The sequence below is a fragment of the Acinetobacter sp. ANC 4169 genome, from assembly GCF_002135355.1.
In the GTDB taxonomy this organism is placed as follows: domain Bacteria; phylum Pseudomonadota; class Gammaproteobacteria; order Pseudomonadales; family Moraxellaceae; genus Acinetobacter.
The window spans coordinates 57,672-156,152 of the sequence record NZ_NEGE01000009.1; the positions used below are offsets into that span (position 1 = coordinate 57,672).

Below are 98,481 nucleotides of genomic sequence, written 5' to 3' on the forward strand. Positions count from 1 at the left end.
CGTAGGCCACTGCCCCACTTGCCACCATCACCCCAAGGAAATTACAAAAGCCTGCCCACATTACAGCAACAGGGGCAGATAAAGCATTGGTATAAATGACCGTCGCTACCGCATTGGCGGTGTCATGAAAACCATTAACAAATTCAAAGCCTAAAGCAATTAACAACGCAGTCGCTAAAAGAATAACGGAATATAAACTTAATGTCGGAACATGCGCCAAATCGGTGGAAAGCTGAAAACCGATATACACTAAAGTAGAAATAATAACCGTGAAAAACACCGGCATAAAAAATTTCGGCGTAGCAACATGCACATTCGTCGATTTCGTTGGTGCTGACTGCACCTGATCTTGGACGGGAGGAATATTAGAATTCATGCAGACGGTTCAAAGGGGATAATAAAATCCCCATATTGTTCAATTTAATTGTGACAATTATATGACAAAGTGGTGTCATATAAAGCAGTTTTTCGTACTTTATTTGGCACCTTCCTCGCTAAAATCCCGAGATAAACAGTCGACTTACACAATAAAAATCATATACTTATAATCAAATCTCATCAATTTTCCCTTATACTTCAGCCATTTCCAATAATGTTACAAGGCATAAAATATCAGACAGCCAGACGCTGTCATACGGACACATAACACAGCATGGCGCATATTCATTACAGCTTGATGAAGGATTTATTACAGAACTTTCAATAGGCTGCCTTGAATTCAAGCCGACTATTTATTCAGCAAGCCAATCATTGCGCTCAGTAAATAAACTGAATATCAGTAAAAATGAACTGATTTCTGCTAACATATATGCCGATTTTATATTCCATCGGATTGGGGTTATTTATGTCCACGCTTGCCACCCTAAAAGAGCTGCTCGCTCAACGGATTCTGATTATCGACGGTGCTATGGGCACCATGATTCAGCGTCACAAACTCGAAGAAGCTGACTACCGTGGTGAGCGTTTTGCTGACTGGGCATCTGACCTCAAAGGCAATAACGACCTTTTAGTGTTGACGCAACCGCAAATCATCCAGGGTATTCACGAAGCCTATCTCGAGGCTGGTGCCGACATTATTGAAACCAACAGCTTTAACGGCACACGTGTTTCAATGTCGGATTATCATATGGAAGATCTGGTTCCCGAGATTAACCGTGAAGCGGCACGTATTGCCAAAGAAGCTTGTGCAAAATACTCGACCCCAGAAAAACCACGTTTTGTTGCCGGTGTGCTTGGGCCAACATCTCGTACCTGTTCAATCTCACCCAATGTGAATGATCCGGCTTTTCGTAACATTACTTTTGATGAACTGAAAGAAAACTATATTCAAGCTGCACATGCCTTGATTGAAGGTGGTGCAGACATTCTATTGATCGAAACTGTATTCGATACCTTAAACTGTAAAGCTGCAATCTTCGCAGTCAAAGAAGTGTTCAACCAGATTGGCTATGAATTGCCGTTGATGATCTCAGGCACCATTACCGATGCTTCAGGCCGTACCTTGACCGGTCAAACAGCAGAAGCGTTCTGGAACTCTGTCCGTCATGGTGACTTGCTGTCGATCGGCTTTAACTGTGCGCTTGGTGCAGATGCCATGCGTCCGCACGTGAAAACCATTTCCGATGTCGCCGATACTTTTGTTTCAGCGCATCCAAACGCGGGCTTGCCAAATGCCTTCGGTGGTTATGATGAAACTCCGGAAGAAACTGCAGCATTCATCAAAGAGTTTGCTGAAAGTGGCCTGATTAACATCACTGGTGGCTGCTGTGGTACAACGCCTGATCATATCCGTGCCATTTACAATGCGGTAAAAGACATCAAGCCGCGTCAGGTTCCTGAAACCAAACCTGCTTGCCGTTTAAGTGGTCTAGAGCCGTTTAACATTACTGCTGAATCACTATTTGTAAACGTTGGTGAACGTACCAACGTCACCGGTTCGAAAAAATTCCTGCGTTTAATCCGTGAAGAAAACTTTGCCGAAGCTTTAGATGTCGCGCTACAACAAGTGGTTGCAGGCGCACAGGTGATTGACATCAACATGGATGAAGGCATGCTCGATTCGCAAGGTGCGATGGTGCATTTCCTGAATCTTGTGGCTTCTGAACCTGAAATTTCACGCGTGCCAATCATGATTGACTCCTCTAAATGGGAAATCATTGAAGCAGGCTTGAAATGCGTACAAGGTAAGCCGGTTGTTAACTCGATTTCCCTTAAAGAAGGTTATGACGAGTTTGTACACAAAGCACGCCTTTGCCGTCAGTACGGTGCAGCCGTGATTGTGATGGCATTTGACGAAGATGGTCAGGCCGATACCGCAGCGCGTAAGCGTGAAATCTGTAAGCGTTCATACGATGTTTTGGTGAATGAAGTCGGCTTCCCTGCTGAAGACATCATCTTTGACCCGAACGTGTTTGCAGTCGCAACTGGTATTGAAGAACACAACAACTACGCCGTGGACTTTATTGAAGCAACGGGCTGGATTAAACAAAACTTGCCACATGCCATGATTTCAGGCGGTGTATCCAACGTATCGTTCTCATTCCGCGGTAATGAACCGGTTCGTGAAGCGATTCACTCGGTGTTCTTGTACCATGCCATTAAGCAAGGCATGACCATGGGTATCGTTAACGCTGGTCAAATGGCGATTTATGACGATATTGATGCTGAGCTGAAAGCTGCGGTTGAAGATGTGATCTTGAACCAAAACCAAGGTGAAAGTCAGCATGATGCGACTGAAAAGCTGCTTGAAGTGGCTGAGAAATACCGTGGTCAAGGCGCTGCGCAAAAACAAGTGGAAAACCTGGAATGGCGTGAGCTTCCAGTTGAAAAACGTCTTGAGCATGCTTTGGTGAAAGGTATCACCACCTTTATTGATGAAGATACTGAAGAAGCACGTTTAAAAGCCAAACGTCCACTCGATGTGATTGAAGGCCCACTGATGGACGGCATGAACGTGGTCGGCGACCTGTTCGGTTCGGGCAAAATGTTCCTGCCGCAAGTGGTAAAATCTGCACGTGTGATGAAACAGGCTGTGGCTTGGTTGAACCCGTACATCGAAGCAGAAAAAACAGGCGCGCAGTCTAAAGGTAAAGTGTTGATGGCGACCGTAAAAGGCGACGTGCACGATATCGGCAAGAACATCGTTGGAGTAGTTTTAGGCTGTAACGGTTATGACATCGTTGACCTGGGCGTGATGGTGCCTGCGGAAAAAATCCTGCAAACTGCGATTGATGAGAAAGTTGACATCATCGGTCTTTCTGGCTTGATTACTCCGTCACTAGATGAAATGGTCTTTGTTGCTAAAGAAATGCAGCGTAAAGGTTTTAATGTCCCGCTGATGATTGGTGGTGCAACCACATCTAAAGCGCATACAGCAGTGAAAATTGATCCGCAATATTCAAATGATGCAGTGATTTATGTAGCCGATGCTTCACGTGCGGTCGGTGTGGCAACTACCCTTCTTTCGAAAGAAATGAAGCCGAAGTTTGTTGAAGAAACCCGTGCTGAATATGAGAAAGTGCGTGAGCGTATTGCCAACAAACAGCCGAAAGCAGCCAAACTGTCTTATGCAGAATCGGTTGAAAATGGCTTGAAGATTGACTTTTCAGCGAATAAGCCTGTGAAACCAAACTTTATTGGTACGCAAACGCTGACCAATTATCCATTGGAAACATTGGTTGAATACTTCGACTGGACGCCGTTCTTTATTTCTTGGAGCTTGGCGGGTAAATTCCCTGCAATTCTAACTGATGAAGTGGTGGGTGAAGCAGCCACTGACTTGTATGAACAAGCACAGAAAATGCTGAAAGATATTATCGATAACAAACGTTTTGATGCACGTGCTGTATTTGGTATTTACCCTGCCAACCGTTCAGCAGCGGATTCGGTTGAAGTGTATAGCGAAGATGGCAAATCGGTTACGCATACCTTCCATCATATTCGTCAACAGTCTGACAAAGTGACAGGTAAACCAAACTTGTCATTAGCAGACTTTGTTGCGCCTAAAGGTGTTGCGGAAGATTACTTGGGTGGTTTCACTGTATCGATCTTCGGTGCGGAAGAAATGGCCAATGAGTACAAAGCCAAAGGCGATGACTACTCTGCAATTTTGGCTCAATCTTTAGGTGACCGTTTTGCCGAAGCGTTTGCGGAGCATTTGCATGAGCGCATTCGCAAAGAGTTCTGGGGCAACCAAGCGTCTGAAACGTTAAGCAATGAAGAGTTGATTAAAGAGAAGTATGTCGGCATCCGTCCTGCCCCAGGCTACCCTGCTTGTCCTGAACACTCTGAAAAAGTGCCGTTATTTGACTGGTTAGGTTCTACTGACAAAATTGGTACGCAATTGACGACTAGCTTTGCAATGTGGCCACCTTCATCTGTTAGCGGTTTCTATTATGCAAACCCTGAAAGTCAGTACTTTAATGTGGGTAAAATCGCAGGCGATCAGCTTGAGGATTATGCGAAGCGTAAGGGCTGGACTTTAGATGAAGCTAAGCGTTGGTTAGCGCCGAATTTGGATGATTCGGTGGTTTAAGAATCCTCTAATTTAGAGAAGAAAAAAATCCCCTCGAATGAGGGGGTTTTTTATTTATAATTAGAAGTCTTAAAAATACATAAACGACATTTATAAAATGAAAAAAATATTCTTACTTTTAGTTTTACCTTTTATTTCATCTTTTGCTTTTGCAGAATGTAAGGCAAGCAACGTATACGATGAAATTGCTTGTTATGAAAAAGAACTAAAATCTAATAAAACCAAACTCAACCAAACTTATCAAAAGCTCTATAACACTATGGATGATGAAGGTAAGAAAATTTTAGAAACCTCTCAAAAGAATTGGTTGTTATATAAAAATAGTCATTGTGATGAACTCGTGTCTTATATTTCGAGCTCTTCACTCGGTGCAGGTTCCAAGTTAATCAATCTATCATGCAATGCCGATCTTATTGATCAGCGAATTAAAGAGCTGAAGGATTTACTTTAATTTTTAGGTAATCCCCCCTAAATCCCCCTTTTACAAAAGGGGACTTTCGCGTATCACATGAGTTCCGTGACTGTAGTGGTCAACAAATATTGGACACAGTTTTAAGTTTTTGTTCAGCCTCGCAAGGACTGATGCCATCATTAAATTGATGAGGTCGTATCTGATTGTAATATTCCATCAGATACAGACCGATATCTAGCTTTGCTTCTTCAATTGAGCAGTAACCGAGTTTAGGAATCCACTCAGTCTTGAGACTCCTAAACAGTCGTTCTGTTGGAGCGTTGTCCCATGAGCAGTATACTGCGCAAGGCCTTTTCGGCTCATACTTTGTTGTATGTCATAATGTTCCAACCTTTGCCTAAATAGATGGCTCTTATATTGGCTACCTTGATCGGAATGGAAGATGACCCCCAACAGGTTTCCCCCGACGGTGCCATGCTTCATCTAATGCCTTAATTACTAAATGCTGATTTGCCTGTGCTGACATAGACCACCCAATGACTCGGCGTGCATATAAATCAAGAACGACTGCTAGGTAAACCCACATTTTACCTGTCCAAATATACGTAATATCACTGCTCCAAACATGGCTAGGTTGCACAGGTTTAAATTGCCTGTTTAACGTATTTGGGACAAGAGGATTGTCATCCACATTGCTTTGATACTTGTGTTTCTTACGCTGTTTCGAGACAAGACCTGATTCACGCATTAATTTTACGCACCAAATAGCGTCCAATCTTAATGCCTTGATTCAGGAGCATATGTCGAATTCCTCTGCTTCCAAGGGAACAGCGACTTTGCTTAAAGAGACTACTTATCATCACTTTAAGTTTAGTACGATCAGGATTGGAACTTTTGCATGTCGTACGGTAATGATAATAACTTGAACGAAGTACACCAAAGGCATGACACGGTAATTTAACAGGGCTTCGCTTTCTTAATTGATCGATCAACGCATATGTTTGAATTCGTCTGACATTAAGAGAGCTGTAGCCTTTTTTAGGATCATTTTCTCCTGTTCGAGTTGATGAATACGAGCTTTAAGTTGCTGTATTTCTCTTTGTTCAGTCGTTAAAGCAGGCGCTGTTGGGGCTTGACCTGTTCGTTCAAATTGAAGTTGATCAACCCAGCGTCTCAATGCTGTTTGACCAATATCTAAAGCACGACAGGCTTGTAAAATTGAATAGCCTTGATCAAGTACAAGGCTTGCTGCTTCAAGTTTGAATTCTGGAGTGAATGTTCGTCTTGATTTCATGGAGCACCTCTTTGGTGAATACATTATCACCTAATTTGGTGTCCAACTTTATTAAACCACTACAATCCCCTCTCCTCTTAGGAGAGGGCTAGGGAGAGGTTTATAATTTGAAGAGGTGCTTTTTAAATGCCCGTTTTTACACTTTTATGTCAGCAAACATTATGTTTTTCGATAATAATAAGCCCTTTAAATTCTCCCTAATAAATAGATTGGTCATCCCATGAAAAAACTCATGAACAACGCAGAAAGCCTCGTTGTCCAAATGTGCAAAGGACTTGTACTGGCTCACCCTGAGCTTCAATTTAATGAAGCCTATAAAATCATTTCACGTAAAGAAAAACACAATAACGTGGCACTGATCAGTGGCGGCGGTAGCGGTCATGAACCAGCACATGCAGGCTTTGTTGGCACAGGTATGCTCGATGCTGCCGTGTGTGGTGATGTATTTGCCTCTCCTTCGCAAATTCAAGTTTATAAAGCCTTACAGCAAGTCGCATCTGACAAAGGCGCATTGATGATCATCAAAAACTATTCTGGCGATATGATGAATTTCCAGAATGGCGCAGCGTTGGCGACGGAAGATGGCATCAAGGTTGACTACGTAAAAGTGGCGGATGATATTGCAGTAAAAGACAGCCTATATACCGTGGGTCGTCGTGGTGTTGCAGGCACAGTGTTTGTGCATAAAATTGCGGGTGCTGCAGCTGCTAAAGGCTATGAACTTGCGCGCGTAAAAGAACTGGCACAAAAAGCTGCCGACAGCGTGACCAGTCTTGGCTTTGCATACACCTCTTGCACCGTTCCAGCCAAAGGCACCCCTACTTTCACTTTGGATGATGACGAAATGGAATATGGCGTGGGCATTCACGGTGAACCGGGTATCCGCCGTGAAAAAATCCTGCCATCTAAAAAACTTGCACAGCGTATTGTCGATGACCTGTTCCTGGATCGTCCTGATCTGACAGAAGTCGCAGTTTTGGTGAATGGTTTTGGTACAACACCGCTGCAAGAATTGTATGTGTTCAACCATGACGTGTGCGAACATCTGACAAGCAAAGGCATCAAAATTTATCGCACTTTTGTCGGCAACTATATGACCAGTATCGATATGAGCGGTGCGTCCGTTTCACTCCTTGCTGTGGACGATGAACTGAAAGCTTATCTGGATGCAGAAGCCAATACCCCTGCCTTTAAAATGGATGGTTCAGCGGCTCTACCTTTTGAATTTGCTGCCAACAATTCAACAGCAGAACGTAATTTAAATACCGATGTTGAAACCCATGCAGAACATGCCAAAATTTCCAATGAGCAATTCAGTATTGAAAATATGCGCTATGTGGTTGATGTCATGAGCGCCTGCATCATTAAAAATGAAGTACCGTTCTGTGAGCTGGATGCCCATGCCGGTGACGGTGACTTCGGTATGAGCGTGGCCAAAGGCTTTAAACAGCTGAAACGTCAGTGGCATGAACTGGTTCAGGCTGAACAGATGGATGACTTCCTGCTGAACTGTTCAATGATCATCATGGAATATTGTGGCGGTGCATCAGGTCCAATCTGGGGTTCAGCCTTCCGTGCAGCAAGTAAGTCGGTTCAAGGAAAAGAGACTCTTTCTGTTGCCGACTTTGCTGCCATGCTGCAAGACGCAGTAAAAGGCATTCAAACCACTGGTGAGCGTTCATTCGGTCGTGGTGCTGTGGTCGGTGACAAGACCCTGATTGATGCCTTGGTGCCATGTGCAGATTCATGGTCTGCCAATACCAACAAAACCTTTAAAGAAAACTTTATTCTCGGTGCACAAGCTGCCGTTCAGGGAGCAGAGTCGACTAAAGATATCGTTGCACGTATGGGCCGTGCCGGAACAGTCGGCGACCGCAGCTTAGGCTATCCAGATGCAGGTGCACATGGTTTAGGTGTGATTTTTAGCGATATTGCTGAGCATATTAAATAAGATTTAAGCTAGCCAAATCAAAAGCCTCGAAACTATTCGGGGCTTTTTTTAATTTCCCCTTTACCTCTCTTTCTTGTACTTCATTTGAAAGCATCAGATTAAAAAGCATTCAGAAGATGCTGTTGTTAATTCACTTAATCGCATGATAAACATAGGGTGAGGATGGCTAATCTTGGTTTTTCTGAGCCTTAGGAAACAAGGGTTCCTTATACAAATAAGAAAGCAGACCTTTAATTTTAAAGTCTATAACTTGAATAATCAGTTTCTTATTTTTAGAAAGTAAGTAGCCTCAAAATATATTCTGAGTTCGCAAGCAATAAGTAATTTTTAATAGCTAACTTTTAATTTTTAAAGCTTATTTCCACCACATTCAAATGATGCATCATTTCCCTGATAAAAACGAAATACACAAACACATAAAAATGCTCGCTATCCACCTGCCGTACATAATATTTAATGTGTTCAACAAACTCATTAAAAGCGTGTTCCAGCTTGATCCGATCTATGACTGCTTCACCATTAAAAAATAATTGGGAAATCTGCTGCATGTAGGCATCTGAAGTTTTAGCTATACGCTGAATTTTATGATCGAGTTTGAATTGTTCCAGTATTTCTTCAATCACCTCAATCATATTTTCTAAACTCAAAGCATCGAGTCTTCTATATCGGACACTTTGTAATTCAATAAAATCCAGCCCTTTGGCAATTTCAAATGACTGTTCATTCTTCATTTCAACCCGAATGGCATCGAGCGTTAAAGAAAATTGCATAAGTTCCATAACCATATATCCGCAAGCACAACTTAAACAGCTGGGTCTAAGTTTAACTCCAGATAATGCCTGACCTGATTACGTCCTTGCTGTTTGGCCAAATATAAAGCTCGGTCCGCCATACGAATGGTCTGTTCTTTCTTGGAATTAGGTTGGGAAAGTGCGACGCCAAAACTGGCACTGGTTTTTAAAATGTTCCCTGTTTCCAGTTCAAATTCTTCTTGTTCAATAATTTTGCGACAGCGTTCTGCAATCTCAATCGCCTGTTGCAAATTTTGATCCTTTAAAATCAAAATAAACTCTTCGCCACCAAAACGCCCGACTACGTCCTGTATTCGTGTGGTGGTACATAAAATAGTGGCCACACGCTGCAAAACATCATCTCCCACTTCATGTCCATAATCATCATTAATTTTTTTGAAATGATCTAAATCCAGCAATACCACGGCATAAGTTGCCTTTTTCTTACTTTCCAGAATACTGAGTTCTTCACCAATATAACGACGATTAAATACATTGGTCAGCGCATCGGTCTGACTCATTTTTTTAATCTTCATTTCACGCCGACGCCACTGCGACAGTAAAATTTCAAAAAACAAAAACGAAATCAGCAAGATTGGCAAATAGACCTCTGCCATACTCTTAATCCAGAAAGGATTATGATAAAACTCGCTATGCGTCAGGGCATCACTGAAAACAGGTGCATATCGAATGACATCATTGAAAGTTAAGTAACTAATAATGATGGTAAAAATAGAAGCAAAAATCGCGATGCTATAAATAATTTTTCGTGGATAATAGACCAGGCCAATCAGCACAATATTGATAAAACCAGAAATGGTTGCAGGACTAAACATACCCACGGTATAACCGGCATAAATCATCACGCCACCAAAAAACATCGGTGAAAAATAGGTAATAAATTGACGGAATTTTTCATTGCCTTTATATCGGTGGCTTAGCGCAATTAAGCCGATAAAAATGCCTAAAGTGATGAAGATAGTAGTAATACGGGTTACAAAAAAGTCATGATTAATCCAGACCCGATTTTCTTCTGAATAACAACTAAACAGATACCATTTAAGTGCACTGAGTTGGCAGAAGGCGCCAAAAAAGCACAGCAATACACCCTTGTCAAAATTGGACCAGGTAATAATTAAGTTATCTGATTCAAGTAAATGAAACTTGAACCTGCCCCAATAATGAAAAATCAGCAGCGGTATTTTTCTAAAAAAGTTCATTTCTTTATGAATATCTTTATCATTTATAAAATTTTTTTATTGCCTAAATATTATACCAACAGTACAAAAATTAAACAATGCGTGCTTATATCCTCTCGATAAACAGCACCCCATCCAAATGATCCACTTCATGTTGCACAATTCGGGCAGGAAAACCGCTAAAGCTGGTTTCTACTACTTCTCCATCCAAGGTTAAATAACGCAGCTTAATCATTTGGGCACGTGCAACTTGTCCACGCTCATCCGGTACGCTTAAACAGCCCTCTTCCCCCAAAACAGTCAGTTCAGACTTTTCCAGAATTTCAGGATTTACCATCACCAGCGCATCCATTTCAGGGGCATCGGGATAACGCGGGTTCGGACGTGAGGCGACGATAATGACCCGTTTAGACACATAAACCTGAGGTGCAGCAATTCCCACACCGTTTCGTTCCAGCATGGTGGTATACATGGCTGCTGCAAGTTCCTTTAGCCACGGACTATTTAACTCAGTTGTTGCTACTTCTGCTGCTATTACAGTCAAAATGCTTTCACCACGCTGTGCCACAGGTAAAATAGTGCTCATCAATTCATCCCTTAGCTAGCGATAACGCTAGGTTCAATACTTTTTTTAATTGCAAATTCTGTATAAATATTAACCTTAAAAAATGCTGTGTGATATTCAGTTTTCACATTTCTATTGCATATTTATGAATGATTCAGGTCGTTTGAAAAGCTCAATCTTTTAAGCCGCTTTTAATTTTGCTTGCTTATGATTTGTCAAATTTCTTTATAAATAAAAAAATATGACAACTGCCCAACTGCTGCTTGGTGTTCTTTTTAGTTCTATAGGCTTAGGCTATTTTTTGTATGGCAAAAAGCAAAAAGTCATTGTGCCCTGGATCTGTGGCTTAGTACTGATGATTTTCCCTTATTTTATAGAAAATACCGGCATATTGACCACAATCGGTATTATTCTTTCTATTGCACCTTACTTTATCCGGCTTTAATTAAGTGACAAATCATATTGATTTATTCATAAAATTAAGTTGATACACTCAAAAGAAAGATTGATTTTTCATCTAAAAAACAAAATATTACAATTAAAAGATACCTGATCCATTTTGCTGACTTACGGAAACCTGAAGCATGGACGCAATACCACGTTTAACGAGTGAAGATAAACGCACGCTGGGACTTTCATCTTTAGGCGGAGCACTGGAATTTTACGACTTCGTGATTTATGTCTTTTACGCCAAAATCATTTCAGAACTGTTTTTTCCTAGCGGCTTAAGTCCTTTCTGGGCCATGTTAAATACTTACGGCATTTTTGCCGCGGGTTATTTCTTCCGTCCCCTCGGCGGTGTGGTAATGGCACATTTTGGTGACCTGGTCGGACGTAAGCGCTTATTCAGCCTGTCTATTTTACTGATGGCCTTGCCTACCTTAATGATCGGGGTGATGCCGACCTTTGAAAGCATTGGCTATGCTGCACCGTTATTGTTATTGCTGATGCGTGTGGTTCAAGGCATTGCGATTGGCGGTGAAATTCCTGCAGCCTGGACTTTTGTTTCCGAACATGTACCTTCAACCAAAATTGGCCTGGCCAATGGTTTACTCACTGCCGGGCTTTCGTTGGGCATCTTGCTCGGTGCCTTAATGTCACTGTTTATTTCGCTAAAATATAGCGAGACAGAAATTCATGATTGGGCATGGCGTGTGCCTTTTATTGTAGGCGGTATCTTCGGTTTAATTGCGCTATATCTACGCAGTTATTTAAAAGAAACCCCTGTATTCAAAGCCATGCAGCAACGTAAACAACTGGCTACCAAAATGCCGGTGAAACAGGTATTGGCAGAACATAAAACCGCAGTCGTGATTGGCATGCTGTTTACCTGGTTCCTTACAGCTTGTGTAGTGGTACTCATTTTGGCTATGCCGAATCTGCTTACAGGAGCCTTTGGTTTCGAGCGTGCCGATGCCTTTAAAATGCAGAGTGCAGCCATCATCATGCAAATGCTCGGTTGTATTGTTGCAGGCTTACTGGCAGACCGCTTGGGTGCAGGCAAAGTGATTATATGGGGTTCACTGGCTGTTGCTGTGATTGCCGCTATTTTCTATAACAGCTTGGGACTGGTTTCCGCTACGACCGTATTTATGCTGTATATGCTGCTTGGACTGTTTTCAGGTACAGTCGGTATGGTGTCTTACAGCATGGTGAAAATGTTCCCGGCCCAGATTCGCTTCTCGGGTATTTCATTTTCCTATAACGTGGCCTATGCCATTGCAGGTGGCATTACGCTACCGTTGGTGCAATGGTTAAGCCTATATAGCAAGATTGGCGCTATGTACTATATAGGCGTAGTCTGTGTTGTCGCATTCTTTACTGCCCTGCTTTATAGAGCCAAGTTTGAAAAACATGGCGGTATATCTGCCATGACTCCAGCACAAAATGCACTGAAAGATTAGCTCTAAAAAAGCCCTTCAGTTGAAGTAATGCCAGTCAGTTAAGAAATTGACTGGTATTTTCTTTTTTAAATTCATGACTGTAGTTGATATGTGGAAAAGTCATCTGCAACTGTTTGAGGCATGAGGTGCATTGCACTGCAAGATTAAAAAATGATTGTTTCTGCGATAAATTTGCTAGTTGATAGTGGCTGACGAGTTTTGCGGTGAGGAGTATTACTCCGCAAGATGCCTTCCTTGCGAAGCTGCGCTTCTCATTTGGGCGAAACCAAAGTAACAAATGAGCTGCAAGACTTTGATTTAAAAAGGTAAGACTCCGTCGTGAACTGCTAAAAAGCTAAAGAGTTTATTTCGAAACTCCTTAACTGATCAGCATTACTTCAGTTGAAGGGCTTTTTTTATCGATTAAGCAATTAAATTTTTCTTTAATTCATCTTCAACAATCTGGATTTCCAGCTGGCTAAATTTACGAATTTCAGTTTCGGCATGTTTTTCCAGCATACCCGACAACAAAGGCACTTTAACTTTGACATGCCAATTCAGGCTAATGTGAATTTGCTGCTCATCTCCTGTTACTAGACGCTCGCAGTTCGCCTCTAAAGGCATATTTGCACCCAAGGTGATGCTTGAAGTTAAAGCGGCTAAATCTGTAACATCGGTACGCTTGACTCGAAATGCATCTTTAAGGAATTTTTTTGCCATATCCGGTATGTTGACATCCAAATTATAGGCACGGCGTAAAGTGTAAATATCACCGCTCATTTTAGACTCAATAATTTCTAATTTTTCACCTGGAATACGCCTACATACCGCTTCGTGTAAAGCTGTATTTGCTACAAGTTGTTTGAACTGATCAATTGAAACACCCTGAATTGTAGAATTCACAGTAAAACGATGTGCCATATTTTCTAATCCTTTGTTTTTCTAGTGGTGGTTTTAAATATTTCCAAACCATTCGATCATCACTGATCTAGCCTATTTTTATAGCTCTTTATTTAATTGAATTTTAAAGCTGTTGGCATTGAGACTCTATACTAAACTATTCAGCACATATACTGCAATAAATTGCAACTTTCTCAGCACAGCTAATCCTGAGAAAATGACCACGATATTCAATGATCGCATCAAATTGTTCCGCACCATCATCCAGACCTGTGGCAGCCCAGGTCGTGCCCTGAGGAAAATCCTGCAACCAGGCTGCTTTATAAAAGTCAGAGACTGAATCGAAAGTGATATATTTTTCCGGTTCGGCTTGAATCTGGCATGCCAGTTCATCAAACTTTTGCAACTGATGTTGAACAAAGTCGATCAGCATCCCTCTCTCCTCAAGCTTAAACACCTTTGAACTGAGTCAAAGCCTGTTTCTTTTTCACCTGTTCCCACTGCCACCAGCCAAAAGCAGCCAGCCCCACGAAAGCAGCATATAAACCGGCAGTCAAGAATAGGTCCTTATATATAAACATGCCGACATAAATGATATCGACAAACACCCACAGTACCCAAGTGGCAATATGTTTACGACTGGTCCAATAAGTGGCCAACAGACTAAACGCAGCCAGTTGTGAATCCAACATCGGTACTGCAGCATCGGTAAAATGTTTCAGGGTTAAACCAAAAATCAACCCACCCACAGCGGCTAACAGCATCTGGAAAAAGACCGTTTTTTTGGCTATCGGCTCAATGCGAATTTCATGATCTTGCTGTTTGCCCTTCAGCCAATGATAGAAGCCGTAAAAGTTAACAACCATGAAAAAGAACTGCAATATGGTTTCACCATAGAGCTTAAATTGATAAAAAAGATAGGCATACAAGACAAAGGCTGCAAAGTTAAACCACCAGCACCACATGTTGCGTTTAATGGTGAGTGCCACCCCAATAAGACTAATAATAACTGCAACAATTTCTAAAGCTGACATGGCAATAATCAAACCGCTAAATAGTGTTGCTATTATGAAAAAAATGGCCCTGAACGCAAGAAAAATTATAACCATTGCTGTACAGCATCTGACCATCTGCCCCTTCTAGCACATAGGTTTTTTTACCGCAGTAGCGAACATAAAATTTGACTGGGCAGGTTTGACAGTTTTCTAACAATCGTTTAAAAACTTAAAAAACAGTCTCTCTGGAAAATAACAATGTCTCAACAACAAGGAAAAGTCAGCCGGGAAATTCGCGGGTCTCTACTTTTGATTGGCCTGGATCGTACTGCAAAAAGAAATGCCTTTGATAGCCATATGATTCATGACTTGTCGCTGGCCTTAACCGAATATGAAGACCATCCGGAATTACGCTGTGCGGTCATTTTTGCCCATGGTGATCATTTCACTGCCGGACTGGATCTGGTGGAGTTGCAAGCCAAACTGCAAACAGGCGTATTTGATTTTGAACACGGTCAAATCAACCCTTGGGGCACCAGCTCAAGACCACGCAAAAAACCGGTGATTGTTGCGGTACAAGGCATTTGTTATACCGCAGGCATCGAACTGATGCTGAATGCAGATATCGTCATTGCGCAAGACAATTGCCAGTTCGCGCAAATGGAAGTGCAGCGTGGCATTTTACCCTTTGGCGGTGCAACCGTCCGTTTTGTACAGGCTGCGGGCTGGACTAAAGCCATGCGCTATTTGCTGACTGGCGATCACTTTGATGCTGCAACAGCCCTGGATTTAAACCTGATTACTGAAATTACCCCTGAATCCCCACTGCAACGTGCCATTGATCTGGCCGAACATATTGCACAAGCCGCACCACTGGCTGTTCAGGCAACACTGGCTTCTGCCAAGGAGGCCGCTGAACAGGGAGCCGAAACTGCCTTTGCCAATTTGCAGCAGCATCTTACCCCCTTGCTCAAAACGCAGGATGTGCAAGAAGGTGTCATGGCAATGCTGCAACGTCGCGCCCCTGAATTTAAAGGTCGATAAGTAAATAGCCAACGGTCTAAATTCAATAACAATACGAGTTTGCTATGCCGAATTTCAATCCAAAAACACAGGGTCCGCAATTCAGCCGCTGTGCTCAATCATTCCTGGCTACCGATGGCTATCCACTGTGGGGAACGCTTTACACCCCAGCTCAGGCAATCAAAGCCAATATTGTGCTGTCCAGTGCAACCGGTGTACCACAGGAGTTCTATCGCCGCTTTGCCGAATATATGACCCAGTTTGGTTATCAGGTACTGACTTTTGATTATCGTGGTGTGGGGCAATCAGCCCCTGCCAGTCTCAAAGGCTTTAAGATGTCCTATCTGGATTGGGGAGCATTGGATCTTGCCGGAGCAATTGACTATCTGGCCCAGGATCGACTACCAATCTTTATGGTCGGTCATTCCTATGGCGGACAGGCGCTGGGACTAACCCCAAATCATGACAAAGTTACCGCCATGTATTGCTTGGGTACCGGTGCCGGCTGGCATGGCTATATGCCGTTTAAGGAAAAGGTCAAAGTTCAGGTCATCTGGAATATTGTATTCCCGCCAATGGTTGCGCTTAAAGGTTACTTGCCCTGGAGCAAGCTGAAAATGGGGGCAGATTTACCGATTGATGTCTATAAACAGTGGCGCAAATGGTGTAAAAACCCAACCTACTTCTTTGCCGACCCAGAACAGCAGGCCTTAATTCAGCAATATGCACAAGTCAAAACCCCGATTTATGCCGTTTCTGCACTGGATGATGACTGGGCCCTCCCCAATTCACGGCATGCCTTTATGCAACATTATGCTCAGGCACCCATGCAGTTTATTAATATTGCCGCTACCGATTATGGCCTGAAACAGATTGGTCATATGGGCTATTTCCGTAAAGGTTCGGAAAAAATCTGGGATGAAATATGCCACACTTTCGATCAGCAACTTCCCCAACCAATCCAACAACACACCAATAGCGATTAAGCACAGATGCGCCCACAAAAACTGAGCCGAGAACAAATTTTGAATATCAGTGCCTTGCAATTCAAGCGCTATGGCTATGCTGCGACCAGTATGGAGATACTGGCCAAAGCCTGTGGACTCAGTAAAGCCTCTTTTTACTATTATTATCCCAGTAAAGAGGCCTTGCTGATGGATGTACTGGAACTGACCCGACAGTATTTAAATACACATTTGTTTAGGCATTGCTTAGAGGATGGAGTTTGCATCAGCCAACAGTTCGAGCAGATGCACGAACGTGCGATCCGGTTTTTTAGTGATGAAGTCAAGGGCTGTTTAATCGGCATCATTTCAATTGAAGCACGCTATCAGTCTGCTGAAATTTTAGAAAAAATTCGCGCTATTTTTCAGGATTGGGAAATGGCATTTTATCAATTATTTAAAATGCAGCTTGCAGAACAGGAGGCTAAAATTTTGGCAAAACAAAGTTTGGCCGATTATGAAGGGGCAATTTTAATGTATCGCCTGAATGATGAGCTGTTTTATCTGGATCAGGTCAAGCAACGTATCTTAAAGCAGTTGGTTAAAAAGAGTGAGTACCTGGATAAAAACCAGAACCCTTTAGTTGAAGGTTAACGATGATATAAGCAATTCGGGCAGCTGCTTAAATCAAACGCGATGAGGCCGCTCCTTGAATTCACACTTATGCTCACAGCCAAAACGGTCAATATGGGTATAAAACACGCCATAGCGTCCGACGTAATATTCTAAAGACTGGTCATAGAAGGTCCAGTAAATCGACCATTCGCCTAGGTCCAGCTTGCGAATCCGGGTTTGTGCCTTGGCGGGCAGTTTTTTTAAAATACCTTCTTGAACGACAATAGCCTGACTTAAATTACGTTCAGTCAGATGACGTTCAAAAAACATCTGGCAAACATCATCAAACAGTTGTTGTTCATATTCCTCCACCTCCTCTACCCGTTCTTTCGGTGAAGACAAGGACTGTGCCGAGGTTGCATCGGGTTTGATTAAATCGGTGAGTCGCTTGATTCTGAATTGTTGAGCATGTTGATTAATCTGAATTTTACAAAATATTTTCCAAAGCACAATCAGCCCAAGAAAAAGACATAACCCCAAGAGTATTTTCAGCATAGCGTCACTCTCATGAATAAATAATTATTATTTTTATATTATATAAAACAATTTGAACAAAAATTACACAACTTTTAAAATATTATGCTATAAAAAAAATAGGGTCTATTAACATTTCATAGATAGCTTGCGCTGTAGGCTAAAATTGAGCAGATAAGGCATGAAACGAAGATAATAGCGAGACTATTTTCAAGTTTCATAACGAAATCTGAGATAATTTTAGCCACAGCCCTACGGGACGACACATATTTTTGCTGCTATATCGTTACAAAGCAGTCATTTAGAATGACTAAATTTCCTGCTTTTCGCCTCATATCAGCTAAAAATATGTGTCGTCGCAATCATAGATGAAGTGTCAATAGACCCTTATGATTCTACGGAACTTTACTCATGTTTCCTCTTTCATCTGCTCAAGCTACGCCGGTTACTTGCTTCGCTTTGGACCTTCAAGTCTACAAGGCAAGTTCACGACGTGTGCAGTTTTTACATGAGGTGCCTTGGAATCTGTACCATGATGATGATTTAGAATAATCACCACCCAATAAATACCCCAAGGTCGCCTCAACAGCGGCCTTTTTTATTGCCTAAAAATAAGGAAAAAGCTGATGAATAATTCAATCAAGAATAATGACTTCCCCTCGCCACTGTCCGAGCCGGTTGTAGCCCCTTTTAACCCAAACTCACGCTTCGCTACAGCCGGTCAATTTGTAACTGTTGTACTGATCTGGTCACTGACACCACTTGCAGCCGTCTGGACAGTGCAGGAAATTCATTGGGCGTGGGGCTTATTTATCCGATTTAGCTTGGCCATTCCAATTGCCTTGGCCTGTCAGGCCTGCTTCAAGGTCAAAGTTCCCGTACACCCGCAAGCTTTGCTGAGTTATGCCGCGGGTGCTCTTGGCCTGTTTGCCTCCATGACCTTTTGCTACCTGGGCGCATCCAAGGTGCCTTCCACAGTCATTTCAATCATCTACGGCAGCGCTCCCTTGGTTTCTGGTTTAATCGCCATTTATATTTTTCACAGTGAAAAGTTTAACGCCTATCAATGGCTCGGCTTGGGTCTAGGGATGCTGGGCATGTATTTTGCGCTGGGTTTAAACGCACAAAATCTGCTACTCAATCGACTTGGCATTGCACTGGAAATCGTGGCCATGCTGTTATATGTGCTTTCTGCATTTGCAGTGCGTGCTGTGGCTGCAAATATCCATCCACTGAGTCAGATGACCGGTACTACAATCATGTCATGGCTGGGTTATTGTTGTTTGCTGCCTTTTTTCTGGTCAGAGATGCCTGATAAGCTGCCTTCATTACAAACTCATATTGCTCTCATTTATAGTGCGGTTTTTTCATCGGTACTGGCGATGATTTTTTATTATCAGCTGCTCAATAAAGTCAATCCAACCACGCTGATGCTGATGAACATCATGAGCCCGGTACTGGCTACGCTGTGGGGCACATGGCTTAATCATGAAGCTCTAAATTCTCATTTCATTTTAGGGCTGTTATTACTCTGTTCAGGTTTAGCCCTCTATGCTTTGCAAATACGTAGTAAACATTAAATAGCATAGAAAAAATCCCGAGCCGGATGCAGACTCGGGATTTGCTCAATTCTAAATTTAAGCAAAAAAGCTTTTATTCAAGGTGAATAATTTTGCCGTGTTCGTCATGATGAACCACTGTGACCTTTTGCTGGCGTCCCTGTTCGATTTCTTCAACAGCTAAACCAAAATGTTGCCCATAATCGGAGACATTTTTAGCAGACGTAGTCTTTACTGTTTTTGCAGGAACAAAATTCGACCATAAAAGCAAGGCCACAGCACAAGCCAATAAAGCACTTACGCCATGTTCAATACCTAAGCCAAAAGCAGAAAAAAGTTGATGAAACACATGATTTTTTTGCAGGCTCAAAACACCCATCACAATCAGTAACGGTCGCCATAGCAACAGCCACACCGCCCACATCATGGCGGTAGAGGTATTCGACGCATAACGTTTATGCCACGGCAAGCAATGACGCAAATCAATAATTAAAGGATTATTTTTCATGGATCACTTGCTCATTATTGGAGGTTGAATGGCGCATCCCGCGGTCTGGACTGACCCAGCGTGCGCGCTGGCCATGACCACGTAACAAAACTTTAGGGAATGCCACAATACTGGCCGTCAGGGTGATCAGCCAGAATACGAATGGATACCAGATCATCCAGAAGTAATTTTTGCCCAGTGAATGTTCATAACGGCTGTCCATCCATTTGCTCATGGCAAACTGTAACAGGCAGGTTATGCCCAATAACAAACCTGTGCCATAAGGTAGAAATGGCGAACTGATCCCCGATATGCCTAGTGGGACAATAAAATGCACCAACCAAAGGATGGCCATAAACAGCATTAAATAAGACCAGATCAGTGTCAGGATCAATTCACAGAGCAAGGGCCATAAAAAATTCAGTTTTGGTTGAAACAGCACATCTATATTTTTAATCAGTACCTGTGCCCCACCCATGGCCCAGCGCAAGCGCTGTTTCCATAAACCCTTAAAGGTTTCCGGCATTAAAATCCACACCAGAGCATTCGGTTCAAAGTGAATATTCCATCCCGCACGTTGCAGCTTCCAGGTAATGTCGATATCTTCAGTCAGCATATTAGGGGACCAGTAGCCCACTTCATGTACGGCACTTTTACGAAAGGCGGTAATCACGCCAGAGACGGTAAACAGTCGTCCAAAGCTACGTTGTGCCCGTTTAATCATGCCGACTATGGAAGAAAACTCTCCCACCTGAATACGACCAATCAGGGTAGAACGGGTACGAATTCGTGGATTCCCTGTAACCGCAGCCACGGTTTCATCTTGCAGAAAATGCCGTAGCATCCAGGTCGCGGCATGCGGATCAAGCAAGGCATCGCCATCGATGCCGAGCAAATATTCTGCATCTGTAAGCAGGCTTCCAGCCTGTAGTGCCATAGCCTTGCCCTGATTATGCGCCAAATGCACCACACGTAATTTTTCGTGCTGATCTGCCAGACGGTTTAACACGGAGGCGGTGTTATCCGAACTGCCATCATTAATGGCAATGACTTCAAAGTTTGGATAATCCAGTGCCAGCGCATGGCTGAGTGTTTCTTCAGCGTTGTCGCCCTCGTTAAAACAAGGTACCAGCACTGCCACTTTAGGATAATAAGGCAGTGCTTCAGGCTGTTGAAATGGCGGATCCTGTCGCTCTTTCCAATAGAAAATCAGTGCACCGATCATCCATAAATACGACATAAATAATGGATAATAAAAAACGAAGTGCAATGCAGAATGCCAAAAATGCTGCAGCGTTGACATATAGAATTCCTTTAAGGAATAAGTTTGCTGGATTTCATATCAAAGGCTTTGCGCATTACGTGAGTATCTGGATAGTCCTGAATCGGATCATCCGGATAGTACGCTTCATGCATCACACCTTGGCTATATAAAGACTCAATGGTTTTTGCCATTTCATCTGAGGGAACCCTTTGATTGGTTCGCCAGTTCACCGACTGTAATTCAAAGACGGTTTTCTTCATGCCATTGGGATATTGCTTCACACGATTGACGATATCGCGATAAAAAGCATCGTTATCTGTGGCTTGCTCCATATAGGGCATCGCCATGATTGCAGTGAAGTCATAACGGTTAATCGACTGTTCCAAAGACTGTGAATACCAGTTTTCCGCATAAGGTTTCAGGGCAACTTGTGCATACAAGTTACGTGCAGTCAGCAAAAACGGATGATACTGGCGGACTTCTTGCGCCAGTTGCATGGCGAAGTCATCAATATATTGGGTTTTGAACGCGGTCCACTTTTCCAGGTCGGCATCATTATTTCGAATTTTCGCCAGATCTGTCGGTAAGCCAATAGAGGCATAGGCATGCAAGGCTTCGGGACTGGCATCTTCATAGTCAGATAAAGTGGTGTCATCGTGGAATAAAATACCGTTAAATGGCACTGACTTGGCCAGGTCCTGATAAATACCGGCAATGGTTTTACGCGCATCGGCAGAAAAAGGACTTAAACGGTGATAGCCCATATTCAGATGCTCGGAATCATCGGCTTGCTGGGTCACCACCACATCTTTAGCCACCGGATTATTTTTAGGGAGGTCCCAGGCCAATAACGGCATCCAGGCATAGACCCGACTGACTTGGGTACGGGTTTGAATTTGCCAGGCCACCCGGTTAAACAGGTCTGCACGCATCGGTAGATAACGGTTCGGGAAATACACCATATCCGCAGAACCATTGGCATCCGGATCAGAAAAGGCTTGTAGATACACAGTATTGACTTTCATTGCCACAATCCGGTCGAGCAAGTGATCCAGATTGCGTTCTTGCTGAATTGGATCTTTGTCGTAAATGTAATCCAGATCGATATGCATGATTTTTTGCGGACGGTTATTGTCGCCTAAATGTTGCTGACGGTTTTGAATTTCCTGAGCCAAATCCGCCGTAGTCATATTGCCTTCAATCAGAATACGGTTAAGCTGCCCCAAAGAACCTTGCGCAGAATCTGCACCGTCATCCAGACTAATGGCCACTGGCATACCTAACTGTTTGGCAATTTTCACGGTTTGCATGGTGTAATGCCCATAAGGCCATACCATCACCCGTGGTGCTTTTAAGCCGTGGGCACTCAATAACTGGTTATTCTTTTTTAAATCATTGCTAATCCGTTGTTGATAATGGCGATCGGTTTCATAGCTTGCAGATTTAGGATCATATAACCGGGTGACTGCCGCCGGTTCCATATTGCCTTGCGGATTGCCCAAGATGCCGCGATGCAGGTTATAGCTATGACTGGCAATTTCGACCAGGCCACTGTCTTGCATCTGTTTTAATTCGGCCCAAGACAACATTTGATTGCGCTGAATTTTCTCGCCTGAGAAGTCAATGCTTTTCCCTGCTTTAGGCTCTAGCCATGAACCCACCACTGCCAGTACCACTGGAATTTTATTGGCTTTGGTAATCGGATAAGCATTTTTATAAAATGAAGCATAGCCATCATCAACCGTCAATAAAACCGGCTTGCTGGGTAAATGATATTTGCCTTGATGTGCTTTAATCAGCTGATCGACATTAATAAAATGAAAGCCATTATTTTTAAGCCAGCTAATATGTTGCTGAAACTGCTGAGTCGTTACTGAATAGTCAGGAATCAGTGCCGATTTACCATCGGTAATTTCATGATAGCCAATCACCGTAAGGGTGGGATTGTTGGTTGGCAGTGTTTTACTCCAGGCTAAATGAGGCATCTGACATAAAACGGCGGAAAGAGAAGCAGAAAGCAAGGTGGATAGCAAGCGAATCTTCATTGAATGGTGCTCAAAAATCATTTTATGCTCTGAACACGCAGCATCATTGATCAATAGAAAACGACCCTTTTCATGATTTACGCCATTCAGAACTTTGAATCTGTATTTTTATCCAACCAAGCTGAAATGAAGCTTAAAAAATAATAGTTTTTTTAAAATTAAGTATTTAAATAATGAAATGAGCAAGCAGTATTTTAAGTTATATACATTTTTTTAATTAAAAGTGCTTAAAAAAACTAAGCCAGATATGGCTGATATTGATCCCGTCCGGCGGCTTTGGCTGCATAAAGCTGGACATCGGCAGCTTTCATCAGTTCATGAATATCGGCATATTGATGATGGCGATCCATCCAGGCTACACCCATACTTAATGTCACATATTGTTTTTGATCCGGCCGGTTTAAATGTTCAAACTGGCTGTTTCTTACCGCATTTAAAACCTGTTGCAATACATTTAAAACCACTTCACCCGGCACATTATGCAATACAATGGCAAACTCTTCCCCGCCATAGCGAGCCACATAAGCAGACGGCGGCAAGGCACTTTGGATAACCTTGACCAAATCCTGCAAAATCACGTCGCCTTTCAAATGCCCATAATAATCATTGTAATTTTTAAAATAATCGACATCCAACATGGCAAATGCCAAAGCGCTATTACTTTGACTTTGTGTCAGGGTAAATAATCGCTGAATTTCGGTATTTAATGCACGCCGGTTAAAGGCACCTGTTAATGCATCAATTTGAATTTGCCGTTCCAACTGTTCATTAAGCTGATGCAACTGCGAGGTACGTTCCTGTACTTTCTGATCCAGAGATCGGTTCAGCTCAAATAAATTATGGTTCAATTGCTGAATATAATGAGTATGCTTGGCATAATTTTTTGCCTGCTGAAACATAATCAGCAATGCATAGAAACTGGTTGAAATAAAAGTTAAGTTAAAGGACTCGATCAGGTTTAGCGATAATAAAAAGTCATGTAAAAATGTCACGCATAATAAAATCACGGCCCATAAATTAATGCTTGAATATTGCTCTTTCGATTTCACAGTCAGATAAAAACCGTGAGCAAAATTTAGAATCACAATCGGACTGATGATGGAACTATAAAAAGCAAAGCGCTGAAAAAATTCAGGTACAGTAAACAAGGTCACGAGCATATCAATGCTCAATATGAGCATTGCCAGACCGTAAACAACCGGATGTAAATAGCGCCGGTTGAGTAAAAACATATAACTGATAAAAAATGCAACTGCCAAATATGTAAAGAGATATTCTAGGCGCACTCCCCATAACCAGCTAATATTGGTAAAGGTGGTATAGGCATAAGGTGCTGAAAATAAATTATGCAAGGCCAAGAATAAGATAAAAATACCGAACACAAATACGCGGATAGTGCCGCGACCAATCGCCTTTTGAAATACGGAAAACATGAGGGTAAATATACCCACACCCAGTACGGCACCACAGACCAAACCAATACTCATCATCAACTGCTGGAACTGGCGGCTAATGGTGCTGCCTAAGCCAATCCGCATCGGATTCTCCAGCCCGCCATGCAGATGATTAAAATTGGACGCCTGGATAGCAATTGTAAAATATTCTTTTTCTACCACAAAAAAAGCAATTTTAGGGGAATTTTCTGTTTGATGGCTGCGTTCATCTTTTCCCACTTTACCCATTCGAAGGAGAAAATCACCATTTAAATACAGCCGGTAAGCACCATATTGATTCGGAATAAAAATCGCAATACGGCGCCCAACAAATTGCTTGGGTATTTTAAAATGACCAACAAATGTACCGTAGGTTTGATTGGTTCCGGTGATGTCTTTAAATGAGGCTGGCAAACTCACCGTGTCAGATTTTAAAACAGAACTGGGCTCAGTAATAAACTGCTCAGGATAATACTGCCATGTTTCTTTTAACGGAATAGAACTATTCTCGGTAAACTCAACATCATTCAAGATTTTTTGATGTAAATAATAGGATTCAGGCGCGGCTTCATATAATGCCCAGACCTGTTTTTGTCCCAGACCTATGCATAGACATATTGCTAGAAAAAGTTTGAAAAAATGGAACAGTTTCTGAATTTTATACAAAAAGCGAATCATCCTTAAATTACGCCTACCCCTTCTTTAATGTAGCGATAAAAAAATAAAACTCAAATAATTTTTCATATATTTGCAAGATTCATCCTTGTCTCTTGCAGAATATTTTTTAATCAACCATTAATGCGGATTAATCTCGTGTTTTGACATCAAACAGTTCAATTTCAAAAATAAGATTTGAGTTGGCTGGAATGATCTTGCCCATTTTGCGTTCACCATAAGCCAGGTGTGCAGGCACCAATAATTTACGTTTACCACCCACTTTCATGCCCATGATGCCCTGATCCCAGCCTTTAATGACACGGCCAGTACCAATCACAGTTTCAAAGTAGTTACCACGGTCAATAGATGAATCAAACTTGGTACCATCTTCCAGCCAGCCAGTGTAATGGGTAGTAATCAGTGCACCTTTGACAGCTTCTTTACCTTCACCGACTTTTAAATCAATAATTTCTAATTCATTCATGGTTATCTACCTAAACTGAGCATCAAATTTTCAATGCTTAGTATAACTGGATTTAGCTGAATGCTTTAGGATTTGGCGAATGTATCTTTAAAAGCTCAGCTCCTGGATATTGGAATCATTCAATAAATAAGCAGTGAGTTTTTTATGGTTTTCAGCCGAACCGATCAAAATCCAGCGCCCGCTAATGCGCTGCTCGGTTTTATGTTGCACACTGCGAACTACTTTCATGTCATAGGTTTTAAACAACTCTTCATATTGATCTAAAGTCTGGCGCTGATAAGGACAAATAATTCGATATGTGCGGGCATGGCTCAGGGCTTCTATACCCTCCTGAACATAGATCAAAAAAATCAGCACGATTAAAACAATGAAGGTGGCGTACAGGCTTAACAGTTCATAGCCTGCACCAGCCGCCATGCCCAATGCCGCTGTCATCCAGATGGTCGTTGCGGTAGTGATCCCCGATATCCGGTTTTCGTCTTTAAAGATCACCCCTGCCCCAACAAAGCCCAACCCCGTCAGAATATTGGCTGCAATCCGGTCATGGCTATCTACACCAATTTTTAAAGACATAATGGTAAACAAACACGAACTCAGACTGACCATGATCATGGTTCGGAGGCCAGCCGATTTACTTCGATATTCGCGCTCTGCGCCAATAATTGCCCCAATGCCCAGGGCAATCAGCAAACGATAGAGATCCGGATGCATATATTTTCCCTTTATTCATTTTTATTGTTTTCAGGTATACGCAATTTTTAAATCAGGATGCAAGCCTAGACCTGCAACCTGTATATATTTATTGTAATTGTTCCCATTCCACCACAACCTGGGCATGTTCGCCAATCAAGGTCCATTCACCATCCATCACGTTTAACTGCAATTGCATGGTGCGCTCGCATAATTGTGGCAATGCCTCTGTAGTCGCGGTAGAAAGTTTCCACACTTCTACATTGCTTAAGGTTTTTAATTTGCTGTTGCGCTTATACCATTCATCTACAGCTGCCCCGTAAGTGACTACAGCCACTTGCTTACAACGCGCACTGGCTTTTTTCACCTTATCTTCATCTGGACTGCCCACTTCAATCCACTTGATCAGCTGACCAGTCAGGTCTTTTTGCCACAAAGCCGGTTCAGCAGTTTCAAACAGATCTTTGGTAAACTCCAGGGCTTCATCTGCAAAACGGGCATAGGCCAAAATACGTACCATCAAGCGTTCAATGGTTTCCGATGGATGTAGCGCCATCGTAAGTTGATAATCACCGTACTGATGATCATCCATATTGGCAATATTTAAATCTGCCTTATAAATCGTAGCTTTAAGCGCCATAAAAGTGTCCTCAAATTTGGCGCCTAGCATATAAGATTTGGATGTATTTTGCTGAAAAGTTTTTAATCCAGATCTGGATGAATCTGGCCTTGCAATAATTGATCTTCAAAATATTGCCAATCGCGCTGATCTCGCACAATGATTTCAATGCGGTTATCAATGCCTTCTTCCGCAGACTGATAATTAAACTGTTCCGGATTAAAATTAAAACTTTTCCAGCCCTGATTGGTATTAAAAATTGCTTTAATCCGCAGCCAATCTTGCTGTTCACAAAGCAAATCCAATAAGGCATAAAAATCGAATTGCCAGCGTTTGGGAAGTTTCCAGCCAGCCACGCTATAGCCTTGTGTGGTCTCGACATAGTGATAAGGTAACTGTTTAATTTCCGGTAGTGGCTGTCCAGCTGAAAATGTCTTTTGAATTTTCAGTAAGGGCTGAATTTTGCGTTCCGTCCCGACATAAGGCAGATCAATTTGCTGAAGTGAAATCTGCTCCTGCCCGCTCATCAGCCAGATTTGCTGATAAGCCTGATATTCGCTTTTAAGTGCGTCTAAAGCCTGATCATCTGCAAAATTCATAGTGTCAGCATGAGAAACCACAATAATATTTGCTGCTTTTAACTGATCTGCATACAGATTTTGCTGTGTCCAATCACTATCATGCAAACGCGAGCCATCAATCACGGTTATTAATGCCTGCATGGCGATACTCTGCTGCCAATGTGGTTCAGTCAGTTGTTCCAGTAGTTGTGCAGGATGCCCCAGCCCTGTCGGTTCGATAAATAACCGGTCCGGTTTGCTTTCTGACAATAATCGCGACAAGGCAATCTGCATTGGCAACTGGCTGCTACAGCACAGACAGCCACCCAGTAATTCCTTAACTTCATAACCTTGCGTTTGCGGCAACAACTGCTGATCAACCCCAATTTGTCCAAACTCGTTCATTAATACTGCCCATACTTCATTTTCTGGCTTTTGACTGAGCAAATGCTTGAGCAAGGTGGTTTTCCCAGCACCTAAAAATCCGGAGATAATATGCGTAGGCACAGCTTGAGTTGGAGAAATCAGTTTCAAAATTTACTCGCTTTTGAGGGAGAGACTAAAATGAATGGCTACAAAGGTGCACTGCCCTCTCAAGCCATCGGCAGCTAGCTCCACTTTAATTTTTTCCATGCGGGATCGCAACGAATTCAACAGGATTTAACGCTTCGCCTGGCCTTTTTATCGCTTATTCTTTTGTTGATAGACATGCTTAGCAACCTTGCTTGTGAGCTAACTATGGGGAAGAGCAACTTCAAGCGTGAGTTGTTAAACTTTTGCGCAAATTCTGAAAGATTTTTTTACATTTAATCGCAAGTAAGCTATCTGCAAAAATGCGGTTGTTGCCCTGTTTTGTATATCACAAGTAAAAAACAGCCTGTTGATAAGCCTCAATAGAAATATCTTCATACATTTTTTGTGCAATTTTTTAATTATTATTTACAGTAAATGCACAGTAAAAACTTGCTTGTATTTTTCCTGTTAATCGATCTGTTTCACTTTGTTGCTTTGATTGCTCCCCCGCTCAAGGCTCTTTAGCATGAGCCCTGTCCATATTTATGTGATGATGAATATGGATCTAATAACTTTTAAAGAATAACAGGATGCTTAAAATGAAATTAACTCAACTATTACTTGCTTCTACTTTTAGCTTTGCTGCTGCAACCACGTTTGCTGCTAGTGCTGATAAACACCCCCAAGAAGAAAAAGTGATTGTTTCTACTCAAGAACAACCGGAAACGGCTACCCCTGAAAGTGCTGCAACCAAGCCTACATCAGCTCAACCCGCGTCAGAAGTTGCTGTAGAAGAAGCACCGACTAAACCTGCGCAATAACATTCAAACTCGATCTCTAAATTATTACCCCCACCTTGTCCATACAAGTGAATGCTTTAGAGTTCAAAGCTGAATTATGCTCATAATTCAGCTTTTTTTATTTCTCAAAAGTCTTGCTCAATGATAGAAAAAAATGATCATCAATCTGTAAAACCCTATAGTTAAATATAAATATAATTATTAATTTTCAATATTTTAATAAATTATTTCTTGTAAAGCTGTTTTCTTTTTATTCAACATCTCTACTATGGCATAGCTTGTTTAGACCCTCAAATTCACCGTTAATACAGTTAAATGTGAATTGATTGAATGGACATTCGCTATGAGCAACAAAACAAATTACACCACTGAAGTGGCAATCTTGGGTGCAGGCCCTGTAGGTTTGACGATTGCGAACTATTTAAGTAAACAAGGCGTTCAAGTCACTATTATTGAGCAACTGGATAGTTTGATTGACTACCCACGTGCTATTGGTATTGATGATGAGTCTTTACGTACCATTCAATCACTGGGTCTGGTCAATCAGGTCTTGCCGCATACCACACCGAACCACGCAATGCGCTTCCTGACCCCTAAAGGTCGCTGTTTCGCAGACATTCAACCGCTGACCCGTGAATTTGGTTTCTCGCGTCGTAACGCATTTATTCAGCCTCAAGTAGATAATGTGTTACTACAAGGTTTAAAACAATACGAAAAAACTGAAGTGCTTTTTTCACGTCAGCTTAATGAGTTTAGCCAAGATGCCAATGGCGTAACGCTTAAGATTCAAGACAAAAACCAGAAAGAAGAAACTGTTCAAGCAAAATACTTAATTGCCTGTGATGGTGGTAACTCGATTGTACGTCGTACCTTGAATATTGGTTTTGATGGTAAAACCGCAGCGAATCAATGGATCGTGATCGACATTGAAAATGATCCTCTAGCGACTCCACACATTTACCTGTGCTGTGACCCTGTGCGTCCCTATGTTTCTGCTGCACTTCCGCATGGTATCCGCCGTTTCGAATTTATGGTGATGCCGGGTGAAACTCAGGAAGAACTGAGCAAACCGCAAAACATCGCCAAATTACTGTCTAAAGTACTGCCGAATGCTGAAAATATCGAAGTGATTCGTCAGCGTGTTTATACCCACAACGCACGTATTGCCGATAAATTCCGTGTAGACCGCATTTTACTTGCCGGTGATGCCGCACATATTATGCCGGTATGGCAAGGTCAGGGTTATAACAGCGGTATGCGTGATGCCTTTAACCTGGCCTGGAAAATGGCCTTGGTTGTTCAGGGTAAGGCTACTCCAGATCTGCTGGATTCTTACCAGATTGAACGTAAAGACCATGCCAAAGCTATGATTGACCTTTCTGTGATGGCAGGCCACGTGCTTGCGCCACCGAAAAAATGGCAAGGTTTCGTGCGTGACGGTATTGCCTATGCGTTGAATTACATCAAGCCGATTAAACAGTATTTGCTTGAAATGCGTTTTAAACCGATGCCGAAATATAACGATGGTGCCTTGCTTGCAGATGGTAAAAAAGAATCTCCTATCGGCAAGATGTTTATTCAGCCGCATGTAAAACTTGAGTCGGGTGAAAAAGTTTTACTGGATGATGTGATCGGTAATGACTTTGCCATTATTGCCTGGGGAGTCGATCCTCAATGGGGCATCAGCGAGAGCACCATGCAGGTATGGCAAAAATTAGGCGTCAAATTCATTCAGGTGATTCCTGAAGTTCAGTTTGGCAATGAAAACCGTAAGCAATTTGACGGCGTGATTACCATCGGTGATATTGGTACCGATATTCGCAGCTGGTTTGGTAAAACATCTGACTCTGTTGTTATTTTACGTCCTGACCGTTTTGTGGCAGCCCTAGCCATTCCACAAACTTTAGACCACGTGAGCCAACAATTGTTTAAAAAGCTACACGTAAAATAATGCCGATATAACAATACATTCACTGAATCTTATTCAGAGGCCTGACCACGCGAAAGCGTGGTCTTTTTTTATCTAAATTCTTTGCGGAACTAGACAAAATTAGTCACAGAATCAATTTAACCGCTAAGGTCTTTCAATTTTTGGGCAACAAGATGAGTATGCTGCCTATCAACAGTGCTTAAACCCATATGCTCTGACTCAGCCCAAACTAAATACTCGAATATATCTAGTAATGGTTTTTTGTCTATCAGCATTTTATACAATGGCGCAACATAGCTATCATATTCATCAAATGCTTCTGGAAAATCTTGCACACCAATAGGATCCCATTCATTTAAAAGAATTACTGAAATCCTTTTGTATAAGGATTCAATAAGCTTTATATTTTCTTCCATTACAGATTTCCTTTCATAGTTATTACGACTCAACCTGTTTTGGAATCTACGATAACTCGAACATTATTCACAGGATCACAATCTCCTTTCATCCCAGATCTAGTTGAATGAGAATAGGTGTTCAAATAGTTTTTTGATTTTGCATAAATGAAAGAACAAAAAAATATTAAGTATTTATTTTCTGAAACCATGGCACATCTTTCATGGAATCACGCTGTGCCAGCAATTGAATAAAGGGCTTGAACTCATCAAGATAAGGCAATATTTTGAACGATATGGCAAAAACCAGCCAGTAACCAAAAAATAAATCTGCTGCTGAAATTTTCTCGCCCAGCAAATATGGATTCGCTTCTTTGATACCATTTTTTAGAAATGCAAATACGCTCTCTTCATTACCAAAACTCAGACTGCTTCTTTTTGCTTCAATCTGCTCATTGGAAATATGCAAGCCTTTCATATCCATATATTCAGTCAATGGGCCATGACAGAAGAACATCCATTTTAAATAGGCACCACGCTTGGGATCATCCAGTGCCGGAGCTAATCCCTTTTCCATGTATTTGTCCGCCAGATAAGCAAATACGGCTGCCACTTCCGACACCACAACGCCCTGATCGACCAGACACGGTACTTTCCCCATCGGATTAATGCTCAGATATTCAGCTTGATGCATCTGTTCATACGGCACTTGAATCTGTTCAATCTGGTCTTCTATACCCAGCTCTTTCAGTAAAGGCAGCAGGGTCATGCCACGTGATTGCGCATTGTTATACAGCTTGATCATTGTTGTTCGGCCTATATTTTTGTTTTAGGTTTCGAGTATAGATCAATTTAATTAAGCGAGGGATAATTGTTATGTGACAGCATGGCCATGCGCAGCGATGCTTCTCATTTAAAAAAAGCATCGTGCACTGTAAAAAATGTATTATTAAAAGAAACCCATATAAAACTGTTCTTTTAAGATTTTTAAAATCAGCTCAATCACTTCATTTTTTTGCCCTTTACGGTAACTGGCATACAGGTCAATCATCGGCAAAGGTTCAATGGTATTTTTTACAATAATTTTATCCCCCAGTAGCGGGATCACATAAGCCGGTACCAGGCTCCAACCCACCCCCATGCCGACCAGATTGACATTTAACAGAATGTTGGTCGAATGCTGGACGATGTTGACGTCCAGTTTAGATTGCCTAAAGAAATCGGTAATAATTTTGTGCAACTGCGGTGAGGCATCCTCATCACTAATCACAAAATTCTGATGATTAAAACTCTTGATACTAATATGACGCTGCTCGGCAATCGGTGAATCCTTCGGCACAATTAAAGCCAGCGGTTCACTAAAAATTTGCACGTGTTCCAGTTCGTTCGATTCATCGACATAGCGGGTAAAGGCAATATCAATATCACCTTTTTTTAGGGCTTTAAACTGGTTAGCATCAGTTAGGCTATGAAAGTTGATTTTGATGTCGGGAAAATGCGCCCGGATATTCGGCATGATATAGGGAAAAATTTTCATTTCCGCTACAGGCACAAAGCCAATATTCAGCTGGTCTTTGCTCAGGTTGGCAATTTTCCGCGCATCCTGAATCGCTTTTTCAGCATGTTCCAGACTTAACAAAGCCTCTTTTAAAAAGGCTTTGCCTTCTTCTGTCAGTTCAACTTTCCGATTCGATCGAACCAGTAATTGCACCCCGACTTCTTGTTCAAGGTCTTTAATTTGCTGGCTTAAAGAAGGCTGCACCGTACACATCCGCTGTGCCGCCTTGGTAAAATTCAGTTCTTGTGCAACTGCAACAAAATAGCGTAAATGACGTAATTCCACGTACCGTACCTCTTTATTTAAGTTGCTTGAGTGATGCCGAAACCGTGTATTTATAAACAAATAAAGTCAGCACAGTAATTACAGCACAGAATAAATAACTCAGTTGATAACCATAATAGGCAATCATCAAGCCTAAAATGACTGAACCGATTGCCATACCCAAATCAAACAGGGTGAAGAAAGTGGAAATGGCATGTCCCATACGCTGTTTCGCTACAGACTGGATGGCTATGGTTTGAAAGCACGGAAATAGTGAGCCATAGCCAATACCAATAAATATAGCAGATAACCAAAGCAGCCATTGATTGGAGATCAAACTGACCACCACCAGACCTAAGGCAAAGAAAATAAATGAGGGATAAATGACTGCACTGGCACCCTTACGATCATAAATTTTGCCCACCCACGGTCGTACCACAATCATGGAAATGGCAAAGACAATAAAAAACAGGCTGGTATACGCAAGCAGATCTTTAGATTCACTATAAGCAGCAATGAAACTCATAATGCTGGAATAGGCAAATGCGGTCAGCAATGCGACAAAGCCAATCGGTATGGCACGTGTTTCAATAATGTCATGAAAGCCCAGTCGTGGCTTTTCCGTATGAACATTGAGAAGAGTGATCTTGTTTTCCTGTACTGGAATCATTAAACAGAAGATAAAACCCAGACTGATCACTGCGGTTAACAGCGCAAATAACATTATAAAATCAGTAAATTGCAGAACAGTTAAGGCAATTAAAGGCCCAAATACCACGGCAAGATTGGTCGACATGACAAAATAGCCCATGCCCTCGCCCTTGCGATGATCGGGAATAAAATCGTTGGCTATGGGCACGGTCACCGTGGTTAATACGCTAAACCAGATGCCGTGAATAAAACGAATCAGCAATAAGGCCCACATGCTGTCGGCAAATAAATAGCTAAAAGCAAAAAGAACAAACAGCAATTCTGAACCGCGAAAGGCGATTTTTTTACCTAATTTTTCCACAATCAGTCCGGAAAATGGCCGAACTGCAATCGAAGACACCAGAAACAGGGTCAATGCCAAACCTGCTTCTTTCACCGTTCCGCCTAAATCCTTCATGATGTAAATCGGCAGAATGGTCAACAAGGCATAATAATAGGTAAATAAAAACAGGTTATTGCATAGACACAATATAAACGAGCGATTCCATAAACGCTCAGTGTTTGTCGCAGACATAATGCCCCACTTAGCGGTAGCCTAGTGCTACTTTTGAACCAGAACAGGTTGCATCACCAAACGTACAAGATTACGTATGTAAGTTTCATCCGGCATGCAATTAAAGAAAATAATCTGATAATGAATTGGCCCATACAGCGTATCCAGCATCAGTTCAAAGGGGTAATCTGCAATAATTTCGTTACGCTCTATGGCGAGTTGAATCAGCTTGCGTGTTTGCTCCCGACGCGGTAATAAATACAACCTGAAGAATTCACCGGCAGCTTCACGATGCTCGGCCATGACCACCAATAAGGCGCGCCCTAAAGGATGATGTAGCGCGAGGGACAATTTTAAAAGCTGCTGATTCAGATTGAATTCCAGACTCTGTTGAAAATCCAGATCAAAGACTGAAGCGGTGTGCTCTTTAAAGGCATCAAAGACCAAATCAGATTTATGCTTCCACCAGCGATAAATGGTCGACTTACCCACCCCTGCACGTGCGGCAATATCTTCAATGGTTAAATGACTGTAGTCATCCTCTTCTAGCGCTGCAGTCACTGCCTGCAAAATACATTGCTTGCGCCGGGAAGTTTTCTCTAACTCAGACATAAGCCACCGAAACGATACGTATCGTTTTATATTAGGCTAATTTTTGCTTCCTGTACAGATCTGATCATCCCTTTAAAATCAAAAAAAGACCGCTTCAAAGCAGTCTTTTAATACATCAACTTTTAGTTGACTTTAATCTTTAATACAGTATTAGCATTGCGAGGTTTTTTTATAAATACTGCATGAAGGATGATGGCTTTCTTGCAAACGTGCTACTTTGCGATGTTCAGCAGCCTCAAAACGGCAACGTTTCCAGTCATTGTCCAGATTTAATGCAGGAATCTGTTTCGGTTTACCATTTTCATCCACGGCCACCATGGTGAAATAGCAGCTATTGGTATGACGTACGGTACGCTTCTGGATGTTCTGTGCTTCTACGCGAATCCCGATTTCCATAGAGGTACGACCGACATGGTTGACACTGGCAAGGAAAGTCACGAGTTCACCAACATGAATCGGTTCTTTGAAATTTACTTTATCGACCGACAAGGTCACGACATAACTGCCTGAATAACGGCTAGCACATGCGTATGCGACTTGATCCAGTAATTTTAGAATTGTTCCGCCATGCACATTTCCTGAAAAGTTTGCCATATCAGGAGTCATTAAGACTGTCATGGTTAATTCAGACTGGTCATCTAATGCTGGAGCAATTTGATCTAATGGGGACATCGCGTTCTCTAGACTCATTTACAGACAGTATAAGCAAGGATTATAGCGTTTTTCTGCGCAATAGAATGTGGAAATTGGCAATAAAACCATCATTATTATTTATAGTGATTTTGGCATCATTCAAGAAAATATATATCAAATTTACCAACTCACTGACGCATAAGCATTTTTCTTATAGACTGATTTTAATAGAATATTTGTTCTAAAAATTAGATTACAAAAAATATGGTTATGTTTTTAAAAACATTTGTTTTGGTCATCACTCAATCAAGTCTGGATAAAACAAAATATTAAATCCATGGGTGCGCAAGTGCGATGCTCTCACCTGTTTCATCCTACAGATAAATTGCCTAATTAAAATTAGATTAAGCTATTATCTTACGCAGCATTTCTTTAGAAATATTGCCGTAACTTAGGACATTCTGCTGGTCTAACTGAGTTTCAACACTATAAGTACCATCGGTATTTTCTGCAATGACGGTAAATACCAGATGCCCCATACTTGCCATTTTGACTTTTTGACCGATTAAAAATTTTTCTATTTTCATACTACTGCTATTCATTTAACCATCCTTACAGAAATATGCTTTCATCACCATTTCAATGAAACCCAGTTTAGTGAATTTTGATCCACCGGTAAACTTAAATCATTGAACAAAAACATATTAATATAAAAATTATATAGTACAAAAGCTTTCATCACTTAGTTTATTTTATTGAGAAATATCAATTAATTAGTTTATCTTTAAAGTACCACTCTATTATTTTTGATCAATTATCAATCAAAACCAAAATTTAAACCGACTAACAAATAACAGCATCGCAATGATGAATCTAAGCCCTAGCACTATTCGATTTCATCATTGCAGTCTATTGAATGGCTAATCCTGTGCGCTTAATTGCTGAACGGTATGACCGAATGGATAATGTTTCTGTTTCAATAAAGCTGTAATGCTATTTAATTGATTTTGCGCTGCATCTACGCCGGCTTGCATGGTCATTGCACGGCCTTTTACATCAAATATATGGCCTTTTTCCCTTAAATCCGGCTGAATCACGATATCTGCATGCTTTAGCTCTTCTTCAGCTAAACGGCTTTGCATAATATTAATATTTTGATTGAACATTCCCCAAACATTACTGGTCTCGGTATGCATCGGTTGCGCCAGAATATCCACCGCAATCACAATATCAGCACCCAAATCACGGGCCACGCCTACAGGCACTGGACTCACCAAACCGCCATCCACATATTCATCCCCCCCAATTTTGGTCGGAATAAACATGCTTGGAATAGACACCGAAGCGCGTACTGCCTGTCCGGTATTGCCATAGTTAAAGACGACTTTTTTGCCTTCTTTTAATTCCGTTGCGACCACGTACATCGGGATTTTTAGCGACTCTAAGGGCGTATTATTGACTTGCTGATTGACGTAATTTTCAACTTTTTGACCGTCAAAAAAGCCTTTCATATCCAGCTTTACATCACGGACATCGTTGGCTTTCATGTTTAAAGCAATATCGCGGAGTTCTTCTGCTGTTTTACCACTGGCATAAATAGAGCCCACAATACTGCCTGCGCTGGTTCCTACAATCAAATCAGGGTGTATACCTTGCTGCTCCAGCACCTGAATGACCCCAATATGGGCATAGCCCCGAGCACCACCACTGCCCAGTACCAAGGCTACAATAGGACGGTTTTCTTGCTGTTTGAGTTTTCTAAAATTAATGCGGTCTGCCCGAACTTGAGCATCTACAGTCGGTGGTTCAGATAATCCTGTCGAACCAACAGTAAGCTTAGGTTGAGCCATCGTTTGGCATCCACCCAGACCCAATACTGCCAAAACAATAAAACTAAATTTAATGTTGCTCATGAACCACCTAAAGATAAATAAAGCTGTTCGTAAAAAAGGCATACAGTTTAAGAATGATTTATTTGCAAAACTGTATTATTTCGTAAATTTTTCATCAAAAAATATCAGCCTTTAAAAACATCATTGATACATTTGCCATCTCATCTTTATATTATCTCATTTTTTGATCTTTTTTTTCATAGCCATATTTTACCTACCTATAGGATGAAGGTTGATGACGATCATATAAATTAGATTGCTTGAATATTAATTGGAGATTAAAAATAAATTTTCAAATAAAAAAGAGGCGAATCAATCGCCTCTTTTTTAAATTTCCAGTTTTGAATTAGAAATTATATTTAGCCATCAAACCTACACGGTTATCTTTAAATGATTGGCCAGCAAATGTGTCGCGCTTACCATTCACATATTCAACACCCAAGTCAATCGGTGCAGCCGGTGAATAAATAAAGTTGATCCACGCTTGTTGCACTTTTTCATTCGCATTGGTAGTCAATGCAGATTTAGCATATTTAGTGTCATCATCTGCAAAATGTGCACCATAAGCTAGTGTTGAACGCAATTTAGGTGAAATTTTATAGGTTGCACCAACTTGAACAGCGGTAAATTCATTTTGCTCAATATTATTACCATCAAGTACATAAGCTGAATTAGCACCGTATAAATAGTTACTATTGCCCTGAGAATAAGAAACATCACTATTTAACTTCAACTGCTCAGTTACTGCATAAGATGCACCAGCCGCCAAGCCCCAAGCCACTGCACTGTCATCTGCAGATTTATAATTTTCCACTAAAGCACGGGCAGATGCGTTCCCTTTACCATCAGCAAAACCTTGCACCAATTTAGCTGTTAAGTTAGGTACGCTATATTTAATAGTATCACCTGTAGCCGAACTATCGCCTTCTTCAGCTGAAACAAAAAGTTGAGTTTGCGGAGCAAGTTTAAAATTGTAACGCACCTGTGGAACACGCGCTGTACCGCCGCCAATGTTAGTCGCAAAATCAATCATTTCAGGCGCATGATTTGACAAGAAGTTCGAAGTGGTTTGACCGAATAACCAGTCATTATAAGTTAAATAGGCATGGCGAAGACGTAAGTTTTCAGACTTGTTATTGTCACTGCTTGCAAAGTCAACTTCTACCTTACCACCCACTTTAGCATCACCAACAGGTGCATTGAAATCAAGACCTATACGTGTAGCTTTTGCTGTAGCACGCAATTTGTCTTGAGTTGCGCCGGTTGAAGTATGAGCACTGCCGAAGTCATTGTCTGCACCTTCAATAATGTAGTTCGCATCACCGCGGACAAAACCGTATAGGTTTACATTTGCACCGGCTTTGGTTTTAAAGCCTGTTGCCGGAGTTTCAGGTTTTGCTGCTGGTGCTGCGGCAAGTTGTACAGGTTGTGCCTTAACTTGCTCAATTTGAGTTTGTTGCTGTTGTTGAACTTGCTGTTGCTGTTGAATTAAAGATTTTAATGCTTCTACTTCTTTACGTAAGTCTTGAATTTGTTTTTGTTCAGCCTGACCTGCGTGTGCGGTACTGACCATGACCGCAGTGACTGCCAATGCTAAACCTTTAGCAATAAATTTACCGTTACGTAATTGACTCATTCTCAAAATCTCCGATTTGTTAAATATTCGCATCCATGCACTCAGTGATCTTTAAAAATGCTATAAATTGATGAAAGAAAATATCATTCAAAAATTAATAAGCTTAAAAATCATTGCATTCTCAGCTTATGAGACAGTAAAAAATTAAAATTTTATAAAATTACAATATGTGGAAATCACATATCTTGGTAAATCTAGCAAGTTCTCATTGATTTTAAAATCAACTTTCTTAAATAATGATTGAAAAGTAATCTTATTTTTGAGATGGTTTTTTACATATAATCTACATATTCAATTACTTATACACAAAAAATATCAAATTTATCACATTCCTATTCGACTAATGTATATAGTCAATTCTTGCTCAAAACTCATTTCAAAAGGAATTTTTATAAATTTGCAACAGGTTCAGCATGTCGCTCATGCCATTAGCTCACGTTATTCAGTACGTGCTTTTTTAAACAAAGCCGTTGATGTGCAAATCATTAGGGATATTTTAACTGTAGCGAGCCGCGCGCCTTCAGGCACCAATACTCAACTCTGGAAAGTCTATGTCGTTAGCGGCAAGAAACGCGATGAAATGGTGCAGCGTTTGCAAAGCACAAACCGAACTTATGCAGCAACCGGAACTGGCGCAGCAGTATCAGGAAACATTTGCCTATTACCCGGAAAAATGGATTTCGGCCTTTATCGACCGCCGTCGTGAAAATGGCTGGGGTTTATATGGCTTATTGAACATTCAAAAGGGTGAAAAAGAAAAAATGGCGCGTCAGCAGCTGCGCAATTTTCAACTTTTTGATGCACCGGTTGGGCTATATTTCACTATCAATAAAGCTATGGGCATTGGTTCAAAAATGGACATTGCCATGATGATTCAAAACGTGATGATCGCTGCCAAGGCTCGTGGTCTGGATACCTGTCCGCAAGCAGCATGGAACCATTTCCATCCCATCGTACTGGATGTGCTGAATGCACCTGAAGATGAAGAACTGGTCTGTACCCTTGCACTCGGTTATGCCGATCCTGATGATATTGTGAATACTTTTATTACACCGCGTATTATGGTTGATGAATTCACGGTTTTTATGGATCAATAAACCGTTTTAAAGAAAAAGAGACCTTAGAGGTCTCTTTTGGGTTTAGCTCATATCATCTTCACGTAGATTCATGTTGTGCCTGATTTAAACTGAGTTTCATAATCGTAAGCAGGGTAATCGCAACAAAAAGCAACATGACAATGCTCATATTCAACAGCGAACTCCAGATCAGAAAATTTAACAGGATTCCACCGAGCAAGCCACAGGCAAACTGCATACTGCCCATAATTGCACTGGCGGTTCCCGCGCGTGCGCCCTGCTCCGACATGGCCAGGGCCATCGCATTGGGGCCGGTAAAACCAATACCTGAAACCGCCAAAAACATGCCTGTAAAGACTAGCCATAATGGACTAGTCGCCATTAACCCTGAAACCAATAAAATAGTGGCACCGATCAGCTGCAATATGCCGCCCATTTTCAGCCGGTGCATGACAGAAAAACGCTGCGCCAACCGTTTGTTTAAAGTGGACAGCAGCATAATGCCAAAGGCATTGAGTCCAAAAGCATAACCGAATTGCTGCTGGGTTAAGCCATAATCATCCATCAGCACTGCAGCTGATGAACTGATATAGCAGAATAAAATCCCGCCCGAAAAGCAGCCTGCCAGCATTGGCCATTTAAAACTCGGGTCTCTACAAATAGTGATATATAGGCGCAAGACCTGGCCACTATTTAACTTTAAACGGCGTTCATGCGGCAAACTTTCTTTAAAGAAAAAGTGTACACACAGCAAACAGACCAGCCCCACCACAGCCAAAATGACAAACACCGCCTGCCAGGAAAAGAACTTCAATATCATTGCACCCAAGCTTGGTGCAATAATGGGTGCAATCCCCATCACAATCATCATGCTGGCAAAGGCCTGCGCAGATGCCTGCATATCCAGACGGTCACGAATGGCAGCCCGGGCAATGACCACCCCGACACAGCCACCAACTGCCTGTACAATACGGGCTGCAATCAGGCTCCACTCATTGCTGACAAAAACACACAACAGGCTGGCCAGTACATATAAGGTTAAACCCAGATACAGCGGTGCTTTACGTCCAATTCGGTCACTCAGCGGGCCATAAATCAGCTGTCCTAAAGCCAGACCCAGAAAATAAGCCGGTAAAGTATTGGCCACCATTTGCGTACTCACGCCAAAATCCTGTGCCATTTGTGGCAAGGCAGGCAAGTACATATCAATAGAAAGCGGACCCAAGGAAGTCAGCAAGGCCAGCAGCATAATCCATGCCGTTGAATAGGGTTGTGTAGATTGCTGTACAGACATATTGATATTTAATTTTTAAATGTAGGCTTTGCAGACAAGCTTACACTGTACATAGTATTATTTCCCAGTCATGAGAGTGAAAAATCACATAATTTCACTGCATGCTGCAAAATCATTTGTGGATTAGGACATAACTTGAAATCTTGGCTGACGCGCCTTAAACAAGCGACTTATAACACGACATTTATGTATAACCTGCGCATGATTATTGCATTCGCGGGGACTGCCTTTGTGCCTTATTTTATGGGACAGCAACTTGCCACCATTCCCCTGACCCTAGGTGTAGTCGCTGCCGGTTTAAGTGATATTGATGACCGTTTTTCGGTACGCATCATGAACCTGATTTATACCTACATCGGCTTCTTTATTACCGCTGTCTCGATTTATTTTTTATTTCCTCATCCCATTTTATTTGCCATCGGGCTGATCGTGTCATGCATCGGCTGGATTTTACTGGGCTCACTCGGTCGTCGCTACGCCACCATTTCTTATGGCTGTCTGGTCATCTCGGTCTACTCGATGCTGGGCGTTGGACTGTTTGATCACTGGTATACGCAAGCGGGACTCCTGGTGATTGGTGCAATGTGGTATGGGCTGATTTCTACCATCAGCTTTTTACTCTTTCCGGTTCGTCAGGTTCAGGACAAACTCTCCCAGTGCTACTCGTCACTCGGTGATTTTCTGTTTGCCAAATCCAACCTGTTCGATGTCGACATGACCCCAAACAGTTATCAGCAAAGCATGATTGAGCTGTCTTTGGAAAATGGCAAGCTGGTCGGTATTTTCAACGAGATGAAAACGGCTCTGTTAACCCGTTTAAAAGGTGACCGTGGACAAAAAGATACCCGTCGCAGCCTGCAATATTATTTTGTGGCTCAGGATATTCATGAACGCGCAGATTCAGCGCATATTGATTATCAAAAACTGGTTAAAATTTTTGAACATAGTGATATTTTGTTTCGCTTTCAACGGATTCTCTCTATTCAGGCCAAGGCCTGCAAAGATTTAAGCCAGAGCATTTTGCAGCGTGAAACCTATCAGCATAACAAACGCTTTAAACATGCCTTTGCCAATTTAAAACTGTCTTTGGAAAAACTTCGTGCCGAGCAGCAATATGATCAGGTCTGGGTCAATGCGCTGTTTTCGCTGTATCAAAATTTAAAGTCAATTGATGCTCAACTGCGTAACGTAGAAACTGAACGGCATATCAAGTTCGATAAAAGCAAACATATTGAAAACCAGCTGAAAGATGATGACTTAAAAGGCTGGGATGATATTGTCATCCGGATCAAGCAACATTTAACCCCAGAGTCGGTACTGTTTAGACATGCCATTCGTGTCTCTATCGTTTTGCTGATTGGCTATATTTTTGTTCAAGTGACCAATATTGAATATGGCTACTGGATTTTACTGACCGCCCTGTTTGTCAGCCAGCCCAACTTTAACGCCACCAAACGCCGCCTGCGTTTACGGATTGTCGGCACTTTAGTCGGTATTATTTTTGGTTATGCCATTTTGTACTTCGTCCCTTCTATCGAAGGTCAATTATTACTGCTGATTTTAAGCGGGGTGCTGTTCTTCGAATTACGTAGTAAACAATATGCCCAAGCCACTGCCTTTATTACTATTTTGGCGTTAATTAATTTTAACCTCGATGGAATGGGCTTTGCCGCAGCCCTGCCGCGCATGATTGATACCTTGATTGGTTGTGCCTTGGCCTGGTTTGGGGTGAGCTTTATTTTCCCCGACTGGAAATTCCGCCGTTTACCCCGCACGATCCGACGTTCACTCTCCACCCAATGTGAATATTTAGCCGAAGTGATTGAACAATACAAAAATGGACGCAATAACGGCTTGAAATATCGTGTAGTGCGTCGTGCTGCCCATAATAATGATGCTGACGTTGCCTCACTTATTTCAACCTTGGCAACAGAACCGGATTTTGATCCGACACAAAAAAGTCTGGCTTTTGAATTCCTGTGTCTGAACCATACCCTGCTCAGCTATATTGCCGCACTGGGTGCACATCGCGAGAAGATTAAAGATCAGGAAGTTTTGCAGCTATTAGACAAAGCTTTAGAGGATATTCGCGGTGCGCTATTAAACGATGAAGTTCCTGACCTGACTGCACAAAATATGCTGAATACTATTCGTCAACGCTTAAGCCAAAATAATGAAGATGATCATAAATCGCTGATCGTTTTGCAGCAATTATCGTTGATGTTAAGTATTCTGAGTCAACTCAGTCGTTTAAAGCAAAGTTTAAGCCATGACCGTGATGAAAAAGCCACTGAATTAGCCTCATTATAAACAGGGTCTGTGGACAATTCGTCTATGTTTGCGACAATGCATATTTTTTAGCTGATATGAGGCACGGAGTAGGAAATTTAGTCATTCTAAATGACGACTTCGTAACGACATAACAGCAAAAAATATGCTCGTCCCGAGCTGCGCCTTGCGCTGCAAACAAAGCAATGCTTTGTTATTGCTCAGGCTGTGGTTAAAATTATCTCAAATTTCGTTATGAAACTTGAAAATAGTCTCGCTATTCTCTTCGTTTCATTCTTGCGACGTATACGTCTCATGCTCAATTTTAGCCTACAGCGCAAGCCATTTATGAAATGCCCACAGCCCCTAGCATGATTTTGGAACAATATACTCACTGAATTGGTATAAATAATGCTAAACTTTTTACAGTTCTAAATTTGTTAATTCATTATGACCGCGAAAAATTTATACGCTTATACCCTACAGCCTGTGAACTATGAAATTTCCGAGGCTGAACAACGTCAAGCTCAACTGGCTATCTGGCGTAGCACCAATAAAATTGGCACCAAAGCATGGTTGATCATGGCAGCTGTTGCCATTCTTTCCATTGCCGGCATCATCTTGCTGAAAAATTATTCCACTATTTTTTGCTGGGTGGCTTTGGTCTGTGTTGTAGCCTATCTGCTCATCCGTAAATTCGGCTTGGAATGGTATGTAAAACGCAAAATGAATGAATTTCCGGTTCAGGAAATTAAAGGCATTCGTTTGGGCGTACAACCACACGGTCTGATCATGCGTCAACAAATGGGCGGACAAGAAGGTGTGGGCGCAATTGGCTGGAAAGATGTGTATGAATGGTATAACACGCCTGACTTTATGTTGATTAACTTTAAGGTCAAAGGTCAGCAAGGTGCTTATATTCTGCCAAAACGTATGGATTCAAAGAACTTTTCTTTCAATACCATTCGCAAGCACCTGACTGAAACAGTGGGCGAAGCTAAACAGATCTAAGCCCTGCTGTAATTGAAAATATTTGCATAAAAAGCCTCCAAATCTTTGGGGGTTTTTTAATAAAAATAAATATAGATGAGAATGAATATTAATCGCAAAAATACACACTCTCTTCAAGAAGTTCAGCTATAATTCGCACTCCTTCTGTTTCTCTTGTGCTTCTTTTTTCGGCTATGTTAAAAAAAACCTTTTTTCAGATCCACTGGTTCCTCGGGATTACCGCCGGCTTAATTCTCTCGATTATGGGCGTTACCGGTGCCATCTATTCTTACGACCAACCCATTCAAAAATGGCTGAATCCACAGAGTTATACGGTACAGGCTGAAAATCGCGACAAATTAACCCCTGCCGAACTGTATCAGCATTTCCAGGTGACTGATCCAGAGATGAAAATTAACAGCATCACTGTAGCCAAAGACCCGACAGCATCTTCAAGCATTAATATTGTCAAAGAAGGTGCACGTAAGGGTTATAGCATGATGATTAACCCCTACACTGCCGAAGTTTTACCTGAAATTAAAGGCCGGGAATTCTTCCAGTTTGTGCAACAATTGCACCGTAATTTAACGGTAGGCCCTGTAGGTAAACAGATTACTGGCGCATGTACCTTAATGCTGCTGTTCTTTGTGTTGAGCGGTCTATATCTGCGCTGGCCAAAAAAGCATTCTTTTAAACAGTGGTTGATGCTTAAGCCTCAGCTCAAAGGCCGTAATTTCCTTTGGGACTTGCATGCCGTGGTTGGCACCTGGGTCGTGGTTTTCTTCCTGATTATTGCCTGTACAGGCTTGACCTGGTCTTATGGCTGGTGGCGTAGCGGCCTGTATACCGTGATGGGTGTCGAACAGCCGCAAAGCAAGGGAGAAGCTGAAGGACCACGTACTGGTGAAGGACGCGGCAATCGTGAAGGTGCAGGCGAAAAAACACGTAATGCTCAATCAGGTAGCACTGAAAAAACTGCACCTGCGAATGATCATGCACAAGCAGGCGAACATCAGCGCGGTGAAAAGCATGAGAAGAAAGGTTTAAGCCCGGAACAAATCAATCTGGCTCTCAGCCAAAGCTGGAACGGCTTTAATGCACAAGTGGGTCGTGATTATTCAAGTATTACCCTGAATGTTCCAAAAAAGGCCAATGGTGAACTTGAAATTAGCTTTGTCGATGCCATTCCCCAACATGAACGTGCACGCAACAAAGCCACATTTGACTATAAAGCTTCCACCATTAAAGACATGGAAATTTATGAAGATAAAAAGTTAAATGAAAAAATCATGAGCAGTATGCTTCCGGTACACCGTGGCAGTTTCTTTGGTCCGGTATACCAGTTCCTGGCAATGCTCGCTGCTCTGGCAATGCCATTATTCTTTGTCACCGGCTGGATGCTTTATCTGAAACGTCGTAAGCAAAAGCAACTGACTCAAGCAGCACGTAATAGCTTAACGGCGGTCAATATTGATGCCAATGCCAAACCTTGGCTGATTGTCTATGCCTCACAAACCGGTATTTCAGAACAACTGGCCTGGCGTACTGCAACCAGCTTGCAGCAGGCACAGCAACCGGTCAGCGTGAAAGCCATGCAACAGTTAAGCTTGGATGAATTAAAAAATACGCAGCAAGTGCTGTTTGTAGCCAGTACTTATGGCACAGGTGAAGCACCGGATTTAGCCTCAGGCTTTGCCAAAAAAATGCGTTCCGCTCAACTGGATTTGAGTCATCTGCACTATGCCGTGCTGGCATTAGGATCTAGCGAGTATCCAGATACATTCTGTAGTTTTGGTCATGAAATTGATGCTTGGTTAAAGCAAAATGGCGCACAGCAATTGTTTGCCACCATTGAGGTGGATAATGCCAATAATCAGCAAATTCAGGCATGGAATGATGCCTTAGCCAAAGTGACTCAACTTGAATTACAGGCCATGAACATCGAAAAAACTTTCGATAGCTGGACACTCACAAAACGCGATCTGCTTAATCCAAACAGTTTAGGTGCGCCCGCCTTTAATATTGAATTTAAACCAAGTCATCAAGTGAACTGGCAAGCCGGTGATATTGCCGAAATTCAGCCAGGTAACAGTGCTGAGCGTATTTCCAACTTTATGCAACAGCATCAAATTCAGCAAAATACTCCGGTAGATTCTTTAAAGATCACTATTGAACAGGCTTTATGGGATAAAGATTTAACTGTAAAAGTTGAAGCTTTTGCCAATATGGAGGATTTGCTGCGACAGCTGAATACTCTACCTTCGCGTGAATATTCAATTGCCAGTATTCCTTCACAGCAAGTGCTGCGTTTAGTGGTGCGCCAACAGTCCGATGATCAAGGTCAATTGGGTCTGGGGTCAGGCTGGCTTACTCAGCATGCCCCATTAAATAGCGAGATTGCACTGCGTATCCGCAACAATCCATCCTTCCACCTGATTGATGACAACCGTCCCGTAATCTGTATTGGTAACGGTACCGGTCTTGCCGGATTGATGAGTTTGTTACATGCACGTACCCGTCAGGACTACACACAAAACTGGTTGATTTTTGGCGAACGCCAACGTGAACATGACTTCTTCTATCAAAGCACAATTGAAGCATGGCAAACAACAGGCATGCTACAACGTCTCGATTTAGCCTTCTCACGTGATCAGGCAGAAAAAATCTATGTGCATCATAAATTGCGTGAACAGGCGCAAGAACTAAAAGCCTGGATAAACAATGGTGCAGTGATTTACGTATGCGGTAGCATCAATGGTATGGCCAGCGATGTAGATCAGGCCTTAATCGACATTCTGAGTGAAACTACAGTTGACCAGCTACGCCAGGATGGCCGTTATCGTCGTGATGTCTACTAATTAAATGTTATAAAAAACCGGGTCTCAGTACCCGGTTTTTTATACCTTAGATTAGCATTTGAAGTGCAACACCATGTTGTTGGCATAATACCTGACTCGGACTTTTAAATCCGAGTCTTTTTCTTGGACGTTGATTTAAACGTTGAGTGATTTCTGCAATATATTCATCTGTATAGTCATTTAAGTCACTTCCTTTTCGAATATATTGTCTGATTAAACCATTGGTATTTTCATTTGTTCCCCTCTGCCAAGCACTATAAGGATCCGCAAAATACCAATCCAAATTCAACGACTGAGCAATATGCTCATGTAGGCTGAACTCTTTGCCATTATCCGCTGTAATTGTTTTTAGTTGATCTTTGACTGGGGAAAGCAAACTGATTGTTGCTTTGGATACTTCTTCTGCCTTTCGTGTGTTGCATTTTCTTAGCCAAAGATAACCCGTCTTCCGATCTACAATTGAAACCAAGGATTGCTGATGGTTTTTACCAACAATCGTATCAATTTCAAGGTCACCAAACCGAGATCGATGTTCAATCTCTAGCGGTCTATCATGAATACTTCTGCGGTTACAGAGCTGACCACGGGTTTCAGTGGAGCCGTATTTTCGCTTCCTTTGATTTCTGAAACGTAAGTTGTGGAAAAGCAAACCTTCTTTACTTTTATCCTGTCGTACAAATCTATAAATGGAATGCAAACTCACGGCTACATGCGAAGCGATTTGTTCGGGGCTCCACTGTAGATTAAGGTAACCAATCACAATTGACCAAATGTCTGAAGGGATTCTTTTGGGATTTGGGCAATGCCTTGCTTGAGCAAGCTTGTTTGCATGTTTGGCGAAATATCCATTTCTTGCTTTATTCCGACTGATTTCTCTAGAAATAGTTGAAGGAGATCGATTCAACCGCCAAGCAATATAACGAATAGAAAAATCTTCACGTAATAAGGCAAATATCTGATATCTTTCGTCTTGAGTAAGATGAGTATAGTTCATGATGCAACTTTGACTTTGGTCGGTCGGAAGCAAAATGCTAACTCATCTTACTTCCTTCCAAGAATTTAATCTCTGTTGCACTTCATTTAAGAATCTAAGTTATTAAATAAAACTTTACAATTTGATTGTTATTTAAACCAAAACTGGATTTTTTTTAACCAATTGAATCAATTGTGAAGAAAAAAGTTAGATTGAATACACTAATCGATGCAAAATAGCCCCCGGTTCATATTTCATGAATATTTTTTATATGATTCATTCCCACGCTCCCCGTAACATGCCGATGTGATATCGACAGTGTTATAGCAGCTTTTTTTATTAAAAATTTGATTTTAAGGGCTTAGCATGAAAAAGATTAGGATTAGTCTTGCTTGGCAAATCGTCATTGCGCTCATTTTAGGTGTGCTTGTAGGCTCTTTTCTACATTATTCTCCCGAATATCGTGAAACTCTGATTAATAATCTGCTGAGTCCTTTGGGCGCAATCTTTATTAATTTGATCAAGATGATCGTTATTCCGCTTGTAGTTTCAATGCTTATTTTGGGTATTGCCAATGCAAGTCACGGTCAAAATGTGGGTAAACTCGGTTTTAAAACCATTGTTTATTTTGAAGTCATCACCACCGTTGCCATTCTGGTCGGTCTATTTGCAGCCAATGTGTTCCAGCCGGGCGCCGGTATTGATATGTCGAGTTTGACGCAAACTGACATTTCTCAATATCAGCAAACCACACAGGAAGTGAGTAGCCATTCTCATGGTCTGGTGAATACCATTTTATCTTTGATCCCTTCCAATATTTTTGGATCACTGACTGATGGACATATGCTACCAATCATCTTCTTCTCGGTGATTTTTGGTGTAGGTTTAGGCTCTTTAGCTAAAGAAACCAAGAAACCGCTCATTGATGTGTTGCATGCGATTTCTGAAACCATGTTCAAAGTGACGCACATGATCATGCTTTTTGCACCATTCGGTGTATTCGGCTTGATTGCGGCTACCGTTGCGAACTTTGGCTTTGCTTCACTGCTTCCGTTAGTGAAACTGGCTCTATTGGTTTACGGCGCTATTTTCTTCTTCATTTTTGTTATTTTAGGACTTGTCGCTAAATTCTGTGGTTTCAGTATTTGGGAAATTATTAAAATTCTAAAAGATGAGCTGATTCTGTCTTATTCAACTGCAAGTTCCGAGACAGTATTACCGCGCCTGATGGAAAAAATGGAAGCCTATGGTGCACCAAAATCTATTACCAGTTTTGTGATTCCAATCGGTTATTCATTTAATCTGGATGGTTCGACACTTTATCAAAGTATTGCAGCAATTTTTATTGCGCAGCTTTACGGTATTGATTTAACCATTACTCAGCAAATCATTCTGGTTTTAACCTTGATGATTACCTCTAAAGGTATTGCAGGCGTTCCGGGTGTATCTTTCGTTGTATTGTTAGCAACCTTGGGCAGTGTAGGTATTCCGCTTGAAGGCTTGGCATTTATTGCCGGTATTGACCGTATTTTAGATATGGCACGTACTGTATTGAATGTAATTGGTAACTCATTGGCTGTTCTTGTGATCAGTAAATGGGAAGGTAAATTTGATACTGAAAAGCAAAAAGATTATCAAATTGAAATGAAAGAAGCTGCATAGTCTATAAAATCAAAAAAGGAAGCTTCGGCTTCCTTTTTTATTAGGAATCAAACGAATTCCAACCAAGTTAAGTTCCAAAAATTTTCCTTATATTTAGTTTTCAATTGAAAACTAAAACAAAAAAGATAATACTGATTAAATATTAATCAAAAAATAAACTACAAAAGGAAGATAAATGGAAAATTTTATAAATAAGCTTCAAAGCCATATTGAACATGTTAAACGTGTTGGGGAACACTGCTCTACTGAGGAAACAACTAAACAAGCATTAATTTTACCGCTCTTAGATATTCTTGGTTTTAGTCCTTACGATCCAACCAAAGTATTAGCAGAATTTGCTGCTGACTTTCCGGGAGTCAAATCAACAGAAAGAGTTGATTATGCTTTATATTGCAATGGGCAACCTGTGATGTTTATTGAAGCAAAACCGTATGTAGCAAATCTAACCAATCATGCCCCGCAATTATCCCGTTATTTTAATAGCAGTTTAGGCGTTACCATTGGAGCAATTACCAATGGTAAAGAATGGCGTTTTTTTACTGATTTAATTAATCCTAATGTCATGGATGAAAAACCATTTCTAACTGTTGATTTTATGAAACATAAAGCGGAAGAGTTAGTACAGTTAGCCGAATTTAAACATGATAATTTCCACGTGGAAAAATTACGTTTCTTTGCAGAAGAAAATCAATACATCCAACAATTTAAAGCAGTAATTAAAAAAAGTATTAATGAAATTGATCTAGATTTTGTTCGTTATGTCGCACAGCAAGCAAATATTCAGCGTCAATTAAACACTAAATTTTTAGAAACGATTCAACCCTTTGTAAAGCAAGCTGTAGAGCAAGCCATCAGTGATACAGTTGTAAAAGGGTTATCATCTCCAACGATTATTACAGCTCAAACAATTGAACCAAAACCAGAGCAAAATGCTGAACAACCCATCGATAACGGATTTAAAGATATTGTTAATTCTGACAACGACAAAATTATTACTACAAAGGATGAGCAAGAACTCTTTCGTATAGTAAGTGAACTTTTCCCTGAATCAGATTTAGCAACCAGAGATACAGAAAGCTATTATTCGGTCTTATACCAAAACAAAAACAATCGTTGGTTATTTAGATACGATATAAATCGAAAACGACCTACAATTCAATTTAATATAAATATTGATGATCAGCGGAAATTAGAGTTATTACGTGCAGGACTAGAAGTATTAACTAATGGACAAGTTTATTTAGATAAACCAGAACATATTTATAGAGCTGTAGGCATCCTCAAAGATTGTCTGGATTACTGTAGTAATGATGATAATTTTAAAAGAAATGCTGCTTCTTAATTTTAAAGTCATAAAAAAAGAGCGCCTAAGCGCTCTTTTTCTTTCTACAAAAACTTATTCTGCGTCAGAATCTCTTAAATCCGATTCACTATCAGCTTCGTCAGCAATGGTTTCATCATCCACCAAAGTTTCAGAATCAATTAAAGCTTCAGAAGCAACGACTTCTTCGCCTTCTGCTGCTTCAATAAACTCATCTTCTTCTACAGCTTCAACCGAAACCACGCCTACAAGCAACTCTTCGTTACCTAAACGGATTAAGCGAACACCTTGTGCATTACGACCTGTGGTAGCAACTTCTGAAGCACGGGTACGAACCATCGTACCACCATCAGAAATCAACATCAGCTCTTTGCTTTCATCAATGGAGACTGCACCGACCAATTCACCGTTACGTTCAGATGTTTTAATTGCAATCACACCTTTACCACCACGTTTTTTGGTTGGGAATTCGCCCACCGGGGTACGTTTACCGTAACCGTTGGCACATGCACATAACACTTCGCCAGTTTCCGGTACAACCACCAACGAAACGATACGGCTGATCAATGCTGAATCTGAACCATCTTCATCATCAGTCTCTACATCAGCTTCGTCGTTTTCTTCCAGTTGTGCTGCTGCACCGATGGTGACACGCATACCGCGTACACCTTTCGCTGAACGACCCATTGAACGGACATCAGTTTCTGCGAAGCGAATCGCTTTACCTTCGTTCGAGAACAACATGATTTGCTGTTCGCCATCGGTAATTGCCACACCAATCAAGGTATCGTCGCCATTCAATTCAATCGCACGTAAACCGTTTGAACGCACATTCGAGAACTGTTCAAGCTCTACACGTTTAATCGTACCGTACTCAGTCGCCATAAATACATAGAAGTTTTTGCGTACCGCTTCAGCTTGCTGTGCAAAGTCATTGATGATGTCATCATCCAGATCAGTGCTCGACAACTCTAAACCAAGCTGTTTCAACTGAATACGTAATGCGTCCGACAGGTCATCTGCACCATCTTCCAGTTCAGCAAGCGCTGCTTCCAGTTCAACATAATGTGAATTGATAATTTCATTTTCTTGAAGTTTCGCAGCATTGGCTTTCACAAATGCCTTGAAATCAACCAGACGATCTTTAAATTTCTTCGGTGCATCAATGACCGGAAGAATCGCTGTAATGGTTTCGTTTGCGTCAAGCGGCAACAGGTTCACCATTGGGCGACCTTTGGCACCACGCGATGCTTGCGGTACTTCAAATACTTTCAGACGATATACTTTACCGACATCGGTGAAGCATAGAACCGTTGCGTGGTTCGATGTCACAATCAGATGCTGGATATAATCATCTTCTTTCATCGAAGTTGCAGACTTACCACGACCACCACGACGCTGTGCAGCGTAGTCAGAAAGTGGCTGGGTTTTCGCATAGCCTGTTTTAGAAACGGTTAATACAACTTGTTCTTCTGGAATCAAATCTTCACGCGAGAAGTCGATACGTGATTCAACAATTGCGGTACGACGTGCATCGCCATACTGTTGCAGAATCAAGGCTAACTCTTCACGAATAACATTCATCAACAAATTGAAGTCATTTAAAATTGCAGTAAGTTCAGCAATTTGACCCAAGATTTCAGAATATTCAGCATGTAACTTGTCTTGTTCAAGACCGGTTAAGCGGTGTAAACGCAATTCAAGAATTGCACCGACCTGTGCCGGAGATAAACGGTAAATATTGCCATTTAAACCGAATGGACGACTTGGATCTTCACCTTCAATCTCGTCTGGACGTACAGAAACTGAACCTGCTTTCTCCAACAACGCAACTACGCCACCCGCAGCCCACTCACCTGCCTGTAAACGCTCACGCGCTTCACCTGGGTTCGCAGATGTCTTGATGGTTTCAATAATCGCATCAATGTTGGCAAGTGCAACCGTCAAACCTTCCAAGATATGACCACGTTCACGCGCTTTGCGCAGTTCGAACATGGTACGACGTGTCACCACTTCTTGACGGTGACGAATGAAGGCAGCAATGATGTCTTTCAGGTTCATCAACTTCGGCTGGCCATTGTCCAGGCAGACCATGTTGATGCTGAATGAATTCTCTAATTGGGTATTCAGGAACAGGTTATTGACAATCACTTCAGCGTTTTCGCCACGCTTCAGGTCAATTGCAATACGCATGCCGTCTTTGTCAGACTCATCACGAAGTTCAGAAATACCTTCCAGTTTTTTCTCTTTCACCAACTCGGCAATACGTTCAATGGTTTTTGCCTTGTTGACCTGATAAGGAATTTCAGTAAATACGATGGTGCTACGGCCAGATTTCTGATCTTCTTCAATATGGTATTTACCACGGATATGCAGACGGCCTTTACCGGTACGGTAAGCATCTACAATGCCGGATTTACCATAAATAATACCGCCGGTAGGGAAATCTGGACCAGAGATGTGCTCCATCAACCCTTCAATGCTGATATTGGGATTATTTGCATAAGCCAGACACGCATTCACAACTTCAGTCATGTTATGCGGTGCCATATTGGTTGCCATACCGACTGCAATACCGGTTACACCGTTAATCAGCAAGTTAGGAACACGTGTAGGCATGACTTGTGGAATTCGTTCAGAACCGTCGTAGTTGTCTTCCCACTCGACTGTGTCTTTTTCCAGATCAGCCAAAAGTTCATGGGTGAGCTTACGCATACGGACTTCGGTATAACGCATTGCTGCTGCGCTATCACCATCGACAGAACCGAAGTTACCTTGACCATCCACCAATTGATAACGCAAGCTAAAGTCTTGCGCCATACGAACAATGGTCTCATAAACAGCAGAGTCACCATGCGGGTGATATTTACCGATCACGTCACCGACTACACGGGCTGACTTTTTGTATGCTTTATTGTAGTCGTTGCCCAATTCGTGCATAGCGAAAAGCACACGACGATGAACAGGCTTTAAGCCATCTCTCACGTCAGGTAATGCACGAGAAACAATAACGCTCATGGCATAGTCGAGATATGAGCTTTTGAGTTCATCCTCAATGGCAATCGGTCGGATTTCCGATACGCTCATGCATACTCCTTATTACAAACAGCTGTTGCTAAAACTGTTCGTTTTATATAATCAATCTAGCAAAAAATTAACCCAAAATAAGCTGAGTTAAAGTCTAAATACAGCCGTAAATTATAGCATAAATTCTGTGGTTTTTGTGCCATATCACGCATGTTAATCCTGTTAATTTTCTATAATTTATCGTTTATTTTTTCAGCACTTTCATTTATCGGAATTTTATGTGATTTAGTTCATTTTATTTAGCATTCAATAGTCAATTTTAACCCTAAATTCTCAAGCTATTTATTCAGTTAAAATTGGGTTTTTGCCTTGAAAAAAATATAAATCGATTAAATCTACCCCACCATAGCTCTGTCCAAATGCATTAAACCTGAATCACCTTGTACCACCATAAAAGATGAACATTCGTTTGCTGCCCCTGAAATGCTATCTCTTGAGTCGGAATGGCCACATTTACACCCTGAAAATGGATGAGCTACAAACCATCCAGGCATAAAAAAACGCTCCTGAGCAAAGCAGTAAAGCGTTGCTTTAACTGCTTGCGCAAGAGCGTTTTTTGAAGCATGTAGTGCTGAATTAGATTTTAGAAACCAATTCTGGAACTACAGTGTTCAAATCACCAACTAACCAATAGTCAGCAACTGCATTGATTGGCGCTTCTTCATCTTTGTTGATCGCAACGATCACTTTAGATTCTTTCATACCCGCCAAATGCTGGATCGCACCAGAAATACCTACAGCGATGTATAGGTCAGGCGCAACGATTTTACCAGTTTGACCCACTTGCATGTCGTTAGGAACGAAGCCAGCGTCAACTGCAGCACGTGAAGCACCTTGTGCAGCGCCAAGTTTGTCTGCCAATGGATCAAGTACAGTGTGATAGTTTTCACCTGAACCCACACCACGACCACCAGAAACTACGATGCGTGCAGCTGTTAATTCTGGACGTTCAGATTTAACAATTTCTTCTGAAACGAATTTAGAGATACCAGCGTCACCAGTAGAAGCAGCAGCTTCAACAGCAGCAGAACCACCCTCAGCAGCAACAGCGTCAAATGCAGTACCACGAACAGTCGCAACAACGATAGACTCACCAGATTCTACAGTTGCAATTGCGTTACCTGCATAGATTGGACGTTTGAAAGTTTTAGGGCTTTCAACAGCAATGATGTCAGTGATCATGCTTACGTCTAACAGTGCAGCAGCACGTGGAAGCACGTTTTTACCATTCGTTGTAGAAGCAGCAAGGATATGTGTATAACCTTTACCCAATTCAGCAACTAATTTAGCCACGTTTTCAGCCAATTGGTTTGCATAAGCAGCATCGTCAGCAAGCAATACTTTGCTTACACCCGCAACTTTAGCCGCTTGGTCAGCAACTGCCTGAGCGCCAGAACCAGCAACTAATACAGTGATATCACCACCAATTTTTTGAGCTGCAGCAACAACGTTTAAAGTTGCACCATTAAGTGCTTTGTTGTCGTGCTCAGCGATAACTAAAATACTCATGATTTTATCCTTCTGTATTAGATCACTTTCGCTTCGTTTTTAAGTTTTTCAACAAGCTCATCTACAGATTTCACTTGTACGCCAGCTTTACGTTCAGCAGGAGCTTCAACTTTAACTGTTTTAAGCTTAGTTGCAGGATTCACGCCGAAGTCAGCAGGAGACTTAGTATCAAGCGGTTTTTTACGCGCTTTCATGATGTTTGGAAGAGCAGCATAACGAGGCTCGTTCAAACGTAAGTCAGTCGTGATGATTGCAGGAAGTGCAAGCTCAACAGTTTGTAAACCACCGTCGATTTCACGAGTCACTTGTACTTTGTCGCCGTCAACTTTCACTTCAGAAGCGAATGTACCTTGACCTGCGCCAAGTAGAGCGCCAAGCATCTGACCCACCTGGTTAGAGTCGTCATCAATAGCTTGTTTACCAAGAAGGATTAATTGTGGTTGTTCAGCGTCAACAACACCTTTCAGGATTTTAGCAACTTCCAAAGCACCTAGTTGGCTTTCGTCAGCTTCAACCAAGATACCGCGGTCAGCGCCAAGTGCCATAGCAGAACGAATTTGTTCTTGAGCTTCTTTAGGGCCAATAGAAACAACAACGATTTCTGAAACAGTTCCTTTTTCTTTTAAGCGAACCGCTTCTTCCACTGCGATTTCACAGAATGGGTTAATTGACATTTTAACGTTAGTAAGGTCAACCCCACTATTGTCCGGTTTAACGCGAACTTTAACGTTGGCATCAACCACACGTTTTACAGCAACAAGAGCCTTCATGTAATCCTCGGCTGTTTTAGCAAATGTAAATGTTGAGAAAAGTTATAATAACTCTTCACTTAAATTTTTTTAGGTGCCCTATCTTGCAATGTGTACGGCATTTCGGTCAAGTCACAATTATCGAAAGAGCAGTAAAAATGCGTAATTTTCCTTGAACTTGGCGTTCATATTTTTCCCTCATGTCTTTATTAAGATGAAATTCCTAAATATTTATTTATTTTTTAAGCATTGATTTTTATTATGTTTTTATCTGATTAACTTCATCAAAAGTTCTGATTTAATACTTATTTTCGATTAACATCTAACTCATCTAACATGCGTCGAGTCTAGAAGCATCTCAGCAATAAATTGTCATTTAAGATAGATTCCGCTCATTTTTTCGGCCAAACCGCACTAAAATCGATCGCTTTTTTAAGTTAAAGGTGTAACAAATTAATTTTAATTTAAAAATCCAGTGTTCAATAAAAAAGCATGTCCTTACAACATGCTTTTTTAGAGCTATTAATTAATGATCAGCCAGGTTGCAGCCAGCATTAACAAGCCACCTGAACCGCCATCAATCCACTTTTGTTTACGTTCATCTATATGGGTTTTTTGGGTAATTTTGGCAAACAGCACACTCAAGCCGCAATACACCACAAAGATCAGCCCAATAAAAATAAAAGACAAAATTAACCCTTGGCTCACCGTATCCCTGGCTTTATCAATAAACTGCGGCAAAATTGCAAAATAGATCAGCATGCCTTTGGGGTTTAATAACGCAGTAAAGAAACCTTTTTTGATCGGGTTGGAAGATGATTTTTTCTCGATGGTTAATTTATTTTGACTAAACACCGACTTGATCAGACTAAAAGCCAAATACAGTAAATAGGCAATCCCCAGCCAGCGAATGGTTTCAAACAATAGCGGGAAAGATACAATAATGGCGGCAATACCGAGTGCCACTAAAATGGAATGCACCAGATAACCCAAACATACTCCGACTGTGGCCATCATGCCTGCTTTTGCATCTTTACCCATCACTTGTGACAAGATAAACAGCATATCTGGTCCAGGGGTGAAAATAAGCGGGATAACCGTTAAGGCGAACAGTGCAAATACAGACATTTCCTTTTCCCTTTCCATGTCTTGAAAGTGAAAATTAGTATCGAATAAATAGTACAAAATAGGATTTCAAATATTCTATAATTATGATTATTTTTCGAATTATATTCTAATTTATGAAACTATCTTCTAAATCTGTTTCAGTAAAGCTGGACCGTATTGATAAAAATATCATTCAGGCTTTGCAAAACAATGGCCGGATGCAAAATAACGATCTGGCCCGTGAAATTGGACTCTCGCCTTCTTCCTGTCTGCGTCGGGTGAAACTGCTCGAAGAAGCAGGCGTAATTCAGAATTACACCACCGTCGTGGATCCGCAAAAAATTGGCTTGCAGCTGATTTTGTTTTCACGAATCTGGTTAACTGGACAGGATGCAGAAACCATTGATAGCTTCATTGAAGCCATGAAGGAACTTCCTCAGGTTATGGAGTGCTATATTATTTTGGGGGAATGTGATGCGATGTTAAAAGTGGTGGTTCCGGATCTGGAAAGTTACCGTAAATTTCAGTCGGCGCATCTGACCAAGAAAAACGGCATTACCAGTGTAAAAACGGATTTACCCAGTCAAATTATTAAACAGAGTTTTCAATTACCGCTCGATGACCTTTAGAGATATCTTGTTTTTTAATATTTTTAAAATGATTGTGCAAATAAATCACGGATTGATAGCATTAAATATTGAAGTAAAGCTGCAAGAATCTGCTTCAACTTGCTATTGCTCGAGTTAAAACCTCAGGGCTACATGAATGATGTCGCATGGAATCAAGTAGCCCTTGATCAAACCTGTAAGCTAAAAAGGCTGCTTATACAGGCTGACTCTGCAAAAAGTCACGATGAATATGGCTTAAATCAATTAAATCATAAGCTTGAAGATTAAATATTTTCCAGACTGCTAAAAAGTCTTCTTTTAAGTCTACATTTGAGGTCGCAATTGGACGCTCCTGCCATTGCAGGTCTGAAATCCACAAATAGGTTTGTTGGCTCACATGATTAATGGCCTGCACCTTACCTTCTGCATTAATCCCTTGTACATGCGTATTTGCAGGTAAAACCGGTTCAATATTAGGCAAACTTATTTCTACAAAATGTTTAACTTGACGAAGTCCATAACCTGCAAAAATTTCTTTTTGCGCAGCCGTTAACTGGTCATACTTCTCTAAAATATCTGAAATCATTGTTTCGCCTATCATTTTCCTTTCCAAATTTAACCGACCAGCAGTGGAACCATAAATAATTTCATCTCTATACATTATTCATGCGATTCACTGTATGGTTATACGTGATTCTTATACCTTATAAATTGACTTTTTATTATCCGACAATAGTTCAAAATGTCATCTTTATGAACCGATATTTTTACATATGCTTATTTAACTTTGATTAAACCTCATTAACTGACGCTAAAATAATTAAGCAAAGTCCAGGCCAGATTGATTCAAATTTTAATATTGTTACGACTTTTTCAGTTGCGCTCGCGGATGTGCCTGATCATAGACCTGTGCCAAATGGTCAAAATCGACATGAGTATAAATTTGCGTGGTGGTTAAATTACTATGCCCCAACATTTCTTGAACCGCGCGCAAATCCCGGCTGTTTGACAACATATGACTTGCAAAGCAATGGCGCAACAAATGCGGATGCAAATCAACATTTACCCCAGCCCGCAGGGCTTGCAGTTTCACCCGATTTTCAATTTGCCGCGCCCCCAGCGGATTGCCCTTTTGAGTAATAAAAACCTGCGCATCCGGTATAAAATCACCCTGCCATAATGGATAGATTTGCAGCCATTGCATTACTGCATCTCGAGCTTTGCTACCAAAAGGCACCACCCGGGTTTTATTCCCCTTACCGGTAATACGTAACAGCTGGCGATTAAAATCGATATCTTTAATCCGCAGCCCCTGCACTTCAGCCAAACGCAAACCACTGGAGTACAACAGCTCCAAAATGGCTTTATCGCGTAACCACATTTGTTGTTCTATCGGTTTTTCAGGGGCTGGCTGATCCAGAATCTGGTTCACGGTTTCAATGTCGACCATCCCCGGAAGCGGTCTGGGAATACGTTTTAACTGAAAATCATCGGCAGGATTAAACGCCAGATACTGGCCCTGCTCGGCCCATTTCATAAACTGGCGTATGGACGATAACATCCGCTGCAAACTACTGGAACTGAGCTGTTGCTGTTCAACTTTATAAGCCAAATATTCACGTAAATCTGTGGTTTCGATATTGGCCATTTTCAGTTTTTTGTTCTCACAAAAATTTAAAAAATCGGAAACATCACGTTCATAAGCCAGTAAAGTATGTTTAGACTGATTTTGAATTTCTCGTTCTTTTAACCACATGACCAATAAATCGTGAGGAGAACGTTGCTGCATATCCGGATTCATCACGTTTTTCCCTAGTTTATTAATGGCTATGATTGATATCCGTGGTATCACACACTGCAGCTTTCACAGCGGCTATTGATCAACACCGCATCACCAAAATATGAATTGATCTTTGCATTCTATCTGCTTCATTGTGATAGACACAATCAAGACAGCAAAAATAAAAAAGCACCATCATTATGACAGTGCTTTTTTGTTCATAATATGAGTTTTACTGCTGGAAATAACTCAAATCGATACGGCCCTGATAAACATTAGCCGTTGGACCGGTCATCCAGACCACATCACCCTCTTTCCATTCAATTTGCAGTTTGCCACCAGCCAGTTCAATCTCGACCGAGTTGGCCAGCAAACCACGGCGCATACCGGATACTGCTGCAGCACAAGCACCTGTACCACAAGCCAGGGTTTCACCCACGCCACGCTCAAACACACGCAAACGTGCATGCTTTTCATCAATAATTTGCATAAAGCCGGCATTAACACGTTGCGGGAAACGCTCATGCGATTCCACTTGCGGGCCTATACCGGAGACATCTGCCGTGAGCACATCGGGCACAATGGTGACTGCATGCGGATTACCCATATTCACCACATCAATGATAATGCTTTCATCATTAGCCAAAGCCAGGCTGTATAGGTTTTCAGGCGCATCCGCAAGGAATGGAATCTGGTTCGGCAAGAATTTTGGATAACCCATATTCACCCGCACCCAGCCATTTTGACCTAACTCAGGTTCCACAATACCGGCTTTGGTTTGTACTTTAATTTTGGTTTTTGTGGTCAACTGACGTTCATGCACAAAACGTGCAAAACAGCGCACGCCATTACCGCATTGCTCCACTTCGGAACCGTCAGCATTGAAGATACGATATTTAAAATCGACATTGGGTAAATCTGGCGGCTCAACAATCAGCAACTGGTCGAAACCGATGCCAAAGTGGCGGTCTGCCAGACGCTGAATGGTGACAGTATCTAGGTAGGCACGCTGGCTAATCAGGTCAACCACCATAAAGTCATTGCCCAGACCATGCATTTTGGTAAATTCTAAAAACATCTCAGAGTTCTCCATTATGGCAATAATCGCTCGCGTTCCCACAAAGATTCAACGCTTTCACGCTCACGAATCAAATGTGCCTGATCGCCATCCACCATCACTTCAGCAGCACGACCACGGCTGTTGTAGTTCGAGCTCATCACAAAACCGTAAGCACCAGCACCCAATACGGCAAGTACATCATTTTCTTTTAGTGCCAACTGACGTTCTTTACCCAAGAAATCGCCCGTTTCGCAAATCGCACCCACTACGTCCCACTCTTTCGCTTCAACATCGCTACGTGGGGTCACTTCCTGAATATCCATCCAGGCTTCATATAAAGCTGGACGAATCAGGTCGTTCATTGCGGCATCAATAATGGCAAAATTACGGTGATTGGTCGGTTTGAGCAAATCGACTTTAGTCAGCAATACACCGGCATTGGCAGAAATACTGCGACCCGGTTCCATATACACTTTCAGACCAAGTTTTTCTAAAGCTGGTTTTAGTGCATTGGCATATTCTTCAACAGTCGGTGGAACTTCATCTTTATAAGTCACACCCAAACCACCACCAATATCGATATGTTTGAGAGTGATGCCCATCTCTTTTAACTTGTCGATCATCACAATCACACGATCAAGTGCATCAACAAATGGCTGGGTTTCAGTCAATTGTGAACCGATGTGACAGTCAATCCCGACTACATCCAAATTCGGCAATGATGCTGCATATTGATAGGTTTCAAATACAGTATCGGAAGGAATACCGAATTTGTTTTCTTTTAAACCGGTAGAAATATAGGGATGGGTTTTGGCATCGACATCCGGATTGACACGTAAAGAAATCGGGGCTTTTTTACCTAAATTTGCCGCAACTTTTTGAATACGGTCCAGCTCTGCATAAGACTCGACATTGAAGCAGGCAATACCCACTTCAAGCGCTTTTTGGATATCCGCTTCAGATTTACCCAAGCCCGAGAATACAATTTTAGACGCATCGCCGCCTGCTTTCAGCACACGGGCAAGCTCACCGCCTGTGACAATATCGAAGCCCGCGCCACGCTTGGCCAATACATTCAACACCGCAAGGTTAGAGTTAGACTTTACCGCAAAACAAATTTGATGATCGATAAAGCTAAATGCACGATCCATATCTAAATAATGCTTTTCAAAAGTTGCTTTTGAATAAACATAAAGTGGCGTGCCAAATTGCTGCGCAAGCTGTTGTAGAGAACATTGCTCGGCGTGCAAAACCCCATTGATGCGGGTAAAACTCATGAATGTATCCTTTCGATGACGCGTTTAGATATTGAAAATTAATTCGTTTCAGCAGATGAAGCGGGAAGCTCTTGTGCTACCGGAGCTGCTTCTTGCTTATTCGAAGATTGCTGTTTTGAATCTACATTGGGATATAACAAATATTTTGCACGTTTGTCATAGTTTTGATCGCCAGGTAGCTGTAAAGCACCCGATTGACCACAACCGACTAAAGCAAAACCTGTTGCCAATACACTGATGCAGCAAATGACAAGACGCATCTGACCACCTATTTCATATTTTCGAAGAAGTATAACCTGATCATGTGACCTGACCAAAGCACTAAACGCTAGAGATTATAGTGAGATAAAAAAAAATGCCAGTTTGAAACCGGCGTTTTAATCATTTGCAGGGATTATTTATGTTTTGGTTTGTAGAAACCAAAATAGCCAATAATCAAAATAATGAACCAGATTGGACTGACCATCAGCGCTTTCATGGTATCGGCTTCCAAAGACAACACAAAGATCATGCCAATAAAGAAGATAATGACCACCCAACAGGTAAACAATCCACCTGGCAGTTTAAAGGTTGATTTTGCATGTAATTCTGGACGTGTTTTGTAATACACGATATAGCTCCAGATGATCATCAGCCATACACAGATAAACAAAATAGTAGATAGCGTTGTTGCAAGAGTAAAAGCTTCAACCGTATTCGGTACGAAGTACTGTAGTGCAGCACCTAGCAATAAACAAATCGCAGAGAAATATAAGGCATTCGCAGGAACAGCACGTTTATTCAAATGTCCAAAAGCTTTAGGACCCTGCTCTTCACGTGACAAACCAAACAACATACGGCTGGTTGAGAATACCCCACTGTTCATGGATGACATCACCGAAGATAACACTACCAAATTCATGATGATGGCTGCTGCCGCAATACCGGCCTGGCTAAACAGGTTTACAAACGGACTGATGCTAGGATCAATTTTATTCCATGGTGTTACCGACATGACAATGATCAGTGCCAACACATAGAAAATAATGATACGAATCGGAATCGAGTTGACCGCTTTAGGCAAGTTGCGCTCTGGATCTTTGGTTTCAGCTGCAGTTGTACCGACCAGCTCTACCCCAACAAAGGCGAAGATCGCAATCTGGAAGCCTGCCAGGAAGCCGGTTACTCCCGTTGGGAAAATACCGTCATGTGACCAAAGATGAGTAAATGACGCTACTTCACCTGCGGTTGAAGTGAATCCGGTAAAGATCATCCATAAACCGACAGCAATCAGTACCACAATGGCAATAATTTTGATTAAAGCAAACCAGAACTCCAGTTCACCGAATAATTTAACCGTAACCAGATTCAGCCCCATGATAAAGACAATGGCCGCAACACTGATCATTACCCCTTCGCCAGGCGTAAACGGCAGCCCTCCATTAAAGAATTGCAGGTAATAAATAATGGCTGAAAGGTCGGCAATACCAATGGTGATCCAGCACAGCCAATAGGTCCAGCCGACAAAATAGCCCGCCCACGGACCAATTAAATCTGTCGCAAAATCAATAAAAGACTTGTATTTCAGGTTAGACAGTAACAGTTCGCCAAGCGCACGCATGACCAAAAAAACCATAAAACCAATAATCATATAAATGATCAGAATTGATGGACCAGCCAAACTGATGGTTTTGCCCGAACCCATGAACAACCCGGTACCAATTGCACCGCCAATGGCGATGAGTTGCAGATGTCTATTGGATAAACTTCGTTTAAGTTCACCGTCTTCAACGGATGAACTTAGGTTTTCATTTGACATTGTTATTTTCGTCTCTAAATTTAATGTGTTAAAAGTAGCCCAAAACAAAAAAAATAAAAAAAGTTTTTTGAGCGATTATTTAATATTTTTCAAGCCTAATGGCGCTTTAGATTATTTTTCATACACTTTAGGTCCTTTTTATTTCCTTTATTAAACTTTCCATGAATTGGCAGTTTACGTGCCAAATTTTGATTTGGCGATAGAACATACAAAAAATTGTGTTTCTGAACGGCTATTGCTACATTCACAAATACTCTTTTAGCTTTCACAAGATTTATATTTTATGAGTAAGGTCAAAACTGTTTACCGCTGTGAACAATGTGGAACGGATCATCCAAAATGGGCAGGTCAATGTACAGATTGTGGTGAATGGAATAGTCTGACCGAAGTTCGCCTTGAACCTGCAGTGAGCCACCGTGCACAACCGAAAATGGGCGGCGGCTATGCCGGTCAGGCGGCAAACATTACCACCCTGAATAAAGTTTCTGTTTCACATGAAACACGTTTGGCCACAGGGATTGGTGAATTTGACCGCGTACTGGGCGGTGGCCTGGTCACGGGTTCTGTCGTACTGATTGGCGGTGATCCCGGAATCGGTAAATCTACTATTCTTCTACAAACCGCAACCCATATGGCAGATGCACAAAGTTCTGCACTCTATGTGACCGGTGAGGAATCGTTGTCGCAGGTTGCGTTACGTGCGCACCGTTTAGAACTGCCGACTGAACACCTGAAAGTCATGGCAGAAACCTGTGTGGAACGAATCTGCGAGGTGCTTGCACAAGAACGTCCTGCAGTTGCCATTCTGGATTCCATCCAGACGCTGTATACCGAAACCCTGCAATCTGCTCCGGGTGGTGTTTCTCAAATTCGTGAATCCGCAGCCTTGCTGACCCGTTTTGCCAAAAATAGTGGGACTGCCCTGTTCTTGGTCGGCCATGTGACCAAAGAAGGCGCACTGGCGGGCCCTCGGGTGCTGGAACATATGGTCGACTGTGTACTGTATTTTGAAGGTCAGTCCGACTCGCGTTATCGCATGATTCGTGCGGTGAAAAACCGTTTTGGAGCCGTCAACGAACTGGGCGTATTTGGCATGACCGATAAAGGCTTGCGTGAAGTCGCCAATCCGTCTGCCATTTTCTTGAGCCGTTATGATGAAGCCATTCCCGGTTCTATTGTGATGATTAGCCGCGAAGGAACCCGGCCACTTCTAGTGGAAGTTCAAGCGCTGGTGGATGATGCTCATGGACAACCGCGTCGTGTCGCACTGGGTTTGGAACAAAACCGTTTAAATATGCTACTGGCAGTCATGCACCGTCATGGTGGCGTGCAAACCTCCGGACAGGATGTTTATGTCAATGTGGTTGGTGGTCTAAAAATTACTGAAACCGGTTCTGACCTTGCTGTATTGCTGGCCTGCGCTTCAAGCTTGCGCGGCAAGGCCTTACCACAACAACTGGCAGTATTTGGCGAAGTTGGCTTATCGGGTGAAATCCGTCCGGTGCCGAATGGTCAGGAGCGCTTAAAAGAAGCCATTAAGCACGGTTTTAAATACATTATTTTACCGCGTGGCAATGCGCCACAAAAACCAATCCCGAATGTACAGATCATTTCAGTAGCACGCTTGCATGAAGCTTTAACCGAAGCCATGAATCTAAGCGAAGAATTGGCTTAAGCTTAAACACATGAAAAGTCATGTAAAAAAATTACCACTTTGTTATTGAAATTCGCTGTAAATGCCTGCATAACTATAGGGCTATAATTTCATTTTTATTTATTAGGAAGACTCAATGGAAGTTCGACAGCGTAGTTTGATGGCCGGTATTTTAATGGCAGCTATGGTGGTTGCACCAATGGCTGAAGCGAAACGTGCGGGTGGCGGTAAAAGCCATGGCATGAGTCGTTCTGCTGCTCCAAGCCAATCTTACCAACAACCACGTCAAGCTGCTCCTGCCCAACAACCTGTTGCTCCTGCTACAGCCCCACAAAAATCAGGTCCGGGTGTAGGTGGTATGGTTGCTGCTGGTGTTGCTGGTGCTGCGATTGGTGCAGTTGCAGCCAATGCAATGGCGGATGACAAACCTGCTGCAAGTAGTGCTGATGCGACAGCACAACAGCAGCAAGAAGAAAAAGGCGGACTTCCAAGCTGGATCTGGATTCTTCTGGCAGCAGCAGTCGCTTTCTTCTTGTTCCGTAAATTCGGAGCAAAAAAAAAACTAGCCGCTAACAATCCGTATGCACCAAACAATGCTGGCAACACAGCACCGTTTGGTCAGCAAAATGCAGCACCACGTACTTCAAATGACAACAGCAATATTTTTGGTCAAACAGTAGGTGGTGCTGCAGGTGCAGCAACTCAAGCGCCTTTTGGTGCTGCTTCAACACAAAGCGGCAACCAGTTGCCAGACGGTACTGAACCTGCTGCATTTTTGCGTGTTGCCCGTCAGCGCTTTAACCATATTCAGTCCATGAATACAGCAAGCAACATTGCTGAAATTCAACGTTATTTAACGCCTGATCTTTATCAGTCGATGTATAACGACATTATGGCGAACCAAGACCAGGATGTTGCTGAATTCTCTAACCTGAATGCCATGGTTACAGATTCTGCAACTGAAAATGGTCAATATGTGGTAAGCGTACGTTTCACCGGTACAGTAAGCGAAGACTTAAACAGCTTGCCGCAACCTTTTGCAGAAGTTTGGCATTTCACCAAACCTGCTGGTTCTACTCAAGACTGGTTGGTTGCAGGCATTCAGCAAGAAAGCTAATCCTTTGTTAAATACTGCTCTGCTAAATACACTGACATGAGTGGGTGTTTTTAGCTGCAATACTGTAAAAGCCAATCTTCGGATTGGCTTTTTTATTTCATTCCTTTTAGGCTATAGCAAAAGTTTTTGGATACATGTATGTCTAACCGAATTTCTCCCCCTGCCTCGCTGATGAATTTAGCCATTACAGGAAATGCCAAAGCGCAATTTGAACTGGCCGAGCTATATATGCAAAGCGAGCATGATGATGACATTATCCTTGCTGAAGAATGGGCACTGAAAGCCGCTGAAAATGGCCATGTTGAAGCGATGTACTGGTTGGGTGAAGGTTATACCGTTTATGCCAAAGACCTGGCAGAAGAAGACCCTGAAGAATCCAAAGCACATTTTGAATTGGGTTATTACTGGCTGAGTAAAGCCAATATGCAAAAACACCCTGCTGCGACTTTAGAGTTAGCGGGTTATTTCCGTCGTGGTGATGTAATTGAAAAAGACGTCGCCAAATCTGTGTCTTTAGTCAAACAGGCTGCTGAATGGGGCGATACTCAAGCCATGCGTGATCTAGCTTGCATCTATGAACACGGTTTGGGTGTCGAAGTAGACGAAGAAAAAGCGGATTACTGGTCTGAAAAAGCCCAATCTACTGAAAAATAATTAGATTAAAAAGCCCATCAAATGATGTAATGCCAGTCAGTTAAGAAATTGACAGGTATTTTCTTTTTTAAATTCATGACTGTAGTTGATATGTGGAAAAGTCATCCGCAACTGTTTGAGGCAGGACTACATTTAAAAATGATTGTTTCTGCGATAAATTTACTAGTTGATAGTGGCTGACGAGTTTTGCGGATGACATATGCCTTTGGTTACTTTGGGCGAAACCAAAGTAACAAATGAGCTGCAAGACTTTGATTTAAAACGGTAAGACTCCGTCGTAAACTGCTAAAAAGCTAAAGAGTCTATTTCGAAACTCCTTAACTGATCAGCATTAATCCAATGATGGGCTTTTGTTTTATACAGTTTTTAAATATTAACTCTGGCTATCATCATTTACTTCAACAACAATCACTTGTCGACAAATCCCCTCTACTTGACGCTGCTGCTCAAAAACTAAAGCAGGCATAGCCTCAAAACTGTCAAAGAAACAGATTTCATCCGCATTTAGATCGTAAACAAGTGAGTGATTACCTACATTCTCTAAGGTATCGTAATAGACAATCACAAATTTATTTTGATCAAATGCATGCTGGATTTGCTGATAATTTAACGCAGGCAGAATAGGTAGACCTAGTTGCTCTGCTTCTTGATAACTGATTTTTTCACTCTCTTGAAGATCAGGGTCATGATCGGTATAAAACTGAACATTAAAACCAAACTTTTTCAGTGCTACAGCTAAGCCTATAGTGGTCGTGCCATTTTCCGAATCATACCCACATACATCTACAAGTTGCTGAATATCAGCATCGATGCCTAAATGCTGCAACAGCATCCATACCGCAAAAATACCGCCATTTGCTTCTAGATTGGCTAATTCTTCAGGCATTTCTAAAGCCATAATTTTCATCCAAAATATGATTGCGTTGATATTAAACAATTTGCGATTGGAACAAAATCAATTTCCAAGTACAATACTCCGCTAGTCGAGGGATGCTGCGACTTTCTTACAGGCATATAAATGTAAGATAGCCAGGCTCGACGATCGGTTTAAATACTCTTTTGAACCAAAAACGGCATCCGCGAACAGAACGATCCAATCTATTTTTTCCTAGGAGATCCTGATGAACGCGGTTACTGCTTCATTTACAGATTATAAAGTTGCCGATATTTCACTTGCTGATTACGGCCGTAAAGAAATCAAACTAGCTGAAGCTGAAATGCCAGCCCTGATCGGTTTGCGTAAACGCTACTCGGCAGCAAAACCACTTGCAGGCGCGAAAATTCTCGGCTGTATCCACATGACCATTCAAACTGCAGTTCTTATTGAAACTCTGGTTGAATTAGGTGCAGAAGTACGTTGGACTTCATGTAACATCTTCTCTACTCAAGACCATGCTGCTGCTGCAATTGCCGCATCTGGTGTTCCAGTATTTGCTTGGAAAGGCGAAACTGAAGAAGAATACATGTGGTGTCTTGAACAGCAAATCAATGTCAATGGCAAACCTTGGGATGCCAACATGATTCTGGATGATGGCGGCGACTTGACTGCTGTTGTTCACGAAAAATATCCAGAATTGATTGCTAAAATTCACGGTATTACTGAAGAAACGACTACAGGTGTAGCTCGTCTTCTAGAAATGTGGAAAGACGGTTCACTTAAAGTTCCTGCAATCAACGTAAACGATTCAGTTACTAAATCTAAAAACGACAACAAATACGGTTGCCGTCACTCACTCAACGATGCGATCAAACGTGGTACAGATATGCTTTTATCTGGCCGTCGTGCGCTTGTGATCGGTTATGGTGACGTAGGTAAAGGTTCTGCTCAATCACTTCGTCAAGAAGGCATGATTGTACGTGTATCTGAAATCGATCCAATCTGTGCAATGCAAGCCTGCATGGACGGTTACGAAGTTGTATCTCCATACAAAAATGGCGTACAAACTGGTAAAAAAGAAGATGTAAATGTTGATCTTCTACAAAATACTGACCTGATCGTAACCACGACTGGTAACTACCACGTATGTGACGCTGCAATGCTTGATACATTAAAAGCTGGCGCAGTGGTGTGTAACATCGGTCACTTCGACACTGAAATCGATACCAACTACTTACGTGGTTACAAATGGGTTGAAGTTAAACCTCAAGTACACCAAGTGTATCGTACAGAAAACGAAAACGATTACCTGATCCTTCTTTCTGAAGGTCGTTTGGTGAACCTGGGTAATGCGACTGGTCACCCTTCACGTGTAATGGACGGTTCATTTGCTAACCAGGTATTGGCTCAAATGCACTTGTTCGCCGAAAAATTTGCTGATCTTCCTGAAGACCAAAAACAAGCTGCGATTCGTGTAGAACTTCTTCCTAAGAAATTGGATGAAGAAGTTGCTGCTGCAATGGTTGCTGGTTTCGGTGGTGTATTGACTACCTTGACTCAAGAACAAGCTGACTACTTAGGCGTTGCTGTTGAAGGTCCTTTTAAATCTGAGTCTTATAAATACTAATTGCCCTCACCCCATCCCTCTCCCATAGGGAGAGGGTGATCAACTAAATTATTCTTGATGAGGTTTTAAAAACATCACTTGAATAAATTAGACTTAAGCCCTAAAAAATTCAGTAATGAATTCTCCTCTCCTGAGCGAACTTTAAGCACTGCTTTAAAGTGAAGCGCAAGAGAGGTCAGGGAGAGGGTGAAAATTAAAACAGTATTTATAAAAAGGATTTGAAAATGTCTAAACGTGTTCCTATTTCGTTTGAATTTTTTCCAACCAAAACTGATGTCGGTGCGGAAAAACTTCGTGTTGTTCATAAAGAATTACAACTGTTAAATCCTGAATTTTTTTCAGTGACTTATGGTGCTGGCGGTTCTACTCGCGAACGTACACTTGCTGCAATCAACGACTTTAACGGTAAAGGCACCCCTGTTGCCCCTCACCTGTCTTGTATCGGGGATGACAAAGCGCGTATTGCCGAGTTGCTTGATTTGTACAAATCGCAAGGCATTGACCGTATTGTGGCGCTGCGTGGTGACTTACCTTCAGGTCAGGTAGGTTTGGGCGAATTGCCTTATGCACAAGATCTGGTTCGTTTTATTCGCGAACATTCAGGCGATCATTTCACGATTGAAGTGGCTGCTTATCCTGAAATGCATCCACAGGCAGAAAACTTTGATAAAGACATTCAACACTTTGTCGAAAAAGCCAATGCCGGTGCCAATGCCGCTTTAACCCAGTTCTTCTTTAATCCGGATGCCTACTTCTACTTTGTAGACCGCATTCAAAAACAAGGTGTGAATATTCCGGTAGCGCCTGGCATTATGCCAATCACCAATGCAAGCAACCTGATTCGCTTTGCTGATGGTACCGGTGCCGAAATTCCACGCTGGATTCGTAAGCAATTGGCCACCTATGGCGATGACACAGCAAGTATCAAAGCTTTTGGTCATGAAGTAGTAGTGAACTTGTGTGAACGTCTGCTTGCAGGCGGTGCACCAAGTTTGCACTTCTATACCATGAACACCACTGATCCAACCCGTCAGCTCGTGCTCGATCTTGGTCTGGCCTAATTTTTTATCTGATTTGTGAGTAATACTTAAATGCCGCGTTTCTATATTGAAGCTGATTTAGCTGTTGATATGAATGTTGAATTAACCGAAACGGTTTTTCATCACTGGGTCAAAGTATTACGTGCACAAGCAGGTGAAAAAGCCACCTTGTTCAATGGACAAGGTGGTGAGTATGAAGTTACGCTTATTGAAGTAACAAAAAAGTCAGCGACCGTTTCTGTTGACTCATTTAATCCTGATGATCGCACCCCTGCATTTAGCACCTTGCTTGGACAAGTGATGAGCAAAGGTGACCGGATGGATTATGCCATTCAAAAAGCCACAGAACTTGGGGTTTCTAAAATTCAGCTGCTGACTTCCGAACGTTGTGAAATGCGGCTTAAGTATGATCGTGACCAAAAGAAAATCGACCATTGGCAAGGAATTGCAATTGCGGCTTGCGAACAATGCGGTATGAACAAAGTTCCTGAAGTATTAGCACCTGTATCGTTACAGGACTGGCTGGTCAGTGAGTTGCCTGCAACAAAACTTGTACTCGCACCCAATAAAGATCAGGTCAATGTATTAGCCAATGCTACTCCCGATATTGCATTATTGATTGGTCCTGAAGGCGGCTTAAGTGAAGCAGAGATACAAATATCCAACAATGCAGGATTTATAAATTGGTGTATCGGCAATCGTGTGTTACGCACAGAAACTGCACCTATTGTGGCCTTATCCATTTTGAATTATAACTTAACTGTATAGTTCATCAGAATTTAGATAAATGGGGTATGATTAGATTGATTTTTTCAAATAACGTTATTACTCTTGACTTAAAGAAACAAATATATATTTAGAATATAGTTTAGTTTTTGGATAGCGTTAAAATTTAAATAAGTAATTTATTGCAAAACAAAAATAAGGTTTTTGCTTATATGTCAGATATTCAAGACGAGTACATTAAGCAGCATGTGAGTGCTGCTCAAATTATCAATACAATTCGGCTCAGTCGCTTCTTTCTCATAAGTATTGTTCTCGTTTCATTATATGTATATGGCATTTATCAATTTTATTACAGCAAGCCATCTTTTTATTTCAATCTCTGGTTTATTGGCATTGAGCTGTTTTGTGGTTTGAATATCCTGCTGACCAGTATCTACTTCAAGCCCAACCAGTTCAGTTTGAACCATGCACACCGCTGGCTGCAATTCCAAAGTTTTTTAATTGGAAGCAGTATTGGGATTGGTATTAGTCTGATTTACTACTATCTGCCGCAATATAATCCTGCATTTAGTTATGTAAATGCATTAATTTTGTCAGCGTTATTGCTCATCGTCAGTCAGGCATTTGCACTGACCTTTTTAACCCAGCGCTTAAACTATTTCTGTCTGACCTTTATACCGGCTATTTTTCCTTATCTGGCCTCACAATTTATCAGCACAGAAACAACAAATCTCTTATTCCATCTGACCATAAATTTTGCCCTGATTGTGATGTTGTTATGTGCCAATACCACATCGCGTATTCATCAGCGCATTTCTGCTCTTTATTCAAAAAACAATCGTTTGGTCGAAAATGCCAAACAACAGGTTTTATGGACGGATGAATTATGCAAGCAATTACAAACTGAAATTAATAAATCGAAAGATATTGAACTGCAATTACAATTAAATAATCAGCTGCTTGAACAGAAAGTTAAAGAACGGACTTTTGATATTGCCAAAATGAATGCTGATTTAGAAAATCAGCAGCAAAATCTGGTCTTGGCACATGAAATTGCCGGATTGCGTCCATGGGACTGGAATATCAAAGATCGTGAAATTTGGGTAACTGACTCGAAACAGCAAAAAACCCTCAAAACTTCCAAACTGCATCATCATAAACTACAGAATATTGTTCATCCTGATGACATTGAACAGTTCAAACTCGCCATGAAAAAGCACTTACGTGGTCAGTCACCACTTTATGAAGCAAACTATCGCATTCAAAACAGCAGCGGCAAGTGGAAATGGGTACATGACATTGGTCGAGTCATTGTTCGTGATCCTAACAATAAAAAGCCTCTACGTATGGTGGGTATTCGTCGTGATATTCATCAGGAACGTAGCGATCAGGAACGCTTAAAACTCGCAGCGAGCGTACTTCAGCAAGCAGCTGAAGGTATTTTCATTCTTGATGAGCAACTTTGCTATATCGACGTCAATCCATTTTATGAACAGCTCACCGGCTTTTCACACCAGCATATTGTTGGCAAAAATTTGTTTGATATTACCGCAAACTATAAGTCGCAACAAAGAAGCAGCCACCACTCGATTATTCAGCAGCTGGAAAAGATGGGCGAATTTGATGGTGAACTGCACGAAAAATTCCTGTCCGGTAAAGAACTGACCATCTGGATGCACATTAATGCCATTACCGATGAGCAGAATCGTGTCACCCACTATATTGGCATTGTTTCCGATCTGACCGAGCGCAAACTGCAAGAACAACGTTTGTCTTATCTAGAAAATTATGACCCTCTAACGGACTTGCCGAATCGTTTTTATTACAACTATCAATTGCACCAATATTTAGTCAGCCAGAAAGATTCAATTAAACAACTGGCCGTGATTCGTTTGAATATCGACCGTTTCAGACCATTAAATGAGTTTTTAACCAATAGCGGTGGTGACGAGCTGTTACGCCAAGTTGCGCAACGACTGCGCCTGACCAATGCCGAAGCGTTATTTGTAGCGCATCTGAATGGTGATGATTTTGCAATTGTGTATGAACTTTCACATATTCGCCCATCGATTCAGCAACACTGTGAACGCATTACCAAAGCTTTTTCCTTACCTTTTAACATTTTCGGTCAGGACCATATTATCACCCTGTCCATGGGGATTGCGTTCTATCCGGAAAACGGACGCCAGCTAGACTATCTGAACAATTGTGCCGAACAGGCTTTAACAGAAGCCAAAAATCTGGGCGGCAATACCTGTAGTTTCTATTCAAATAACAATACTGCTTTACTTGAGCAAGGCATTTATCTAGAACGTGATTTGCGCCATGCCATCAATAATAATGAGCTGATCGTTTACTATCAGCCAAAAATAAATTTCAGTGATCAAAATATTTATGGTTTTGAGGCGCTGGTGCGTTGGAATCATCCAAGTAAAGGGATTATTCCACCCAACATGTTCATTCCTTTGGCTGAACAAACCAGCCTGATTTCGGATATAGGCAGAATTGTGATTCAACAAACTGCCAAACAAATCCGCCGATGGAATGACTTAGGCTTTAATAATATATGTGTATCGGTCAATGTGGTTGCCCAGCAATTGCAACGTGGTCAGTTACTTCAAGACCTTGATCACGCCATTCAAACCTACAAGATTTCCGGTTCTAGTCTGGAACTTGAAATTACCGAATCATCATTACTGGAAAATTCAGTCACGGTGAAAAACCTGTTGAATGAAATTAAAGACCGTAACATTCATATTTCCCTGGATGACTTTGGAACAGGTTATTCATCCCTATCCTATCTTGCTGATTTTCCAATTGATATTTTAAAAATTGACCGCAGTTTTGTATCCATGATTGGACAAAACAAACAGGAAGCCATTGTGAGTGCCATGATTGCCATGGGCAAGGCTATGGGCATGATGGTGGTTGCAGAGGGAATTGAAACCAAACAACAACTGCAGTATCTGCAAGATCTTGAATGCGATATCGCACAGGGCTTCTTATTTTCCAAACCGCTACCTGAAAAAGAAGCAACTACATACCTAGAACAACATCGACTTATACCTTCTTGATATAAGTCAATCTTTCTAATCTCAAGTTTGCTTGAAAAAGACACATACGCGACTGTGCTAAGGTCACAACAAATGTTATATTCGATTCAACCAAGCAAAAAACCAGCAGCTTTGCTGAATCCCCCAAGTAACAAACGAGATACAGATGGACGATCAATCTTTAAAACAACAGGCATTGTATTATCACGAATTCCCAACACCAGGAAAAATTAGCGTCACCCCTAGCAAGCAACTGGTCAATCAACGTGACTTAGCGCTTGCCTACTCACCTGGTGTTGCTGCACCATGTCTTGAGATTGAACGTGACCCTTCAACCGCTGCTCTTTATACTGCACGCGGTAACCTTGTAGCGGTGGTGAGTAATGGTACTGCGGTACTGGGCTTAGGGAATATCGGTCCTTTAGCCTCTAAACCGGTTATGGAAGGTAAAGGCGTACTGTTCAAAAAATTTGCCGGTGTGGATGTTTTCGATATCGAAATTGCAGAAAACGATCCTGACAAAATTGTCGATATCGTTGCGGCCCTAGAGCCAACCTTTGGTGGTATTAACCTTGAAGACATCAAGGCACCAGAATGTTTCTACATCGAGCAAAAACTTCGTGAACGCATGAACATTCCGGTGTTCCATGACGATCAACACGGTACCTCTATTATCGTAGGTTCAGCTCTTCTTAACGCATTGCAATTGAACGGCAAAAACATCGAAGAGATTAAAATTGTCGCTTCTGGTGCCGGTGCTGCTGCCCTTTCTTGCCTAGACTTGCTTTGTGCTTTAGGTGCGAAAAAAGAAAATATCATCGTAGCGGATTCACGCGGCCTGTTAACCACTAAGCGTGAAGGTCTGGACGAATCTAAAAAACGTTATGTACAAGACATTGAAGGTTCTCAACTTGCCGACGTGATTGGCGGTGCCGATATGTTCCTGGGTCTTTCTGCCGCAGGTATTCTCACCAAAGAAATGGTGAAAACCATGGCTGCTGATCCAATAATCTTTGCCTTGGCGAATCCGGATCCGGAAATTCTGCCTGAACATGCGCATGAAGTTCGTGATGACGTGATCATGGCGACAGGTCGTTCAGATTATCCAAACCAGGTCAACAACGCACTTTGCTTCCCTTATATCTTCCGTGGTGCATTAGACGTTGGCGCAACTACCATCAACGAAGAAATGAAGATCGCTTGTGTACACGCAATTGCTCGCATGGCACATGTTGAAGCAGATGCGGCATCTTATGGCGAAAAATCTGCATCATTTGGCCGTGAATATTTAATTCCGCGTCCGCTTGATCAACGCTTGATTCTTGAAATTGCTCCTGCAATTGCACAAGCAGCTATGGATTCAGGTGTAGCGACTCGTCCAATCAAAGATTTCTCTGCATATCGTCAACGTTTGTCTGAGTTTGTTTACAACTCGGCATTCATAATGAAACCGATTTTTGCTCAGGCTAAAACAGATCCTAAGCGTATTGCCTATGCTGAAGGTGAAGACCTGCGCGTACTTCGTGCAATACAAATTGCCGTGGATGAAGGCTTGGCTCAACCGATTCTGGTTGGTCGTACCGCAGTGATTGAAGCAAACATCAAGAAATTGGGCTTGCGTCTTGAAAATGGTGTGAATATTGAAATCGTAGATCAGGAGAAAAATCCGAACTACGAAAAATTTGCCGATGATTACTACAACATTATGCAACGTAAAGGCGTAACGCCTGAATATGCACAACGTGAAACACGCCGCCGTTCTACCCTCATTGCTGCAATGCTGGTAAAACACGGTTTAGCCGATGGTATGCTATGTGGTACTTACTCAAGTTACGACATCCACTTAGACTTCGTGGGTAATGTGATTGGGAAAAAAGAAGGTCATAACACTTTCTTCACCCTGAATGCGTTAATGCTTGAAGACCGTAACCTGTTCATTGCAGATACCTATATCAACCGTAACCCTACAGCTGAACAACTGGCTGAAATGACCATTTTGGCTGCTGAAGAAGTACGCCGTTTTGGTGTAACACCACGCATCGCGCTTCTTTCTCACTCAAGCTTCGGCAGCGACCAAGATGACTTAAGCGCACAAAAAATGCGTAAAGTATTTGAAATTTTAAGTGAAATTGCACCTGAACTTGAAGTTGAAGGTGAAATGCACGGCGATTCTGCATTGGATGAAAATATTCGCCATTTTGCCTTCCCTAACTCACGTTTCAAAGGTTCGGCAAACTTGCTGATTATGCCTAATCTGGATGCTGCTAACATTTCGTTTAACCTGTTGAAATCAACTTCAGGTAACAATGTGACGATTGGTCCTATCCTGTTGGGTGCTGCAAAACCTGTACACATCTTGACACCAACAACGACTACACGCCGTTTGGTGAACATGACTGCATTAACTGTTGCTGAAATTCAGGAAAATGAAAAATCAGCACTTTAATTTAGTTAGCTAGATCACATTTTGTGACTTGAGAAAACCTCTATTCTGTAGCATGATTGCTTGAAGAATAGAGGTTTTTTCATGCAAGTTTATTTAGTAGGCGGTGCAGTTCGAGATCACTTGCTCGGACACCCCTATCACGAAAAAGATTATGTTGTGGTTGGCGCAACGCCCGACCAGCTTCTTGCTCAAGGCTATCAGCCGGTGGGTAAGGATTTCCCTGTTTTTTTACATCCCGAAACAAAAGAAGAATATGCCCTGGCACGTACTGAACGCAAGTCAGGTCGTGGCTATCATGGTTTTGAATTTTATACCGATCCTAGTGTCAGCCTTGAAGAAGACTTAATCCGTCGCGACCTGACCATCAATGCCATGGCGATGGATCACGATGGCAATATCTACGATCCTTATCATGGTCAACAAGATTTAGAACAGCGAATTTTACGTCATGTCTCGGATGCCTTTGTCGAGGATCCGCTACGGGTACTCCGTATTGCCCGCTTTGCTGCACGCTATAAAAGTTTAGGCTTTAGTGTGGCGGAGGAAACCCTCGCTTTAATGAAACAATTGGTGGAATCAGGTGAACTCAATGCACTGATCTCGGAGCGAGTGTGGAAAGAAACGTCTCGTGCACTCATGGAAGTTCATGCCGATGAGTACTTTAATGTATTGCGTGCTTGCGGTGCCTTAAAAGTCCTGTTCCCGGAACTGGATGCCTTATACGGCATTCCACAGCGTCCTGAATATCATCCGGAAATTGATTGTGGCATTCATACCATGATGTCATTACAACAAGCCTGTAAAGCCAACTATTCTTTAGATGTACGATTTTCGGTTCTGGTGCATGACTTAGGCAAAGCACTGACCCCTGTAGATGAATTACCGCGTCATATCATGCATGAAGAACGCGGGGTAAAACCGGTCACTGAAATTTGCGATCGTCTGAAAGTACCAACCAATACCAAGCAACTGGCTATTGCGGTTTGTAAAGAACATTTAAAATGCCATCAGGCCCTCACCTTAAAACCTGGTACCTTATGGCGTTTATTGCAACGACTCGATGTGCTGCGTCGTCCTGAACGGGTGGAAGCTTATGTACAGGCCTGCGAATGTGACTCGCGTGGCCGTTTAGGTCTGGAAGACCGTGAATATCCTCAAGCAGCTTATGTGCTTGAAGCCATGCAAGTGGTGCGTAATATTAAGGCTCAGGATTTACCGCCTGATATTCAGGGACCTGATATTGGTGAAATGCTGATTCAGCGCCGTATCAAAGCGATTGAACAGCTCAAAGCACAACAGATGGTGGCTGCTGTATAGCCTATAAAAAAGCACCTGAAGGTGCTTTTTTTGATCTCTATCAATCTCCCTAGATCCCTCTTTGGAAAAGAGGGACTTCCCCCCTTTCATAAAGAAAGTTGGGAGGATTAGAAATAATTTAAATCAAGAAACATCTGCCGGGAAAGTGATCACTTTTTCAAGTTTCATTTGCTCAGTCGCAACCATCAATAAACGGTCAATCCCCAGAGCGATACCTGAACATTCTGGCATCTGCGGTAAGGCCGCAAGCAGATATTCATCGATTGGCATCACATGCAGTCCCAAAGCTTCACGCTCTGCGTTATCTGCTTCAAAACGGGAACGCAGTACATCTGCATCAATCAGTTCATCATAGGCATTAGCAAGCTCTAAACCTTCAATATAAAGCTCAAAACGGGCGGCAACCAGCTCACCATCTTCATCGTTTTTAGTTTTGGCGAGCGATGCCAGTTCAGCTGGAAAATCGGTTAAAAATACAGGAGTGTCAAAACCTAAACTCGGTTCAACAAAGTGCGAGAACAGCAGGTCGATATAACCCAGACGGTCATCACCCAGGTCCAGATTTACCCCCACCCGGTTACAGCAATCTTTTAATTCTTTTAGGCTCGCTTGCAATGGATTTAAATCCAGACGATCCATAAAAGCATGTTTATAGCTGAGGATGGTCGGACGTACCGAACCAAAGCGCTGCTTTAAGGTCACATTGAGCAAATCGGTCACTTCAAACATCAAGTCTTTCAGGCTAAATCCCGGACGATACCATTCCAGCATGGTGAATTCGCTATTGTGTTTACGTCCATGCTCATCATCACGAAAGACTTTGCAGATTTGATAGATCGGGCCGCTGCCAGTGGCAAGCAAGCGTTTCATGGCAAATTCAGGTGAAGTTTGCAGATAGTGGGTTTGCTGTTTGCCTCGTACATGTCGCTGCGCCTGTACAGAAGCCAAGTGCACATCAGTAACCCCTGCTTGCGACAAGATCGGCGTTTCCACCTCAAGTACATCCCGCTCGGCAAAAAACTGACGAATCTGTGCATACATTTTGGCACGTGCCTGCATAGCCTTTAAATCACAAGTCGGCTGATAAGTGACAGTTTGACTCATGCCGCAGGCCCTCCATGTGCTGCCCACTCACGGCGTAAGGGATAGGTTTTACGTAAATAATCAAAGGCTTTTTGATCGACCTTGCCATCTTTTAAGCATGCGCGTAAGTTCGCATCATCACGGGCAATATCATAAATTTGGGAAAGGTATTGTTTGAGTACAGCTTTTAGATCACGCTCTTTGAAATACTGTTCACAGACTGGCAACTGGGTTTCAAATTTTTTGTCAGCCGGATAATTAAAGGTTTTGCAAAAAGCGTCATAGATCATCTGGGTGCCACGCGCCTTGCCTTCCAGACTATAGCCTGCAATATGTGGTGTAACCAAAGTGATTAAATTCAGCAATTCAGCTGAAATTTCAGGTTCATGTTCAAAGACATCTAAAACTACTGGTCGCTGTGTCTGTTGAATATCGGCAATTAAGGCCGATTCTTGAACCACTGGCCCGCGTGCCGAATTAATTAAAATGGCTTCAGGTTTCATCTGTGCCAAAACTTCAGCATTGATCAGATGATAGGTCGGATGCTCACCCGTCTTGGTTAAAGGCACATGAATCGAAATTGCATCTGCTGTTTTTAACAATTCATCAAATTCAATTTGATTGACTTGTTCACGCTGTACGAAGGGATCATGGCCAATCACGTTCCAGCCCAGAAGTTTTGCCATAACAGCCAGACGTGAACCAACATTACCCAGACCAATAATGCCCAAAGTAAAGCTATCATTGGCATCGATCAGTTCAGGTTTTAAATGCAATAAAGCGGTAATCACATATTCCGCAACTGCCTGTGCATTGCAGCCGGCGGCATTTGACCAGGCAATCTTGTTGTTTTCCAGTGCTGCAATATCCAGGTGATCGGTACCAATGGTTGCACTGCCCACGAACTTGATCGCACTATCTGCAATTAAAGCTTGATTGACTTTCGTTACCGAACGAACCAAAAGTGCTGCTGCATCTTTAACATCGGCATGGCTTAGCGTGCGACCTGCTTTTTGTTCTATTTCGCCAAATTCGGAAAAGAAATAGTCGGTAAATGCCAGATTTTCATCTGCAACGATTTTCATAATGCAATCCAATGATCTTATGCCGATTATGATAACGCTTAGCACTGCATCTGACCAAGCACCTTATAGATATCACCTTCTCGCGTTAGACAATTTCCCAGACACTATGGGGCATAAAATGGATGTCATCTTTCCTTGCAGCAAAAAAAGGACCGAATGCTTTAGCCATTCGGTCCAACAGGAGCAAAACAAATATGGATCAAAAGAAGGTTGCTTAAACCACCTCTCCATCAATAATGCCTTGTAGTTTTAAGGCATGCAGCTCATCCGCCGTTTTAAAACGTGACAGGATTTTTTGAGTATGTTCACCCAATTGTGGCGGTGCATGACGATATTCGACCGGTGTATCTGAAAGCTTGATTGGGGAAGCAATCACTTTAAAGTTGTCATTCAATTGGTGCGGAATATTCACCACCATTTGACGATGCTGAATTTGTGGCTCAGCCAGTGCATCTTCAACCGAGTTGATCACCCCAACAGGTACCTTCATTGCATGAATCGCCTCTACCCAATCCCGGGCATTTTTCGACAGGAAATATTCAGACAATAATGGAATCAGCTCATCACGGTGCTTGACCCGGTCCTGATTGCGCTGAAATTTTGCATCTTCCAGCAGTTCAGGCAAGCCAATGGCGATACACAAATCCTTAAACTGCTTGTCATTGCCGCAGGCAATAATAAATTCCTTGTCTTTGGCCTTAAAGGTTTGATACGGCACAATATTGGGATGACTGTTTCCCATCCGTTTCGGCGAAATTCCAGTGCTTAAATAGTTCATACCCTGATTGGCCAGTGTGGCAACCTGTACATCCAGCAATGACATATCAATATATTGCCCCCGTCCGGTATGCAGTCGTGCCAGCAAGGCTGCCTGAATGGCGATGGTGGAATATAAACCGGTTTGAATGTCCACTACAGCCACTCCAACCTTCTGCGCACCCGCTCCCGGTTCGCCATCTTTTTCACCGGTGATGCTCATCAGCCCCGACATGCCCTGAATGATAAAGTCATAGCCCGGTTCTTCGGCACGTGGTCCATCCTGTCCAAAACCGGTAATCGAGCAATAGACAATCTTCGGATTTAAAGCACTTAGGCTTGCATAATCCAGTCCATATTTTGCCAGTGAACCGGCTTTATAATTTTCGATCACCACATCGGCAGTTTTGGCGATCTCCCGGATAATCTCCTGCCCCTGAATTGATGATATATCCACGGCCACGGAATATTTATTACGATTGGCACACTGAAAATAGCCCGACTCACGCGTGGCATTGCCCTGTTGATCTGGCATCCATGGCGGCCCCCACATACGGGTATCATCACCGACGTGTGGGCGTTCAATTTTAATCACCTCAGCACCCAGATCCGCCAGAATCTGTCCGCACCACGGACCTGCCAGTACCCGGCTTAAATCCAGCACCCGAATTCCCTGTAATGCACCCATTGTCATTCCTCCTTCATCATCAGGTGTAATAAGCACCTGATGATCTTATATTTTTTCTATTTCACTGTGACTGGACGTTCTGTAGAGACCGATACATCATGTTTAGCCGGTTCAGTTTCAGTCGCCAATGAAGACTGTTGCGGATCGTACTGACGCTCCCGAATAAACAGGCCTGGAATCACACCGGCAATAAAGTAAGCAGCGCCCATCACAATAAAGGCCATGGTGAACGAGCCGCCTGCGGCAATAATTCCAATCGTGGCAGGCGCAATCGCAGCTCCCAAACGACCCATATTGTATGCACCGCCAATCGCTGTACCACGGACATCGGTCGAGAAACTTTCCGCCATATAGGTGGCATTGACACCATATGGAATGCCATACAGGAAACCGAAAGTAATCAGTAAATATGCAATATTGTCCGGTGTATTGAAGAAAATAATGACCGGTAAAAATGCAGCTGTCGTGACTGTGCCAAATACAAAGGTCACGCGACGGCCAAGTTTGTCTGCAGCATATCCGGACAGAATTTTACCCAGAATCATTGCGGTATAAGCACCCACCATATAGCCGGTCATGGCTTTAAAGTTCATGCTCAGTTCTGTTTCCAGATAAGTCGGCATCCAGTTGTTGACACCGTAGTAACCGAACTGCAGGAATGCAGCTGTAGACATCCAGAGCAGGAACATTTTGCGATGATTCGTGTGCCCAAAAATACGTTTGTAAATGCTTTCAGAGGGTGCAGATTGAGATACCTGTAGTTGTGGTGCTGCATCCAGTTTCAGTTCACGGCGTTTGATCTGCTCAATTTTTGCCTCTTGCCAAGATGCCGGTTCAGGAACAAAACGCATGAAAATCAAGGCAAACGCAGCAGGGACAATGGTGACATAAAACAGCATACGCCAGCCATGATCTGGGATAATGGCACCGGCCATCAGCGTTGCCACGATATATCCTACGGTTTGACCGGTTTGCAATGTCCCCAGCACTGTAGTGCGATACTTTGTAGGCACATATTCAGCCATTAAAGTATTACACGCCATATAGAGCGAACCCAAACCAAAAGCACCAATAAAACGTAGTACCAAAAACTGTTCATAACTTTGGGTTAAGCCCAGAATACAGGTCATGATAGAGAAGAACACCACAGACCATGCGATGGTTTTGACCCGGCCAAACTTGTCACATGCCCAACCGCCAGAAATTCCGCCCAGAGCCATACCCGCAAGTGAGGAGCTTCCCAGCATGCCCGCCTGAAAGGTCGATAAGCCAAACTCCGCTTTAAGACTGGTTAAGCTAAATGACAGCAGCATAATATCTACGCCATCAATGACCAGCGATACAAAGGCAAATATAAATGCCAGTTTCCATGTATGGCTAGTAATGCGGTGCATCGTACCCACATTGGAAGGTAAATTGAGCGCACCTGCTCCATTTTGTATTTCGTTTTTCATATTCCTTGTTCCTCATTTTCCCAAATGAGTCATCGGCAGTCCTATTTCTCTACATTTGCCTTAAACGGTTCTTTATTCTTTTTATCCATACATCTTTTGAACTTAAGCTTGCAAATACAGAGTTTTACAAGAATGTTTCACGATGAATCCTTTTCTGTGTTTATTGATTTTTGAAAACAAAACTCTCTGGGATGCTCATAAATGAACATCCTGAGTTGATATCATTGAATTAATTACAAAATGCTGCGATGCCGGTTTGCGCACGCCCCAAAATCAAGGCATGTACATCATGAGTACCTTCATAAGTATTCACCACTTCAAGGTTCACCAGATGACGTGCCACACCAAACTCATCCGAAATACCGTTGCCGCCCATCATGTCACGTGCAACACGGGCAATATCCAAAGCTTTACCGCAGTTATTACGCTTGATGAGTGATGTGCCTTCAACCGCTGCAATGCCTTCATCCTTCATACGGCCAAAACGCAGTGCCGCCTGTAAACCCAAGGCAATTTCAGTTTGCATGTCGGCCAGTTTCTTTTGAATCAGCTGATTGGCAGCCAATGGACGGCCAAACTGTTTACGGTCCATGGTGTATTGATGCGCAGTGTGCCAGCAGAATTCCGCAGCGCCCATCGCTCCCCAGGCAATGCCATAGCGTGCGCTGTTCAGGCAGGTAAATGGACCTTTTAATCCGCGCACTTCAGGAAAGGCATTTTCTTCAGGAACAAAAACGTTATCCATCACGATTTCACCGGTAATCGAAGCACGCAAACCAACTTTGCCGTGAATCGCTGGTGCAGACAACCCTTCCCAACCTTTCTCCAGAATAAAACCGCGAATGTCACCGACATTACCCTCAGCAGATACTTCTTTGGCCCAAACCACAAACACATCCGCGATTGGACTGTTGGTAATCCACATTTTTGCGCCGGTCAAACGGTAGCCACCGTCGACTTTTTTGGCGCGGCTAATCATGCTGCCTGGGTCAGAACCATGATCCGGCTCAGTCAGACCGAAACAGCCAATGTATTCACCTGTAGCAAGCTTCGGTAGATATTTCTGTTTTTGTTCTTCCGAACCAAATTCATTAATCGGTACCATGACCAGCGAGCTTTGTACACTGGCCATAGAACGGTAGCCTGAATCGACATATTCAATTTCACGTGCCACCAGACCATAGCTGACATAATTTAAGCCTGCCCCGCCGTATTGTTCCGGAATGGTTGGCCCTAACAAGCCGAGTGCACCCATCTCACGGAAAATTGCTGGATCAGTCTTTTCATGGCGGAACTGTTCAAGTACACGAGGTTGTAAACGTTCTTGACAGTAGGCATGAGCGCTATCACGAATCATGCGCTCTTCTTCAGTCAATTGCTGTTCCAGTAAAAATGGATCTTGCCAATTGAACTGTGCTTTAACCGTTTTTTGAGTATTGACCATTTGATTCATCGCGTCCTCTGCTTGATCTCAGTTTTCATTGTAAGTGTTCTACTTTGAGTTCGATGCTATGTGTGAATGATCATCCTTTCAAACGATAAATTTGCATGGTGTTATGCGCTTTACGCATATCTGGAGAAAATATGCTGATTTATAGGAAATAGTTCGCGTTATATTGAAGATTTTTTAGACTATAGTCGTATATTTTTCAATTTTTAATATGTCATTTTGTGATATCAGAACATTTTCAAGGATGAGCATGTGCGCCGACAAATTCCCTCTACCCAAGGTTTAATTTGCTTTGAATCTGCCGCGAAGCATGCCAGTTATACCCACGCATCTCAGGAACTGTTTATTACCCAAAGTGCGGTTTCCCGGCAAATCCAGCAACTGGAAGACTTTTTAGGCGTGAGCTTGTTTACCCGTACCCGTCACGGCGTAGAACTGACCCATGCAGGCCAACAATACTATAAAACCATCAAGCCCTATTTAAGAGGGCTTGAACAAAGCACGCTGGATGTCATGTCGCATAAAGGTTTAGGTGGAACGCTCAAGCTGGGTGTGGTTCCGACCTTTGCTACACGCTGGTTATTGCCCAAATTACATCGTTTTAATGCCATTTATCCTGAAATTACCGTGCATCTGGAAACCAGTACCAAACCTTTTTTATTTAACGAAAACATTTTCGATGCTGCCATTTATGCCGGTACACCGCAGCAGATTGAACACTGGCCCGGCACGCAAACCCATTATTTAATGCATGAAGATGTGGTTCCGGTATGTTCACCTACGCTGATTCGAAAGTATTTTCCTGATGCTGTCATGCTAAATGAGATCAGTTTTGATTTAACTGCCGAGCAACTTGTTCAACTTCCTTTGCTGCAACAGACCACCCGCCCCAGCATTTGGGAAGAATGGTTTGCGCACCATCAAATCAAACACACCAATCCCTTTGAAGGACAACGGCATGAACTGTTTTCCATGCTGGCGGTGGCTGCCAATCATGGCATGGGTATGGCCCTGATTCCTCAAATGCTGATTGAACAGGAACTGAAGCATAAAGAATTGGTGATTGCATCGAGTAAAAAGCTGGAAGGCCGCCGCGCTTACTATCTGGTGCATTCCAGCCAGGAAAGCTCGCCTTTGATCCAAAAATTTGTCGACTGGATGCAACAGGAGTTGCTGATTTCATCGTATAAAAACCAAGATAAAACCCCTCAATGAGCATGATAAAAAGTCGATATAGAGACATATCTAAATGTATTTTTATAGGATGGTTTATTTTGAGCAGACATTAAAAAAGCCCCTGTTTTCACAGGGGCTTTTGAATTTGGCGGAAGCGGTGAGATTCGAACTCACGGAGGACTCGCACCCTCGTCGGTTTTCAAGACCGGTGCATTAAACCGCTCTGCCACGCTTCCAATGGCGGCTATGATATAAATAAAACTCTCACTTGGCAAACACTTTTCTATATTTTTCTTATCAACCGCTTAAAATAAAAACAAAACGCATTAATTTGCTGAATTTTCAGGCTTTTCATAACCAATTTCATTCACATACCACAGCTTTTTACCTAAAGGTGTCAACACCTGCACTTCATCATCGACCTGCTTGCCCAATAAAGCTCGTGCCATCGGCGAATCAATAGAAATATGCTGCGGGTGATGATCATAAATTTCATCTACACCCACAATACGCAGGTTTTTTTTCTCGCCGTCTTCATTCTCAATTTCCACCCAGGCACCGAAATACACTTTGCCCTCTTGCTCAGGTGAAAAATCAATAATTTTGAGCTCTTCTAAACGCTTGCCTAAGTAACGAACACGACGGTCGATCTTACGTAAAATTTGCTTATTGTACTGGTAATCAGCATTTTCCGATCTATCGCCAAGACTCGCCGCCCAGTTCACTTTTTTGGTAATTTCAGGCCGTTCTTCATGCCATAAATGTTGTAATTCTGCGACCAGTTTGTCATGACCAGTACGTGTAATTAAGTTAGATTTCATGATGTTTTTTGAAGTTCTGCTTACATTTTGCTTACAAGAATGGTCTATTCTATCCCGTATTTACACACAACTAAAGTTTATAAAATTAATTCTTCAATAAAATTAATTTGTTATGTTACATTTCTCTAAAAGTTTTCGTACAAAATTTGACAAGCTTATTTTTCAGCCTTATTATGCGCGCATGTTTTTAGATCGCTTAATTTTTAATCTATGTAGAAATTCTACATTATTCTCCTTTTAATCCAATGTCATTTTTGAATGACGTCATGAGTGCCCAACCCTTATTGAATTTATCAAACTTGAAAAAGTCTGAGGCCTGTTTGCCTTTGCTTTTTAGGGCATAAATTACTTGTAGCGGAGACAACATGCACAGTAGTTCAACTTCTGGGGTGAGGCTTTGCCTTAACTCATTAACTTCTTCTCTCTCATTAAAAATTCTTGCATTTACGACTGCATTAATTCCATTCCACAGTATCAATGCCAGTAAATCTTACCAATATGATTCTGTGGTCGATGGCAAACAACTGACTGTGGTTTCAGTAGAAAATCCAACCACGGTATTTAAAGATGGTTCACACCAACATGGTTTTGGTTATGACCTGGCACGCAACTATGCCAACAGCTTGAATGTTAAGCTGGTGTTTAAAACTGTCCCGGATAATGCCACCGCATTAAAATGGGTTGCACAAGGTAAAGCCAACTTTGCCATGACCACAGCAGATGTACGCACTATCGAGCAAAAGCATTTAACTTCTTTTTCTGCAACTTGTGGTGATATCAGCAGCTTGCAGCAAAATGGCCTAAATACCAATCTGAACTGGGTATTTAAACATGCCAATGATCCATTGACTCAAACTGCAAGTGGTTTTGTCTGTCAAGGTAAACAGTCTGGTTCAATTCGCCGATTGGCTTCATTCTATAATCAGAATGTAGTAGAAGAACACTCATGGGATAGCATTCAGCGTGATCTGAATCAGCGCATGCCGATTTATAAAGCCAGCTTTAAAAATACCGCTGCAAAATATGATCTGGATTGGCACTTATTGGCAGCGATTGGTTATCAAGAGTCCTACCTAAAACCTAATTCGGTTTCACCAACAGGCGTACGCGGCTTGATGATGCTAACCAATGGCACAGCAAAGGCCATGGGTGTCAGTAACCGAACCGATCCGGCACAAAGTATTGAAGGTGGCGCGAAATATTACGACCAGATGCTAAGCCGTTATTCAGACGTACCTTTGCCTGACCGTAACTGGTATGCCCTTGTGGCTTATAATATGGGTCCAGGTGCAGTAGACCAGATTCAAGATAAGATCAGTGCTCAAGGTAAAAACCCGAATAACTGGGTGAATCTGTATGGTTATTTAGAGCGTAATAAAGCCAGCAATGGTCGTTACCGTCAAGCTGTTCAATACGTGACACGCATTCGTGCCTATTTAGAACATATTAAGACTTCAGAGTTGGTGAATATTTAATTTAATATGTTCTAAATACAAAAAAGCTTACCCTTGGGTAAGCTTTTTTATTGCGATAAATATTTGTTATAAATACTTAAGCTGTTTGTTCAAGCACTTTCTTGAATAAATCTTTTTGTTCCTGACTTGGCTTGGCTGTTTGTAAAGCCATCAATTGTGACATATCACCCTGAACCTTGATTTTACCGGTCATGAATGCCTGCATTGCAGCAGCCATGTCAAATTCCAGGAACACTTTACGTAAAGTTTCCCCATCCATGTTCAAAGTGGTTTTCGCATTTGAAGATAGACCTTTTTTGATTGCACCGCCATCAAGAGACAATTCTGTATTGCCTTGGGCATCAGATACCACCAGGTTGATGGCTAAATTTGCAAGTGCAGGTGGCAAGTTTAAATCACCAGCTTGCGCAGTTAATGTTTCTACAGTTGAAAACCAATCATCAGTTAAAAAGGCAGGCATGATCTTTCCTCAATTTATTTGTGCATTTGTGTCGCCTATCCAGACAACATCTTTGTGAAGCTATTTTGCTTGAAGCTTGTTATAGCATGTAAAATTGTTTTCTGCTTAACGTTTTTTGTACGATGCGTTCAATTTTTATATTTTTGATACATTTCTTAATTAAATCAGATATATAAAGTTATATAAAATAGACACCAATCCTGAAATTGGTGTCTAAAACCATCTTAATCCGCAACAAAACCTAAATTGACCATATTGATACGTTTGCTTTGCCCTTCTTCTTCTTCAGTTGAACAACTGCCGGTGAAATCAATTTCACGTTGCGCATCTAAAGCTTCAAAGTCAAACAGTTCACGATCCGCCAATTGTGAAGGCGATACATTCTGCATGGCACCAAAAATACTGTGTAAACGTTTCGGATATTGTGCATCCCATTCACGCAACATATTGTTGATCATGGCACGCTGCAAATTTTCCTGTGAACCACACAAGTTACACGGAATAATCGGGAACTGACGCATTTCTGCATATTTAATAATGTCTTTTTCTTCCACATAAGCCAGTGGACGAATCAAGATATTCTTTTTGTCAGAAGACAACAGTTTTGGTGGCATCGCCTTCAAGCTGCCGCCATGGAACAGGTTCAGGAAGAAAGTGGCCATAATATCATCACGATGATGACCTAAAGCTACTTTGGTTGCGCCAATTTCCTGCGCAAATCCATACAATGAACCACGACGTAAACGGGAACACACTGCACAGTAGGTTTTACCTTCAGGGGTCAGTTTTTTGGTAATGCTGTAAGTGTCTTTTTCCAGAATATAATAAGGAATGTTATTTTCTTCTAAATAACGTGGCAAGACATCTTCAGGGAAACCTGGCTGCTTTTGGTCAAGGTTGACTGCAACCACATCAAAATTGATCGGTGCAATGCGTTTGAACTGCAACAAAATATCCAGCAAGGTATAACTGTCTTTACCACCAGAAATACAGACCATTACCTTGTCGCCATCTTCGATCATTTTAAAATCACGAATGGCATGACCGACTTGACGGCGAAGTTTTTTCAACAAACGGTAATATGCCGAGCTAGTTGGCAGTTCTGGTTTGAAATTAAATCCTTGTTCGGACTCAACTGGCGAGTACATAGACGAGATTTACCCATAAATAAAAATACCGCGCAATTTTATCCGATTCAGTGCCACATCGCACCAAAAGAATGTAATTTCTGCAAATTGCTTATTACTATCCTTTTCATCTAAAACCCTGATATTTATTTTGACCTTAGCGGTTCAAAAAATAGCCACAATGCTTGCCATTTGTACTTTTCCACAGTTGTCCACAAAACCTGTGGATAACTTTGTGGATTTTAAAACACTTGACAAGGTGTCTGACCTGCAAGTTAAGGCTTCTATTTAAATTGATCATTTTTTGATCAATTTTGTTTTTATTTAAAATCAATAGCTTATATGTGTCAAGTTATCCTGATTAAAAAAAAATTAAAATTTTTTTTGATTACTATCTCTACAAACAGCACTTGATTTTTACAAACTAGTAGGGAAATTAATGGAGTAATGCTTTTCATCTTGTTTTTTTTTGTTAAACTCCACTTGTACTGTTTGGAACAGATGTTTTCTATCTATAAAAATGAAAAATAATTTTGTAAAAACTGGGCTTTATTTTTTGGGGTTTGTGGCAGTTCATTCTGTTGCAACGACCTGTTATGCCGGTGAAACCATTTATCAGTTAAAAGATTCGAATGGTACAACCTTACTCACCAATAAGAAAAATCGTTATAACCATCTTAAAGTCGAAAAAAAAACCTACTACCCAGACAGTAATATCCATAGCTATAGTAACTGGGGTTCATCTGAAGCTTCGGTACTTCCGAGTTATAGTCGCAATAAAAATGTCTTTGATCCCCTGATTAAACAGGCTGCTTCTCAACATGGAATATCTGAAGGCCTGATTAAAGCCGTAATGCATACCGAATCTGGTTTTAATGTCAATGCTCGCTCGCCTGTGGGTGCCCAGGGACTGATGCAGCTCATGCCTGCGACTGCACGACGCTTTAATGTTTCAAATGCTTTTGACCCGCAACAAAACATTATGGGTGGAGCAAAATACCTGGCTTGGCTGATGAAACGCTTTAACGGTAACACCTCGCTGGTATTAGCCAGTTATAATGCCGGTGAAGGCAATGTCACCAAATATGGCGGCATTCCTCCATTTAAAGAAACACAAGATTATGTCAGACGTGTGAGCAGCCGTTATAGTAATTTATACGCCAATGGGATTGGTGGAAGTTCCAGCTCCTCAAATTCATCCTCAGATTCCGGAAAAATTGTTGCGCAATCTGAGCATTACCCATCTGCTTCATCCACTTCTACCCCGAGCCCGCAACATAGCTATCAGCGCCAGATTATTGTAGCGTCCGATGGCCGTTTTACCGATGCCCCTATGGGTTCTTATGCCACGGCACATGCCACCGCTTCAGCGAAAATTTCAATTGCTGACAATTAAATTGTTTATAAACTGCATCATTATAGAGTTTTATTAATTTTTTCTTGAATTTTTAACACTTACACCTCATATTTACTAAGACGATTTTTGATTTATAAATCAGATCATTTTTTTATTATAAGAGGATTTTCTCAATGATGCGGATTGGTTTGTTCTTGCTTACCAACCTCGCGGTACTGGTTGTAGCTGGCATTATCTTGTCACTCTTCGGTGTCGGTAGTTATCATGGTGCTGGTGGCCTAAATCTAGGCAACCTAATGGTCATCTGTTTTGTCTTTGGTATGGTGGGCTCACTGATTTCTCTATTCATGTCTAAATGGATGGCGAAAAAAACCACTGGCACAGAATTAATTGACCCGAATGCGCCTCGTAACCAAGCAGAAGTCTGGTTATTACAAGAAGTTGCACAATTGTCGCAACGCGCTGGTATTAACATGCCAGAAGTGGGTATTTTCCCTTCTTATCAGTCCAATGCTTTTGCTACAGGCTGGAACAAAAACGACGCCTTGGTTGCCGTTTCTACCGGTTTGCTGGAACGCATGAACAAAGACGAACTTCGTGCGGTACTTGCGCATGAAATTGGTCACGTTGCCAATGGCGATATGGTGACTCTTGCCTTGATTCAAGGTGTCGTCAATGCCTTCGTCATGTTCTTTGCACGTGTCGTTGGTGACTTTATTGACCGTAACGTGTTTGGTCGTGAAGACGGCGAAGCACCGGGCCTGGCTTACTTTGGTATTACCATCGTACTGGATATTGTATTTGGTATTTTGGCATCTTCTATCGTTATGTGGTTCTCACGTCAGCGCGAATATCGTGCCGATGAAGCCGGAGCACGTTTAGCCGGCAAGCAAGCGATGATTTCTGCATTATTGCGTTTACAGGCAGAATCAGAATTACCTGATCAAATGCCGAAAGAAATGAAAGCCTTTGCAATTGCAGAAGGTAAAGAACAAGGTTTTAGCTTGGCTGCTTTGTTCCAGACCCACCCTACCATTGAACAACGTGTGGCTGCATTACACCAGTTAAATTGTCCATAATCTGTTTAAACTTAATCTGTTGAGATAAATGGAATAAAAAAGCCTCCGTCATGGAGGCTTTTTTTTATGACTAAATTCGATACAACAGAATGTCATTGCAATCAATTACGCACGCTACTCATATGCACAATATAGACAGCAAAATCATCGATTACTTGATCTTGCAAGGCGTTAAATATTCAATGTTTGCCACCATTGCCATAACCAGCTTAATCCCAACCACATGGCAATGGCCAATAAAACGATAAAAACAACACCCAACAGATCAGGAAGATGCAGCCAGATCCAGGCCACAACAGGATTCCGCCAAAAAGCAGAAGATTGCTGCTTGTGCTCCAGACGTTCATGCAAAAAGGGATGCGTGACATGCGACTCGCTGCGAATGTGATATTCCTCACGTATATGATCATGTACGATTGCCAGGGCCTTACGGCTAGGGCGAATAAACACATCAAATACAGTTCCCAGCACTGGAATAAAACCGACCACAGCATCCATCATGGCCAATTTCACCACCGGAGCCAGCTTGCTTTGTGGCACGCCAATTTGCTTGGCCTTATAGATGGCATAGCAAGTCAGTACAAATCCGGCAACATCTCCAGCCACTGGAATGGTACTTAAGGCAGCATCCGCCCCGACACCCTGCTTGGTAAATGGAATTCGAACCACCGAATCCATCATATTGGCAAACTTGGCTAAATCCCGTTCCAAACGTATGACTTCTTGCTGGCTGAGTTTTTTTGGTTGTTCGGACATCGCCTGTTCCCCAGACATAATTCTTCTAAATAATTGAGATTACATCATATCTGAGCAACTTGATGTGTATTGATGTAATGAGCAAGTGAGAGTGAACCGCAATCATCAATCCATTACATCCTGAATTGGCGAAGACCTTAACATGGACCTCTGAGCGACTTCCTTAACTTAGATAGCACAGGCAAAATCATTCAATATTCCTCTTTTGCTAAAGGAATATTGAATGAATGCCAATGCATCAGATTATGCCTGTGGTTTGGCTTTAAACAGTGTGCGAATCAGCACATACATAAAGGGAATAAAAATCAGCACCAGACAAGTCGCAAAGATCACACCGCCTAAAACACTCACCCCGATTTCCTGACGGCTGGCTGCACCAGCACCAAAGGCAAATACCAAGGGAATCACCCCTGCACCAAAAGCCAGTGAAGTCATCAGAATCGGGCGTAAACGCAGACTTGCCCCTTCCAGAGCAGCCTCAATTACACTACGGCCTTGTTGCTCTGCAAGTGCGGCAAACTCGACAATTAAAATGGCATTTTTACAGGACAAGCCAATCGTGGTGAGCAAGGCTATCTGGAAATAAATGTCGTTTGGAAAACCGACAAAATAACTGAACAGGATATTACCGCCAATGCCCAAAGGAATGGCACTGAGTACCGCTGTCGGGATAGACCAGCTTTCATACAGGGCTGCTAAACACAGGAAAATAAATCCGATTGAGAGCACATACAGCAATAAAGCCTGATTACTCGAGCGTTTTTCCTCATAGGATAAACCGCTCCATGCCACGTCTATACCCGGGTGCTGTGCAACCAGCTGCTCAACATCACCCATTGCCACGCCCGAACTGATATCTTTGGCGGTATCCGCTTCCATTTGCAATGCGGTATAACCCATATAACGATTCACCACATCTGGCCCACCACTCCAGCCGACAGTGGCAAAATTGCTAAATGACACCATCTGATTTAAATCATTGCGCACATACCAGTATTGCAGGTCTTCAGGTTTAGAACGAAATTCGGCATCGCCCTGCATCATCACCCTTTTAATCCGGCCACGATCGATAAAATCATTGATATAGCTGCCGCCCCATGCACTCGCCAAGGTACTGTTTATGGCCGCTTGTGACAGGCCATTGGCCATCGCCAGTTTCTGGTCAATATTCACTTTTAAGCCTGCTTTATCAGGATTTGAACGCTTATCCAGATTTTCAAAACTGCTGTATTGTTTTGCCTGCTGCTGCAATTGCTTAAACTGGCTATCCAGATAGGCACGACCTTGACCATTAATGTCACGAATCCAGAAATCCAGCCCGTCAGTTTGACCTAAACCACTGACCGAAGCGGGCATGGTCACATTAATTTGTGCATTCGGATTGTTTTTAAAATGCTTTAAGGCGCGTTCCCGAATGGCTTGGGCTGAATTTTCTTTTCCAGAACGCTCATCCCAAGGTTTTAAGGCAATAAAACCCTGACCCAGATTTTGTCCTGTGCCTGAAAAATTACGCCCATAGCGAATCATTACCAGATTTACATTCTGTTTTTCATTTTCCAGAAAATACTGTCTGATTTGCTCACCAATTTCGGAACTTTTCGACATCGGTGCACCATCCACCAGTTTAAACTGCACATTTAAAACGCCCTGATCTTCACTCGGAATAAAACTGGTCGGTAAAGCCCGATAAAACAAGGCAAACACACTGATCAGCGCAGCAAACAGCACCAGACAAATGGCTTTATGCTGCAGGGTTAAAGTGGATAATTGAAGATAGCGCTGCTTTAAGCCATCCAGGTTCTGGTTAAACCAGACTGCCCATCGGGCAGGCTGTGGATTGGGCTTTAAAATCAAGGCACATAAAGCTGGCGTTAACACCAGTGCTACAGCCAGAGATAAAGCCATGGCAGCGACCAAGGTAATCGAAAACTGGCGGTAAATCACACCTGTTGAACCGCCAAAAAAAGCCATGGGAATAAACACGGCGGTCAGTACCAGCGTAATCCCGACCAATGCCCCACTAATTTCCTGCATGGATTCAATCGATGCCTGCTGAGCCGTTAAATTTTTCTCATGCATCAGCCGCTCAATATTCTCCACCACCACAATGGCATCATCCACCAGCAGCCCAATCGCCAAAACCAGGGCAAACAGAGTCAGCGTATTGATACTCAAGCCAAGTACATACAAGATTGCCATCGTACCCAGCAATACCACAGGTACGGTAACCGCAGGAATCAGGGTCGCGCGCCAGTTTTGCAGAAACAGAAACATCACTGCAATCACCAGCAACACGGCTTCCACCAGGGTTTTCACCACCTCCTTGATGGATTCTTTTACAAAGGGCGTATTATCACGTGGATAAACCAGCTTATAGCCTTCAGGAAGCTGCTTCGAAATCTGATCCACTTCAGCCTGAATTAGTGCTGAAGTCGCTAAGGCATTGGCACCCGAAGCCAGCGAAATGCCCATCCCGGCAGAAGGAAAACCGTTGATAGTATTCATGGATTGATAATTTTCTGCCCCCAGTTCAACCCGGGCGACATCTTTTAAATAGATAAAACTGCCATCACGTGCAGATTTGACAATGATATTTTCAAATTCCGGCACGGTTTTTAAACGTGAACCAGAAGTGACCTTGGCATTTAAATACTGATCTTTAACGGTTGGCAAGTCCCCCACCGCACCTGCTGCGACTTGGGTATTTTGTGCTTCGACAGCCGCACGGATATCACTTGGCATTAAATTGTATTGTTTTAATTTTAATGGATTTAACCAGATGCGCATGGCATATTGCGAACCAAAAACATCGACTTCACCAATTCCGTCTATACGCGCCAGATCTTCTTCCAGATGGGTCTGCATATAGTCGGACAAGGCAATGCTGTCACTTTTACCCGTAGCATCGTACAGGCCAATGACCATGTGCGTATCACCCAGTGACTTGAATACATTCACTCCCTGACGCTGTACTTCATCCGGTAAACGATTCAGCACCCCATTAATCGCATTTTGCACCTGAACTTGTGCCGTATCTGGATCGGTGCCATTTTCAAAACTGATGTTAATGCGGCTGCGCCCGGAGGAGTCACTGCTGGAACTAAAATAAAGCAGATGATCAATGCCTTTAATTTGCTGTTCCAGTACCTGGGTAACACTTTCTTCCACAGTTTCCGCCGAAGCACCGTTATAGCTGGCACTTACACTAATGCGTGGCGGGGCAATATCCGGAAAGCGCTCTACCGGTAAATTCAGCGTCGCAAAAACACCAAAAGCCATCAAGATAATGGCTAAAACACCTGCAAAAATCGGTCGATGAATAAAAAATCTAGACAGCATATGTCCTGGTCACTTAAATGGCGAGGTATAAAAAATTCAACTCAATCATTGAATACTTAAAATGATTTATTTGATATTGATAATCAATGACAGAAGTATAAAAGCCAAACATATTTAACAGAAAAATGAGACTTTGCCTTAAATAAGGAGAAAATATGAAGGGAATTTTTTTATTAAATCGTCACCCCTTGTAAAGCTTGGCTGATGGTGCATATTTTTAAGGTTTTTATTTATAGGGTCTGTTGACAATTCGTCTATGTTTGCGACGACGAGTATTTTTTAGAGGATACTAGGCATGAACTACAAAATTTAGTCATTCTAAATGCGTAGTTCATAACGACGTAGCGTCAAAAAATACTCTAGTCCCGAAGGGTTGTGGCTAAAATTATCTCAAACTGCGTCATGAAATTTAAAAATGGAACCACCATTCTTTGCATTTCATTCCTTGTTTGCTCAATTTTAGCCTACAACGCAAGCCATTTATGAAATGTCAACAGACCCTATTTTAATTTAATTTTTTGATTAATTCTGGATTAAGCAAAATCGAATATGATGACCCAAATTAGTCAATGTTTGAGTGCAATGAACTCTTATTCTCCTTTTAAAGGCAAAACAGGTGTTAAGCGTGTATTCAATGCCACCCAGTATTCACTTGCTGGTTTTAAGGCAGCATTTAGCAATGAAGCCGCTTTTCGTCAGATCGTATTCATTAATACCATTTTAATTCCAGTCAGTTTTTTTCTTGAGGTCACTGCAGTTGAACAAGCCCTCATGGTTGCTGTCTGTTTGCTGGCTCTAATTGTGGAGTTATTCAATTCAGCCATTGAAGCCGTGATCGACCGTATTTCATTAGAAAAACATCCGCTTTCAAAGAATGCCAAGGACATGGGTAGTGCAGCGCAGTTTGTTTCCCTCAGCATGATCTTTTTTGTTTGGCTGATTATTTTGATTCACTAGTTATTTTATGTCCAGAATCTTGACGATTTAAAAAGCATCTTCACAGTTAATGCTGATCAGTTAAGGAGTTTCGAAATAGACTCTTTAGCTTTTTAGCAGTTCACGACGGAGTCTTACCTTTTTAAATCAAATTCTTGCAGCTCATTTGTTACTTTGGTTTCGCCCAAAGTAACCAAAGGCATATGTCATCCGCAAAACTCGTCAGCCACTATCAACTAGCAAATTTATCGCAGAAACAATCATTTTTTAATGTAGTCCTGCCTCAAACAGTTGCGGATGACTTTTCCATATATCAACTACAGTCATGAATTTAAAAAAGAAAATGCCAGTCAATTTCTTAACTGACTGGCATTAATCTTAACAGGTGCTTTTTTTCATCTATTACCCAGAATTTTAAAGCCTTAGATTAGCATTTGAAGTGCAACACCATGTTGTTGGCATAATACCTGACTCGGACTTTTAAATCCGAGTCTTTTTCTTGGACGTTGATTTAAACGTTGAGTGATTTCTGCAATATATTCATCTGTATAGTCATTTAAGTCACTTCCTTTTCGAATATATTGTCTGATTAAACCATTGGTATTTTCATTTGTTCCCCTCTGCCAAGCACTATAA

General features: G+C 42.0%; 79 protein-coding genes, 1 tRNA gene and 3 pseudogenes (1 of these 83 cut by a window edge). 32 read left to right on the forward strand and 51 right to left on the reverse strand.

What is annotated here, in order from left to right; translation table 11 throughout:
* Positions 1-376 carry the beginning of an inorganic phosphate transporter gene (locus B9T26_RS08360; protein WP_086199251.1) on the reverse strand. Its footprint begins 1,244 nt before the window's first position, so the window shows 376 of its 1,620 coding nt (coding positions 1-376); the start codon lies at positions 374-376; the stop codon falls past the left edge of the window.
* A gap of 468 nt (positions 377-844) precedes the next feature.
* Here B9T26_RS08360 and metH point away from each other — a divergent pair, with 468 nt between their 5' ends.
* Both metH and B9T26_RS08370 read left to right on the forward strand, forming a co-directional pair.
* On the forward strand, positions 845-4,534 hold the full coding sequence (gene metH / locus B9T26_RS08365; RefSeq protein WP_086199252.1) for a methionine synthase: 3,690 nt from the start codon (positions 845-847) through the stop codon (positions 4,532-4,534).
* A 97-nt stretch (positions 4,535-4,631) separates the two neighbouring features.
* Complete coding sequence (locus B9T26_RS08370) at positions 4,632-4,985, forward strand: lysozyme inhibitor LprI family protein (protein ID WP_086199253.1); 354 nt, start codon at positions 4,632-4,634, stop codon at positions 4,983-4,985.
* A 79-nt stretch (positions 4,986-5,064) separates the two neighbouring features.
* Here B9T26_RS08370 and B9T26_RS08375 read toward each other — a convergent pair.
* Positions 5,065-6,240, reverse strand: a pseudogene (locus tag B9T26_RS08375) (IS3 family transposase).
* A 220-nt stretch (positions 6,241-6,460) separates the two neighbouring features.
* On the opposite strand from B9T26_RS08375, the gene dhaK reads away from it, so the two are divergent.
* A complete protein-coding gene (gene dhaK, locus B9T26_RS08380; protein WP_086199254.1) occupies positions 6,461-8,191 on the forward strand; it encodes a dihydroxyacetone kinase subunit DhaK in 1,731 nt (576 codons plus the stop codon).
* A gap of 341 nt (positions 8,192-8,532) precedes the next feature.
* Here the strand turns inward: dhaK and B9T26_RS08385 are convergent, their stop codons facing one another.
* From B9T26_RS08385 to def, 3 genes are all read right to left on the reverse strand, one after another.
* Positions 8,533-8,970, reverse strand: a complete 438-nt coding sequence (locus B9T26_RS08385) for a hypothetical protein (RefSeq protein ID WP_143223009.1) — start codon at positions 8,968-8,970, stop codon at positions 8,533-8,535.
* 23 nt (positions 8,971-8,993) lie between these two features.
* Positions 8,994-10,202 carry a GGDEF domain-containing protein gene (locus B9T26_RS08390; protein WP_086199256.1) on the reverse strand — a complete coding sequence of 403 codons (1,209 nt, stop codon included), beginning with the start codon at positions 10,200-10,202 and terminating at the stop codon, positions 8,994-8,996.
* A gap of 85 nt (positions 10,203-10,287) precedes the next feature.
* Positions 10,288-10,767, reverse strand: a complete 480-nt coding sequence (gene def, locus B9T26_RS08395; protein WP_086199257.1) for a peptide deformylase — start codon at positions 10,765-10,767, stop codon at positions 10,288-10,290.
* Positions 10,768-10,987: 220 nt separating this feature from the next.
* On the opposite strand from def, the gene B9T26_RS08400 reads away from it, so the two are divergent.
* Positions 10,988-11,191, forward strand: a complete 204-nt coding sequence (locus B9T26_RS08400) for an amino acid transport protein (RefSeq protein ID WP_086199258.1) — start codon at positions 10,988-10,990, stop codon at positions 11,189-11,191.
* 139 nt (positions 11,192-11,330) lie between these two features.
* Positions 11,331-12,650, forward strand: a complete 1,320-nt coding sequence (locus tag B9T26_RS08405) for an MFS transporter (RefSeq protein ID WP_086199259.1) — start codon at positions 11,331-11,333, stop codon at positions 12,648-12,650.
* A 402-nt stretch (positions 12,651-13,052) separates the two neighbouring features.
* Here B9T26_RS08405 and B9T26_RS08410 read toward each other — a convergent pair whose 3' ends face one another.
* The 3 genes from B9T26_RS08410 to pnuC all read right to left on the reverse strand — a co-directional run bounded on the left by B9T26_RS08410 (position 13,053) and on the right by pnuC (position 14,563).
* On the reverse strand, positions 13,053-13,550 hold the full coding sequence (locus tag B9T26_RS08410; protein ID WP_086199260.1) for a DUF2505 family protein: 498 nt from the start codon (positions 13,548-13,550) through the stop codon (positions 13,053-13,055).
* Between the two features lie 136 nt (positions 13,551-13,686).
* Positions 13,687-13,962, reverse strand: a complete 276-nt coding sequence (locus B9T26_RS08415) for a hypothetical protein (RefSeq protein ID WP_086199261.1) — start codon at positions 13,960-13,962, stop codon at positions 13,687-13,689.
* A gap of 16 nt (positions 13,963-13,978) precedes the next feature.
* Positions 13,979-14,563 carry a nicotinamide riboside transporter PnuC gene (gene pnuC / locus B9T26_RS08420; RefSeq protein ID WP_086199262.1) on the reverse strand — a complete coding sequence of 195 codons (585 nt, stop codon included), beginning with the start codon at positions 14,561-14,563 and terminating at the stop codon, positions 13,979-13,981.
* A gap of 219 nt (positions 14,564-14,782) precedes the next feature.
* Between pnuC and B9T26_RS08425 the strand changes: the two genes are divergently transcribed.
* From B9T26_RS08425 to B9T26_RS08435, 3 genes are read left to right on the forward strand one after another with little or no spacing between them, the layout of a single operon-like run.
* Positions 14,783-15,568, forward strand: a complete 786-nt coding sequence (locus tag B9T26_RS08425) for a crotonase/enoyl-CoA hydratase family protein (RefSeq protein ID WP_086199263.1) — start codon at positions 14,783-14,785, stop codon at positions 15,566-15,568.
* Positions 15,569-15,612: 44 nt separating this feature from the next.
* Positions 15,613-16,533, forward strand: a complete 921-nt coding sequence (locus tag B9T26_RS08430) for an alpha/beta fold hydrolase (protein ID WP_086199264.1) — start codon at positions 15,613-15,615, stop codon at positions 16,531-16,533.
* Between the two features lie 6 nt (positions 16,534-16,539).
* The gene (locus B9T26_RS08435) at positions 16,540-17,145 is read left to right on the forward strand and encodes a TetR/AcrR family transcriptional regulator (RefSeq protein ID WP_086199265.1); all 606 of its coding nucleotides are present in this window, start codon (positions 16,540-16,542) and stop codon (positions 17,143-17,145) included.
* 33 nt (positions 17,146-17,178) lie between these two features.
* Here the strand turns inward: B9T26_RS08435 and B9T26_RS08440 are convergent, their stop codons facing one another.
* Positions 17,179-17,661: a hypothetical protein gene (locus B9T26_RS08440; RefSeq protein ID WP_086199266.1), complete on the reverse strand. Its 483-nt coding sequence runs from the start codon at positions 17,659-17,661 to the stop codon at positions 17,179-17,181.
* A 605-nt stretch (positions 17,662-18,266) separates the two neighbouring features.
* Here B9T26_RS08440 and B9T26_RS08445 point away from each other — a divergent pair.
* A complete protein-coding gene (locus tag B9T26_RS08445) occupies positions 18,267-19,220 on the forward strand; it encodes a DMT family transporter (RefSeq protein ID WP_086199267.1) in 954 nt (317 codons plus the stop codon).
* Positions 19,221-19,293: 73 nt separating this feature from the next.
* Here the strand turns inward: B9T26_RS08445 and pgaD are convergent, their stop codons facing one another.
* The 8 genes and pseudogenes from pgaD to B9T26_RS08485 form a co-directional block, all read right to left on the reverse strand.
* Positions 19,294-19,707 carry a poly-beta-1,6-N-acetyl-D-glucosamine biosynthesis protein PgaD gene (pgaD, locus tag B9T26_RS08450; protein WP_086199268.1) on the reverse strand — a complete coding sequence of 138 codons (414 nt, stop codon included), beginning with the start codon at positions 19,705-19,707 and terminating at the stop codon, positions 19,294-19,296.
* Positions 19,697-20,989 carry a poly-beta-1,6-N-acetyl-D-glucosamine synthase gene (pgaC, locus tag B9T26_RS08455; protein ID WP_086199269.1) on the reverse strand — a complete coding sequence of 431 codons (1,293 nt, stop codon included), beginning with the start codon at positions 20,987-20,989 and terminating at the stop codon, positions 19,697-19,699. Before pgaC ends, pgaD begins: the two co-directional genes overlap by 11 nt.
* Positions 20,990-21,000: 11 nt before the next feature.
* Positions 21,001-22,893: pseudogene (pgaB, locus tag B9T26_RS08460) on the reverse strand (poly-beta-1,6-N-acetyl-D-glucosamine N-deacetylase PgaB); the annotation flags it as partial.
* Between the two features lie 338 nt (positions 22,894-23,231).
* Positions 23,232-25,106: a GGDEF domain-containing protein gene (locus B9T26_RS08465; RefSeq protein ID WP_086199270.1), complete on the reverse strand. Its 1,875-nt coding sequence runs from the start codon at positions 25,104-25,106 to the stop codon at positions 23,232-23,234.
* A 127-nt stretch (positions 25,107-25,233) separates the two neighbouring features.
* Entirely contained in the window at positions 25,234-25,569 is a 336-nt protein-coding gene (locus B9T26_RS08470) for an FKBP-type peptidyl-prolyl cis-trans isomerase (RefSeq protein WP_086199271.1), read from the reverse strand.
* A gap of 87 nt (positions 25,570-25,656) precedes the next feature.
* A complete protein-coding gene (locus tag B9T26_RS08475; RefSeq protein ID WP_086199272.1) occupies positions 25,657-26,280 on the reverse strand; it encodes an MgtC/SapB family protein in 624 nt (207 codons plus the stop codon).
* Between the two features lie 88 nt (positions 26,281-26,368).
* Positions 26,369-26,899: a YaeQ family protein gene (locus B9T26_RS08480; protein ID WP_086199273.1), complete on the reverse strand. Its 531-nt coding sequence runs from the start codon at positions 26,897-26,899 to the stop codon at positions 26,369-26,371.
* Positions 26,900-26,961: 62 nt separating this feature from the next.
* Positions 26,962-27,972 (reverse strand): CobW family GTP-binding protein, encoded by a 1,011-nt coding sequence (locus B9T26_RS08485; RefSeq protein WP_086199274.1) that lies wholly within the window; start codon positions 27,970-27,972, stop codon positions 26,962-26,964.
* A gap of 578 nt (positions 27,973-28,550) precedes the next feature.
* On the opposite strand from B9T26_RS08485, the gene B9T26_RS08490 reads away from it, so the two are divergent.
* On the forward strand, positions 28,551-28,772 hold the full coding sequence (locus B9T26_RS08490) for a hypothetical protein (protein ID WP_086199275.1): 222 nt from the start codon (positions 28,551-28,553) through the stop codon (positions 28,770-28,772).
* Positions 28,773-29,094: 322 nt separating this feature from the next.
* Complete coding sequence (locus B9T26_RS08495) at positions 29,095-30,702, forward strand: bifunctional 3-(3-hydroxy-phenyl)propionate/3-hydroxycinnamic acid hydroxylase (RefSeq protein ID WP_086199276.1); 1,608 nt, start codon at positions 29,095-29,097, stop codon at positions 30,700-30,702.
* Between the two features lie 116 nt (positions 30,703-30,818).
* Here B9T26_RS08495 and B9T26_RS08500 read toward each other — a convergent pair whose 3' ends face one another.
* The 9 genes from B9T26_RS08500 to B9T26_RS08540 all read right to left on the reverse strand — a co-directional run bounded on the left by B9T26_RS08500 (position 30,819) and on the right by B9T26_RS08540 (position 38,875).
* A complete protein-coding gene (locus B9T26_RS08500; RefSeq protein ID WP_086199277.1) occupies positions 30,819-31,097 on the reverse strand; it encodes a hypothetical protein in 279 nt (92 codons plus the stop codon).
* A 166-nt stretch (positions 31,098-31,263) separates the two neighbouring features.
* Positions 31,264-31,881 (reverse strand): glutathione S-transferase family protein, encoded by a 618-nt coding sequence (locus tag B9T26_RS08505; protein WP_086199278.1) that lies wholly within the window; start codon positions 31,879-31,881, stop codon positions 31,264-31,266.
* A gap of 144 nt (positions 31,882-32,025) precedes the next feature.
* Positions 32,026-32,919, reverse strand: coding sequence for a LysR substrate-binding domain-containing protein (locus tag B9T26_RS08510; protein WP_086199279.1), 894 nt, complete (start codon positions 32,917-32,919; stop codon positions 32,026-32,028).
* A 13-nt stretch (positions 32,920-32,932) separates the two neighbouring features.
* Positions 32,933-34,123 carry an MFS transporter gene (locus B9T26_RS08515; RefSeq protein WP_086199280.1) on the reverse strand — a complete coding sequence of 397 codons (1,191 nt, stop codon included), beginning with the start codon at positions 34,121-34,123 and terminating at the stop codon, positions 32,933-32,935.
* Between the two features lie 27 nt (positions 34,124-34,150).
* Positions 34,151-34,714 (reverse strand): TetR/AcrR family transcriptional regulator, encoded by a 564-nt coding sequence (locus tag B9T26_RS08520; protein WP_086199281.1) that lies wholly within the window; start codon positions 34,712-34,714, stop codon positions 34,151-34,153.
* 150 nt (positions 34,715-34,864) lie between these two features.
* Entirely contained in the window at positions 34,865-35,386 is a 522-nt protein-coding gene (locus B9T26_RS08525) for an acyl-CoA thioesterase (protein ID WP_086199282.1), read from the reverse strand.
* A 365-nt stretch (positions 35,387-35,751) separates the two neighbouring features.
* Positions 35,752-35,949, reverse strand: a complete 198-nt coding sequence (locus tag B9T26_RS08530) for a hypothetical protein (RefSeq protein WP_171262961.1) — start codon at positions 35,947-35,949, stop codon at positions 35,752-35,754.
* Positions 35,950-36,267: 318 nt separating this feature from the next.
* Positions 36,268-37,260: a patatin-like phospholipase family protein gene (locus B9T26_RS08535; RefSeq protein ID WP_086199283.1), complete on the reverse strand. Its 993-nt coding sequence runs from the start codon at positions 37,258-37,260 to the stop codon at positions 36,268-36,270.
* Positions 37,261-37,585: 325 nt separating this feature from the next.
* The gene (locus B9T26_RS08540) at positions 37,586-38,875 is read right to left on the reverse strand and encodes a DcaP family trimeric outer membrane transporter (protein ID WP_086199284.1); all 1,290 of its coding nucleotides are present in this window, start codon (positions 38,873-38,875) and stop codon (positions 37,586-37,588) included.
* Between the two features lie 391 nt (positions 38,876-39,266).
* On the opposite strand from B9T26_RS08540, the pseudogene B9T26_RS08545 reads away from it, so the two are divergent.
* Positions 39,267-39,972 (forward strand): annotated as a pseudogene (locus tag B9T26_RS08545) (nitroreductase).
* 58 nt (positions 39,973-40,030) lie between these two features.
* Here B9T26_RS08545 and B9T26_RS08550 read toward each other — a convergent pair.
* Positions 40,031-41,245 (reverse strand): multidrug effflux MFS transporter, encoded by a 1,215-nt coding sequence (locus tag B9T26_RS08550; protein ID WP_086199285.1) that lies wholly within the window; start codon positions 41,243-41,245, stop codon positions 40,031-40,033.
* A gap of 135 nt (positions 41,246-41,380) precedes the next feature.
* On the opposite strand from B9T26_RS08550, the gene yccS reads away from it, so the two are divergent.
* From yccS to B9T26_RS08565, 3 genes are all read left to right on the forward strand, one after another.
* Positions 41,381-43,555, forward strand: coding sequence for a YccS family putative transporter (yccS, locus tag B9T26_RS08555; protein ID WP_086199286.1), 2,175 nt, complete (start codon positions 41,381-41,383; stop codon positions 43,553-43,555).
* Between the two features lie 408 nt (positions 43,556-43,963).
* On the forward strand, positions 43,964-44,524 hold the full coding sequence (locus B9T26_RS08560) for a YcxB family protein (protein WP_086199287.1): 561 nt from the start codon (positions 43,964-43,966) through the stop codon (positions 44,522-44,524).
* A 173-nt stretch (positions 44,525-44,697) separates the two neighbouring features.
* Positions 44,698-47,361, forward strand: coding sequence for a PepSY domain-containing protein (locus B9T26_RS08565; RefSeq protein ID WP_086199288.1), 2,664 nt, complete (start codon positions 44,698-44,700; stop codon positions 47,359-47,361).
* Positions 47,362-47,407: 46 nt separating this feature from the next.
* Here B9T26_RS08565 and B9T26_RS08570 read toward each other — a convergent pair whose 3' ends face one another.
* Positions 47,408-48,355 (reverse strand): IS30 family transposase, encoded by a 948-nt coding sequence (locus tag B9T26_RS08570; RefSeq protein WP_143223010.1) that lies wholly within the window; start codon positions 48,353-48,355, stop codon positions 47,408-47,410.
* Positions 48,356-48,700: 345 nt separating this feature from the next.
* On the opposite strand from B9T26_RS08570, the gene gltP reads away from it, so the two are divergent.
* Both gltP and B9T26_RS08580 read left to right on the forward strand, forming a co-directional pair.
* On the forward strand, positions 48,701-49,996 hold the full coding sequence (gltP, locus tag B9T26_RS08575; protein WP_086199289.1) for a glutamate/aspartate:proton symporter GltP: 1,296 nt from the start codon (positions 48,701-48,703) through the stop codon (positions 49,994-49,996).
* 175 nt (positions 49,997-50,171) lie between these two features.
* Positions 50,172-51,338, forward strand: coding sequence for a type I restriction endonuclease (locus tag B9T26_RS08580; RefSeq protein ID WP_086199290.1), 1,167 nt, complete (start codon positions 50,172-50,174; stop codon positions 51,336-51,338).
* A 54-nt stretch (positions 51,339-51,392) separates the two neighbouring features.
* Here the strand turns inward: B9T26_RS08580 and gyrA are convergent, their stop codons facing one another.
* From gyrA to B9T26_RS08600, 4 genes are all read right to left on the reverse strand, one after another.
* Positions 51,393-54,404 (reverse strand): DNA gyrase subunit A, encoded by a 3,012-nt coding sequence (gene gyrA / locus B9T26_RS08585; RefSeq protein WP_086199291.1) that lies wholly within the window; start codon positions 54,402-54,404, stop codon positions 51,393-51,395.
* A gap of 576 nt (positions 54,405-54,980) precedes the next feature.
* Positions 54,981-55,913, reverse strand: coding sequence for an electron transfer flavoprotein subunit alpha/FixB family protein (locus B9T26_RS08590; RefSeq protein ID WP_086199292.1), 933 nt, complete (start codon positions 55,911-55,913; stop codon positions 54,981-54,983).
* A gap of 17 nt (positions 55,914-55,930) precedes the next feature.
* Positions 55,931-56,683 (reverse strand): electron transfer flavoprotein subunit beta/FixA family protein, encoded by a 753-nt coding sequence (locus tag B9T26_RS08595; protein WP_086199293.1) that lies wholly within the window; start codon positions 56,681-56,683, stop codon positions 55,931-55,933.
* 501 nt (positions 56,684-57,184) lie between these two features.
* Complete coding sequence (locus tag B9T26_RS08600; RefSeq protein WP_086199294.1) at positions 57,185-57,790, reverse strand: LysE family translocator; 606 nt, start codon at positions 57,788-57,790, stop codon at positions 57,185-57,187.
* 113 nt (positions 57,791-57,903) lie between these two features.
* Between B9T26_RS08600 and B9T26_RS08605 the strand changes: the two genes are divergently transcribed.
* Entirely contained in the window at positions 57,904-58,398 is a 495-nt protein-coding gene (locus tag B9T26_RS08605; RefSeq protein ID WP_086199295.1) for an Lrp/AsnC family transcriptional regulator, read from the forward strand.
* Between the two features lie 193 nt (positions 58,399-58,591).
* Here B9T26_RS08605 and B9T26_RS08610 read toward each other — a convergent pair whose 3' ends face one another.
* The 6 genes from B9T26_RS08610 to B9T26_RS08635 form a co-directional block, all read right to left on the reverse strand.
* Positions 58,592-58,978: a hypothetical protein gene (locus B9T26_RS08610; protein ID WP_227518790.1), complete on the reverse strand. Its 387-nt coding sequence runs from the start codon at positions 58,976-58,978 to the stop codon at positions 58,592-58,594.
* Between the two features lie 261 nt (positions 58,979-59,239).
* Positions 59,240-60,133 (reverse strand): site-specific tyrosine recombinase/integron integrase, encoded by an 894-nt coding sequence (gene xerA, locus B9T26_RS08615; RefSeq protein ID WP_171262968.1) that lies wholly within the window; start codon positions 60,131-60,133, stop codon positions 59,240-59,242.
* A 256-nt stretch (positions 60,134-60,389) separates the two neighbouring features.
* Positions 60,390-61,235: a diaminopimelate epimerase gene (dapF, locus tag B9T26_RS08620; RefSeq protein ID WP_086199296.1), complete on the reverse strand. Its 846-nt coding sequence runs from the start codon at positions 61,233-61,235 to the stop codon at positions 60,390-60,392.
* A 14-nt stretch (positions 61,236-61,249) separates the two neighbouring features.
* Positions 61,250-62,494, reverse strand: coding sequence for a diaminopimelate decarboxylase (lysA, locus tag B9T26_RS08625; RefSeq protein WP_086199297.1), 1,245 nt, complete (start codon positions 62,492-62,494; stop codon positions 61,250-61,252).
* 38 nt (positions 62,495-62,532) lie between these two features.
* A complete protein-coding gene (gene lptM / locus B9T26_RS08630; protein ID WP_086199298.1) occupies positions 62,533-62,754 on the reverse strand; it encodes an LPS translocon maturation chaperone LptM in 222 nt (73 codons plus the stop codon).
* A gap of 134 nt (positions 62,755-62,888) precedes the next feature.
* Complete coding sequence (locus tag B9T26_RS08635; protein WP_086199299.1) at positions 62,889-64,292, reverse strand: amino acid permease; 1,404 nt, start codon at positions 64,290-64,292, stop codon at positions 62,889-62,891.
* Between the two features lie 283 nt (positions 64,293-64,575).
* Here B9T26_RS08635 and radA point away from each other — a divergent pair, with 283 nt between their 5' ends.
* From radA to B9T26_RS08650, 3 genes are all read left to right on the forward strand, one after another.
* Positions 64,576-65,967 (forward strand): DNA repair protein RadA, encoded by a 1,392-nt coding sequence (radA, locus tag B9T26_RS08640; RefSeq protein ID WP_086199300.1) that lies wholly within the window; start codon positions 64,576-64,578, stop codon positions 65,965-65,967.
* A gap of 115 nt (positions 65,968-66,082) precedes the next feature.
* Entirely contained in the window at positions 66,083-67,063 is a 981-nt protein-coding gene (locus B9T26_RS08645; protein ID WP_086199301.1) for a Tim44 domain-containing protein, read from the forward strand.
* A gap of 138 nt (positions 67,064-67,201) precedes the next feature.
* A complete protein-coding gene (locus tag B9T26_RS08650) occupies positions 67,202-67,717 on the forward strand; it encodes a tetratricopeptide repeat protein (protein WP_086199302.1) in 516 nt (171 codons plus the stop codon).
* A gap of 373 nt (positions 67,718-68,090) precedes the next feature.
* On the opposite strand, the gene B9T26_RS08655 is transcribed toward B9T26_RS08650, so the two are convergent.
* Positions 68,091-68,615 carry a cysteine peptidase family C39 domain-containing protein gene (locus B9T26_RS08655; protein ID WP_086199303.1) on the reverse strand — a complete coding sequence of 175 codons (525 nt, stop codon included), beginning with the start codon at positions 68,613-68,615 and terminating at the stop codon, positions 68,091-68,093.
* A gap of 223 nt (positions 68,616-68,838) precedes the next feature.
* Between B9T26_RS08655 and ahcY the strand changes: the two genes are divergently transcribed.
* From ahcY to B9T26_RS08685, 6 genes are all read left to right on the forward strand, one after another.
* Positions 68,839-70,221 carry an adenosylhomocysteinase gene (ahcY, locus tag B9T26_RS08660; RefSeq protein WP_086199304.1) on the forward strand — a complete coding sequence of 461 codons (1,383 nt, stop codon included), beginning with the start codon at positions 68,839-68,841 and terminating at the stop codon, positions 70,219-70,221.
* A gap of 224 nt (positions 70,222-70,445) precedes the next feature.
* Positions 70,446-71,282 carry a methylenetetrahydrofolate reductase [NAD(P)H] gene (gene metF / locus B9T26_RS08665; protein ID WP_086199305.1) on the forward strand — a complete coding sequence of 279 codons (837 nt, stop codon included), beginning with the start codon at positions 70,446-70,448 and terminating at the stop codon, positions 71,280-71,282.
* A gap of 30 nt (positions 71,283-71,312) precedes the next feature.
* A complete protein-coding gene (locus B9T26_RS08670) occupies positions 71,313-72,029 on the forward strand; it encodes a 16S rRNA (uracil(1498)-N(3))-methyltransferase (protein WP_086199306.1) in 717 nt (238 codons plus the stop codon).
* Positions 72,030-72,199: 170 nt separating this feature from the next.
* Positions 72,200-75,061, forward strand: coding sequence for an EAL domain-containing protein (locus B9T26_RS08675; RefSeq protein ID WP_086199307.1), 2,862 nt, complete (start codon positions 72,200-72,202; stop codon positions 75,059-75,061).
* Positions 75,062-75,206: 145 nt separating this feature from the next.
* On the forward strand, positions 75,207-77,486 hold the full coding sequence (locus tag B9T26_RS08680) for an NADP-dependent malic enzyme (RefSeq protein ID WP_086199308.1): 2,280 nt from the start codon (positions 75,207-75,209) through the stop codon (positions 77,484-77,486).
* Between the two features lie 81 nt (positions 77,487-77,567).
* Positions 77,568-78,803: a multifunctional CCA addition/repair protein gene (locus B9T26_RS08685; protein WP_086199309.1), complete on the forward strand. Its 1,236-nt coding sequence runs from the start codon at positions 77,568-77,570 to the stop codon at positions 78,801-78,803.
* Positions 78,804-78,926: 123 nt separating this feature from the next.
* Here the strand turns inward: B9T26_RS08685 and epmA are convergent, their stop codons facing one another.
* The 5 genes from epmA to B9T26_RS08710 form a co-directional block, all read right to left on the reverse strand.
* Positions 78,927-79,907: an EF-P lysine aminoacylase EpmA gene (gene epmA, locus B9T26_RS08690; RefSeq protein ID WP_086199310.1), complete on the reverse strand. Its 981-nt coding sequence runs from the start codon at positions 79,905-79,907 to the stop codon at positions 78,927-78,929.
* A complete protein-coding gene (locus B9T26_RS08695) occupies positions 79,904-80,971 on the reverse strand; it encodes a 4-phosphoerythronate dehydrogenase (protein WP_086199311.1) in 1,068 nt (355 codons plus the stop codon). The genes epmA and B9T26_RS08695 overlap by 4 nt, the downstream gene beginning before the upstream one ends.
* A 214-nt stretch (positions 80,972-81,185) precedes the next feature.
* Positions 81,186-82,415, reverse strand: coding sequence for a CaiB/BaiF CoA transferase family protein (locus B9T26_RS08700; protein WP_086199312.1), 1,230 nt, complete (start codon positions 82,413-82,415; stop codon positions 81,186-81,188).
* 56 nt (positions 82,416-82,471) lie between these two features.
* On the reverse strand, positions 82,472-83,869 hold the full coding sequence (locus B9T26_RS08705; protein WP_086199313.1) for an MFS transporter: 1,398 nt from the start codon (positions 83,867-83,869) through the stop codon (positions 82,472-82,474).
* A gap of 229 nt (positions 83,870-84,098) precedes the next feature.
* A complete protein-coding gene (locus B9T26_RS08710) occupies positions 84,099-85,322 on the reverse strand; it encodes an acyl-CoA dehydrogenase (RefSeq protein ID WP_086199314.1) in 1,224 nt (407 codons plus the stop codon).
* A gap of 249 nt (positions 85,323-85,571) precedes the next feature.
* Between B9T26_RS08710 and B9T26_RS08715 the strand changes: the two genes are divergently transcribed.
* Positions 85,572-86,534, forward strand: coding sequence for a LysR substrate-binding domain-containing protein (locus tag B9T26_RS08715; protein WP_086199315.1), 963 nt, complete (start codon positions 85,572-85,574; stop codon positions 86,532-86,534).
* A gap of 107 nt (positions 86,535-86,641) precedes the next feature.
* Here B9T26_RS08715 and B9T26_RS08720 read toward each other — a convergent pair.
* Both B9T26_RS08720 and greB read right to left on the reverse strand, forming a co-directional pair.
* Positions 86,642-86,731: transfer RNA gene (locus B9T26_RS08720), tRNA-Ser, on the reverse strand.
* Between the two features lie 90 nt (positions 86,732-86,821).
* Entirely contained in the window at positions 86,822-87,316 is a 495-nt protein-coding gene (gene greB / locus B9T26_RS08725; RefSeq protein ID WP_086199316.1) for a transcription elongation factor GreB, read from the reverse strand.
* A 365-nt stretch (positions 87,317-87,681) separates the two neighbouring features.
* Between greB and B9T26_RS08730 the strand changes: the two genes are divergently transcribed.
* Positions 87,682-88,791, forward strand: a complete 1,110-nt coding sequence (locus B9T26_RS08730) for a transglycosylase SLT domain-containing protein (protein WP_086199317.1) — start codon at positions 87,682-87,684, stop codon at positions 88,789-88,791.
* Positions 88,792-88,867: 76 nt separating this feature from the next.
* Here B9T26_RS08730 and B9T26_RS08735 read toward each other — a convergent pair whose 3' ends face one another.
* The gene (locus B9T26_RS08735) at positions 88,868-89,251 is read right to left on the reverse strand and encodes an SCP2 sterol-binding domain-containing protein (RefSeq protein WP_086176171.1); all 384 of its coding nucleotides are present in this window, start codon (positions 89,249-89,251) and stop codon (positions 88,868-88,870) included.
* Between the two features lie 224 nt (positions 89,252-89,475).
* The gene (ttcA, locus tag B9T26_RS08740; RefSeq protein WP_086199318.1) at positions 89,476-90,399 is read right to left on the reverse strand and encodes a tRNA 2-thiocytidine(32) synthetase TtcA; all 924 of its coding nucleotides are present in this window, start codon (positions 90,397-90,399) and stop codon (positions 89,476-89,478) included.
* Positions 90,400-90,898: 499 nt separating this feature from the next.
* On the opposite strand from ttcA, the gene B9T26_RS08745 reads away from it, so the two are divergent.
* Positions 90,899-91,774, forward strand: a complete 876-nt coding sequence (locus tag B9T26_RS08745) for a lytic transglycosylase domain-containing protein (RefSeq protein ID WP_086199319.1) — start codon at positions 90,899-90,901, stop codon at positions 91,772-91,774.
* Positions 91,775-91,908: 134 nt separating this feature from the next.
* On the forward strand, positions 91,909-92,814 hold the full coding sequence (gene htpX, locus B9T26_RS08750; protein ID WP_086199320.1) for a protease HtpX: 906 nt from the start codon (positions 91,909-91,911) through the stop codon (positions 92,812-92,814).
* A 171-nt stretch (positions 92,815-92,985) separates the two neighbouring features.
* On the opposite strand, the gene B9T26_RS08755 is transcribed toward htpX, so the two are convergent.
* Both B9T26_RS08755 and B9T26_RS08760 read right to left on the reverse strand, forming a co-directional pair.
* The gene (locus B9T26_RS08755) at positions 92,986-93,570 is read right to left on the reverse strand and encodes a DUF4112 domain-containing protein (RefSeq protein ID WP_086199321.1); all 585 of its coding nucleotides are present in this window, start codon (positions 93,568-93,570) and stop codon (positions 92,986-92,988) included.
* A 243-nt stretch (positions 93,571-93,813) separates the two neighbouring features.
* Complete coding sequence (locus B9T26_RS08760; protein WP_086199322.1) at positions 93,814-96,909, reverse strand: multidrug efflux RND transporter permease subunit; 3,096 nt, start codon at positions 96,907-96,909, stop codon at positions 93,814-93,816.
* A gap of 582 nt (positions 96,910-97,491) precedes the next feature.
* Here B9T26_RS08760 and B9T26_RS08765 point away from each other — a divergent pair.
* Positions 97,492-97,866, forward strand: a complete 375-nt coding sequence (locus B9T26_RS08765; protein ID WP_086199329.1) for a diacylglycerol kinase — start codon at positions 97,492-97,494, stop codon at positions 97,864-97,866.
* Between the two features lie 401 nt (positions 97,867-98,267).
* On the opposite strand, the gene B9T26_RS15675 is transcribed toward B9T26_RS08765, so the two are convergent.
* Positions 98,268-98,481 (reverse strand): IS30 family transposase (locus B9T26_RS15675; protein ID WP_171262962.1); only part of this gene is annotated, 214 nt, incomplete at its 5' end.

What these genes read in the sequence shown, in the direction of transcription:
- B9T26_RS08680 (WP_086199308.1), top strand. Translation starts at nt 75,207, where the DNA reads ATGGACGATCAATCTTTAAAACAACAGGCATTGTATTATCACGAATTC.
- B9T26_RS08480 (WP_086199273.1), bottom strand. Translation starts at nt 26,899, where the DNA reads ATGGCGCTTAAAGCTACGATTTATAAGGCAGATTTAAATATTGCCAAT.
- ttcA (WP_086199318.1), bottom strand. Translation starts at nt 90,399, where the DNA reads ATGTACTCGCCAGTTGAGTCCGAACAAGGATTTAATTTCAAACCAGAA.
- B9T26_RS08645 (WP_086199301.1), top strand. Translation starts at nt 66,083, where the DNA reads ATGGAAGTTCGACAGCGTAGTTTGATGGCCGGTATTTTAATGGCAGCT.
- B9T26_RS08560 (WP_086199287.1), top strand. Translation starts at nt 43,964, where the DNA reads ATGACCGCGAAAAATTTATACGCTTATACCCTACAGCCTGTGAACTAT.
- B9T26_RS08410 (WP_086199260.1), bottom strand. Translation starts at nt 13,550, where the DNA reads ATGGCACATCGTTTTACTGTGAATTCTACAATTCAGGGTGTTTCAATT.
- B9T26_RS08755 (WP_086199321.1), bottom strand. Translation starts at nt 93,570, where the DNA reads ATGTCCGAACAACCAAAAAAACTCAGCCAGCAAGAAGTCATACGTTTG.
- B9T26_RS08470 (WP_086199271.1), bottom strand. Translation starts at nt 25,569, where the DNA reads ATGAATGAATTAGAAATTATTGATTTAAAAGTCGGTGAAGGTAAAGAA.
- epmA (WP_086199310.1), bottom strand. Translation starts at nt 79,907, where the DNA reads ATGAGTCAAACTGTCACTTATCAGCCGACTTGTGATTTAAAGGCTATG.
- B9T26_RS08635 (WP_086199299.1), bottom strand. Translation starts at nt 64,292, where the DNA reads ATGTCAAATGAAAACCTAAGTTCATCCGTTGAAGACGGTGAACTTAAA.
- B9T26_RS08600 (WP_086199294.1), bottom strand. Translation starts at nt 57,790, where the DNA reads ATGTCTGTATTTGCACTGTTCGCCTTAACGGTTATCCCGCTTATTTTC.
- B9T26_RS08565 (WP_086199288.1), top strand. Translation starts at nt 44,698, where the DNA reads ATGTTAAAAAAAACCTTTTTTCAGATCCACTGGTTCCTCGGGATTACC.
- B9T26_RS08440 (WP_086199266.1), bottom strand. Translation starts at nt 17,661, where the DNA reads ATGCTGAAAATACTCTTGGGGTTATGTCTTTTTCTTGGGCTGATTGTG.
- B9T26_RS08695 (WP_086199311.1), bottom strand. Translation starts at nt 80,971, where the DNA reads ATGAAAATCGTTGCAGATGAAAATCTGGCATTTACCGACTATTTCTTT.
- B9T26_RS08490 (WP_086199275.1), top strand. Translation starts at nt 28,551, where the DNA reads ATGAAATTAACTCAACTATTACTTGCTTCTACTTTTAGCTTTGCTGCT.
- ahcY (WP_086199304.1), top strand. Translation starts at nt 68,839, where the DNA reads ATGAACGCGGTTACTGCTTCATTTACAGATTATAAAGTTGCCGATATT.
- pgaD (WP_086199268.1), bottom strand. Translation starts at nt 19,707, where the DNA reads ATGAAAAATAATCCTTTAATTATTGATTTGCGTCATTGCTTGCCGTGG.
- B9T26_RS08530 (WP_171262961.1), bottom strand. Translation starts at nt 35,949, where the DNA reads ATGAATAGCAGTAGTATGAAAATAGAAAAATTTTTAATCGGTCAAAAA.
- B9T26_RS08675 (WP_086199307.1), top strand. Translation starts at nt 72,200, where the DNA reads ATGTCAGATATTCAAGACGAGTACATTAAGCAGCATGTGAGTGCTGCT.
- B9T26_RS08540 (WP_086199284.1), bottom strand. Translation starts at nt 38,875, where the DNA reads ATGAGTCAATTACGTAACGGTAAATTTATTGCTAAAGGTTTAGCATTG.
- B9T26_RS08415 (WP_086199261.1), bottom strand. Translation starts at nt 13,962, where the DNA reads ATGCTGATCGACTTTGTTCAACATCAGTTGCAAAAGTTTGATGAACTG.
- B9T26_RS08590 (WP_086199292.1), bottom strand. Translation starts at nt 55,913, where the DNA reads ATGAGTATTTTAGTTATCGCTGAGCACGACAACAAAGCACTTAATGGT.
- B9T26_RS08405 (WP_086199259.1), top strand. Translation starts at nt 11,331, where the DNA reads ATGGACGCAATACCACGTTTAACGAGTGAAGATAAACGCACGCTGGGA.
- gltP (WP_086199289.1), top strand. Translation starts at nt 48,701, where the DNA reads ATGAAAAAGATTAGGATTAGTCTTGCTTGGCAAATCGTCATTGCGCTC.
- B9T26_RS08465 (WP_086199270.1), bottom strand. Translation starts at nt 25,106, where the DNA reads ATGATTCGCTTTTTGTATAAAATTCAGAAACTGTTCCATTTTTTCAAA.
- B9T26_RS08425 (WP_086199263.1), top strand. Translation starts at nt 14,783, where the DNA reads ATGTCTCAACAACAAGGAAAAGTCAGCCGGGAAATTCGCGGGTCTCTA.
- B9T26_RS08580 (WP_086199290.1), top strand. Translation starts at nt 50,172, where the DNA reads ATGGAAAATTTTATAAATAAGCTTCAAAGCCATATTGAACATGTTAAA.
- B9T26_RS08735 (WP_086176171.1), bottom strand. Translation starts at nt 89,251, where the DNA reads ATGCCTGCCTTTTTAACTGATGATTGGTTTTCAACTGTAGAAACATTA.
- B9T26_RS08760 (WP_086199322.1), bottom strand. Translation starts at nt 96,909, where the DNA reads ATGCTGTCTAGATTTTTTATTCATCGACCGATTTTTGCAGGTGTTTTA.
- B9T26_RS08370 (WP_086199253.1), top strand. Translation starts at nt 4,632, where the DNA reads ATGAAAAAAATATTCTTACTTTTAGTTTTACCTTTTATTTCATCTTTT.
- B9T26_RS08445 (WP_086199267.1), top strand. Translation starts at nt 18,267, where the DNA reads ATGAATAATTCAATCAAGAATAATGACTTCCCCTCGCCACTGTCCGAG.
- B9T26_RS08730 (WP_086199317.1), top strand. Translation starts at nt 87,682, where the DNA reads ATGCACAGTAGTTCAACTTCTGGGGTGAGGCTTTGCCTTAACTCATTA.
- B9T26_RS08390 (WP_086199256.1), bottom strand. Translation starts at nt 10,202, where the DNA reads ATGAACTTTTTTAGAAAAATACCGCTGCTGATTTTTCATTATTGGGGC.
- dapF (WP_086199296.1), bottom strand. Translation starts at nt 61,235, where the DNA reads ATGTTTTTAGAATTTACCAAAATGCATGGTCTGGGCAATGACTTTATG.
- B9T26_RS08765 (WP_086199329.1), top strand. Translation starts at nt 97,492, where the DNA reads ATGAACTCTTATTCTCCTTTTAAAGGCAAAACAGGTGTTAAGCGTGTA.
- B9T26_RS08685 (WP_086199309.1), top strand. Translation starts at nt 77,568, where the DNA reads ATGCAAGTTTATTTAGTAGGCGGTGCAGTTCGAGATCACTTGCTCGGA.
- B9T26_RS08515 (WP_086199280.1), bottom strand. Translation starts at nt 34,123, where the DNA reads ATGTCTGCGACAAACACTGAGCGTTTATGGAATCGCTCGTTTATATTG.
- B9T26_RS08550 (WP_086199285.1), bottom strand. Translation starts at nt 41,245, where the DNA reads ATGTCTGTACAGCAATCTACACAACCCTATTCAACGGCATGGATTATG.
- lptM (WP_086199298.1), bottom strand. Translation starts at nt 62,754, where the DNA reads ATGCGTCTTGTCATTTGCTGCATCAGTGTATTGGCAACAGGTTTTGCT.
- metH (WP_086199252.1), top strand. Translation starts at nt 845, where the DNA reads ATGTCCACGCTTGCCACCCTAAAAGAGCTGCTCGCTCAACGGATTCTG.
- lysA (WP_086199297.1), bottom strand. Translation starts at nt 62,494, where the DNA reads ATGAGTTTTACCCGCATCAATGGGGTTTTGCACGCCGAGCAATGTTCT.
- B9T26_RS08500 (WP_086199277.1), bottom strand. Translation starts at nt 31,097, where the DNA reads ATGGAAGAAAATATAAAGCTTATTGAATCCTTATACAAAAGGATTTCA.
- B9T26_RS08385 (WP_143223009.1), bottom strand. Translation starts at nt 8,970, where the DNA reads ATGGAACTTATGCAATTTTCTTTAACGCTCGATGCCATTCGGGTTGAA.
- B9T26_RS08705 (WP_086199313.1), bottom strand. Translation starts at nt 83,869, where the DNA reads ATGAAAAACGAAATACAAAATGGAGCAGGTGCGCTCAATTTACCTTCC.
- B9T26_RS08430 (WP_086199264.1), top strand. Translation starts at nt 15,613, where the DNA reads ATGCCGAATTTCAATCCAAAAACACAGGGTCCGCAATTCAGCCGCTGT.
- dhaK (WP_086199254.1), top strand. Translation starts at nt 6,461, where the DNA reads ATGAAAAAACTCATGAACAACGCAGAAAGCCTCGTTGTCCAAATGTGC.
- B9T26_RS08710 (WP_086199314.1), bottom strand. Translation starts at nt 85,322, where the DNA reads ATGAATCAAATGGTCAATACTCAAAAAACGGTTAAAGCACAGTTCAAT.
- greB (WP_086199316.1), bottom strand. Translation starts at nt 87,316, where the DNA reads ATGAAATCTAACTTAATTACACGTACTGGTCATGACAAACTGGTCGCA.
- pgaC (WP_086199269.1), bottom strand. Translation starts at nt 20,989, where the DNA reads ATGTCAACGCTGCAGCATTTTTGGCATTCTGCATTGCACTTCGTTTTT.
- B9T26_RS08655 (WP_086199303.1), bottom strand. Translation starts at nt 68,615, where the DNA reads ATGGCTTTAGAAATGCCTGAAGAATTAGCCAATCTAGAAGCAAATGGC.
- B9T26_RS08610 (WP_227518790.1), bottom strand. Translation starts at nt 58,978, where the DNA reads ATGATAGGCGAAACAATGATTTCAGATATTTTAGAGAAGTATGACCAG.
- B9T26_RS08535 (WP_086199283.1), bottom strand. Translation starts at nt 37,260, where the DNA reads ATGAGCAACATTAAATTTAGTTTTATTGTTTTGGCAGTATTGGGTCTG.
- B9T26_RS08745 (WP_086199319.1), top strand. Translation starts at nt 90,899, where the DNA reads ATGAAAAATAATTTTGTAAAAACTGGGCTTTATTTTTTGGGGTTTGTG.
- B9T26_RS08505 (WP_086199278.1), bottom strand. Translation starts at nt 31,881, where the DNA reads ATGATCAAGCTGTATAACAATGCGCAATCACGTGGCATGACCCTGCTG.
- B9T26_RS08520 (WP_086199281.1), bottom strand. Translation starts at nt 34,714, where the DNA reads ATGTCTGAGTTAGAGAAAACTTCCCGGCGCAAGCAATGTATTTTGCAG.
- B9T26_RS08400 (WP_086199258.1), top strand. Translation starts at nt 10,988, where the DNA reads ATGACAACTGCCCAACTGCTGCTTGGTGTTCTTTTTAGTTCTATAGGC.
- def (WP_086199257.1), bottom strand. Translation starts at nt 10,767, where the DNA reads ATGAGCACTATTTTACCTGTGGCACAGCGTGGTGAAAGCATTTTGACT.
- gyrA (WP_086199291.1), bottom strand. Translation starts at nt 54,404, where the DNA reads ATGAGCGTATCGGAAATCCGACCGATTGCCATTGAGGATGAACTCAAA.
- B9T26_RS08435 (WP_086199265.1), top strand. Translation starts at nt 16,540, where the DNA reads ATGCGCCCACAAAAACTGAGCCGAGAACAAATTTTGAATATCAGTGCC.
- B9T26_RS08475 (WP_086199272.1), bottom strand. Translation starts at nt 26,280, where the DNA reads ATGCATCCGGATCTCTATCGTTTGCTGATTGCCCTGGGCATTGGGGCA.
- pnuC (WP_086199262.1), bottom strand. Translation starts at nt 14,563, where the DNA reads ATGTCAGCTTTAGAAATTGTTGCAGTTATTATTAGTCTTATTGGGGTG.
- B9T26_RS08595 (WP_086199293.1), bottom strand. Translation starts at nt 56,683, where the DNA reads ATGAAGGCTCTTGTTGCTGTAAAACGTGTGGTTGATGCCAACGTTAAA.
- B9T26_RS08605 (WP_086199295.1), top strand. Translation starts at nt 57,904, where the DNA reads ATGAAACTATCTTCTAAATCTGTTTCAGTAAAGCTGGACCGTATTGAT.
- xerA (WP_171262968.1), bottom strand. Translation starts at nt 60,133, where the DNA reads ATGTGGTTAAAAGAACGAGAAATTCAAAATCAGTCTAAACATACTTTA.
- htpX (WP_086199320.1), top strand. Translation starts at nt 91,909, where the DNA reads ATGATGCGGATTGGTTTGTTCTTGCTTACCAACCTCGCGGTACTGGTT.
- B9T26_RS08650 (WP_086199302.1), top strand. Translation starts at nt 67,202, where the DNA reads ATGTCTAACCGAATTTCTCCCCCTGCCTCGCTGATGAATTTAGCCATT.
- radA (WP_086199300.1), top strand. Translation starts at nt 64,576, where the DNA reads ATGAGTAAGGTCAAAACTGTTTACCGCTGTGAACAATGTGGAACGGAT.
- metF (WP_086199305.1), top strand. Translation starts at nt 70,446, where the DNA reads ATGTCTAAACGTGTTCCTATTTCGTTTGAATTTTTTCCAACCAAAACT.
- B9T26_RS08570 (WP_143223010.1), bottom strand. Translation starts at nt 48,355, where the DNA reads ATGAACTATACTCATCTTACTCAAGACGAAAGATATCAGATATTTGCC.
- B9T26_RS08495 (WP_086199276.1), top strand. Translation starts at nt 29,095, where the DNA reads ATGAGCAACAAAACAAATTACACCACTGAAGTGGCAATCTTGGGTGCA.
- B9T26_RS08525 (WP_086199282.1), bottom strand. Translation starts at nt 35,386, where the DNA reads ATGTCCCCATTAGATCAAATTGCTCCAGCATTAGATGACCAGTCTGAA.
- B9T26_RS08700 (WP_086199312.1), bottom strand. Translation starts at nt 82,415, where the DNA reads ATGGGTGCATTACAGGGAATTCGGGTGCTGGATTTAAGCCGGGTACTG.
- B9T26_RS08670 (WP_086199306.1), top strand. Translation starts at nt 71,313, where the DNA reads ATGCCGCGTTTCTATATTGAAGCTGATTTAGCTGTTGATATGAATGTT.